At 60.9% G+C, this 115343-nt stretch carries 82 protein-coding genes and 9 pseudogenes; 47 read left to right on the plus strand and 44 right to left on the minus strand.

All coding sequences use genetic code 11. From position 1 onward, the window contains the following. Positions 1–476 precede the first annotated feature (476 nt). From OKW37_RS27990 to OKW37_RS28005, 4 genes are all read right to left on the minus strand, one after another. The gene (locus tag OKW37_RS27990; protein ID WP_429402838.1) at positions 477–1262 is read right to left on the minus strand and encodes a DUF2971 domain-containing protein; all 786 of its coding nucleotides are present in this window, start codon (positions 1260–1262) and stop codon (positions 477–479) included. A 193-nt stretch (positions 1263–1455) separates the two neighbouring features. Next, positions 1456–2340 (minus strand): adenylate/guanylate cyclase domain-containing protein, encoded by an 885-nt coding sequence (locus tag OKW37_RS27995; protein WP_429402839.1) that lies wholly within the window; start codon positions 2338–2340, stop codon positions 1456–1458. A 2-nt stretch (positions 2341–2342) separates the two neighbouring features. Next, a complete protein-coding gene (locus OKW37_RS28000) occupies positions 2343–2852 on the minus strand; it encodes a hypothetical protein (RefSeq protein WP_429402840.1) in 510 nt (169 codons plus the stop codon). Between the two features lie 980 nt (positions 2853–3832). After that, positions 3833–4240: a hypothetical protein gene (locus OKW37_RS28005; protein ID WP_429402841.1), complete on the minus strand. Its 408-nt coding sequence runs from the start codon at positions 4238–4240 to the stop codon at positions 3833–3835. A gap of 1033 nt (positions 4241–5273) precedes the next feature. On the opposite strand from OKW37_RS28005, the gene OKW37_RS28010 reads away from it, so the two are divergent. From OKW37_RS28010 to sbnB, 8 genes are all read left to right on the plus strand, one after another. Continuing rightward, entirely contained in the window at positions 5274–5882 is a 609-nt protein-coding gene (locus tag OKW37_RS28010; RefSeq protein ID WP_429402842.1) for a hypothetical protein, read from the plus strand. A gap of 9 nt (positions 5883–5891) precedes the next feature. Beyond that, complete coding sequence (locus OKW37_RS28015) at positions 5892–9125, plus strand: SUMF1/EgtB/PvdO family nonheme iron enzyme (protein WP_429402843.1); 3234 nt, start codon at positions 5892–5894, stop codon at positions 9123–9125. Positions 9126–9138: 13 nt separating this feature from the next. Further along, positions 9139–9801, plus strand: coding sequence for a class I SAM-dependent methyltransferase (locus OKW37_RS28020; RefSeq protein ID WP_429402844.1), 663 nt, complete (start codon positions 9139–9141; stop codon positions 9799–9801). Between the two features lie 51 nt (positions 9802–9852). Next, positions 9853–10236 (plus strand): DUF2000 family protein, encoded by a 384-nt coding sequence (locus OKW37_RS28025; RefSeq protein WP_429402845.1) that lies wholly within the window; start codon positions 9853–9855, stop codon positions 10234–10236. 30 nt (positions 10237–10266) lie between these two features. Further along, entirely contained in the window at positions 10267–10683 is a 417-nt protein-coding gene (locus tag OKW37_RS28030) for a DUF2000 family protein (RefSeq protein WP_429402846.1), read from the plus strand. 51 nt (positions 10684–10734) lie between these two features. Beyond that, positions 10735–12093 carry a glutamine synthetase family protein gene (locus OKW37_RS28035; RefSeq protein ID WP_429402847.1) on the plus strand — a complete coding sequence of 453 codons (1359 nt, stop codon included), beginning with the start codon at positions 10735–10737 and terminating at the stop codon, positions 12091–12093. Between the two features lie 73 nt (positions 12094–12166). Beyond that, positions 12167–13150: a 2,3-diaminopropionate biosynthesis protein SbnA gene (gene sbnA, locus OKW37_RS28040; RefSeq protein ID WP_429402848.1), complete on the plus strand. Its 984-nt coding sequence runs from the start codon at positions 12167–12169 to the stop codon at positions 13148–13150. A 16-nt stretch (positions 13151–13166) separates the two neighbouring features. Continuing rightward, positions 13167–14171: a 2,3-diaminopropionate biosynthesis protein SbnB gene (sbnB, locus tag OKW37_RS28045; RefSeq protein ID WP_429402849.1), complete on the plus strand. Its 1005-nt coding sequence runs from the start codon at positions 13167–13169 to the stop codon at positions 14169–14171. A gap of 337 nt (positions 14172–14508) precedes the next feature. On the opposite strand, the pseudogene OKW37_RS28050 reads toward sbnB, so the two are convergent. Beyond that, a pseudogene (locus OKW37_RS28050) lies at positions 14509–15096 on the minus strand (transposase); the annotation flags it as partial. Between the two features lie 160 nt (positions 15097–15256). Between OKW37_RS28050 and istA the strand changes: the two are divergent. Together istA and istB are read left to right on the plus strand one after the other, a co-directional pair. After that, positions 15257–16756 (plus strand): IS21 family transposase, encoded by a 1500-nt coding sequence (gene istA / locus OKW37_RS28055; protein WP_429402850.1) that lies wholly within the window; start codon positions 15257–15259, stop codon positions 16754–16756. Then, on the plus strand, positions 16753–17574 hold the full coding sequence (gene istB / locus OKW37_RS28060) for an IS21-like element helper ATPase IstB (protein ID WP_429402851.1): 822 nt from the start codon (positions 16753–16755) through the stop codon (positions 17572–17574). Before istA ends, istB begins: the two co-directional genes overlap by 4 nt. Before the next feature lie 68 nt (positions 17575–17642). Here the strand turns inward: istB and OKW37_RS28065 are convergent, their stop codons facing one another. The 4 genes from OKW37_RS28065 to OKW37_RS28080 all read right to left on the minus strand — a co-directional run bounded on the left by OKW37_RS28065 (position 17643) and on the right by OKW37_RS28080 (position 21768). Next, entirely contained in the window at positions 17643–17804 is a 162-nt protein-coding gene (locus OKW37_RS28065) for a hypothetical protein (RefSeq protein ID WP_429402852.1), read from the minus strand. 278 nt (positions 17805–18082) lie between these two features. Beyond that, the gene (locus OKW37_RS28070; RefSeq protein WP_429402853.1) at positions 18083–18649 is read right to left on the minus strand and encodes a hypothetical protein; all 567 of its coding nucleotides are present in this window, start codon (positions 18647–18649) and stop codon (positions 18083–18085) included. Between the two features lie 552 nt (positions 18650–19201). Beyond that, complete coding sequence (locus OKW37_RS28075; protein ID WP_429402854.1) at positions 19202–20359, minus strand: caspase family protein; 1158 nt, start codon at positions 20357–20359, stop codon at positions 19202–19204. 416 nt (positions 20360–20775) lie between these two features. Then, on the minus strand, positions 20776–21768 hold the full coding sequence (locus OKW37_RS28080; protein ID WP_429404301.1) for an IS5 family transposase: 993 nt from the start codon (positions 21766–21768) through the stop codon (positions 20776–20778). A gap of 299 nt (positions 21769–22067) precedes the next feature. On the opposite strand from OKW37_RS28080, the pseudogene OKW37_RS28085 reads away from it, so the two are divergent. The 3 genes and pseudogenes from OKW37_RS28085 to OKW37_RS28095 form a co-directional block, all read left to right on the plus strand. Next, a pseudogene (locus tag OKW37_RS28085) lies at positions 22068–22822 on the plus strand (IS3 family transposase); the annotation flags it as partial. Positions 22823–22952: 130 nt separating this feature from the next. Next, on the plus strand, positions 22953–24110 hold the full coding sequence (locus tag OKW37_RS28090) for an IS110 family transposase (RefSeq protein ID WP_429402855.1): 1158 nt from the start codon (positions 22953–22955) through the stop codon (positions 24108–24110). 251 nt (positions 24111–24361) lie between these two features. After that, positions 24362–24688 (plus strand): annotated as a pseudogene (locus OKW37_RS28095) (DDE-type integrase/transposase/recombinase); the annotation flags it as partial. Between the two features lie 27 nt (positions 24689–24715). Here the strand turns inward: OKW37_RS28095 and OKW37_RS28100 are convergent. The 6 genes from OKW37_RS28100 to OKW37_RS28125 all read right to left on the minus strand — a co-directional run bounded on the left by OKW37_RS28100 (position 24716) and on the right by OKW37_RS28125 (position 33431). Continuing rightward, a complete protein-coding gene (locus OKW37_RS28100; RefSeq protein ID WP_429402249.1) occupies positions 24716–26785 on the minus strand; it encodes a recombinase family protein in 2070 nt (689 codons plus the stop codon). Next, the gene (locus OKW37_RS28105; RefSeq protein ID WP_429401213.1) at positions 26778–26969 is read right to left on the minus strand and encodes a hypothetical protein; all 192 of its coding nucleotides are present in this window, start codon (positions 26967–26969) and stop codon (positions 26778–26780) included. The genes OKW37_RS28100 and OKW37_RS28105 overlap by 8 nt, the downstream gene beginning before the upstream one ends. A gap of 585 nt (positions 26970–27554) precedes the next feature. Then, positions 27555–28148: a hypothetical protein gene (locus tag OKW37_RS28110; RefSeq protein ID WP_429402856.1), complete on the minus strand. Its 594-nt coding sequence runs from the start codon at positions 28146–28148 to the stop codon at positions 27555–27557. A gap of 45 nt (positions 28149–28193) precedes the next feature. Beyond that, positions 28194–29960, minus strand: coding sequence for a PQQ-binding-like beta-propeller repeat protein (locus OKW37_RS28115; RefSeq protein ID WP_429402857.1), 1767 nt, complete (start codon positions 29958–29960; stop codon positions 28194–28196). Further along, entirely contained in the window at positions 29957–31729 is a 1773-nt protein-coding gene (locus OKW37_RS28120) for a hypothetical protein (RefSeq protein WP_429402858.1), read from the minus strand. The genes OKW37_RS28115 and OKW37_RS28120 overlap by 4 nt, the downstream gene beginning before the upstream one ends. 433 nt (positions 31730–32162) lie before the next feature. Beyond that, positions 32163–33431 carry a DUF4157 domain-containing protein gene (locus OKW37_RS28125; RefSeq protein ID WP_429402859.1) on the minus strand — a complete coding sequence of 423 codons (1269 nt, stop codon included), beginning with the start codon at positions 33429–33431 and terminating at the stop codon, positions 32163–32165. A gap of 893 nt (positions 33432–34324) precedes the next feature. On the opposite strand from OKW37_RS28125, the gene OKW37_RS28130 reads away from it, so the two are divergent. The 18 genes from OKW37_RS28130 (at position 34325) to OKW37_RS28215 (ending at position 56970) form a co-directional block, all read left to right on the plus strand. Further along, positions 34325–35149, plus strand: coding sequence for a hypothetical protein (locus OKW37_RS28130; protein ID WP_429402860.1), 825 nt, complete (start codon positions 34325–34327; stop codon positions 35147–35149). A 158-nt stretch (positions 35150–35307) separates the two neighbouring features. Further along, a complete protein-coding gene (locus tag OKW37_RS28135) occupies positions 35308–36990 on the plus strand; it encodes a phage tail sheath family protein (RefSeq protein ID WP_429509982.1) in 1683 nt (560 codons plus the stop codon). Positions 36991–37095: 105 nt separating this feature from the next. Next, entirely contained in the window at positions 37096–37605 is a 510-nt protein-coding gene (locus OKW37_RS28140) for a phage tail protein (RefSeq protein ID WP_429402862.1), read from the plus strand. 2 nt (positions 37606–37607) lie between these two features. After that, positions 37608–38420, plus strand: coding sequence for a hypothetical protein (locus OKW37_RS28145; RefSeq protein WP_429402863.1), 813 nt, complete (start codon positions 37608–37610; stop codon positions 38418–38420). A 542-nt stretch (positions 38421–38962) separates the two neighbouring features. Further along, positions 38963–39340 carry a hypothetical protein gene (locus OKW37_RS28150; RefSeq protein ID WP_429402864.1) on the plus strand — a complete coding sequence of 126 codons (378 nt, stop codon included), beginning with the start codon at positions 38963–38965 and terminating at the stop codon, positions 39338–39340. Positions 39341–39390: 50 nt separating this feature from the next. After that, complete coding sequence (locus tag OKW37_RS28155; RefSeq protein WP_429402865.1) at positions 39391–40671, plus strand: Pvc16 family protein; 1281 nt, start codon at positions 39391–39393, stop codon at positions 40669–40671. Further along, positions 40668–42821, plus strand: coding sequence for an ATP-binding protein (locus OKW37_RS28160; RefSeq protein ID WP_429402866.1), 2154 nt, complete (start codon positions 40668–40670; stop codon positions 42819–42821). The genes OKW37_RS28155 and OKW37_RS28160 overlap by 4 nt, the downstream gene beginning before the upstream one ends. Positions 42822–42857: 36 nt before the next feature. Then, entirely contained in the window at positions 42858–43091 is a 234-nt protein-coding gene (locus OKW37_RS28165; protein ID WP_429402867.1) for a hypothetical protein, read from the plus strand. A gap of 7 nt (positions 43092–43098) precedes the next feature. Then, positions 43099–43803, plus strand: a complete 705-nt coding sequence (locus tag OKW37_RS28170; protein ID WP_429402868.1) for a hypothetical protein — start codon at positions 43099–43101, stop codon at positions 43801–43803. A gap of 31 nt (positions 43804–43834) precedes the next feature. Continuing rightward, a complete protein-coding gene (locus OKW37_RS28175) occupies positions 43835–44113 on the plus strand; it encodes a LysM domain-containing protein (protein WP_429402869.1) in 279 nt (92 codons plus the stop codon). Next, a complete protein-coding gene (locus OKW37_RS28180) occupies positions 44113–45267 on the plus strand; it encodes a hypothetical protein (protein WP_429402870.1) in 1155 nt (384 codons plus the stop codon). Before OKW37_RS28175 ends, OKW37_RS28180 begins: the two co-directional genes overlap by 1 nt. Then, entirely contained in the window at positions 45264–45779 is a 516-nt protein-coding gene (locus OKW37_RS28185) for a phage baseplate assembly protein V (protein WP_429402871.1), read from the plus strand. Before OKW37_RS28180 ends, OKW37_RS28185 begins: the two co-directional genes overlap by 4 nt. Next, positions 45776–46105: a hypothetical protein gene (locus OKW37_RS28190; protein ID WP_429402872.1), complete on the plus strand. Its 330-nt coding sequence runs from the start codon at positions 45776–45778 to the stop codon at positions 46103–46105. The genes OKW37_RS28185 and OKW37_RS28190 overlap by 4 nt, the downstream gene beginning before the upstream one ends. 94 nt (positions 46106–46199) lie before the next feature. Next, on the plus strand, positions 46200–46607 hold the full coding sequence (locus OKW37_RS28195; RefSeq protein WP_429402873.1) for a GPW/gp25 family protein: 408 nt from the start codon (positions 46200–46202) through the stop codon (positions 46605–46607). Between the two features lies 1 nt (position 46608). Then, positions 46609–49098 (plus strand): hypothetical protein, encoded by a 2490-nt coding sequence (locus OKW37_RS28200; protein ID WP_429402874.1) that lies wholly within the window; start codon positions 46609–46611, stop codon positions 49096–49098. Further along, positions 49095–51488, plus strand: a complete 2394-nt coding sequence (locus OKW37_RS28205) for a baseplate J/gp47 family protein (protein WP_429402875.1) — start codon at positions 49095–49097, stop codon at positions 51486–51488. The genes OKW37_RS28200 and OKW37_RS28205 overlap by 4 nt, the downstream gene beginning before the upstream one ends. Continuing rightward, on the plus strand, positions 51485–53908 hold the full coding sequence (locus OKW37_RS28210; RefSeq protein ID WP_429402876.1) for a hypothetical protein: 2424 nt from the start codon (positions 51485–51487) through the stop codon (positions 53906–53908). Before OKW37_RS28205 ends, OKW37_RS28210 begins: the two co-directional genes overlap by 4 nt. A gap of 35 nt (positions 53909–53943) precedes the next feature. Then, positions 53944–56970, plus strand: coding sequence for a DUF6519 domain-containing protein (locus OKW37_RS28215; protein WP_429402877.1), 3027 nt, complete (start codon positions 53944–53946; stop codon positions 56968–56970). Positions 56971–58171: 1201 nt separating this feature from the next. Here the strand turns inward: OKW37_RS28215 and OKW37_RS28220 are convergent. From OKW37_RS28220 to OKW37_RS28240, 5 genes are all read right to left on the minus strand, one after another. After that, the gene (locus OKW37_RS28220) at positions 58172–60349 is read right to left on the minus strand and encodes a DUF4157 domain-containing protein (protein ID WP_429402878.1); all 2178 of its coding nucleotides are present in this window, start codon (positions 60347–60349) and stop codon (positions 58172–58174) included. A 247-nt stretch (positions 60350–60596) separates the two neighbouring features. Further along, positions 60597–60740, minus strand: a complete 144-nt coding sequence (locus OKW37_RS28225) for a hypothetical protein (protein WP_429402879.1) — start codon at positions 60738–60740, stop codon at positions 60597–60599. Next, the gene (locus tag OKW37_RS28230) at positions 60737–61771 is read right to left on the minus strand and encodes a hypothetical protein (protein ID WP_429402880.1); all 1035 of its coding nucleotides are present in this window, start codon (positions 61769–61771) and stop codon (positions 60737–60739) included. The genes OKW37_RS28225 and OKW37_RS28230 overlap by 4 nt, the downstream gene beginning before the upstream one ends. A 2-nt stretch (positions 61772–61773) precedes the next feature. Beyond that, positions 61774–62295 (minus strand): (2Fe-2S)-binding protein, encoded by a 522-nt coding sequence (locus OKW37_RS28235; protein ID WP_429402881.1) that lies wholly within the window; start codon positions 62293–62295, stop codon positions 61774–61776. Next, positions 62292–65102, minus strand: coding sequence for a xanthine dehydrogenase family protein molybdopterin-binding subunit (locus tag OKW37_RS28240; RefSeq protein ID WP_429402882.1), 2811 nt, complete (start codon positions 65100–65102; stop codon positions 62292–62294). The genes OKW37_RS28235 and OKW37_RS28240 overlap by 4 nt, the downstream gene beginning before the upstream one ends. Positions 65103–65741: 639 nt before the next feature. Between OKW37_RS28240 and OKW37_RS28245 the strand changes: the two genes are divergently transcribed. From OKW37_RS28245 to OKW37_RS28260, 4 genes are all read left to right on the plus strand, one after another. Beyond that, positions 65742–67406 carry a tetratricopeptide repeat protein gene (locus OKW37_RS28245; RefSeq protein WP_429402883.1) on the plus strand — a complete coding sequence of 555 codons (1665 nt, stop codon included), beginning with the start codon at positions 65742–65744 and terminating at the stop codon, positions 67404–67406. Between the two features lie 540 nt (positions 67407–67946). Beyond that, on the plus strand, positions 67947–68210 hold the full coding sequence (locus OKW37_RS28250) for a hypothetical protein (RefSeq protein WP_429402884.1): 264 nt from the start codon (positions 67947–67949) through the stop codon (positions 68208–68210). Positions 68211–68248: 38 nt separating this feature from the next. Further along, positions 68249–70192, plus strand: a complete 1944-nt coding sequence (locus OKW37_RS28255; RefSeq protein WP_429402885.1) for a DUF2278 family protein — start codon at positions 68249–68251, stop codon at positions 70190–70192. A gap of 130 nt (positions 70193–70322) precedes the next feature. After that, on the plus strand, positions 70323–71375 hold the full coding sequence (locus OKW37_RS28260) for a hypothetical protein (RefSeq protein ID WP_429402886.1): 1053 nt from the start codon (positions 70323–70325) through the stop codon (positions 71373–71375). A 324-nt stretch (positions 71376–71699) separates the two neighbouring features. Here the strand turns inward: OKW37_RS28260 and OKW37_RS28265 are convergent, their stop codons facing one another. The 3 genes from OKW37_RS28265 to OKW37_RS28275 all read right to left on the minus strand — a co-directional run bounded on the left by OKW37_RS28265 (position 71700) and on the right by OKW37_RS28275 (position 75041). Next, positions 71700–72626 carry an ABC transporter permease gene (locus tag OKW37_RS28265; RefSeq protein ID WP_429402887.1) on the minus strand — a complete coding sequence of 309 codons (927 nt, stop codon included), beginning with the start codon at positions 72624–72626 and terminating at the stop codon, positions 71700–71702. Between the two features lie 63 nt (positions 72627–72689). Beyond that, positions 72690–73946 (minus strand): ABC transporter permease, encoded by a 1257-nt coding sequence (locus tag OKW37_RS28270; protein ID WP_429402888.1) that lies wholly within the window; start codon positions 73944–73946, stop codon positions 72690–72692. Between the two features lie 39 nt (positions 73947–73985). Continuing rightward, a complete protein-coding gene (locus tag OKW37_RS28275) occupies positions 73986–75041 on the minus strand; it encodes an ABC transporter substrate-binding protein (protein ID WP_429402889.1) in 1056 nt (351 codons plus the stop codon). Between the two features lie 12 nt (positions 75042–75053). Here OKW37_RS28275 and OKW37_RS28280 point away from each other — a divergent pair, with 12 nt between their 5' ends. Beyond that, positions 75054–76196: a sensor histidine kinase gene (locus tag OKW37_RS28280; protein WP_429402890.1), complete on the plus strand. Its 1143-nt coding sequence runs from the start codon at positions 75054–75056 to the stop codon at positions 76194–76196. Between the two features lie 242 nt (positions 76197–76438). Here the strand turns inward: OKW37_RS28280 and OKW37_RS28285 are convergent. The 5 genes and pseudogenes from OKW37_RS28285 to OKW37_RS28305 all read right to left on the minus strand — a co-directional run bounded on the left by OKW37_RS28285 (position 76439) and on the right by OKW37_RS28305 (position 84224). Further along, positions 76439–78031 (minus strand): annotated as a pseudogene (locus tag OKW37_RS28285) (MFS transporter). Positions 78032–78589: 558 nt separating this feature from the next. Further along, positions 78590–78811, minus strand: coding sequence for a hypothetical protein (locus OKW37_RS28290; protein WP_429402891.1), 222 nt, complete (start codon positions 78809–78811; stop codon positions 78590–78592). Further along, positions 78780–79292 (minus strand): hypothetical protein, encoded by a 513-nt coding sequence (locus tag OKW37_RS28295; protein WP_429402892.1) that lies wholly within the window; start codon positions 79290–79292, stop codon positions 78780–78782. Before OKW37_RS28295 ends, OKW37_RS28290 begins: the two co-directional genes overlap by 32 nt. A gap of 4 nt (positions 79293–79296) precedes the next feature. Then, positions 79297–80547: a hypothetical protein gene (locus OKW37_RS28300; protein WP_429402893.1), complete on the minus strand. Its 1251-nt coding sequence runs from the start codon at positions 80545–80547 to the stop codon at positions 79297–79299. Then, on the minus strand, positions 80544–84224 hold the full coding sequence (locus OKW37_RS28305) for a patatin-like phospholipase family protein (RefSeq protein ID WP_429509984.1): 3681 nt from the start codon (positions 84222–84224) through the stop codon (positions 80544–80546). Before OKW37_RS28305 ends, OKW37_RS28300 begins: the two co-directional genes overlap by 4 nt. 639 nt (positions 84225–84863) lie before the next feature. Here OKW37_RS28305 and OKW37_RS28310 point away from each other — a divergent pair. Next, on the plus strand, positions 84864–85160 hold the full coding sequence (locus OKW37_RS28310) for a hypothetical protein (protein ID WP_429402896.1): 297 nt from the start codon (positions 84864–84866) through the stop codon (positions 85158–85160). Between the two features lie 398 nt (positions 85161–85558). On the opposite strand, the gene OKW37_RS28315 is transcribed toward OKW37_RS28310, so the two are convergent. The 4 genes and pseudogenes from OKW37_RS28315 to OKW37_RS28330 form a co-directional block, all read right to left on the minus strand. Next, the gene (locus tag OKW37_RS28315; RefSeq protein ID WP_429402897.1) at positions 85559–86608 is read right to left on the minus strand and encodes an IS110 family transposase; all 1050 of its coding nucleotides are present in this window, start codon (positions 86606–86608) and stop codon (positions 85559–85561) included. Between the two features lie 213 nt (positions 86609–86821). Continuing rightward, positions 86822–87034, minus strand: a pseudogene (locus OKW37_RS28320) (DDE-type integrase/transposase/recombinase); the annotation flags it as partial. A gap of 251 nt (positions 87035–87285) precedes the next feature. Further along, on the minus strand, positions 87286–88443 hold the full coding sequence (locus tag OKW37_RS28325) for an IS110 family transposase (protein ID WP_429402855.1): 1158 nt from the start codon (positions 88441–88443) through the stop codon (positions 87286–87288). A gap of 130 nt (positions 88444–88573) precedes the next feature. After that, a pseudogene (locus tag OKW37_RS28330) lies at positions 88574–89337 on the minus strand (IS3 family transposase); the annotation flags it as partial. Between the two features lie 365 nt (positions 89338–89702). On the opposite strand from OKW37_RS28330, the pseudogene OKW37_RS28335 reads away from it, so the two are divergent. The 3 genes and pseudogenes from OKW37_RS28335 to OKW37_RS28345 form a co-directional block, all read left to right on the plus strand. Further along, positions 89703–90592, plus strand: a pseudogene (locus OKW37_RS28335) (IS3 family transposase); the annotation flags it as partial. 68 nt (positions 90593–90660) lie between these two features. Beyond that, positions 90661–92037, plus strand: a complete 1377-nt coding sequence (locus OKW37_RS28340) for an IS30 family transposase (protein ID WP_429402898.1) — start codon at positions 90661–90663, stop codon at positions 92035–92037. A 4-nt stretch (positions 92038–92041) separates the two neighbouring features. Continuing rightward, positions 92042–92332, plus strand: a pseudogene (locus OKW37_RS28345) (IS3 family transposase); the annotation flags it as partial. Between the two features lie 61 nt (positions 92333–92393). On the opposite strand, the gene OKW37_RS28350 reads toward OKW37_RS28345, so the two are convergent. The 4 genes from OKW37_RS28350 to OKW37_RS28365 all read right to left on the minus strand — a co-directional run bounded on the left by OKW37_RS28350 (position 92394) and on the right by OKW37_RS28365 (position 97824). After that, positions 92394–92849: a hypothetical protein gene (locus OKW37_RS28350; RefSeq protein WP_429402899.1), complete on the minus strand. Its 456-nt coding sequence runs from the start codon at positions 92847–92849 to the stop codon at positions 92394–92396. Then, entirely contained in the window at positions 92839–94704 is a 1866-nt protein-coding gene (locus OKW37_RS28355) for a hypothetical protein (RefSeq protein ID WP_429402900.1), read from the minus strand. Before OKW37_RS28355 ends, OKW37_RS28350 begins: the two co-directional genes overlap by 11 nt. A 161-nt stretch (positions 94705–94865) precedes the next feature. Then, on the minus strand, positions 94866–96566 hold the full coding sequence (locus OKW37_RS28360; protein WP_429402901.1) for a site-specific integrase: 1701 nt from the start codon (positions 96564–96566) through the stop codon (positions 94866–94868). Next, positions 96544–97824: a tyrosine-type recombinase/integrase gene (locus tag OKW37_RS28365; RefSeq protein WP_429402902.1), complete on the minus strand. Its 1281-nt coding sequence runs from the start codon at positions 97822–97824 to the stop codon at positions 96544–96546. Before OKW37_RS28365 ends, OKW37_RS28360 begins: the two co-directional genes overlap by 23 nt. Before the next feature lie 496 nt (positions 97825–98320). On the opposite strand from OKW37_RS28365, the pseudogene OKW37_RS28370 reads away from it, so the two are divergent. Beyond that, a pseudogene (locus tag OKW37_RS28370) lies at positions 98321–98779 on the plus strand (DUF899 family protein); the annotation flags it as partial. A gap of 27 nt (positions 98780–98806) precedes the next feature. Here OKW37_RS28370 and OKW37_RS28375 read toward each other — a convergent pair. Beyond that, complete coding sequence (locus tag OKW37_RS28375; protein ID WP_429402903.1) at positions 98807–100780, minus strand: putative bifunctional diguanylate cyclase/phosphodiesterase; 1974 nt, start codon at positions 100778–100780, stop codon at positions 98807–98809. A 241-nt stretch (positions 100781–101021) separates the two neighbouring features. Further along, complete coding sequence (locus OKW37_RS28380) at positions 101022–101405, minus strand: hypothetical protein (protein ID WP_429402904.1); 384 nt, start codon at positions 101403–101405, stop codon at positions 101022–101024. 349 nt (positions 101406–101754) lie between these two features. Here OKW37_RS28380 and OKW37_RS28385 point away from each other — a divergent pair, with 349 nt between their 5' ends. Then, positions 101755–102033 (plus strand): HU family DNA-binding protein, encoded by a 279-nt coding sequence (locus tag OKW37_RS28385; protein WP_013092091.1) that lies wholly within the window; start codon positions 101755–101757, stop codon positions 102031–102033. Positions 102034–102277: 244 nt separating this feature from the next. Here the strand turns inward: OKW37_RS28385 and OKW37_RS28390 are convergent, their stop codons facing one another. The 3 genes from OKW37_RS28390 to OKW37_RS28400 all read right to left on the minus strand — a co-directional run bounded on the left by OKW37_RS28390 (position 102278) and on the right by OKW37_RS28400 (position 105405). Then, a complete protein-coding gene (locus OKW37_RS28390) occupies positions 102278–103396 on the minus strand; it encodes a 3-deoxy-7-phosphoheptulonate synthase (protein ID WP_429402905.1) in 1119 nt (372 codons plus the stop codon). Positions 103397–103659: 263 nt separating this feature from the next. Further along, a complete protein-coding gene (locus OKW37_RS28395) occupies positions 103660–104583 on the minus strand; it encodes a DUF72 domain-containing protein (protein ID WP_429402906.1) in 924 nt (307 codons plus the stop codon). A gap of 39 nt (positions 104584–104622) precedes the next feature. Beyond that, positions 104623–105405 (minus strand): TetR/AcrR family transcriptional regulator, encoded by a 783-nt coding sequence (locus tag OKW37_RS28400; protein WP_187610721.1) that lies wholly within the window; start codon positions 105403–105405, stop codon positions 104623–104625. A gap of 247 nt (positions 105406–105652) precedes the next feature. Here OKW37_RS28400 and OKW37_RS28405 point away from each other — a divergent pair, with 247 nt between their 5' ends. Genes OKW37_RS28405 through OKW37_RS28420 form a run of 4 tightly spaced genes read left to right on the plus strand, consistent with a single transcriptional unit; the run spans position 105653 to position 111451 of the window. After that, the gene (locus OKW37_RS28405; protein ID WP_429402907.1) at positions 105653–106834 is read left to right on the plus strand and encodes an isovaleryl-CoA dehydrogenase; all 1182 of its coding nucleotides are present in this window, start codon (positions 105653–105655) and stop codon (positions 106832–106834) included. A gap of 52 nt (positions 106835–106886) precedes the next feature. Beyond that, positions 106887–108494 carry a carboxyl transferase domain-containing protein gene (locus OKW37_RS28410; protein WP_187610722.1) on the plus strand — a complete coding sequence of 536 codons (1608 nt, stop codon included), beginning with the start codon at positions 106887–106889 and terminating at the stop codon, positions 108492–108494. Positions 108495–108543: 49 nt separating this feature from the next. Further along, entirely contained in the window at positions 108544–109329 is a 786-nt protein-coding gene (locus OKW37_RS28415; RefSeq protein WP_429402908.1) for an enoyl-CoA hydratase/isomerase family protein, read from the plus strand. Positions 109330–109381: 52 nt separating this feature from the next. Beyond that, positions 109382–111451, plus strand: coding sequence for an acetyl/propionyl/methylcrotonyl-CoA carboxylase subunit alpha (locus OKW37_RS28420; protein WP_429402910.1), 2070 nt, complete (start codon positions 109382–109384; stop codon positions 111449–111451). 33 nt (positions 111452–111484) lie between these two features. Here the strand turns inward: OKW37_RS28420 and OKW37_RS28425 are convergent, their stop codons facing one another. The 3 genes from OKW37_RS28425 to OKW37_RS28435 form a co-directional block, all read right to left on the minus strand. Further along, positions 111485–112276 (minus strand): phosphate/phosphite/phosphonate ABC transporter substrate-binding protein, encoded by a 792-nt coding sequence (locus tag OKW37_RS28425; protein WP_429353319.1) that lies wholly within the window; start codon positions 112274–112276, stop codon positions 111485–111487. A gap of 17 nt (positions 112277–112293) precedes the next feature. Further along, on the minus strand, positions 112294–112572 hold the full coding sequence (locus tag OKW37_RS28430) for a DUF1488 family protein (protein ID WP_184054657.1): 279 nt from the start codon (positions 112570–112572) through the stop codon (positions 112294–112296). Between the two features lie 411 nt (positions 112573–112983). After that, positions 112984–114276 carry a cation:proton antiporter gene (locus OKW37_RS28435; RefSeq protein ID WP_429402911.1) on the minus strand — a complete coding sequence of 431 codons (1293 nt, stop codon included), beginning with the start codon at positions 114274–114276 and terminating at the stop codon, positions 112984–112986. Between the two features lie 770 nt (positions 114277–115046). Between OKW37_RS28435 and OKW37_RS28440 the strand changes: the two genes are divergently transcribed. Next, positions 115047–115343 carry a hypothetical protein gene (locus OKW37_RS28440; protein WP_184032152.1) on the plus strand — a complete coding sequence of 99 codons (297 nt, stop codon included), beginning with the start codon at positions 115047–115049 and terminating at the stop codon, positions 115341–115343.

Genomic DNA, 115343 nt, shown 5'->3' on the forward strand with positions numbered 1-115343 from the left:
CTGACCGGTGCGCTCGGGTTGCGCTCACTGAGCTATCAAGCCACGAAGCGGCCGGTGGCATCGTGCGAGCCTGCGAATGGCTGATCAAGGTTCCGTTGCTGAACGCGTACAGTCGGCCAATAGTTGCCGTTCGCGCAACGCTGAAAGCCGTCGTTCCAATGGCTGGTTCACTTCGGAACTTGCCGGATGCGCTATGAAGCAATTCGGCCAAAGCCGCCGCTCATTCCTCGCCGCTCGTGAGGCAGCTTCAGGTTGCTCTTCTGCCGTTCGTTTCGCACCGACCTCGAACGCGACATTTAGAGCGAGCGAATGCGAACTCTCGACCCGTTTCCGTCATTCCACTGTCTGTGATGGCAACGTCCGTTCTCAAAAGCGTGGCCGCCATTCGTCTGCGCCTGGATGGCTGCCGCTTGTCGGTCGATACGGTCATTGGCCGAGCCAAGCCAACTTCGTCGGGTTACGAACGGCCGGCCGAATTATCGATAGTGCGCGGATGATCGCTTTACGTTCGTAGACGTCAATCCATTGTTAATTAGAAAGTCCTTAACCACTTTGTCGTTCGATCGATTTTTCGGCCCGAGAATTACCTCCGTAACAAGGCCAGACCAATCATCGATATCGAATTCCACCTCGATGAAATCGCGGATCTCGCTCCTCGCGCCGAAGAATCCGCGCTGAAACTTCACCTTACCTAATGATTGTGAAAGCTCTTCTATATTAAGTGGAGTGAAAATAACGCGGAACTCACTTTCTTCGCGATATGCCTTGCGTTTGACTGACCAGCGTACTTTTGCGAGAGTCTGGAGCACGTTATCGTTGGGGGAATCGCTGTGCGTGAAAATAGTCTCAAATGCTTTCCCCAGCTCCGAATCTCCACGGATATCATTCAATTCATCCGCGTAGATGATATCTCGGACGACCATTTGAGATTGACCTTTTAAAATCTGGTGCAGCCGGTCGCGACTAAAGCCGATGGATAAACCCATGCCATCGTTGGCGTACCCGCGCCATTGGCTCAGTAGATCGCCTTCGGTTGAAAAGCATGCCACATAGAAATGATTTTGATCCAACAATTGCATGACCGCGTTCACTCGCGCTTCGCTTATCCCCTTAGAGCCCGCATACAAACGAAGGAGGTCGCCAAAATCCTCGCCTTCCCGCGGATCGTTCAAGTGCCACCGCGCAGAAAGTCTGATTTTCCGATGTTGAAGAATGCTAACGCAAACCGCCGGGTCAGTGTAGTGATATAGGGTTGACGACATCTAATTTCCTGATATTAATAGAATGATCACATTAACTGGAAGTTGCGAAAGAGCGTATGCTGTAGCTAGCTTAATCGCTGACCCACTGCCGCTAAGTTAGCCCAGTTCGTTCAGGCGACGCTATTGCCGGACCAGGCGATCTGGGTCACATTGTTGCTGTCGCCTGGCACGGTTGCAGTCTGGCCGATTGCGCTCAGAGCCAATTTATCTTTTTCTTGGTCGACGGATAAAGGAGGGAAGCAAGCGTGTTCTGCGACGAGTTGACGGAGCTATGCGGTGGCGTTGGGATTTGTCCCCCCGCGAGCAGCATTAGCGCTGTCATCGAATTGTTTGGTGCTACAGTTTTCTTGTTGTCCAGCCAATCTTGCATGCCCTTGTTGATCACGTCACCCTGATAGTGTTTCATTCGGATAGGCAGGAATGGTTCGTAAACGGGCGATAAGAGGCTTTGGGAGTAAGCATCCAGATTTTGGTAGACGACCGTTGCCACTTGGACCGACAACTGACCGTTCTTGTTGCCTTGGTGACAAAGGTTCGATGCGTCGTTTACTACGTTACCCATCCAGACGACGTCGTTCAATCCCGAGCCGGTGTATCCCGATTTCAGCATCAGCGCGCGCCCGTACGATATGCCAATACCGCATTTAATCGGCGTGTACCCCCTATTTTCGAGTCGCCAATTAAGATGATTAATTAAGGAATTGAGAGACGCCGCAGCGACCAATGCCTCTAGAATATCCACCTTGCCCGGTGTGTCAAAGATTCCGCTGACACAATCCCCCGCAATGAAAATTTCCTTGCACTGCCGGTATGTATTTAACAGAGCTATGCACTCACTGATGTAGGCGCGATAAATCTTTCCCAGAACCGGTGTGGTATGCATGGAAGTAAGATTCGAGCTTCCACGAATATCAATGAAAACAGCCGTGCAATTAACGTAGAAGCCGTTCGTGTAGGTAAGGCGTGCACGGTCAGGGATGTAGTCCAGTTCCTCATACGCACCCGCCGGCGCGTCGAGAATGTCACGTAAGCGGTCGTCACTGTCGTCAGATGTGTAGTTGCGCCAGTTGCTTTCCATCTTCACCCCGCTACCTTTACGAGAACCGCTACTACGGTTGAAATAAGCGCCCCGACCCAACAGGCCGCAGCGTGTGTAACTCGACTGCTCTTTACCAGTGCCACATGACAAATAGCGTGATGCTGCTCAAGCGCTTCGCGAGCTAGCGCCTGATCGCTCATTTCCAACACAGCGTCGGCAAAGAGTGAACTCTCCGGCTCTCCATATTTCCCGGCCACGTGTGCAAAGAACGTGACCGGCTCGACTGAAGGCTTCGTGTCAAGCTTGATCCGGGGGAATACAACCGAAACTGCTAGCAGAAGCGATATCAGCGCGAGCCCCGACGAGGCATAGACGAATGCCTTCACCCAATGCAACGTGCTGTCCGGCAGCTTTGCGCCAGTCCACACGAAGGCAAGCAACGCGCCATTGATGGCGACGAGAAAGCCGGCTTTCGCGTCAAGTACCGTGATCCACTTCCGTGAAACTTCGGCCATTGCTTGGAACGTCTTGATCTGATCCGCTTCGTTCATCGATGTCGTTGGTATTGCCACTATAAGTGGTAGTATCCTACTCCAAAAAGCACAACATTTAGTGATCCCTTCAGGGTGATGTTCGCAATGACCAGCAACGCGACAAATTAAACACTCTGGCGAGCGTCCGCTAAGCAGACAGGCAAGACACTTAAATGCCCGTTCGGGAGCGCGTGCGAACGGCCGTAACTGGCCAACCACAGCCCGCGGCACGGGGAGGGTCGGTCATTGCGTTGCCGATCCGCTCCAGGTCAAGGGCAAGTTACACTTGAGAGCAGGAATCTGCACCCCACTTACCTCTCGTGAACAAGCGTATCCGCCGCCCTTTGCATCCTCAATGGCCCTTTCCGCCAGGTCGCGATGTCGCTGGTCGCTCCTTCGGAGACCTCGTCGCGCTTCAATATCGCGGCGCGGAAGTGTGGGTCTGGCGATGCCGGTGCGGCCGCCATGTGACTGCCGCGCTGATGAACGTGGAGGGCGGTGAAGTACGTGATTGCGGCTGCCGTGAGCAGCGTCGTGTGTGGCGGTCGCGACCGGGCTCACCTGCTCTGAAGAGCGGCGAGGTTTTCGGCCAATTAACAACGAAGCAGTATGAGGGCGATGGATTGTGGACTTGCCGGTGCGACTGCGGTGCTGAAGTGGCAGTGAGCGCCGGGCGTCTGCGAACGGGCAAGGCGCACTCTTGCGGCAATTGCCTCGTCCGTCCGGCAGACGGAGCGGCATAGCCCGCGTGGCTTGATTGTGCGATTGTCAATGAATAAACCGACGTTGCCGAATGACCGACACTGGCCCGGTCCCGGCCCCGGCCCCACACGACCTTGGGCGGCACGCCCGAGCTCGGGTAGGCTTGGGCGAGAGACTCGAATATGGAGGAGCAAACGTAAGATTTGGCGGGAAGGACACGCATGCTCTGCCTTGGGCGGACCACGCGGATCGTGATCGGCGGCTTCGGCTCATTTGCGCATCCGACCGAGCGTCGACTAATTCGGAGCCTGGAGGTAAATCCGGCAACTCCATGGTAAGCGCCTGTTGACATATTTGAACTGGTGGTTCAGATGACAAGGAACATGTCCGTCGTGCTTTACGTTGTGGTGTTGATAGCCGTTGTCGTTGGCGTAGATTTGCTGTTCTTCAGGAACCGGTTCTGGGAACGGTTGATGGCGAACATCGGCATTGTCCTGGTGTTTGCAGCCTTCTATTTGCGATTTCTGAACAACCCGTAAGCCAGGCGCGGCGGCATTGACCCGGCGCGGCGCTTTCATGAAGGTCCGTTGACCTGAGCAGCGGAGCCACTCGAATGACCAGGCGACGGCGAAGACAAATGACAGCTTGTGGCCGATAGCATCAGTTCGACGAACGTTCTGTAGGGCGGCCGCTGAAATCTTCAACGACCGCTTTCCGGCGGTTGCCGTTAACGCGTACTGCCGGCCACGAACGGCCGTTCGGCGAGCGGGGAACCTTGCCGTTGGAACGGCTGCAGTGCACCGGTAGCTAACCGAGGAGCTACACGCACGATTCGGCCCTTGCCGACGTTGATCGATCGACGCTGTGACGGCCGAACAACGATAACTTCGGTCGCTCGATCAGCGGCGCGTCGGTCTTACTTTCTCGAATGGCTCGATGTGATGCCATGTTACCGTCCACGGTGATCGCAGCGCGCCCCAGAGATTTGATCCCCTTTATAAAAAATGCTTTTCCTGCAGCACTCAGTTAGCAGTGCGGCAAAGATTGATCCGTTTGGCGCGGTTGTTCACATAGGTCTCGTCGAATCGCCACGACTGGCTAGCCGTCAAGAAAACCAATTACAGCCTTTGACGAACTTCGGCATGGAGCTTCACTCAACGCCTGACCAGGCTGTCCATCAGCGAAAGACGTGCCTCGCCATCATTTTCAGCGTGATTTGGACAAGCGCGCACATAGCGCGCAGATACTACCGCACGCAAAGGATGGTGACTTCGCGGTCGAAATCACGGCCATCGGCCAACCCGTGAATGTCAGCGTAGTTGGCTGATGATAGTCGAAGAAGAGACCTGCGCCATCAGCACGGTACGACAGCCCACGTTTGCACCGCAGTCGCGTCACGGCAACCGAAGCCTTGCGGCAGAGAATGTGCGAAGGCGCACATACACCGAGAGACTATTATCATAAGCAACGCGAACGTTAAGGCAACTCCGTTGCGGAACTTCATCGGCGTGACGATGCACCGGCCAGACTGATACCGGTTCGAAGGAGGAGTCGACGCGGCGTCCTTTCAATATTCTCAACGCTTTGATCCCGCCGACTAGCACAGAGTCTCACCAGATTTCCCAACAACTCCCATATGTACTATGCTGAGTCTCGTAGGTCATCCAAGTTCGAGCATGACAATGTGCAAACTATTGCCGATTGGTCTTAGTAGAATTCTTGGTACGAGGGTTCATAATGCCGAAGCCACTGGATGACCTCATCGCTGATTCAATGACCGACTATCTGCGCCGCACAGGAAGCTCGGACACCGTCAAGGTGGAAGCGCCGGCCACGTGGCACCTGTGCACTATCCTAACGGACCACGGCCTTGCGACTAGCGAGTCGACTGGCGTCGCTACGCGGCAGATCGGGCCATTTCGCCTCGCGGTCACCGAGGATTCGCCAAGAGACATCTCAACGCTGATTACAGCCATCATTCCCATCGCGCTCTCGGGAGTGGTGACGAACCATGTGGAACCCATTTCCATTTATACGGCGGCGCTCACCTTCGCGTTCAAGGTGCTTGCTTCGACTTTCTCATCCGGCTGCCTCATCGAGGACTTGCTGGAATGGAAGCTGTTGCTTCGAATCAAGCACGACAATTCCCGTACACCGCCGGTCTATCCGACGCCGGATGTACTTGTCGATGCATTGAATTCCGCTCGATTGGAGCGCCCTGCCTTACTACGCAGCCAGATCTATGCAGCCATGGAGCAACTCAAGGCAAAGAAACCTCTATGGGGTTCAAAAAACGTTTCACTCGTTCAGCAACATGAGAACGGCGGGTTCGAAGCGCTCGCGTGACATTAGATAATGTCCGAATCGTTCACGGTCACCGCGCTGCGTGCGTCGAGCGCCGAACTGCTGTGTGCGCTCCCCGATTCGCCGGATCCCGCAAGTCTGGGAACGGCGTTCCTCGTGCACGTCCGCGATCCCGCGCATACTGCGCGGCACTTCGCAGTGACGGCTCACCACTGTATTGCGGAATCCCACGCGCTCGGGCTTGCAAGCAAGCTCGAGTTGAAGTTTCCCGATAGGGTCATTGCCGTCAAGGATGTAGTCGGTGTGGACTCGTATCTGATCGGTAACGACATTGCCATCCTCGAACTTGCGCAAGACCCGGAGCTTCCGGATCTTCCATGGGCGGCTTACGACCGCGATCACCTCTTGCAGGCCTCATTCCTCGTTCGAGGCTGCGCTTCGGGAATGAGAACGCAGTACTCCAATCTCTGGGGAAAGATCGCCGGGATCGAATTACTTCGCGAGCGGTTGGGAGAGCAGGTGCCAAGGAGCGTGGAGCTTCTCGAACTGTCTGCGGAAGTGTTTTCGCATAACCTGCTACGTGGAATCTCCGGCGCGCCCATCTGCTATTTTCCGCAAGGCGAGAGCACGGGACCCTTGATAGTCGTCGGCATAACGCGAGAAGTCTGTGACCGAAATTTGCCTACCGGAAGGTTCTACGGGACACCGATTCTGAGCGTTGGCGAACTGTCGCGCAAAGCTGGTCTGGAGTTGATCAAACCTCCAATCGAGTCGCGACGTTCGGCGCCGCCCATTTCGAGCGCTGTTGCCGACTTCCCGATTGGGCGCACGGTGTATGTGGAGTCGGTGCGCAGATATGCCAAGAGCTTGATGGAACGGTGGAAGCATAAGACATCGCCTTTGTTGCCCGCGGACGTCGCGCTTCCGTCGATCGCGGTGGACCTTAGCATGAGAGAGCCAGGTTTGGACGGCTCGGGGTATACCGCCGGCTATCAACGCGATGTGTACCCGCTTAGTCTTAGGCAGAAATTTAAGCTGCGGCAGTTGATCGGAGAGCAGTCGACAATTCGACGTATGCACATCCTTGGAGATCCCGGAAGCGGCAAGACCACTCTTCTTCAGATGGAGGCCGCGCGCATCGCAGCAGACGCGATAGAGCACGGCGACAAATTGCCAATCCTCCTGTCGCTCGCCGAGTTCGAAGCCGACGTGCAACGTGACCCGCGCTGGTCGTTGAAGCATTACGTGGAGTCGTACGCAGGCAAGCTGGGAATCGCCGATCTATGGAGTCCGATTTCCGAGTCGGTTGAACAGGGCCGTATCATACTGCTGCTAGACGGTGCCGACGAGGTTTCTGACGCGAACCGCGATGAGATCGTCGAACGCCTTCTCGGCGTAATCGGAGCGAGTGAGGGAAACGCAGCCGTGATCACGTCGCGCAAGGTGGGCTTTCGAAGAATGGGCGATTTTCCGGTTTTCGAGATTGCACCGCTCAGAATCGAACAGCAGCGAGAGTTGCTGCTCCAGATTTGCGGTGCGGCTCAATGCGCCGAGCTTCTGCGCAATATCTCCGGCAGCGCGGAGCTTCGCGATCTTGCCAGCGTGCCTCTGACCTTATCTGTGCTTGGCTTGCTGGCAAGAGAATTACAGAACGGCGACGGCTTCGCGTGGGAGAAGCGATCTCAACTTTTGGGCACCGCGTCCGAACTTCTGTTGGAGGGCAGGCACCGCAATGGGAAGGGTGTGAAAAGCCCTGAACTCGCTCAAACGATATTGGCGAGATTGAGTTTCGATGTGCACGCCGCAGTTCAGGCTAACGCTGCTCGTGAAGTATATCCTTCTCGGCGTCTAGAGGCATCGATCGAAGCAGTGTCGGCAAACGAACTTGCCTGTGGTCGGTGGACCGGCCCCAAGGATTTCATTCTCGACGTGTCGCGCAACACCGGCCTCCTCGTTCCAGTGGACAGCCTGCGACGCAGTTATTCCTATCTGCACCGCGGCTTCAGGGAATACTTCTGCGCCCACATGCTGAGCCTGATGCACGAGGATGCCGTCGACGACTTCGTGCAGCAACACGTTGAGGACCCGCAATGGTCCGAAGTGTTTACGCTCTTCGCAGGCCTGACCGACCGACCCACGCACCATCTCGCGGCGCTCGCCAACGGGCCGGTCGGTCTTGCCTTTCGTGCGCTGGCGGAAGTCGAGCGTATCGACCCCGACGTAGCGCTGGCGATACTGCAAGTGGGTGAATACGAAGATCTGAGAGAGCGCAGAGCGATTTTCCGGCGGCTCGAAACCATGTTCGATTCGGTCAAGGTGCTCACGTTGCTGAGTTCGTACTTAGATTCCGCGCGAGAAAAGATGCCACGTGCCGATCTGTACTTCATCCAATTAATCGCGGAGCAGTCGTCTACAGCCGAAGGCCATTCATTAGCGGCGCGCTTGTTCGAACATTTACCCAAGCCGCCGCACGACCTCTTTAGCGGCCAGGATTTCAGCAAGCCTGAGATGGACTACTGGTGCGACGTTCCTGCCGGACCATTCGTGCTAGGCGCCGCCGAAGACGATCCGCTCAAGCCGCCGTGGGTTCCCTGCAGTGTCGAGTCCCAGCTTCCGCACTTCAGAATTGGGCGAATGCTGGTCACGAATCGTATGTATCGCCTCTTTGATGCAAACCACGGCTATCCACAGTCGTTTCTCGAATCGACATCGCCACAGGCGCTCGAAGATCACCCGGTCGTCAATGTAAGCTGGTACGAAGCGAACCTGTTTTGCCAATGGGCATCACAGACAGGCATGTGTGTCCGACTACCGACAGAAATCGAATGGGAGAAGGCGGCCAGTTGGGATGATCTACACAAAGTGAAATACAGGTATCCGTGGGGCGACGACTGGCATGCGGATCGGTTGAATTCATGGCAGGAAGGGCCGAACATGACGACGCCCGTGGGACTCTATCTCTCGGGGGCAGCGCCTTGCGGTGCCATGGACATGGCGGGTAACGTCTGGGAGTGGTGCAACAACTGGTTCATCGAAGGAGACGAACTGACCGAACTCGTACGTTCAGGCGGAGACTTTCCAAATTTTGAGGATTCCGGAGTACATCGAAGGGTTGACAGGGGAGGGGGCTGGTATCACGATGTGGGAAATCCGGCGACATTTCTTCGCGCAGCCGATGATCCAGCGGACCGGTTTGCACATTGCGGCTTCCGCTTGGTCATGGATCAATCTCTTTCCCTTCCAGGCGCTGCAAGCGCTTCCATTCCTACGCATCAGGCAAGTTAAAAGGAGATCACAGATGGACGTCTACTCTGGCTGGGAGCGCTACTATCAGGATGCGGAGTCGGCCGACGCATGGAAGGAAGATGCGGAAGAAGCTGTCGAGCAATTGCAGCGTCGTACGAAGTCGGTTCGTATGGCCCACGTGGCTGATCTCGGTTGTGGAGATGGACGCAATACATGGCCGTGGCTGCGCGAATCGACGAGTGTGACTTGCATCGATCTGTCGACAACCGCATTACGGAGAATTGCGTTGCGCTGCGAATCGGAAGGACTCGCGTCGCCGACTTTGCTCGAGTGCGATATCTGTGCCACTCCACTCGCACCGCTTCAATTCGACGTCGTCCAGTGTTACGACGCTTTGCCCCAAGTCGATCGTCCGGAGCAGGCGCTCAAGGAAGCGGCACGCATTCTTAAGATCGGCGGCATCTTGGGGTTCAACGTATTTACCGCAAACGATAGCGCATTTGGGTTAGGGACCAAGATCGACGAAAGGTCGTTCGTGTTCAAGGACACACTCTTTCGTTTCTTCTCAGAAGAGGACATGCGATTGATGCTTCCCGACGGGATGAACGTCATCTCGTGCGAATGCAGACGATGGACTGACCCGCCGCATATTCCGTTTCGTCCTTGGGTGCATGATCACGAAGCGCTTTTCTACGTTTGTGAGCGTGTGCGTTAGAAAACCCACACAGTTATTGACTTTCCAATTCAATCGTCCGGTGACGAATCTATGTATTCCATCTTCGCTTTTGTCGCAGCCGACAAGCCGTTTGGCATTGTCGCAAATGCACTCGCACACGCCTCCGTTGGGCTTGCGGTCAAGATGCGACGGCTCAATATAGCGCCTGAGTTCCTAGATGCGTCGCAGGATGCGACGATCAACGCGTCGGCGACTGGTGGCGGGGTAAAGGTGCGTGCTTGTTCGCAGGCCGAGATTCGCCGATATCGCGAAGAAGCCGTTCGCGCGAATCTCCCGTTCGTCGACTTCGTCGACACGATGACAGGCGATACCTACGTCGAGCAACTGGAAAAGACCAAGACTCGCGCGGAAAGGGAGCTGCAATACTACAGCCTCGTCGTGGTAGGACCCGAATCGCAATTCCCGGAAATCTGACTAATTTGCGCAAGACGCACGGAGGCGCCGATGACTATCGCATCGACAACGCACAAGTTCACTATCGCGCTCAGGAAAGGCGCAGATGAGACGGTATTGCTCGAATCGGTTGCAGTTGCCGCACTCAGACTGGGTTTCAGGGCAAGCGAAGAAGATGCGGAAAGCATGAGCTTTCTCGCTTTTATCGACGCAGACGGCAACGCGCACGACTACATTTCCGCCCTTTCCCTAATCGTGATGAAAGGAAAGGCTAGCGAACTGAGGCAATTTCGGTCCGCTGCCGCTGAAAGGGGCGTTCACGTCACCAATGGAAAGCTAGCGGCTCAGGAAGACGCGCGTGGATCCACGCCCGCTACGCTGCAACATTCCGACTTTCAGACGGTTATCGTTTTCGGCGCAAAGGAAGTGGTCAATCCAATGACCAGCAAGATGTCGCTTTGGAGGTAGTCGCCGCCAATCAAACGAACCTCGTACCGGTTCGCTCTAGGAAACCGAAACATGGAAGCTTCCGCCATCGCGAGCAGTCTCGGTGTCGAGAACGTCGAGACCGTCATCATCGCCGCCGTCGATATGCAAGGGCGCTTATTCGGAAAGCGGGTGCCGGCCGGCGAGTACCTGCGGGTGCGCGAAACGGGTGTAAATATTTCCTCGTGCGCCCTAGGATGGGATCTCTCACAATCCGTCGGCCTCAAGGTAGACCTGACCGGCTACCACACGGGCTGGAACGACTTTAAGCTCGTTCCAGACGTTGCGACGTTGCGCCGGCTCGACTGGCTGAACAAGACTGCACTGGTCTTTGCCGACATCGTCGAAATCAGTACCGGAGCCGCGGTGCGCGTTTCGCCGCGATCAATTCTTCGACGCGAAGTCGACGCATGCGCGAAGAATGAGTTATATCCCAAAGTTGGGACGGAACTCGAGTTCTTTCTTTTCAAGTCACGCTATGAGGAAGTCCGCGCCCGCTCTTATCGTGGACTCACTCCAACCACGCAGGCGCGCTCTCAGGACCTAATCAACCGAGAAACGAACGCGGTCGAGCCGTTTTTCGAGCGTCTGCGTGGTGCCTTGATCCGCAGCGGTGTCGATGTGGCATTTTCAGAGTCTGAATGGGGTTATGGTCAATGGGAGGTCAATCTCCTGCATCATGATCCATTGCAGATGGCGGATCGCCAACTCCTTCTTAAACTGGCGGTCAAGGATATCGCCGACGAATTCGGGCTGAGTGCCACCTTCATGGCAAAGCCCCATTCTCACGACGTAGGATCCTCATGTCACGTTCATTGCTCGATGGAAGACGCAAGAGGCCGCAATCTGTTCGCTTCCGACGAAGCAGATCTCGCTCGCCGCAGGACGCTTCAAGGCGCGCTCGGCGGAGTCTTAAGGTACATGGATGAACTGATGGTGTGGTATGCGCCGACTATAAACGCTTATCGCCGGACAGCCAGCCAGCAATTCGCCGGACATGGGAAGACATGGGGAATCGACAATCGAACCGTTACATGTCGAGTGTGTGGGGAGACTGGGCACTCGAGCAGGTTTGAGTTCCGCGTACCCGGCTCGGATGTCAATCCCTACTTGGCGCTGGCAGGCCTGGTTGCGTCAGCGCGTCAAGGAATCTCCGATAACTTGGAGGCCGGTCCGCCGATTCACGGAGATGGTTACAAGGAAGCTGGGCCGAGCCGAACCCCGCAATCGCTCCGCGACGCCGTTGCTCTGTTCGAGTCTAGCAACTTCAATTTAACAACTTTCGGTGAGGACGTCGTCCGTCACTACGCCGCCCATGCGATGTTCGAGGTCGAGCAATTCGCCACGGCTGTCACGGATTGGGAACGTGAACGCTATTTCGAGGGCGTATAAATCGACGATCCGCTCTCAATGCGCCCTTTCGCGCGAAATGCTAACGTTGCAATGAAATAGCAAGAGGCGAGACATGTTCGTGAAGGATATCGGTACGACTGCCTACCACCCTCACGGCATCCTTGACGCGATCGGCAATACACCGCTGGTTCGGCTGGGTTGCCTCAGCGCCGACGTCGGGCATGAACTCCATGGCAAGCTGGAAGGCATGAATCCGGGCGGCAGCGCGAAGGATCGGGCCGCGATGCGCATGATTCTGCGCGCGTTGGAGCGAGGCGATATTGCGCCGGGCGGGATGGTCATCGAATCCAGTTCGGGCAACATGGGCATCGGCCTCGCCTATGTCTGCCATGTCCTGAAGCTTCGCTTCACGTGCGTGACCGACGAGCGAACCACGCTGACGAACCGGCGACTGATCGCACTCTATGGAGCGAATCTGGAGGTCATCAATCAGGAGGACTGCTCTTCTTGCAGCCTGTTGGAGCGGCGGTTGCAACGCGTTCAAGAGTTGCTCGAGGAAAACCCGGGGAGCTTCTGGCCAAATCAATATGCCAATCCGGACAATGCCGCCGCCCATCGGGACACGATGAGAGAAATTGTAAGCGCGCTCGGCGGCGCCCCTGATTATTTGTTCTGCGCCGTGAGCACCTGTGGCACGTTGAAGGGCTGCATGGATTACATTGCGGAGCACGGTCTTGCTACGCAAGTCATCGCCGTTGATTCCGTGGCAAGCGCCATCTTCGGGGCAGTCGTGGGAAATCGTCTGATTCCGGGGATGGGGGCCGCTATCGTCCCGCCGCTTTGTCTATCGACCACAAAGCCTTATTGCATTCGCGTTTCGGATAAGGAAATCGTGCGAGGATGCGAGAGCGCGCTAGCCAAAGAAGGCTTACTCGTAGGCGGTTCATCGGGTGCCGTCATTGCCGCTTACCTCGCGCATGCGTCGTCCGTCCCTCAAGGCGCGAGGTGCGTGCTCATCTTTCCAGATCGAGGTGAGCGTTACCTGGACTCGGTCTTTTGCGACGAATGGTTGCGGGCCAATGGCCTGACCGGCTAGCTTACCATTGAAAATCATGAATCCGAGTTCGATCCGATTGCTGTCTTCGTCCGACGTAGAAAATGCGCTTCACGGTCAGGAAGCTCGCCTGATCGATACGGTGAGCCGTGCCTACGACTTGCACGCGTCAGGTGCCAGTTCCCTTCCGCACTCCACTTTCCTTCGCATGCCGGATAACACCCGGGACCGGATCATTGCGCTCCCCGCCTATCTAGGCGGTGAGTTCGACGTAGCTGGCATAAAATGGATCGCGTCCTTTCCGGGCAACGTCGAGAAGGATGTAGCAAGGGCATCGGCCGTTATTATCCTCAACGATATGGACACTGGGTTTCCCTTTGCCATCATGGAGGGGGGAACAATTAGCGCGAAGAGAACTGCAGCGAGCGCGGCCCTGGCCGCGAAGCTTCTGTCCGACGCTGCAAAGCAGATATCGCTAGGCTTCATCGGATGCGGGAGGATCAATCGCGAGGTGGCGAGCTTCTTGAGGACCGTCTTCGGTCGTGTCAATGAAATCCGCGCATTTGATTCCCGGCCTAATGCTTGCCATGGTTTCCTCGACGATCTACAGGGGCTCTATCGAAATAGTAGTTTCGTTGCCGCAAGGAGCGTCGGCGAGATTTTGAGCTCGACCGATCTCATTGCCATCGCGACCACCGCGTCTCAGCCGCATATATCCGACCTCTCTCGCTGCAAAGAGGGCGCGGTCATCTTGCACCTTTCCTTAAGAGACATCACACCTGATGCCATCCTGCGTTCGAGAAACATCGTTGATGACACCAATCACGTTTCGCGCGAGCAGACGTCTATTCATCTGGCAGAAATGCAGTGTGGTCACCGGCAGTTCATACATGGAACGATTGCCGACTTAATTCACAGCAATCCGGAGGTGCATTCCGGCAGAAAATTTCCCGTGGCTATATTCAGTCCCTTCGGTCTCGGCGTTCTTGATCTTGCTTCCGCTTGTCTCGCTCTCGAACTCGCCGAAGAGAAAGGACTCGTGTCTCAAGTCGGATTCTTCTAGCTCCGGCTATGCTTGAGCCCTTATGGGTCGTGCATCGACGCACAGCGGGCCCACTTCTTCGAGCGCAACGGCGAGAACGAAGCGGAACCGTCAATCGATGAACTTCGGCAACCGCCGAATGCCGTCCCGGGGAAGCCGGCTTGGATGACCGGACCGCTTCGTTAGCTGCCTCTGGGCCCCTGACAATGCGACCGTCGGCAGTGGGTCGGAAGACTCATTCATTGACGATGAGAAGTGCCAATCGCCGACGCCGGTTTGCGAATGGCAGCAAATTAACTATCAGCCGACGCACCGCTCCCTATCGCCGAACGTCAGCAACATGCCCTGAGGCGGTCCGTCAAGTGATTTGGGTCATTTCAGGAGACGCCGCGTGCGCAAGCAGCGGGGAGCCACGTTTCCTCAACGCGTTCAGATAGGTGCTCTCATCATAGACTCGGCCAGTTTGCCAGCATCGGTAAAGGACGCGTATCCATTTGAATGCCAGTGCCGTCACCGCAGCCTGGTGCGAAGCTCCCTTGGCGCGCTGCTGGCGATAGTAGGCGCCGGCCCAAAACGATTTGTTGACCGTCTGGTCGGCCCATTCGACAAACGTCTGGCGCAAGAATCTCGGACATTGCCAGCGCCAATGCACCCAGCTTTTCTTGCCACTGCGCTCGGTGACGGGTGCGATGCCGGCATACTGCTGTAACTCATGCGCGCTGTGAAAGCGTTCGCGTTGCTTGCCGAACGCCACGAGCAGGCGCGGCGTCAGATGCGGCCCCGCGCCTGGAAGCGACTCAAACAGTGCGAAGTCAGGTAGTGTCGGAGCTAGCGCTGCGATCTCTTTATCGAACATGTCGATGGCTGCGAGTGTGGTTCGCAACTGTGCGACCAATGCTAGCGAATGCAGCCGATAGGGCGTGATGATTCCGGCGTCATCGGTAAGTTAGAGAACGACAATTATCTTGGCCGGTCCTTTGACAGTTACCTTGGCCGGTGGTGAGGAGTCGAAGGCGGCGTAGCCGCCGGAGACGACGAACTACCGGCGGCGCCGGAGTAGCGGGGTTTTACGATGGCTGATCGCGTCGAACAAGAAGCGAACAGTCATGCCTGGAACCTACGTGACGGACCAGCAGGTCCGACTCTATATGAGCAAGCGCAAACATCACACTCAAGAAGTCGCCGCGGCGATGGCGGGCATGAGCGTTCGCACGGCCCGGCGCATCGAGCATGACGGCCGTCTGCCGTCGCAGAAGCCATCGCGCGCGTGGCGTACACGTCACGATCCGTTCGCGGAAGTCTGGGAGGGCGAGGTCGTGCCATTGCTGCGCCACGCGCCCCGGCTCAAGGCCATCACGCTGCTGTGCAAGCTGCAGGAGGCGCATCCCGGCCTCTTCCCTGACAGCATGCGGCGCACGCTCGAGCGGCGCGTCAGCCAATGGCGCGCACTCGAGGGCCCTGGCAAGGAGATCTTCTTCCCGCAGCAGCACTTGCCCGGCGTGCAGGGGCTCTCGGACTTCACCGACATGCGGGATCTGCGCGTGACGGTCGCCGGCGCGCCCCTCGATCACCGGCTCTATCACTTCGTGCTCGCGTTCTCGCACTGGGAATACGCCTATGTCGTCGAAGGTGGCGAGAGCTTCGAGGCCCTCTCCACCGGATTACAGAACGCGCTGTGGCAGGCCGGCGGCTGCCCGCATGAGCATCGCACCGACAGCCTATCGGCAGCGTTCAAGAATTTGCAGACTGAAGAGGACTTCACGGCTCGCTATGACGCACTGCTGGTGCATTACGGCATGGCCGGCACGCGCAATAACGTCGGTGTGGCCCATGAGAACGGTAGTGTGGAATCCTCGCACCGCCATCTGAAGGAGGCGATCGACCAGGCGCTGATGCTGCGTGGCCATCGCGACTTCGACGATCGTGCTGCCTATGAGGCGTTTGTTCGCGACGTCGTCATGCGCCGTAACCGTCGCAACGCAGCGGCGTTTAACGCTGAGCGCGAACATTTGCAGGATCTGCCCGCACATCGCACGACCGACTTCATCGAAGAGGAAGCACGCGTGACACGCTGTGGCACCTTCACCGTGCGGGGCATTCTCTACAGCGCGCCGTCGCGCCTGATTGGCCACCGTCTGAAGGTGCGCGTCTATGCCGATCACCTCGACTGCTATCTGTCCGGCGCGCTCGTGCACAACACAGCACGGGGCTCGCATGCGGCCAATAGCCGCCGTCGCAAGCTCGACTACCGGCACTTCATCGAGGCGCTCAAGCGCAAGCCCCAGGCGTTCAAGGGGCTGGCGTTTCGCGACGACTTGTTCCCGCGCGAGGCGTACCGCCGGACGTGGGAGCGGCTCGAGGCTCGGCTCACGCAGCGCGAAGCCTGCAAGATCATGGTCGGCTTGCTGGAACTGGCCGCGAATCCCGGAGTCGAGGCCGTTCTTGCTGAGCGGCTCGAGGCGTTGCTCGCCGCCGGTGAGCTGCCCGATCTCGAGCAACTACAGAATGAATTTGCGCTGCGGCAGGCGCAGTGCCCAGACGTGGCTGTCGACATGCCGACGGCAGCTCTCTACGACACGCTGCTTGGCGAGGAGGTATCGGTATGAACGCGCCCGCAACCTACGATGCCGCCCGTATGGGGCTGATGCTCACCGAGCTGCGCTTGCCGACGATCGCGCGGCTATGGGCTGAGTTCACTCAGCGCTCCGACAAGGAAGGCTGGCCATCGACGCGCCTGCTCGGCGCGCTGCTCGAGCACGAACTGGCCGAGCGCGCGAAACGGCGCATCGAGCGGCATCGCGTCGAATCGCATCTGGACCCAGGCAAGACGCTCGAGGCCTTCGACTTCGGCTTGGTACCGATGGTGTCCAAGGCACATGTAATGGCGCTCGCGAGCGGCGACTCGTGGCTCGAGAAAGGCGCCACGATCCTGCTGTTTGGTCCACCGGGTGCCGGGAAGAGCCATTTAGGCTCCGGCATTGGTCATGCGCTGATCGACGCCGGGTACCGGGTGCTGTTCACACGCACTGGCGAAATCGTGCAGAAGCTGCAGGCGGCACGCCAAAGCCTGCAGTTGCCATCGATGCTTGCCAAGCTCGATCACTTCGATCTGATCATCCTGGACGACCTGTCGTACGTCAGAAAGGACCAGGCCGAAACGAGCGTGCTGTTCGAATTGATCGCGGAAAGATACGAGCGTCGAAGCCTTCTCATCACGGCCAACGCCGCGTTCTCCGGCTGGAATGATGTCTTCCCCGATCCCTCAATGACGGTCGCCGCCATCGACCGACTGGTCCATCACTCGACGATCTTCGAGCTGAACGTGGAAAGCTACCGGCGTCGCAGTGCCGACGACAACAAGCGCGCGCGGCGGCGTCAATTACCCCACCCCGAATCGGAAGGAGCGACAACTATGCCGAGCTGAGCAGCGACAACTAACCCCGCCGACCGGCCAAGATAGTTGTCGCCCGGGCGGCCATCGTAATTGACAATCTACAGCGCCTTTTCCGGCAGTTCGTTCGCCGATGGCAGCTTGGGGCCCTTGAGCGTGACTGTGACCTCGACGGGCGCATGCGGATCGATATCGCGAATCCTGATCGCGTTGTGAGGCAACGGCCGACGGCTACCGGGCAGTTCGACGTGACTGTTGGACATGTTTTCCTCCAATAGGAATCCATCGGTCGCACGGACGCTATGTCGGCGACATGATGGAAGGTGGCGCGCGCATCGCCGACACTGCATCGCGATCGATCCGTCGCGCTCCAATCGATACGGGATGGTGGGGATGGGGGGCAGTCGGATGCTTTCGCGGCATGGCCATGCGGCAATACGTCGAGCGAAGGGGAATCAACTAGATCGAGCGCATAGGCGTACCTCGACACGAACCAGGCAGGCTGCCACCATGGGCGACGGTTGACCGAACTGTCGAATCGTTACAGGATCGCCCACCCGTGGTATCGGATGGACATGACTCGAAACGTCGCACACCAATGGTAAGACGCGCGGCATCGAGTCAAATTGGAAATACGGCGACACGTTTTTCGAGCGGCACTTTCATCTTCGGGTTGCTTGAATGTCGCGATAAAAAAGGAGCCCACCTGGCGTTTGCAGATGACGCAGGCAACGCGCGGTCGCTGTTTGGCCGGCGCGCGAAACCGCCTCCTTTCGAAGAACCTTGCCGGCTCATCGTTTGAAACTGGCATGTATCGAGCTTTTACATCAAACCCGGAATTCTGCAGATCCTGCACGATTCGTTCTGCTTCCGCTTCATCGCTCCGGTTGAAGAAGTGAAGCTCACTGTGACTAATGAAGTTCCATTTGACTGCGCCAAAAGGCTGAACACTCACGTCAAGATCAGGGTTTGCCTTCAGCACGCTACCAATCCGATTCGCTTCATCGAAACGCGACTGATCCAGATAGTAGACCGACACTTCCGGCTGAACGTCGCTCGCCGGCGTTCTGTCCAGGGGTTGGTTCGAGGCCCCGCCGGAGACCACCATCGCAGCGGTCCCGGCGCTCGTCTTCGCTGCCGCGTTGTAATGTGGCGGTCGCCGCGGTGCACTAGTTTCCTCGGGCGGAGTCGCGGCAGTCGCAGTGGGCGAATTCGACGGACGCGTTTTACTTGCCACTATCGACGAAGCCGGCGTGGTAGAGCCGGTCACTTCATCCGGGGCCCGTGATTTTGCCAATAACGCTCTATTTGCCGACACGCTCCTGTAGCCCGCGACGCCTGCCGCTACGCACGTCACGAGCAGCACCCAATAGGCCCGCTTGAATAGATCCTTTCGAATTCCACCCATTCTGACCTCAGAACTACGACGCGCCCGCTTAATAGCCAGTCCGATCGGAGAGTCGAAAAGACGAGGCCGAAGAGGGGGGCTACCCCGACGACTACCGCGATCATCCCAATCCACGTCGCGGTCGGGTTGGGGAGCGCGCCAAACCATACCGAGACCACGCCTGCAAAAATTAGCCCAGCAACGGTCGATGAACTCCAATAGATCCGGTTCGCGTTACGCCATGCGCGGGCACATCGAGGCAGGTCGAGTCGATCATCGGCACTCAAGCTGTCGGCCTCGAGCTGGTGACGGGCAAGTACACGTCTCTCCCAGATATCGACAGGGGGGGCGTGGCGGAGGCAACGCGCGGCCGCTGCCGGCGTGACTCTCTGGTGCGGACGGCCGCACGATGGTTCCGTCAGCAACGTGTGGCTGGGATGCAAGTGGCTCCCGCTTGTAATCGAGATCGACCAGGCATGTCATCATCGCATCATGGACATCGCGGTCGCGCTCGCTGCTCATACGATCGCGTAACAGTTTCCTCGCAGCGCCGCGAAGCGATTCCCGCCTCGCAACCAGGTCCTCCAGTTCCGCAACGGCTTCGAACCGGGTTTTCCAGTCCGGGCTCTCGAACCGCGCCAACAGGTCGCCCGGAAGGCTGGGCGGTTGGGCGGAAGGATTGTGTGCGATCACCATCTCCCCGGAATTGCGCTTGACGTATCGCTGAGGCGTCATGGCGGCGCCCGACTGCCGAGCGCGGCGCAGGAGATACGCGTAGAGATCGTCGAGTGTAATAACGTGCTTGTCCGGAGCTGCTTCGCCTCGTCCAAGTCCGTCCACGAGCCAGGACGTGAAGCGCGAAAGCGCGGGTTGCTCGCCCGCATCGTCGCGATGGGTACTGTCCGAATCTAGCGCGTACTGCAGCGCATTCGTCGCCATGAGCACGTAGTGGCCTTCGGCCCCCTCCCCGGGGTCGAAGGTTTGATCGGTGATGGGCGCGGCCGTCCCCTTGGCACCCTCGGCGAAAACTCCGCTATGGCAGCAGTCCAGCACGACCACCAGCCTGCCGGCACGAGAATGCTCCATCATCTCGCGGACTTCCGACGATGGCAGGCTGCGAGCACGTGGTCTCGCTGCAAGCGTCCCACCTGTGGCGAGGAACAGGCAGTTGCCCTTATCCACGATTCCGTGCCCGGAGTAGTACAGCAATACCATGTCGCAGGGACGGCGGTCTTCCAGTAGTGCGGACACCTTGTCCCGGATCACAAGGAGATCTTCGTCGATGCTGGTGACTACCTCGTCGAATCCGCCGCGCGCGGGGTCCGCGAGGACGACCCTGAGTGCCTCGACGTCGGATTTAGGCGCCCGTAATCCACAGAGTTGTGGATCGGAGAACCGGGTGACCCCTATCAGTAGCGCGTGCGCGCTCACGGTACTAGTCCGGAGGCCGCAGCCGCCTGGCCAACTTAGCCACCTCATCCGGCGTGACCCTTCGAGGATCAAAGCTGACCTCAGTGGTATCGCGTGTCACTTTTATGGTAAATGGCGGCTGCCCGGGGCGGGATGCAATAGCCCGAGTGATCTCCAGCACCCCCGTGATGGCTTCAGCCGGTAGCCCCGCTACGATGCTGCCGACCACTTCGATGAAGCCCTTCGCTCCTTCTGGAACCCGTTCTGGCACCGCATCAACGCGGTCGACTTTTCGAAGCTGAATTAGGGAACGCTAATCAATGGACCAACTGCCCAAGTTGCAGGCGAGATGGCGTCGAATTGTCTGGATGACGAAGCGAATCGACGCTCAATTCAGGTGAATTGGGCGCGTAAACGAGCCTCCCTGCACCCATTTTTCATGCGCATGACGGATTGCTCCCATGGACCGATCGCAACAGATTTCGCGCAATCACCAGATTCGCGAGAGCGAACAGGCTGAACAGTTGTGCGGTGTTCTTGGCCAAGCCCTTGTATCGTGTCTTGCGATGGTGAAACAGGTTCTTGACGATATGAAACGGATGCTCAACCCGCGAACGGATCTGCGCCTTGGTTCGCTCAAGCGCGATCACCAGGTCCTTCAGCGCTCCCTCCTGCATCGCCTTGATCTTTCCCCGCTTGGCAGCGACGTGCCACTTCACGGCCTTGCCCGCCATTTCCTCGCGCTTGTCGACGCCTATGTAGCCCGCATCGGCGAACACCTGCTCCTCGTGTCCGTGCAGCAGGGCATGCGCTTGCGATACATCCGACACGTTGGCTGCCGTGCCAACCACACTGTGAATCAGGCCCGAATCGGCATCGACTCCCACGTGGGCTTTCATCCCAAAGTGCCATTCGTTTCCCTTCTTCGTTTGATGCATTTCCGGGTCACGACTCTTCCGGGCGTTCTTGGTCGACGGCGGCGCTTCAATTATCGTCGCGTCAACCAGCGTGCCTTCCTTCATCATCAGCCCACGCTCGCACAGCGAGATGCCAATCTCGTCGAACAACTTCCGTGTCAGTTCGTGTTCGATCAGCAGGCGCCGGAACTTCAACAGCGTGGTTGCATCAGGCACGTTCTCGACTGCCAGATCGATGCCGGCGAAGGCTCGCAGCGCGATGCTGTCATACAGCGCGTCTTCCAGTCCTTCGTCCGACAGCCCGTACCACTGTTGCAGGAAGTAGATTCGAAGCATTCGCTCCAGGCCAATCGGCGGGCGGCCTCGCTTGCCCTTCGGATAGTGCGGCTCGATTGCCAACAGCAAACGCTGCCACGGAACGACCTTCTCCATCTCGGCCAGGAAGCGTTGGCGCCTCGTCACTCGCTTCTTGCCTGCAACTTCCGCTTCCGCGAAGCCGATCTGCCTCGTCATCATTGTGAGTCTGTTCCGTGAGTTATCTTCTATAACGTCCTCAGCTACGCCAGCGATGACCACCGAGCCGAACAAATCAGCGTTTCCTTAGCGCTTCAGCCAGTTCGCGCGATAAGGCGGACACTTCCCGCTCCGTCATCTCTTCGCCGATGATGTCAAGCCGGATCTCCATGGTTAGCCGCCTCAAAGGAGTACAACCATCATCAAACCCGGTCTTACCGCAGAGGGACATCTGAGCTTGCCCGTAAAAAATGGATCCCTTGCTGAGTGTGTAAAACTCACGCGAGGAGGAAGGAAAGATGGGTAATCCGAGAGCACGGTACACGCAGGAATTCATGATAGAAGCCGTGCGCATGGTCCGCGGCGGCCAGAGCATGGCGGCGGTGGCAAAGATACTGGGCATCAGCCCGAAGACGCTGCACAACTGGGTTAAGGCCGATGCCGCGGGCAAGCTGAACGGCGCAGGCAAGCAGGTTTCTCCCGAACAGATGGAGATTGCCCGGCTGCGCGCGGAGTTGGCACGCGTGAAGATGGAGCGCGACATATTGGAAAAAGCCACGGCGTACTTCGCAAAGGTGTCGGATTGAAGTACGCCTGGATTGAACTTCACAGCCGACAATGGCCGGTTTCCCTGACCTGCCAGGTGCTGGGTGTCAGCCCCAGCGGTTACCATGCCCGCAAGGCCCGGGACGTCGATACGGAGCGTCCGCGCCGACGTATCAGCAACGACGCCCTGCTGGTCCACATCAAGGCCGTGCACGCTGAATCCAAAGGCGAGTACGGCTGGCCGCGGGTGTGGAAGAAGCTGCTTGCCCAGGGCATTCGCGTCAGCAAGGATCGTGTCCAGCGGCTCATGAAGCTGCATGGCATCAAGGCGAAGACCAAACGCCGCTTCAAGGCCACCACCGACAGCAACCACAACCTGCCGGTCGCGCCGAACCTGCTGCAACGCGATTTCTCGCCTGCTCGCCCCGATCAGGCCTGGAGTACGGACATCACGTACCTCTGGACTGACGAGGGCTGGCTGTACCTTACGGTCATCTTCGACCTGTTCAGACAGTATGACTTCCCGTGAGGTGGAAGGCTGGCCCGGCGTGTGGAATCAAACGCGGGTTAGCATGACTGCCAGAGCCGCACGGTGTGGACAGGGCCACACCCGGCGATTTCCGTCACGGAGGCCAGCAATGGGAAACGATAGCACAGTGTATGTAGGGCTTGATGTCCACAAGGACTCGATCGCGGTCGCCTATGCGGTGGGGATGGGCGAAGTCGAGCAACCGGGCAGGATCGGAACGACGAAGACCGATATCGACCGGTTGTGCAAACGTCTGCAGTGCAAAGGACGACAGGTGCGCGTGGTCTATGAAGCCGGGCCATGCGGTTATGGGCTTTACCGGGAACTGGTTCAGAAAGGATTTGACTGCATGGTGTGTGCGCCGTCGCTGATTCCAAAAAAGCCCGGTGACCGCGTCAAGACGGACCGGCGTGACGCGATCAAGCTGGTGCGCGGACTGCGCGCGGGTGACCTCTCAGCGGTGTATGTGCCGGGCGTTGAAGATGAAGCATTCCGCGATCTGGCCCGCGCATGGGCGGCCGCGAAAGCCGATCTGCGGCAGGCACGGCAAAGACTGAAGTCATTCCTGCTCGCGCACGGTAAAGGTTATACCGGTACCGCTAATTGGGGACCGGCGCACCGGCGATGGATCAGTTCATTCTCGTTTCCCTGTCACTGGCAGCAAGTGGCCTTCGACGAACACCGCCGCACGATCGAGGAGAGGCTTGCGCAATGTGCACGTCTCGAGGCTGCCCTGCGCGAGGCCGTGATCGAATGGCGGTTCTATCCGGCCGTGCTGGGCCTTCAGGCCATGCGCGGCGTACAGTTCACCACTGCGATCGGAATGCTATCGGAGCTTGGGGACTTGTCACGCTTCGAGCATCCGCGCCAGCTGATGGCATGGCTGGGCGTCACACCTTCTGAATACTCCTCCGGGGAGCGGCGGCGTCAGGGAAGCATTACGAAAACCGGCAACAGTTATGCCCGCAAACTGCTAGTCGAGGCCGCCTGGAGCTACCGCTTTCCCGCACGTATGAGTACAGATATCCAGCGCCGGCAAGAAGGCCTCCCCAAGCCCATCATCGATCGCGCCTGGGACGCACAGCTGCGGCTGTGCCGGCGATATCGCAAAATGACAATGCGCGGCAAGAATGCGAACATTGCTGTGGTTGCCGTGGCCCGTGAACTCGCGGGATTCATCTGGGACATTGGCCGACTGTCAATCTCACTGGCTGTGCCGGGCGGTGCACAGGGGGCAACACAACAGGTTCACCCTGCCGGCCACTGAAGAACAGCAATCCGAAGGAGTTTCCTGAAGGCGGCGTAGCCCGGCACCCGAGCAACCCGCGCCCCGGCTGTGCAACGGATGTCATCCGATTTGCGGCTTCAGATAGCGGCAGGCTCATTGGGCGGACCACTGTAATGCGGTAACCAACCCGCGGATATCAGGGTGATCCACCGTCGAGACTTACTGCTACGTCGCCCTCAGGAAATTCAGAAACCGAAAACCGATCCCCTATTGACACGGGAAGTCATATCAGCCGTCAGGTGGTGGGTTGGTCGATGCAGCCACACATGCGCACGGAGCTGGTGTCTGACGCGCTGCGTATGGCGTGGTTTCGCCGCCGGCCGGAAGCGGGCCTGATCGTCCATAGCGACAGGGGTAGCCAGTATTGCAGTCATGACTTCCAGGACCTCCTTAAGGGCTACGGCATGCGCAGATCGATGAGCCGTCGAGGAAATTGTTGGGACAACGCGCCGACCGAAAGCCTGTGGGGATCGCTCAAGCGAGCACGCATCCTTGGCCAGCGCTTTGCAACGCGTCGCGAAGCGATGGACGAGGTAATCGACTGGTTGAGCTTCTACAAGTGCGTTTCATACTGCCCAACCTCGCTATGTTGTTGATAAATCTAGAGAGCCCTGTTGTGTCGTTGGTATTGTGGGGTGTCCACGCCGTGCGCGAGCCCGTCCGACGAGTTCGGTAACTGCGTCCCCGGTAAGCGAATTGCGATTGAAGATCCATGGCCCGTTGGGTAACGGATGTTCGGCGGGGATCTTGTTGCGCTCAACTGCGAGCCTGAGCGTTCCGGGGCTCACACCGATGAACGCCGATGCCTCGGTCAACGTCATCCATCCTTCAGCAGCACGTCGTTCGCTCGAATAGACCGGGATCTGATGGTGGCTGCGCAACGCGGTGACTCGCTCCTGGGTCCAGAAGTTACCCCGGCCGGTTCGCAGGTCATTGCGATTGAGTACGCCGGCGATCACCAGATCCGGACAGATACGGACAAGCTGGCGCACGGCATCAATTGCTTCACGTGACGTATGCGTAGTGTTCTCTCCGCGGCGCCGCCGCGGCACGCGAATCTCGGTATGTACTCCGCCCTTCCAGTGAATGACGAGCACGATTTCGCTCGTTGCGTCGTCAACGTCAACGACGACTTCGTGGATCAGGGTGCGCACTATGCGCTTCTTCAGGCGGGCGTCGGCCTGCGGCCAGATCGATTCCAATGCAGTGGCAAGATCGGCAAACTCCTCTGGCTGGGTAGGCGGTATCTGGCCGGATGTGCCCGACTGTTGCTCGATACGCGATTCCAGTTCCTCTACGCGTAGTAGCGCATGATTCCAGCGCCGCTCCAGTTCGTCGGCGACAAGCCGGTTCTCGGGGTCAGCAGCATCGTACTGTTTCTGCGCGCGTTGCGCGGCGTAGCGTGCAGCCTGAAGATCCCGCTGCAACGCGGCCAGCACTTCGTCCTGCTTCAGGGTCTCTTCTTCGCGCGCCACGATTGCTGCCTCAATTGCCGCCGGTTGAACGACCTGCAAGACCGCCTCGGCGATGGCCGCGTCCGCGCGTGTGCCACCGAACGCAATACAACGCGGTTGCCCCTTGTCCATCCAGCCGCGATGACAGCTATAGCGCAAGGCGTCGTGCCTGTTACCCGTGTAGTGTAGCGTCAGCTTGCTCGCGCAGCGCCTGCAGCGCAACAGTCCCGCCAGCAGGGCCTCACCGTTCTTCGGGGCGCCAGCGTGTCCGGCCAGACGCAGGTTGCCGCTAATGGCACACTGGATCCGTTCGAATTCGTCCCAGTCAACGTACCCTTCGTGGGCATTCGGAATGAGCGCAAGCCACTGATCCCGTGGTTTGCGGCGATCACGTTTGCGTGGTTCCCCAGCCTCGTAATGGATCGCGCATTCGGTCTTGCCGTAGGCATACGTGCCACCGTAGATCGGGTTGGTCAGGATCCGGTACACCGTGCCGTAGCTCGGCCGTTTCCATTGGATTTCGCCGCGCGGCATGCATGCCGGCAACTGCAGGCCGTGCTCCAGGAACCATAACAACGTCTGACGCACCGAACCAATCGCGCCGAACTGGCGGAATACCGAGCGGATGGCGTCCTGCACGCGCAAATCCGGATCCTTCTCCAGGCGCTGGTCTTCGGTCTTGCAGTAACCCACCGGCGCCGCGACAATGAGTTCGCCCCGTTTGGCCTTCTCCCGACGAGCTTCGAGCGAACGCTGACGCAAGAGATCCAGCTCGTATTCGTTCAGGCTGCCCTTCAAGCCGAGCAGCAAACGATCGTTGCTCTGCCGTGGTGAGTAGACGGTCTCCTGATCGACGAGCACCGTGTCGACGACGCGGCACACCTCAACCAGTTGCTGCCACTCGCGACTGTTGCGCGCGAATCGTGAAACCTCGCGAGCGGCAACTGCGCCGACGTGCCCAAGACAGACCTCTGCGACCATCCGTTCGAAGCCCGTGCGCGTTTGCGTTCCGGCCGCAGAGCGTCCCAGATCCTCGTCGATCACCTCGATCTCGTTCCAGCCCAACTGATGCAGACGATCCTGCATCGCATACTGCAGCTTCTGGCTCTCCAGATTGTGGCTGACCTGATAGGCCGACGACTGGCGCACGTACAGCATGGCCTTGCGCGCCAGATGCTGCGCCCGAATCTTGTCACTCATCGCGCACCTCCGGCTCGTGTACGGCGGCGAGCAGCCCGCGACGGTGTTGCCGCAGCAGTTGCGCCAGCAAACGCACCGTCTGCTGCCGGACCTCCTGCGGCAGGCGCGCCCATTGTGGTGTCTTCGGAAAGGGACGGAACAGGTCGAGTTGACCGCCCGGTTGGGGGTTTGTCTGGCGTCGCATCAGCACCTCCTGTACGGAGCAAAGGATGGTGCTCGGCTTGTACCATACCGCGCGGCTTGGCAGCAGGCGCCTGCGCCAGCAGGTACTTCAGTTCCCTCAATGCTTCACAGCTGACGGCGGGAGACGTTGCCGAGGTAATGCGACAGCAGGCAACGGGATCGAACATCCATTGCGGCACCTCCAGCAAGCCTGCCGTGTCGAACGGCTCTCGCCCACAGCGCAACACTGACTCGGCGTTCTTCCTCTCTATCGTGGTGAAAATCCATACCGTGTGCCCGTACCACGGATGCCAGCGGTAGAGAACCTCCTTTGATTCGCTGATATGGGCGTTGTGTTGACGGCTTGTACAATCATTCGCGCTTGCACTCGACGTTGGGCTACGTCAGCCCGATGCAATTCGAGCAGGACTGGCACGCCGCCCAGAACCAACGGGTGGCATAATCTCCGCTCAGTTAAGGGATCCAAAATTCGCGGGCAACGTCAATCCGGGCTGTCTGAAACCGCAAAAAGCGGCAGACAAGATAAGATTCGATAGCCTTCTCGGCGGCGAGTCCGTACGCTTCATAGTAGGTGATAAATCTGTTCTTACAGCGGCTGTTCATTCGACGCTCGACGGTCGAATTGCCGATTTCGCCACGTAGGCCTTTCGTCAACCTCAACGTGAGGCTCGTCCATTTCTATCCGGTTTTCGAGTCGCGTCTCGAGCGCACCTGGCAGGCCTTTGCAGGGCCTTCCTGAAAGGACGGCTTCGTCGGAGCGCGTCGTATCCATCAACAGTGGCCAGCTTCCAGAGACGAAGCGGAACAGCATGGCACCGGCCGAAAAGCCGAGCAACGCGAGTGTCGCGCTGGCGGCTCCATCGAGCGTCGCCCCATCGAGTCCGCCGCCGGCTACCAGATTGTCCATTGAGAGCGCGAAGGGAAGTGCATTGATCAACCGCCTATCAAATCGCGCCGCGATCCCCAGTATGAAAACACAGCATAAATAAATCGCCAGGGCGGGTGGCGCAGCAAACGGATACCCGAGTATCGAACTGGCCGAAGACGCGAGCGCATCACAGACGCCGAACATTAGTGCAAGCTCCAGACGTCTGTTCCACGCGAGTGGCGACGCACCGATCGCCAGACAGCAAAGTCCGCTATCGATACTCAGAGAAAAGCACGAAGTCAGGAGGCTCATAAGTCTTTCCCCGCAGCGGAGTCAAGCAACGTGACGAGCGCACCTTCACGCCAGCGTCAGCACAAGCAATTCGCCGCCATAGGTCGGTACCAGTACGCGGCCGTCAACGGCGACAGGACGATTGAACTTTGGGTGCAGTACGTTCCAGTTCCAGTCCTGTGAATCCCAAAGCGGTAAGATCTCGCCGCTGCCATCGGCATAGCGTCCGAAGTCCTGGGCGTCGTAGGCAAGCAACCGGGTGTTGGTGATGGTCATGTTGGCATCACCGTAGGGGATCATCGCCCAGACGATCGCATCGCTACCCGTATTCGCGGACAATGCGATGCTCCAGCCAGGCATGCCACCGAAGGGCTCCGTGCATTCGGGCGAAGCATAAGCCTCGCTGCACGCGAGGTACTTCGACGACCTGTCGGGATTGAACTGCCACGCGCGCAGGTTGCCGTTTTCGCCCCCACAGAAATGCATCCAGCCTCGCGAGGCCGACTTCCATACGATCGGCGTGCCGTGCAGATGGTGCGTGCGATTCGCGGCGAAGACATTGAGCGCGGTGGAATTGGTCGGTGCGGGATCGACCGAGGGGTCGTAGTAGGTGTAGAGGATGGGCGGCGCCGAAAGCTTGCTGAAGTTTCCCGTCACGCGAGCGGGGGCGAGATCGGCCTGTGTCGTGTCGCCGGGAAGATCGAGCCGGATCGTGTAGAGAATGCCATCTTTGCCGGAAACCAACGCTATGCCGAGTTCCTCGATCAACACGATTCCCGACGAGCCGAGATCCTGATCGGACCAGGTGGCACCCATATCAGCCATGCCCAGCCGCGCCAGATGCGGACCGACACGGAAATTCGACGGCACGCGGGCAGGCAATAGCGCTGCCGCGGCTTCGCCTCCCGGATTCTCTCCAAGGCGACCATCGTCGGTCCATGGGGTCCACCAGCCGGTCACGGCGAATTTCGCGTTTGCGGTGCCGGCGGGCGGCGTATAGCGCAAACACACCACGCTTTCGCCGAAATCGTGCGAGCCGTCGAACTCGCCGTTTCCTGTCACGAGCCAGATCGAGCCGTCGCTCTGAATCGCCGGTGCCGAGCCGCTCATCCAGATGCCTGCGCCATTGCCGCGCGAGGTCGAGCACCAGCATGCGGTGCAGGCCCACCGACGTGTGTCGATTGCGATCAGCCAGCCGCGCGCTTCACCGCCGCTCTCCGCGATAGTCCCGAACGGGATCAGCACGGTCTCGTCGAGCAGCGCCAGTGCGCCGCGTTGCTTACGCTCCAAGGATCTGAACTCGAGCTTCGGTAGCCCGTCTCCCGGATCGAATTCGACGCCTTCGAGGTCGATCGCAGGATGGGTTTGGGCTCCCGTCGCGATGTCGAGCGACGCCACAAAGTGGTGTCCGTCCTTCCAGTCTCCGCTCGGACTGGACCAGTAGCACGCGTAAAGGCGTCCCTCCGCCGGATCGATGACCGGCGTCGAGAGGATGCCCCAGTGGACATTGATGGGGTGCGCGTCGATTGCATTCGATTCATTGATCGGCGGACCCAGATGCGTGCTCCAGAGCAGTTCGCCTGTGTCGGCATCCCAAGCATAAATCCGGTTTCCCATCGTCGCCTGAACGATGGTGTCGTGCGTTTCGCCACGAACTTTCGCGCTAGAAAGGTACAGCGGCTGTGCTTCTAGCCGCGGGTCATCCGGGGTACGCAGCACGAGCGCCTGTTTGAGTCCGCGGGCTCGCACCGCCGCGGGCGTGAGAACGATCTCGCCGGTGTTCGCGCCGGAGCGCGCTGTGTCGATCGAGCGGGTCGTCACGGATAGGGTCATGGCCGACTCTCCTCGAGCCGCCGCGCGCCGTCATAGGTGACGGTCAACTCATAGGGCATTGGTCCGGCGAGCCCCGACCCGGTCAGCGTGACCGTATGCCATCCGGCGGCGCGAGCAGTCACCCGGAGTGGAACGTGCGCGTGACCGTAACCGATCGTTTGGCGCCCGATGACTTGTTCGTCGGGTCCGGCGATTTCGAGCAGGGTCGACGCGCCGCGCGCCCATACCGTGTCATCCGGTTCAAGAAGCGCGCTTAGACTGCCTGAACCGGCATAGACGCGGGCGACATGTGTGGCGCCGGTCCGCAGCGCAGGCAAGTCAAGATCATCGGCACCGAAGAACGTTTGCGAGGTCGAGCGGAGCTGGGGCTCGAAAGCGGCTGCGTAGCCAGGCAGAGAAAAACAAAGGTAGCTTTCCCCGGACCCATATGCATTCGACGGGATCAGAAAGCTCGCGCGTCCGTACCCGTCTGTCCAGATGTCGGGGTGCTTGCCGGTATATTCGTGAAGACGTGCATGAGGGCCGAAACCTGTCTCACACGTGATCGAATGCGCGTTCATTGAATCGAAATTGAGCGCCGTCAACAACCCCGGATACCCGGTCCGATTCAGAACGATGACGTTCCCGTCGATGTACCGCGTGACAGTGTTTCCTGACGCCAGATTTTCGTGAATCCAGATCAGATTGTCGATCCAGGGTTTGAGGCCATATGCGCCGCGCCAAACGTCTTCGCCGAGATAGTCCTTGCCATAAACAAACGGATACCCTTCGGTCGTCAGGATGAAAGCATAGGCGAGCAGTTTGTTCGATACGATCTGCTCGCCAGGTGACGTGTCGGTATCGGGGTTATCGACGAATGTGCACGAGAGATACGGGCTCCAGCTCGCGTATCCCGCACCGTTCAGCGCGGCAACCTTGCCGCCGTCGCATGCGGCCTGAAGTGCCCAGTGAAGCGCGAAATCAGCGACCAGCGAACGGGACAGCATCGGCGCCTGCGTGACCCAGTCATTGAGTGCAGCAGGATTGCCGTCGAAGTATTCAGAGTAGGCGAACTTCGAAGCCATCGATTTCGAGCGCATGAATTTCGACACAAACGGCGCCCATGTGCCTTTGACGTCGTCGAAGCGCATACCGTCGGCATCGGTAGTGCGAAACAGCCAGTCCCCGAAGTCGATTGCATCGTGGAGCGTGTAGTCAGGTGGAACGCAATTCTGATAAACCTTTTCGCGGCCGAAAGGAAAATCGTCGCCAGGAGACGGGACCGCGTCCTCGGGACGAAAAGGCGGAATGGGATCCTGGTTGCCAGTGCCTCCGCGGAAGCAGCCTGGCTGCATGGGGCCACGTCCATTCAACGAATGGCCGTCCGCGCCCACATACCTGAAAACTCCCGGACCACCGTTCTCTCCAATCAACTGATGCAGGACGACGTCGAGATAGACATCGATGCCGACGGCGTGACAGCAGGCGATCATGCGGCGCAGCGCGTCCACGTTGCCGTAACGGGTAGGGGTACTGCCTTGTTGAGGTTTGTTCCCGAGGTCACGCAGGTCGAATACGCCGTAACCGTCACATCCCACTCCCGCACCACCTTGCGCCTTGCTCGCCGGAGGCAACTGGAGTGCCGTAAAGCCGACGCTACGCAAGTCTGTAGCCATGCCCGCAAGCCAGTCCCAAAGCCATGGCAAACCCGGAGCCGTGCCTGGTGCTGGAACGGTCACTATCTCACCACGCTCGTAAAATCGTCCCCATGCGATCAGAGCTACGCCCATTTCGCTTTCCTTTACGCTATACATCGAGCCAGTCACGTGGCCTGCGACGGACCACGATCCGTACCCTCGATGCACCTGCAATGCATTTGGCTGATGACGAGACGACGGGAGGCGGGAAATGTTCTCGCGACGGATGCGCAGTGGCGTTAGAAGCCGTCTGGCGCTATTGACTATTAATAGACGATCCTCACGTAGAAGCAAGACAAACATATAGGCTCTCGGAGCCTGGGCCTGCTGTATTCGGACGCGAGGGTGTGGCCGGCTGGAGCGGTTAGCGACGCGAGGAAGAACTCGGCATGTTTAATGACGCTTGACTTGGGTTTTGTCCGAAAGCGCACTCGCAGAACAGTGAGTTATCCGTTGGCGGGTGGGGCGGCATCGACGAACCCAACCACACGCCGTATTAAATGGTGTTCGTGAGTCGTCCTGCTCGTCATGAGGATGTGCCGTCGCTGCGTCCGTCGGCGGCGAGCAGAGTATTGAGCTCCTGCAGCATCGCCATGAGAGCCGCGGCGGCTGCCGCAACGAGCGTCGCTTCCGCGGCAGCCTCCGCCGCGGCCGCGAGAATCGCGAGAATGACATCGACGAGTGCGATGATAGCCGCCAAAAGAGCGGCCATTGCCGCCACCGCGACCGCAACGAACCCGGCGGCGATGACTGCGCGCGCCGCTTCGACGACACCCTGCATTGCCCTTATCAGCTCGGGCGGGCATCCGGAACCCTTTTCGAATGCCTTTATGCAATCGTTGTACATCGTGATCTTTTCGTTGATCTGCCGCATGTGGTTACGATTTCCCCCTCGAAAGCAGGCGTTGTCCAGTGCGACGCGCGCAGTGACCTCGGCCATGATCGCCGCGATCTTGAACGCGATGAAGGTGCAGGTATCTCCCGGTTTGCAACGGCCTACCATGTTGACGATCGCCTTCGCTGTCTCCACAGGAATCCGCATCCGGACATACTGAAGCGCAGTGCAGTCGCCCGGCGGCTCCAGGTCTTCGCCCGGAAGTGCTTGCGCATCTTCCGCAGGGAAACGCTGAATCGGGCGTTGCTCCGCTGCGGGCGTCAAAGATTGCCGGCCGGGGAGGATCGGTCGGTCGGCTCGCTTCACCTCCGGCGCCGCTCCCTGTTGAACGACATGTGTGAGTTCGTGTCCGGTCAGGACATCTCTGGCTGGAGTCCTTCCGTCCGCGAAAAAAATGTAAGACCCGTAGGTAAAGGCTTTCGCACCCAATTGCCGGCTGATTCGTCCAGCTTCGTGATCGGCGTGCACACGCACGTGGCTGAAGTCATGACCGAATCGCGGTTCGAAGAAGGCTCGCAATGACACATCGAGAGGCTGGCCGGATGACCGCAGCGCTTCGTGCGCATGGTCTCGCGCAACAGCGGATGCGTACGCCGGCGCGCGCTCCCGCATGGTGCGAATCTTCGCATCTTCTTCCTCGCAGGAAACGCATTTTCGGTGGATCTTTGGCGGCGCACTCGCGGCTCGCGAATCAAAGGAGTCAGATTCGGGCGAGCGCATGACCCGGTTGGCAATACGATCGGCCTCGTGCTCCAACGGATCATCCGGTGCGCCGACGACGAGTTTCGCCTGCGGTACGCCTCTAACAGGCATTGTGTCGAACGTTCTTTTGCAACGAACGGTGGTTGCTGAGGTAAAACCGACTGTCGATGGACGGCGTGATCCGAACGAATCGTCCATATTCCCATGCCAGGCCGTCGACCCGGACTCATTGCCGCGAGAGCGGTTGCCGTTTGCGTCCGCATGTCGCAAGCGAAGCATGGTTTGATTACCGACTCGCGGATGAGGCACGGGTGTCTGGGTGCTCTTCCCACGAGCGGGCAAGCGATCACTTGCCGTGAAGCGAGACAGCGCTTTCGGAACAGGCAGAGCGAACATATCCTTGGCCTCTCTCGAGAGCGGCTGGCGTGGGGCCAACACAAAGTCAGGCTAGGACTCCGGCCGAGGCAAGTCAAGGCGGCTGCCGGGACGAGCGCTGACGATTGAACAAGGGCCGTGGCCATTATTTTTGAATCACCGATTTGTGGTCCGACGCAGGCGCCGAATTCACGACATCGAGCGCTTGGGTCAATTGGCGGATACAGTCCAAATGCAAAATATCGAAAAGACCTGCCAGTACGCTTATGACTAACTACCGGCAAGATCCGCCACCTTAACCTCGAAACTCGCGTATTCGCCTACAAGGGCAAAAGCGAGTACTTGATCTGATAACCAGGTTCGCGGGTCAGGCCGGATGGATCGACGCTGTTTGCGGCCTGGATATGGCGCTTGAATCGGTTTTCACAATGGTGTTGACAGGTCTAAGGGATGTACTAATCTGGTCCATGTACGGTGGCTGCGGATTGGCTACTAGAGCTTTAGTGAGTCGATGCCGTCACAAAATAGCGTACTCAAATTAGATCGCTGAGTATCGCGCTTGGTCCACTAAAAATATTTAATTAGGCGGAACATTAAGCGATGTGACCATGCCAATCTAATTGGCACCAAATTTGTTCATGGCAAACCTCAGCATTTGCACTCCGAAATATATTCGGCGTTGAGGTTGGCCGAAATACAGGCGAGGGATGCAAGCGATGGCCTACTATCAGGCGCTGGGCACCGGCCCCGTTTCCTTCGTGGACAGCAATCAGAATCAGCAGCAGATTCCGCTGTCGGCCATCTACTTCGATGCAGGCGCTCCGAATGCGACCAATTGGCCCGGATATTCCGCAAACGCAACGGTGTTGCAAGCACTTCTGGCGAGCATGGTGGCGCAAGGGTACCTCGCTCCCGGAGTGCAAACCACGCCAACGATCGCGTTGACGATCGAGGCGACCGACGCAGGTTCGGCAGGCAATGCGATCACTGTTACGTTCTCCAATGTCGTAACGACGCCAGCACCGGGAAAATTCGACGTCGCAGTGAACGCGAAGCAGGTCTATCAAGGTTTGACCGAGGCGACGATAGGAGTGGCGCTGGGCACATCGCCCGCTACGGCGAATGGAATGGTGTATCTGCAGGCCATGAACACCGGTAAACCCGCCGCGTTCGCCGGTGCACTAGGGGGCGCGCCCAAGTACGAATACGTCGTGCCCGATGCCAATGGCAACGGTTCCGGTGCGTTCACGCTTGCGGCGGCCAGTCAGACGGCCGACGCGACTGCAATCCAGCTCGCGATCACGCTCGACCCCGCTCCCGCGCAGACGTTCACGTTGACCGCCAACTGGAGCAAGAGCGCGACGGATTTGACCGTCAACGCACTCACGACACCAGCAACCAATCCATTCGCAATGGTGGTGACGTTCAGCGGTCCCACAGACGGTCCGTTGCCGGCCCAAGGCACTCTGACGCTGTCGGGCGGTGGGCCCGCGGCGTCGACGGCTGCAACGCCGGCTACAGCGAACGTGCTTTCCTTGTAGACCAACCATGTATTCAGGAAGGAAACACATCGCGTCGCGTGGTGTACGTCGATGACGCGAGAGAGGGCCTCGGGCGCGATTCCGACTTGCCGGACTGCCTTCTTGTCGCGCCGCGTTATTGAGGTTAGCAGTTCACCGCTTGCTCGTGAGGTCCACTCATGTCTGCCACCTACAGTTATCCTGGCATCTATGTTCAGGAACTGCCTCTTAGCACTCACACGATCACGCCGGCTCCCACGTCGATTACCGCATTCGTGGGGTACACCCATCCCTGGAAGACCGTGGTGTTCAACACCGCCGTACAACTGTTCAGCTTCAGCGACTACGAAGCAAACTTTGGCGGTCTATACACCAGCGGCCTGATCGGAGCCGATGTGGCGCGGGCCGTCTATGCGTTCTTTCTGAACGGCGGGAACAACGCGTATGTGGTGGGATTGCAACCTGCGGCCATGCAGCCAGGGGGAACTCCGCCAATACAGTTCGGCAACCAGAGTGACAACCTCGGCTATACGGCGATGATCGCGCCGAACCCGTTGTCTCCGGACGTGGGCATGCTGTTTCAGGCGCTCGAACCCGCGGATATCGTGCCAATGAATGCCACGGTCGCCAACTTGCGCTCGGTGTCTCCTCCCAGTGGCCCCTACGTGCTGTTCGATCTGGTCATCAGCTATGGAACGCGTGTCGAGGTGTACCGCAGCCTGAACCTGACCATCCCGGCGGGTCAGGCAGGAAGCATCGACAAGGTGATCAATGGCGTGTCGACGCTCGTGACGGTCGGTTCCTGCGGAGGGACGAGTTACGGAGCGTTCCCATTGGCGAGCGGTGGGGCGCCCCCCGCGGCGCCGGCGGCCGCCAGGGCCACGTTCACGCTCAGCACGTTGCCGACGATGCCGGTTGCTTCGCCGCCGCCGGCGTTCAACACGAGTGGGTTGAACACCACCTTCAGCATCCAGGATTTTCTGCCGGTATTTCAGCAGAATTCGTCGCTCGATAACGTCGAAATATTCAATTTGCTGCTCGCTCCCGGCGTCGCGGACGTAACGGTGCTGAGCGCGGCACTCGCGTTCGCAGAACGCAAACGGGCATTCGCCATTGTCGATCCGCCGCAACAGGCGAGCGCATTTCCGATAGCCTCCGGGCCGGGCACCGGGTTGCCGGGCATCGCCACCCTGATCCCCACGATACCGGTCAGCCAGAACGGCGCAATCTACTTTCCGTATCTGAAGGCAACGGACCCGGTGAGCGGCATGGAGATGGCTGTGGCGCCGAGCGGCTACGTAGCCGGCGTATATGCGACTACGGATACATCCCGTGGGGTATGGAAGGCCCCAGCGGGGATCGGAACGCCACTGCTCGGCTCTACCGGGCCGGTCGCGTCGGGGGTGATGAACGATATGCAGCAGGGGGTGCTCAACCTCGCGTCGATCAACTGCCTGCGGTCGTTCGCGTCGACCGGGACCGTCGTTTACGGGGCGCGGACGCTGGTGTCGGCAAATCCGGCGTTCGAGCAGTCATGGTATGTACCGGTGCGACGCATGACGCTGTTCATCGAGCAGACGCTAGTGACGAACCTGAAGTGGGTTGTCTTCGAGCCCAACGACGAGCCGCTGTGGCTGGCGATTCGCAGTTCGATCGAGTCGTTCCTGCTGTCGCTATTCAACCAGCAGGCGTTGCAGGGAGCAACCCCGAGCGACGCATTCCAGGTGAAATGCGATGCGACGACGACGACACCCGACGACCAGCAGGCTGGCATCGTGAACATCGTGGTCGCCGTGGCGTTGTTGAAGCCGGCGGAGTTCGTGGTCATCAAGATCGCTCAACTGGCAGGGCAGACGTCGTAGCCCCGGTTTTGCATCCGCTGACCGGCGGTGCGCTCGGCGTGAAGCGGATTGAGCCACGCACGCGATTGACAGTTATGCGATCAGGAGTTCCAGGAGGGATGCGCGATGGGAAAGCCGTTTACCGTGAATGTGAACCGTTTCGACCCCTACAAGAGTTATCGGTTTCTTGTTTACTTCGGCACGTCGACGGCACCCGTCGCGGCAGTGAGTAAAGTCGGCGCGCTCAAGCGCTCGTCGGATGTGATCGAGTACAAGTCAGGCGGCGACCCGATCATTCGAAAGGGGCTGGGTCGCATGAAGTACGAGCCGATCACCCTGGAGCGAGGACTAACCGAGGACATGGATTTTGCGACGTGGGCGAATGCGGCGCAGGTGCTCGACAAGGGTGCGCCTGGCCAGTCGTTAACGAACCTTCGCAAGGAGGTCCGCATCGATCTGCTCAACGAAGAAGGTCAGCCGGTATGGCGGTTCTTCGTACATCGCTGCTGGGTGTCGGAGTATCAGGCACTGCCCGATCTGGATGCGGGTTCGAACGCAATTGCGATCGAGCACATCAAGCTCGAAAACGAAGGCTGGGAACTCGACACGACGCTCACCGAACCGCTGGAGACCTAGGCATGAAGCTGCCAGTGAGCGGTATCGACTTGCAGTTTCGGGCACCCGTGGGAAGCGATGACCTGGCCATTCTCGAAAGCGCGGGCAACGTGATGGAGCGAGCGGGCCTGGTCCTGGCGAGGCTTTCGTGCGTGGCCGAACGCGCGTCCGGCGCCAATGACCTGGCGTTCGGTGAGGCCGACTGGTGGGCCCAGTTGTCCGTAACGGACTTCGAGGTCGCGCTGCTCGGGTTGCGCCGCCATCTTTTCGGGGACGAACTGACGTGCATGTCCCGCTGCAGGGCGCCAACGTGTGGAGCGCGGATGGAACTGGCATTGTCGATTACGAGCTTTTGCGCCGACGTGAGGCCGAAGCTGCCGAGGCAGGTCGAACGCTGCGGCGAACCCGCAGGGTGGTTCAGGCTGCGCGAATATGACGCCGATGAAATCCGCTTTCGCCTGCCTTCTGTGGCAGACCAGACAATCGTGTTCGGACAACCCTCAGCGCGAGCGTTGTTGGCCGGACGGTGCATCGACGCGCACGGTGGCGCGCGCGCTGTCGCGCGTGTCGAGCGAGCCATGGAGGCGATGGCACCGATCGTGTCGCGGCCGCTGACTGGGCAATGCACGGAATGCGGCGCAGCGATGACGATGCGGTTGCATGTGCCACAACTGGTCGTCGACGAACTGAAGATGGCGGCGACGGGCGTGCACGAAGAGATTCACGCGATTGCAAGGACGTACCACTGGGACGAGCAGTCGATTCTGGCGATGCCGCAGAGCAGGCGGCAGGCGTATGCCGATACGATCCGACATTGCGAACAGGCGTCGTCATGAAGTCTCCAGCCACGCTCACTCGAGGCTATCTGAGCACGCTCGCCGAGCCAGTGCGACCGGGGGAATCCGTGCTTGCGGCCCGGCGCAGCGGTCGTACCTACGTGCGCGCGGGCGAGCCCGTCACGCCGCCGGAGATCCATGAAGAACGGGCTGGGCGGCCTCGGACGGAAACGCCTCAGGGAGACGGGCGAACGTCGCCGGGCGGTATCCCACCGTATCAGCCAGCCAGCACTGCTGATGATGCGGGCCGAGGTGCAGTCGAGCACGACACGCGACGCGTCGAGGAGCAGCCCATAAGCGGCGGACCGCGCGATGACGAGGGAGTGCGACGAAAACCATTGAATGCTCAGGCAAACGAGCGGGCAGCGAACCAGGATGCGCCGTCTGCCTATCCTGCACGGCCCGGAACCACAACCGTTCGTTTGGAAGCCGCCGCGATAGCGAGTCCGGGCGTCGACGAGCTGTGCAGCCGCGCGACCACTGCGTCTGATGGAAGCACGGGGCCGGTGCCGCGGATAGTGTCCCGAGATGAGTCACGCTCGATGTCCGATCCGAAAGAAGTATTGCAGCAGGTGCAGGCGCCAGTGCCGTCGGCGCAGCCGTGGCATGCAAACCGCGATAACGTCGCCGCGCCGCTTGCCGCGATCTCTCGCACTGCGCGTGAAGGAGGACGGTCGCCCGGTTTCGCGCTCGGACCGGTCAATGAAGCTCGCGAGGCTCGCGCCGCGCGCGTGCATATCGGCACGGTGGAAGTGCGGGTTACATCGGCGACAGCGCCCGCGTTGCCACAGTCGGTTGATTCGTCACCGGCGGCTGAAAGCCATGACTCGCTGTCTCATGCCCGCAAGCGGATGGCATCGGCGGACATGCAGCCACTCGCGCGTGGGCTGGCCTGGCGCTATGGACTCGTGCAGGGGTAGTGGGCATGGCTTGGTCAGTCGACGATCTGGCGAGTATCACTGACCTGCTGGTGACGCAACTGACCGCGGCAGTCAAGGCCTCGCCTGAGTATCAGAAGCACGCCTTTCCGTTCGAGGTGTCGGGCCTGATGCCGGCTGTCTCCCGCACGGACGGCAACAACGTGATGAGTTTTTATCTGCTGCACGTGGCGCGCGATCCGTACTGGCGGAACACACCAGTACAGGGACAGCGCGGCCAGCCGAACGTGTCGCAGCCGCTCAGTCTGAATCTTTCGTATTTGCTGACGAGCTATGCGGAAAAGAACTGGTTCATGGAGCAGTACCTCATGAGCGTGGCCCTCGAGTATTTCCACGCGAACCCGATCTACCGGAGCGCGACGGCCGAATTCACGGTGACGGTCGAGGCCGACACGATCGACGAGATGAGCCGGCTATGGCAGGCGATTGCGGTGCCGATCCGGCTGTCGGCACTGTTTCGTGTCGCGGTAGTTTTCCTTACTCCACCGACATTGCCGCCGGCCCAGGTGCGCCCGCCGGTGGTGAGCACGTTGAGCGTGGGTCCCGATCTGAATGCGCCGCCGCCACGCCCTGCCATCGAGCCGCAACTCTATGGCGTTGCGCTGCAGGTTGAATACCGGGTGCCACCACCGGCCGTTGCGCAGATCCAGACCACCAACGCAACGCAAGAGGGCCTGGCCGACCAGGTGAGCACGCTCGCGGGGCAGGCGGTCGCGGTGGCGGGCGAACGTGTGCGTGCACGTGGCATCGGGCTTGACGAGCCCGATGCGGGCGCCGTCTTCCTGAGTGCGGGCGGGACCGAGTGGCCGGTGACGGCGTGGCGGATATTGGGAACCTCTGCCTCTGGGACGGCTGGCGACGCCGACGAGTTGGTCCTGAGCCTGCCGGCTGCGTATGGTGCGGTTCCCGGTGCCGGGACGGCGCTCGCGAACACACCGCTGCCCGGGCTGTATCAATTGACGGTAGGCAATGCGGGATCGGCGTTTCGCAGCAACCCGGTCCCGTTCGCGATCGCGCCGTTGGTGACCGGGATCGGTGCGGGCGGCTCGCTCATCACGCCTGACGCGAGCGGGCTCTACACGATGACCGTGAGCGGCCTTGTCAGCGGCGCGACGAACGTCCTGCTCGAGACAGTCGCGCTGGCGATCGGAGCGACGGCGGTTCCGGGCACCGCAGTGGTGGATGCAGCCGCTGGCAAGGTGGCGTGGATGCTGCCGGCGCTGTCCGGTTTTGCCTCGGGCACCTTCGCGCGGGTGAGGGTAGTGGTCAATTCAATCGAGGCGCCGCCAGCTTGGTGGGTGCAGATTCCATGAACATGAGAAGCACGAGTGGCGCCGGATGGGCCATACAGACGACAGCGTGCGCCGGTTCCGTTGTGCCCGGCGAGACCGGCGCCGGCACCGCGGCGGCGATCCTGGCGCGCGTGCGGACATGGGCGCGGCTACGCGTGGTATGGGCCGAGCGATTGTGGAGCGAAGGCCAGACGAGCTTCGACCAGGGGCTGGCGATCACCTCGGGCGAAGTACGGCGAATCCTCACTGAGCCTGACGTACAGGCAGAGCGTTTCGAACAGTTTCTGCGGGAAGACGATATCGCACCACTGTTGCGGGCCGCTGAAGCGGCACGGGCAGCGCTGTTGTCGAACCCGTTCTGGAACTGGATCGCGCAGTTGTTCGGTTTGAACCCGATCGAGCGCGATCTGCTTTGCCTGCTGATCGCCGTGGAGATCGACCCGCGCCTGGGCCGGGTGCTGGCGTACCTCGCGGACGACACTCAGGCGCTTCATCCGTCGCTGGAGGCAGCCGCAAGTCTGTTCGCACTGCGTGAGCAATTGCCGATCTGCGTCGCGATGCCGGTGGCTGCGCTGCAGCGCTGGAGGCTTGCCCGGCCGTGCCACGGCGCGCAGGCATCGCAGGTACGCGCGGCGTGGCAGGTGGACGCGGCGGTTGTAGCGTCGGTGATCGCCGAGGAATGGGTCGAGCCGGAACTCGGGCAAGCGGGGCAGATGATCGGCCTCGAGCATGCGCAACGGCAGTCGTGTCTTTATCCGGAGGTCCTCGCTGGGATGCTGTGCCTTCCGTTCGTCCGACGCCTCGCCACTGCGCCCGATGCAAGCGATCACGCTAGCGCGGGGGACGAAATCGCGCTGGTCGGCCCCGACGGCGCCGGCCGCCAGACCCTTGCCGCACAATTCGCGGCAGCACTCGGCAGGCCGCTCCTTGCAGTTGACGTATCGATGCTGCCGGGTCTTGCAGACGAGCCCGCCGCGGACGCAGCAAGGGCGCTCGATGCGTTGGTGCGCGCGGCGCGGCTCTCGCATGCGACGGGGGCCGTGCTGTACGCGCGCGACGCGGATGCCGCGCCGGCGGCAGCCTGGATCGAAGCCCGCAGGCTTGCCGGGTTGGGTGTGCGCGGGGCAAAGGTAGCGCCGGCGGGCACTGCGTGCACGTTCGTGCTGCCGCCGCTTGCGACGGCGCGAAGAGTCGAAGTGTGGACGCAATATAGCGACGCGCCACCGGCGGCAGTGGTGCGGATGCAGCGCTTGACCCCAGCGGAAATCCGCCACGAGGCGCAGGCCGCAGCGGCGTCGCTCCAGCGGTCCGCACCAGCGCGCCGGGCACCGGTGCAGCACGAGCTGGTGCACTTGCTGCCGTGTCCATACGAGTGGGATGACCTCGTCGTCGCGCCCGAATTGCGGCGCGAGCTGGAGGACTTCGGCACTCAGGTGAGGCTGCGATGGGAAGTCTTCGAGGAGTGGGGCTTCCAGCGGATCGCGCCGCTCGGGCAGGGCGTGAGCGCACTATTCGGCGGCCCGAGCGGCACCGGCAAGACTATGGCTGCGCAGGTGCTGGCACGCTCGTTGGGGCTCCACTTGTATCGGGTGGATCTGGCGGGCGTGGTGAACAAGTACATCGGCGAGACCGAGAAACGGCTGCGCGACGTGTTCGATGCATGCGAACAGCCCGGCGCGCTGCTGTTCTTCGACGAGGCAGACGCGTTGTTCGGGAGCCGGATGCAGGCAAAGGACGCACACGACCGGTTCGCCAATATTGAAATCGACTATCTGCTGCAGCGAATCGAAGCATTCAACGGGATCGCGATTCTGGCGACGAATCGCAAGAACGATCTCGACACGGCGTTCCTGCGCCGGCTGCGCTTCGTGATGGATTTCCTGCTGCCCGGCAAGCCGGAGCGGCGCGTGCTGTGGCGAAAGGCGCTGCTCGCGCGATCGCCAGGCGGCGACGTGATCCTCGATGTCGATGATGTCGATGTCGAGCGGCTTGCCGAGCACATGGAGGTCAACGGCGCGCAGATCAAGGCGATTGCACTCGGCGCGGCGTTCCTCGCGCGCAACGAGGGCAAGAGAATCGACATCTCGCATATCGAACTGGCGGCGCGGCGCGAGCTGGCCAAACAGGGACTGCGGCCGCGCTCGCCGTTTCGCGATGCGACGTTGCCGTGATGCACCGGGCGTAACCCGAACTCGCAGGAGGTTGGCGTGATGGACGACATATCGATCGATCGGCTGGTGCTGGAGGTGCCGGGGCTGGATGCCGGTGAGGCGGCGCGACTGGCCCGTCAGGTCGGCGCAGGTCTCGCAGCAGGCGCGGCGGCGGGTGGCGCGGGAGACTTCGACATGCTGGCCGTCTGGCTGAACGGCGGAACCGGGGGCGCGGATCTGCCACGGCTCGCGGCTCAGATCGTCGGCCAGTTGCTGCAGCAGATCGGTTAGGTGAGTCATGGCCGGTCAATACCTGCGCGGTGCGTTGATCGAGTTCACGGAGAGTTTTCCGCTTCCCGTGCCTAACGTGATCCTGTTCCAGTACAACCCGGAAACGATGACCCACACATGGACGCCGGCGAAGTCGGGTGGCAGCAACGCACCAGGGCAGAACCCTAGCAATCCGCTCGCGGTCACGGGTCCGCCGGAAGAAGCGTATTCGTTCACGCTAGCGATGGATTCCAACGACACCATCGAAGATGGCAGCGCCGTAACGAGTGGCCTCGCGACTGCAAGTGGCTTGTATCCACGCCTGGCCGCGCTGGAGATGCTGCTATTTCCGACCGCGCCGCCGGGCGGTGGGCTCGTGGGGACGGTGTCGTCCGCGTTGGGGCTCACAGCCGCAGCGTCGGCAAGTGCGGTGCCGGCGGCGCAGTTGCCAACCGTGCTGTTCGTGTGGGGACCGGAGCGGATCGCACCGGTGCGCGTGACGACACTGACGTTCACCGAAAAAATCTACGCCGGCACCCTGCTGCTGCCGACTCATGTCGAAGCGCAGATCTCGCTGAAGGTGCTCACCGCACCGGAACTGAAGTACGTCAATGGACCGCTGGGCACACTGGCGAATGCCGCTGCGACTTATTCGAGCGGATTTCGGCAGGCGATGGCACTGGCGAACCTGGCCAACAGTGTGGAGTCGGTGGCGGGCATGCTGCCTATCTAGTCGTCGTAAAGCCGTGCAGCCCGGAGGCCGCATGTTTGCGAAGAACAGCCGTTACGCGAAGCTCGTGCCCTATACCGTCACGCTTGCCGACGCTCGGGTGGTGACAGCGACGCGCCTGCCGATGCCGCCGATGCAACTGGCGCTCGCGGGCTATCACACGCGTGTACAGGGCGATCGTCTCGACCTGCTGGCCGCACGCTATCTGCAGGACGCGACCCTGTTCTGGAAGCTGTGCGACGCGAATGGGACGTTCGCGGCAGCGGCCCTCGAAGCCCGTCCGCTGATCGGCATCCCTGCGGGAGGCCAGTGATGAGCAGTAGCCCTTTTTCCGCCGTTGCTGGCAACACGTTTTCGATCATGGCGAACGGCCAGACTGCGGCGGATCTGGCGAATGGAATGGCCGAACTCGACGTGGAAGAGAACGTGGACATGCCGAGCGCTTTTTTGCTCACCTTGCCGGTGAACGTCACGGCCCCCGGCGACTATGACACCGTCAACGATGCACGGCTCGCGCCGCTTTCGAACCTGTGCATCACGGCAACAGCGAGCGATGGGCAGGCGCAGTGCCTGATCGATGGTTACGTGCTCGCGCAGACTACGCATCTCGATACGGGTGCAGTGGGTAGCACGCTCAAGGTCTGGGGACTGGACGCGACGTGGCTGCTGAACACGACGGAGCGCGCGAAAGAGTGGGCGGACGTGACCGATGGCACCGTGGCGAATACGATCTTCGGCACATACGGGGTGACGCCGGATGACGCGAACCTCACGGACGACTCGCCAGCGCATACGTCGGACGGTCACACGCTGATGCAGCGGTGCACGGACGCGCAGTTCCTGCGTATGCTCGCGCGGCGCAACGGCAAGCTGTTCCGGATCTATTGCACAGATACGCCCGGGCAGCGCACGGGCACGTTCGCGAAGCCGTCACTGGATGGTGATCCCGTTGCGGTGTTGACGCTGAACGATGCGACGGCGGCCACGGTGGATGCGCTGGACATCTCGTGGGACGTGATGCGGCCATCGGCCACCACGGCGATGCAGGCACTGTTCACGAACAGCGATCCGGACGGCGCAGGCGGCACCCTCACCGACACGGGGCTGGACCCGCTGCAGGCGCGCACGCTGGCTACGTTCGCAGGCGCCCCGGTGACGTCGATGCTCACGGCGACCGTGGATGACGGGCAAGAACTGACCGAGCGGGCGCAGTCGGTGCTGATCGAGGCAGGCTGGTTCGTGCGCTGCCAGGGAACGACGGACGCGAACCGGTTAGGGACGATTCTGCGAGCCGGGACGCTCGTTCAACTCAACGCGGCGGGATCGCTGCACTCAGGCCAGTACTACGTGTGGAGCGTGCGGCACAAAATCACCGCGCAGGAGCACACGATGGACTTCGTTCTGCTACGCAATGCGGTGGGCGCAACCCCGGGCGCGGGCCTGCTGCCGGGAGGGCTGGGCTCATGAGCGACGGTAACGAGATGCTGCTCGGGGAGTTGCTGGACCGCGTGCGGAACCGCTTCTACGGCAAATATCGCGGGGTCGTGACCGACGTCGATGCCGCCACTATGCGGGTCAAGGCGTCGGTACCCGCGGTGCTGCCGCTCGCCGGCACCGGCTGGTGCATGCCATGCGTCCCCTACGCGGGGCCGAACGTCGGCATCCTGATGTTGCCGGACGTGGGCAGTGGCGTATGGATCGAGTTCGAAGGCGGCGACGTATCGTATCCGATCTGGGTGGGCGCTTACTGGCACGCGGGCGAAGTGCCCTCGCAGGCGAGTGCCACCGTGAAAAGCATCGTGACGCAGGCTGGGTCGCTCTCGATGGACGGTGACGCGGGCAGCGTGACGCTCGCCGACACGAACAGCAACACGGTGGTCCTCGATTCGGACGGCGTGACGAGCACGTCGGGATCGAGCCAGGTCGCGATCGGGGCGACCGGCGTGAACATGAACAATGGCGCGCTCGAGGTTTCATGATGCCAGCGCTACTAACCGGTTCGAGCACATTGATGTGCCCGCACGGCGGCACCGTGATGGCGTTGCCCGGGCAGACGCGGGCGGTTGCGATGTCGCCGCTGCTGCGCGCGTCCGACACCTTCACGGTAGCGGGATGCCCTTTCAGCGTAGGGAGCGTATTGAGTCCATGCGTGAGCGTGCAGTGGGTCCAGGCCGCGGCGCGCGTGCGCGCAGGTGGCGATTTCGTGCTGAACGAAGCGAGCGTCGGCCTGTGCCTCGCCGCGACCCAGGCGCCGCAGGGTACCGTGCTGGTGGTATCGACACAGGCGATGGCGGAGGCGCTATGAACGCCTTGTTCACGCGCACGGCCTTGCCAGCGCCACGGAGCGCACATCCGGGCTGGCATCGCAATCAACCATGCAGCCCGCGACGGAGGATGCCATGATGCGCCGCGACCTGCGGTATCCGTTCACGATCGACGCGGCCTCGGGGCAGGCCGCGCAGACCGGCTATGCGAGCCACGTGGCGCAGATGATTCAGCAGGTCCTGCTAACGGATCCAGGCGAGCGGGTGTGCCTGCCTACGTTCGGGGCGGGTCTGCGACGCTTGCTGTTCGCGCCGTTGAATGCGTCGTTGGACTCGACGACGAAGCTGGCCGTGACGCAAGCGCTCAACCTGTGGCTCGCCGACCAGATCAGCGTCCGGGACGTGACAGTCGCGACAGCGTCGAGCTCCACCAGTACCCCGTTGACGGGAGCACCGCTGCCCGACAGCGCGATCCTGATCCAGGTCACCTACGTGCTGCTCGAGACGCAGACGGTCGCCCAGACTCAGGTACAGGTGATCTGAGATGACGACGCTTAGTGAACCGCGCAACCGCCTGGTGCAGGTCATCGAATCGACCGAATGGAACGGCATCGATTTTGTCGAGCTCATGGCGGTGGATGCGACGACGCTCTACGTCCATTTCCTGAACGCGGTGCCGGTTGCCACGGCGGGCATCGCAGTCACCATCGTCGGCGGCGACCGCATCCAGGGAATCACGGTGCATCCGGTCGACAACGCAACCGGCTGGAGCGTCGACGCGGATGGCCGGCCGATACTCGCGGTGAAGGTGAGCGAGGCCGGCGACTTCTCGACCTATACGCTGACGATCACCGGCGCACCGCTCGATCCGTCCTACCAGAGCACGACGTTCTCGTTCAAGGTGCTCTGTCCAGCGGATTTCGACTGTGCCGCGAGCGCGCCGTGCTGCACCGGGCCGGAGCCGCCGTTGCCGGCGATCGACTATACGGCGAAGGACTTTCAGAGTTTCAGGCAGGCACTGAGCGATTTTTCTGCCCAACTTTATCCTGCGTGGCAGGAGCGCTCGGAGGCGGACTTTGGCGTGATGTTCATGGAGGCCTTGTGTGCGCTCGCCGACGAGTTGAGCTATCTACAGGATCGCGTGGCGGCGGAGGCGACGCTGCTCGGAGCGACGCAACGCAGATCGCTCGTCAGCATGGCGCGGCTGGTCGATTATGAGCCGCGACCGCTATTGTCGGCAGTGACGACCGTGCAATGCAACGTGGTGGGAACGACGGTGCCGCCCGGCGCATTGATCAGCGCGACACGTCCGGATGGCGTCGTGGTGCCGTTCGAGATCGGTACCGGTCTCGCGGACACCGCCGCGTATCCGGTGTCGCAGAAATGGAACTTCGGACAGTTGCAGCCTTACTGGTTCGACGACAGCCAGCGCTGCCTTGCATGCGGGTCGACGGGGATGTGGCTGCAGGGGCACGGGCTCGGATTCGTGAGCCCGTCGCCAGGGCAGCTGGGTACGGCACTGCTGATCCAGACAGATCTACCCGGCGAAAGCATCCGTGAAGTAGTCCACGTCATATCGAGCACAGAGGCCGTCGACGCTATCTTTCCGACCCCCGGCAGCAATACGCCGGTGACCCGAATCACCTGGGCGGCGTCTGAAGCGTTGAATCGCGACCACGACCTGACCAGGACGCAGATTGGAGGCAATCTGCTGCCGGCCACCCAGGGCCAGCGGTTCGGCGAGGCGTTCGTGGTGGGGACCGCGCCGGCCGCCGCCGTGACGTTGCCCGTCGCGATCGCGCGGCGGGGGCCGAATGCGACGGATGTGCAGCCGAACTGGATCATCCGCTATCCACTCTCGAACGCGCAGCCGGCTTCGATGTCGGCGCTGGCTTCGCTCGCCACATTGTCCACAGGGGCGAATCCACGGCTGACCTGGCTGATGCCCGGGTCCGGCGAAGCGGCAGGCACGGTGGTCGACCCAGACATCGTGACGGCACTCCCGGAGCTGGCGGTGAGCCGCCGCTTGCCCGAGCCGCAGCCGTTCACGTTTGCAACCAGCTTGCTCGATGCGAGCGCCACGGAGACGAGCTACACCGTCGATCCAGCTGCGTGGCGCGTGGTCGCGGCCAACGCGCAGGGCGTCGCGTGCCAGTGGGAGTACGACGGCGACGTGGGCGACACGCTGCGTTTCGGCGACGGAACCTTCGGCGCCGCGCCGAACGATGGGGATGTGTTCGACGTGCAGTACCGCCTAGGTCTGGGCGCGGCAGGCAATGTCGTGGCGGACGCGGTTTGCAGCGTCGACGTCAGCGCGCGTGTATATCTGAGCGGCGTGCGCAATCCGTTCGACGTGACGAACGGAGCGGACGCGGAGACGGTGCAACGGATCCAACGCATGGCGCCGCAGGCGTTTCGCGCGGTCCAGTATCGGGCAGTGCGCCCGGAAGACTACCAGGCCGCCGCGCAGACATTGCCGTGGGTATTGAAAGCCGGAACGTCGTTTCGTTGGACTGGAAGCTGGTTGACCGTGTTCACGACCGTCGATCCAAAGGCGAACGGCACGAGCGGCTCGAGTGCGACGCTCACTGAGGAGATCGAACTGATCGAGTTGCTGAACCGCAGGAGGCTGGCTGGCTACGAGTCGTATGCGCCGCCGCCGACGCTGGTGTCGATCGATCTGGTGATCACCATCTGCGTTCAGATGGGGTGGCTTGGCAGCGATGTGGAGCGGGCGGTCCTCAGCAGGCTGGCCGACGCCTCGCAGACGGGCGGCAGCGCGGGGTTCTTCTACGCGGACAGCTTCACTTTCGGCACGCCGCTGTATCGCAGCAGTCTGGAGGCGGCCATTCAGGGCGTGGCAGGCGTGAGCGGGGTGCTGACTGTGGAGTATCGGCGGCGCGGCGCAACCGAGGTGTTTCAGCCGCTGCCCGATGTGTTCGAAGTGGGACCGGATGAGATCCTGCGCGTCGAGAACAACCCGGACTTCCCCGAGCATGGAACGATCCGGGTGAACGCGATGGGGGAAAGATGAGCACAGTAGCGGTTTGCCCATGCGACGGCGCCGCTGCGGCGCCGCTCACCAATTTGCCGGGTCTCGCGCAGATCGGATTTCGCGCGGGGGACTTCAACGACTTCCGGCGCGCGCTTCTGACGCCGTTGCTGGCCCCGTCGGGCCAGGCGCCGCTCGAGCAGTCGCTGGTAGCCTGGCGCTCGGGGGCAGGTTCGGACCCGTCCGCGGTAGATCTCGCGGTGATGATGATGGAGTGGTGGGCCTATCTCGCCGACATCCTCACGTTTTACAACGAGCGCATCGCCAACGAGGATTACCTGCGCACCGCTTTGCTACCGGAAACGCCAGCCGAGCTGATCCGGCTACTCGGCTACCGGCCGCGGCCGGCCATTGGCGCGACCGGCACGCTCGCGGCGCTCGTGTCACCGAGCCTGCTCACGGGCAAGACCGTCACGCTGCCTGCGGGGCTGCAGTTCCAGAGCAAGCCGGGGCCGGGAGCTGCACCGCAGACTTTCGAGCTGACTGCCGCAACGCCGATCGGCACACCTGATCGCGTGATCGCGTTGCCGCCGCAAAACCTCGTCGCCCAGTCTGCCGCCAACGTGTATAGCGTGCTCCTGCAAGGCACCGTGAAGTCCCTGAGCCAAGGTGCGATTCTGCTGCTGGGCACGCGCGACGACACGACGGCAGCGGCACCTATTACATTGAACGCGGCGCCCTCTTTTCTGACCGTTGCGGGCGGTCTAAAGCAGACGCAGCTGAGTTTTACTGGAACGCCACCTCAGGGATTGAGCGCGGCAAACGCGCGGCTCCTGCAGGCAAATCAGCGAGCCGCGCTATGGACGGTCAATTCAGGCACCCTGAGCGGACAGGGCAATACCGTGATCCAGCTGGCGACACTCGTGCGCCAGATCCAGGCAGGCGACTGGGTCTTGCTGACCGCCGGGCAGACCGTATTGCAGCTAGCCCAGGTTCAGCAGGTGAGCGACGTGCTGGGCGACGCGCAGACTGGAGGTTCGGCGCTCGGTCTGGGGTCCGAGGCGTCGCCTATTCCGATTCTGCACACTCAACTGACGCTCGATCCAGGGTTGTCCAACGTTCCGTCATCGCTCGCTTCGGTCAGTGTCCTGTTCGGCTGGGTGGAGGTCGGCACCCTGGTGGACCAGCCGCCGGCCGCTTGGGACGGACAAGGCGTCCTGCAGGCCGTGCAACCCATGCAGTTCGCACCCGCTGCGTCGGCGCCGGTACTGCTGCAGGATGTGAACGGCACGGGCGCTGCCGCGACGGTGAATCAGACGGGCGGCACGAGCCTCAGCGTCAACTGGCCGACGACGACGGCCGTCCCCTTGTCGCCCGGCCTGCAGCCTCCAATCGACGTGTTTTATAACCTGCTAGCCGTCACCTGCGGCAAGACGGTCGTCAACGAGATCGTCGGCAGCGGCAAGGCCTCGATGGCCGGGCAGAGCTTCACGCTCGCGAAGTCGCCGGTCACTTATCTGATGAGCGGTTCGACTTATGCGAGCACGATTTCGCTGACGGTAGACGGCCAGCCCTGGACGGAAGTCGAGAGCTTCTATGGGCAGCCGGTCGATGCGCAGGTGTTCGTGACGCGCGAGGACGCGCAGCAAATCACACACATCGATTTTGGCGACGGGGTCAACAACGGTGCGCGGCTGCCGACCGGCACCAACAACGTCGTCGCAACCTACCGCGTCGGCGCTGGCGCGGCGTCCCCGCCCGCGGGCAAGCTGACCGTGATCGCCCAGAGCTGTCCGGGCCTGCAATCCGTGGTGAATCCGGTCGCGGTGAGTGGTGGTAGCGACCCGGACCCGCCGTCGCTGCTGAGGACCTACGCGCCACGCTCGGTGCTCACATTCGGGCGCGCGGTGTCCGTGCTCGACTACCAGGCACTGGCCGCGCAGGCGCCTGGCGTGTCGATGGCGACGGCGGTTTGGTCATGGGACGCCAGCAACCAGCGCGCGGGTGTGGTCGTCTATGTTGCTGGAGCAACGAACGTCGCCACCTCGGTGCAGACCGTGCTCGTCGCAGCCGGTGATCCGAACCGACCGGTTTTCGTGCGCGAGGCCACCGCGATTACGGTGACACTGACTCTCGGCCTGCTCGTCACCGCCGGGATGGATTCCGGCGCGATCGAATCGTCGGTGACGACGGCGCTGTGCGATCCGCTTACTGGACTCTTTTCGCCCCCGTCTCTCGGGATCGGTCAAGCGCTGTTCGACAGTCGCATCGACGCCGCATGCCTCGCCGTAAGTGGCGTGGTGGCGATCCAGTCGTGCAGCTTCGTGTTCAACGACCAGGTGGACCCAGGACCGCAGCACCTACCCGGTGAGGGCGCGTTCTTTTCTCTGGCGAGCGCCGATCTGTTCCTCAACACGGAGGCACAGTCATGATCGACGACGGATACGCGCAGTGGTACGCCCTGCGCCTATGGAACCTCCTGCCGGCGATCTATCGGACACTCGACCTCGGTCCGGCGCCGGACGCGGCCGGACCGTTGCGCGAGATCGTGAACCGCATCGGCGCGCAGGCGGCGGTCGTCCGGCGCAACATCGACCGCCTCAGCGAAAATCAGTCGATCGAGACGTGTGACGACTGGGCGATTCCGTATATCGGCGACCTCGTAGCGACGCGCCTCGTGAGCTGCCTCGACGCCGCGGCGCAACGCATCGACGTCGCGAAAACGATCTACTATCGGCGGCGCGCGGGGACCGTGGGCGTGCTGGAGGAGCTCGCCGCCGATATCGCATCGCGCGACGCGAGGGTGGTCGAGTTCTTTCGCAGACTGGGCCGCACGCGCCACCAGTTCGACCCACCGATCAGCTACCAGATCGAAAACCCGGTCAACGGGCCGGCGGGATATACGGGCACGGCGTTGCAGGTGGCGCAGGGGCTGATCAGCGCGTACAGCGGCACGCCCGCCGGTGGTTTCGCGGACCTGCGCAACGCTTACGGCGCGAGCAATACCGGCACCGCGTTCGATGAGTATGCGTACACCGCCGATCTGCGTCAGGGCGGACAGAGCTTGGGCTGGTACAACATTCGTCATCTCGGGGTGTTTCTGTGGTGGCTGCAGGCGTTCCCGATCGTGGCTGCGACGCCGGTAAAGAGCAGCGCGGCGAATGCGTGCTTCACGTTCGACCCCTCCGGGCGGGACATCGCGCTGTTCGCGCCGTCGCAACGCGCGGCGAGCTCCACTTCGGCCGCGTGGGGCGAGAATTGGGTGTCGCCCGACGAGTGGCAATTGCCGGTGGCGATTCGCGAGACGCTATGGCAGATGGCGCGGCAAACCGCGCCCGGATTGCTGTATGACGTTGCATTCTCAGTGGGCTTGCTGGCAGGCGGCACGAGCGCGCCGGTGCCGCAGACGACGCTGTTGATCCATCCCAGTACCGGCCGCTTCAGTTTCCCCAATGGTGCTCCCGAAGGTTTCCTGACCACGTCCTATCATTTTGGATCGCTATCCGAAATCGGCGCGGGCGGATACAAGGAGGAGAATTTGACGCAGCTGCCGTTGCCGGAACCGGCCACGGCGCTTTCGGGCGGCACCGGGCTCGACGCCGCGCTCGCCGCCGTGACGGCGGACGCGACGCTCCGGATCATGGATACGCTGACCTACGCGGGGCCCGTGCAGTCACTCTCGGTGCCGCAGGGTCGCACGGTAGCGATATGCGCCGCAAGCGGGCAGCGACCTGTGCTGCGTTGGACGACAGGCACGCCGGCGAGCTGGGTGATCGAGGGTAATGCGGCGAGTGGTGGCGGTAGCGGCACGCGGACTGTTCTCATCCTGCAAGGAATCTGGCTGCAGGGCGCCGATGTCGTGCTGCGCGGAAGTTTCGACACGGTGTACCTGCGGATGATGACGATCGATCCGGGCACTGCCGGTGTCGAGCCTCAATGGTTCGGCGCGGCGATCGACGGACTCGCGTTGCGGCCCTCGACGCTGTGGATCGAGGGTGAAGTCACGCAGCTGGTGCTGGAGCGCTCGATCACGGGGCCGATCCGGTCGAGGAATGGCGGTGCGATCGAGACGTTGACCATCACCGACAGCATCGTGCAGTCGATCGCAACGCACGCGGTGACGCCCAGCGCGCCGATGCAGAACCCGGTGATCTTCGATCCTGCGAGCCTCGCTGCCTCGCTGAAGTCCCGCTCGAACGCGCTCGCGATCACGGCGGTCGAATCGTCACCGACGCTGGCCGCCGCGCTCGAGCAATACACGTTGGGCTCGGCTCCATCGGCTGCGATCGTGCAGGCGATGACGGCGGCGATCACCGCCTTCAGCCAGTCACAGGCGGAAGCCGCGTGGCCGCTTGCGCTCGCGGATCTGGCACTCGGCTTCTCCGAAGGCACTGTGACGCTGTCTCGCTGCACGATCCTCGGGCCGACACACACGCATCGGTTGCAGGCATCGGAGAGCATTCTCGACGACGTGGCGATGGTGGAAGACGCGCAACACGGCTGCGTACGCTTTACGGCATTTGCGAGCGGCAGCAATTTGCATCAGCCGTACCGGTCGGTGCAGGTCGGGCCGCGAGCTGCGTTGTTCGTGACGCGCGCGTTTGGGCGCCCAGAATACGCGCGACTGCGCGGCGACGCGGACGCCTTCATCCTGACGCCCGCCTCGGGCGCGACCCATTGCTGTTCGGAAGGAAGCGCCGCGGGCGAGACCATTCTCGAGGGCGCGCAGAACGGCTCGGAGTTGGGCGTGTACTGCTTGGAAAGTGTCGCGCTCAAGCGGCGTGGTTTGACGCTGAAATTCGATGAATATGCGCCAGTCGGCCAGATGCCGGTCTGGATCGACGTGGATTAGGGCGCCCGGGCGAACGGTCCTCAAGGGGAGCAAACGTGGGAAGCGATCGCGCACGCATCAGTTTCGATTCGACTCGCGACTACCGCATGGTGATCGCGCAGCAGGGCCGCGTCACGCTCGAAGCGGACATCAACGAGCAGACCACGCTGATGAGTGAGGCGCTACGACTGGAGACCATCGACATGGTCGGGCCGGCTGGCACGCCCGACCATGGCTATCAGGTGTCCATCGACTCGAACGGCCAGTTTGCGGTAGGCCCGGGCATCATGTACGTGGGCGGGTGGCGCCTGCAACTCGCGGTACCGGGGGTCGAGCTCGGCAACCAGCCGGACTGGCTCGACCAGCCGCCCGCACCAGCCGCCGAGGGACAGCGCGAGGCGCTGGTGGCTTTGCTGGTGATCGAACAGAGCGTCTCGGCAGTCGAGGACCAGGCGCTGCGCGAGGTGGCGCTGGGTGGCCCGGACACGGCGGCGCGCATGCGGCTGATGCAACATTTCGTGCAGATTCCCACGCGGGCGACTACCTGCGCCGACGCAGCGCAGGCGTTTGCGCAGACACTTGGAGGAGTGGGGCTCGCGCTCGATCCCCACACGCTTGCGCTGACTTTCACCGCGCAGCTCAAAGTGAGCTTCTACCCGCCGACGGCACCGGCCGATCCATGCTGCCCGCCCGCGCAGGGGGGCTACCTGGGGGCCGACAATCAACTCGTGCGGGTCACTGTGCTCGACTATGATCCGACGACGAACACCGGCAATCTGCTTTGGGGATGGAACAATGCGTCGTTCCTGTATCGTGCGAGCCTCGTCGACCCGAGTGCGAATCCGCAGATCCTTACGCTGAGTCCGGCGCCCGTTGATACGGCTCACATGCCGAAGGCAGGGCTCGTCGTGGAGGTGTTGCGCACGACGTCTGTGCTCGGCGATGCAGACGACCAGAACTATATCGCTGCGCCTGAAGGGGAAGTCGTCACGCTGGCTGGCGGCACTGTGTTCGACCCGGACAGCAATCAGTTGACGCTGCCGACCAACACGACGCTCCCCTCGAGCTACCAGGCAGACAAGAACCCGCTCTTCGTGCGGCTCTGGCAGGCTCAGGTCGAGTTCACGAACGCTCAGCCTGCACAGCTCGATACGGTGTCCGGACTGGCGGTCACCGTGCAAATGAATGCACCGTTGCCGAAGGGCCCATTGCACGCCAGGCCTTTCTGGCAATTCGCGGTGCGTCCTAACACTCCACAGCAGGTATACCCGCAGCGCTACCTCGAAGCGCCGCAACTGTCCGACGGACCACGCCGCTGGCTTTGCGACCTCGCCGTCATCGGCGCTGCGCAACGCGAGCGCAAAGGGACCGTGCTCGCGGACTGTCGGATACCGTTCGTGCCATTGACCGGCAATGCGAGCCAGACGTGCGGCTGCGGCATTACGCTGGGCCCCGACGAGGTGATCGCGAGCGGAGGTCTGCAAGCGGTCGCCGACGCGCTGGCCAGCAAGCACCAGTCGCTGAACCTGTTGCCCGGCAGTTACCTGCTCGATGCCCCGCTGACGCTGACGGCCGCGCACAACGGCTTTACGCTGGCCGGTTGCGGCGCAGGCGTGCAGCTATCGGCGAATCCGAACTCGATCGCCGCTTTCTCGGCAGGGCAAGGGCTGATCAATGTGGTGGAGGCCGTCAACGTGACGTTGCGCGACCTGTCGCTGACGCTGCCGGTACAGACGGTCATGCCCGCCGCGCCGCCGGCGGGTCAGGGAGGCGGGCAAGAGGCGCAACCCACACTGGCGACGCTGGTCGGGGTGCTGGTCGACGAGGTGCTGGATGTGACGATCTCGGACTGCCAATTCGACTTTGTTCTACCGCAGCTCGGTGCGGCAGGCGACGCGCAGCTCACACTCGGTGCTGGCATCTTTGCGCCCAACGGTTGCGGCGGGTTGAAGGTCGTCGACAATGATTTCAAGTGCTCAACGCTCGGCATATCGTCGCCGACGCACGCGCGACTGCTCTGCGCGATCTGGATTACGCCGCCCGCGGGCGCGTCCGGCGAACCGGCGGCTAATGCCAATGGCGATACGAACTCGACCGCAATAACGGTCGACAACCTGACCGTCAACGGCAATAGCTTTACGGGCATGACCATTGCGGCGCTCGTGGTCGCACAGCTTGGCTTCATCCGTTGCAACAACAACCGGGCCTGGAATTGTTGCGGAGGTTTCCTGTTCGTCGAATCCGACATCGGCTCGAACACGGCGATGCTGCGCGCCGCGCTCGATGTGGAGCAACAGACGCCCGCGCAGGCCGGAGTCGCGTCCTTGCTACGCCAGGCGGTACAGCCGACCTTGCTCGCCAATGCAGTGCAATATGCTACGAAGCTCCGTGCCGCCGCAGCGGTGAAGCCAGCCGAACCCTCGGCTGCCACCGGTGCCGCCGTGGGTATGTCGAAGGAGGCGAGAAGGGTGCTCGTCGCGGACTACACCACGCGTGGAAGTGCCGCGTATGCGACGCTGGTGAAACAGGCTGCGGCGCTGGGCAATCAGCAAGGTGCGGCGCCAGTACTGGACGATGAAACGTATAAGGCGAACGTCGTAGCTTTGGACACACTGCAGAACATCGGTGTGCAGGCCGAACTCTACATCGAGGCCATCGAGCCGGATATTGCGCTGCGCAACAACGACCTGGCGCTCGTTGCACCAATCGACTCAGCGGATCACACCTCCACCGGCGGCGTGCTCGGTCTGCTTGTATTGCTGCAACAAGGCGGCGATACGGGGACCGTCTTCGTATCGGGTAACCGCGTCGACGTCCCAAACACAAGTTCTATCGCGCTTTCGGCACTATGGGCCGTCGACACGCTGGTGACGGGCAATCTGTTCAATCAGGTCGGGGCGCAGAACGCGTACGGCGCAGTTGCGTCGACCGGATTACCTTGCGCACTGCTCGTTGCAGACGCCGCCGACGAGTTGATGGTGATGGCTAACATCATGCATCTGGGATTGTTCGTCGCTCCTGCACGCGCGGTGCCGCCGGGTGTGCAGACGACGAGCTGGGATTTTATGAACACCACGGGGTGATGTGGTCGAGGGCGAAGATGCAGGGTTCGTCCGAGGCTCGGAAGGAGGTACCGGTGTTTGCTCCGAAAGTCACTGATCCACAGTTAAGGGCAGCCGAAGCTTCCCAGTGCGGAATGGCGCGTCGCGATCCTGTTAGGGTCGAGAATCGTGGTCCAGTTCGCGCTCCGCCAGAGGATGCGCTACATCTCCAACGCGCGATCGGCAATCAGGCAACACTGCGGCTTCTGGCCACCCGGAATTCGCCCAACGGAGCCGAGGCACCGATCTTACAAAGACAGTCCGACCAGGAGAGCGCCGGGGTAGGGAATGTTGGATCTACCGGCGTGCTACCCCAAGATGACAGCATTGCGACTCAAGCAGATAGCGGGCAGACAACGACCCCAAAACCAGGTTCTTGCATTGAGACTTTTCTAAACCAAGGATCTGGTCTTACTGGTAAGCCACTGGGTCCGACTCCCTCGGCCGCTGGGTTTCTTTATGGCATAGAGATACAGTTTCGATTTGACTCTACCTCCTTTCCAACGATTGGAGTTTTTCGTCCCGCTCAGTGGGCCGGACCACAAGCAGTTTGGGTCAAAACGGGTAATCCAATAACTTCCACCTGGGCTAATGCTCTTAACGATCCAGCAGGGTCGGGCCCAGACGATCCGCTTCCGCAAGCAATTTTCCGAGGGCCCGGTGTGGTGGCGTTCTACGACTCGCCGGGCCCTATTTTGACAAGTCTTGGTAAGCCCGGCTTTTCTAGATATGTTGCGATGGCCAATTTTACGGCATCCGTCAAGGGCGACCCATCGGCTGGAGGGCAAGCGCAGCGTGTATGCCAAGACATCGCCTGGCATTATATTGTGAGTTTGGGTAATGAAAATTGGACCTCCCCAACCGCCACACCTAGATGGACCTTTATTGCAGGTACGGAAGCTGGCGTAGGATGGGTCGATATAAACAATCCACCCGCCGTGTAGGAGTGCGGCTTTGACACATGGATCCCAGACGACCCGCACCAATTATCTGCCTGGGATCCCATACCGAAACTAACACGATGCCGGTCAGCGCAGCCCGGTCCGGAACCGACTTGCGGCCCCGATACTTGAAGCGGCTTGGCTTCACTGGTGGTAGCAGTGGCTCGAACGATCGAGATTTACACGGTTGGATTACTGGCCAACACCCCCCTGCGAAACCCTTTTATGAATTTCTCAAGGCTTCAAAGCCCCAGCGTTGAGGCTGCCCCGCCGGCATAGATCAGCGTCGTACACGCTCCGGGACTGGCGGGCGATGCAGCAGGGAAGCGTGTGGCTTCGATCTTTCCTCCGGTTCTGCTGCTGTAATCCAACGCATCGACAAATGCAGTAGCGACTTCCTGAGCACAGGGGATGACATGATTCGCAGCGGCCTTCGCCTGGCCGAAGCTTATGTGCTTGTCCTTGACCCGCGAGGCGAGATAGGCGCACGCAAAGGTCTGGATTTTGGGGGCGAACAGCGCGATGAGCGCTGCTCGGTTGGTTAAAGCGCCAGAGGGGTCGACCATCCCGCCGTTCATGGTCAAAAATGCCCTCGCGCGCGTTGTCCACGTGGCCGTTGGCGCGGCAGGCGAAAGATAGTCTTGCAAAACGTCTGATAGCTTTTTGCCCGCCGCGATATTGGGTGCCGTCACGGCGGTGGTATTGCTCGTGGCAACGACCGATGCCGCGACGTCGCCTTCGAGGTTGATGGACCCGCCGTAATCGGATCCCGAGAAGACTGCGCTCACACTTACGGTCGGCGCGGCCACGCGCCGAATTGCTAGGCTGGCGGCGCCGCCCCCGAGATCGCCGAGCCACGTGACGAGTTCGGTGCCCGTGCCGCCTAATTCCACGTCAATGCTGCCGACGACGGGCACGGGCACCGAATGCTTGAGATTGGTCGAGAGGGCCGGATCACCACGTGCGTCAAGGCCAATGATGAGATGCCCAAAATCGACTTGCCGACCACTCGGATCTGTCATGTCCTGGCTGTTTTTGAGCGCGTCAGACAGACCGCAGCCCAGTGCTGAGCGGACGTCGGGCGGAGTCGACATCGCGACGTTCGCCTCAGAGGGGCGCGTAAAACGCTGAAAGCCCTCGTTGCGAGTCGTGCTTTGCTCGACCGAATAGTCGAGGCTCCAAAGTGTGCCGTAAAAGAGCCCGCGAAGCGCATGGATCTGATCCTTGGGCGAAGTAATTCCCGAAGTCACAAGTGCTGCCTCGGCGGCCCTTACAAGGTCGATCAACTCCTGGAACGAACGAGCCTTGGAAAACATCGTCGTACAGCGAGCAGGGGTGCCCACGACTGCTCCCGGCTGGCTAGGACCCGGCGCGGCGACCGGGCCCGCCATGTACTCGTCGCGGCCTTTCTCGTAACCTCTATCGTAATCTGCCAGCCCGTCCACGTTGAGCGGTCCAGGATGCGGGATGTCTCCCTTGAGCGCGTCTCCGTATCCCCGTTTAAATTCGTCGGAATCGACCTGGCACCGGACGATCGACGATTGCAAGGACACGCTGAGGCGATTGGACGAGGATTGCTGAACGACATGCGTCAGTTCATGTGCGAGGAGGCGCCGTCCCGCGGACGTGGCGGGCTGATATCGGCCGGCGCCGAACACGATGTCGGCGCCGGCCGTGTACGCCGCTGCCCCGATTGAAGCCGCTGAAGCCGCCGCGCCGGCGTCCGTGTGCACACGCACTGAAGAGAAGTCGTAGCCAAAGCGGTCTTCAAAGTGCGTCCGCGTGTAGATGTCGAGCGGATGGCCGGACGAGCGAAGCGCTTGCTCTACGCCTGCGGGCGCCTCGCGCGTGGAGGCCGCGGCAGCGAGGGACGGCTTGCGCTGTACCGTCTCCGCCTTCTCCTCTTCCTCGCACGTCGAGCATTTGCGGTTGATATCGCGGGGAGCGGCGGAGATCGGGGGCCTCGGCTTGGGTAGGCCCATCACCCGGTCGGCGACGAGGTCTGCCTCATGTTCGAGCGGGTCGTCGAAGGCTCCAATGACAAGCTTCCGCTGTATGACGCTGGGCTGACGAAAGGCGCTCAGTGGGGAGGAGGACCGTAGTCGGCGCGCGCGGTCGGGCGGAAACGATGGGGCTCCCCTGAAATCCGAAGAACCGTCGCAAGGTACCGCTCGGACCGGCGTGTTTTGCGGAGCGAGTTCTTGCCTATGATCGCGGCTGGACGTCTCTGCAGTCGGCCTCCTAGTCCGTTTGGCCATGAGCTGCAGCGTTGCCTGATTGCCTATATTTCGTTGAAGCAACAGCGCCTGTTTGACCGAGCCGTGGTGTTGCTCCGTCAAGCCTGGACGCTCACGCTTCAGGCCATTGGACGAACCTCCGGCAATCTCCGTCTGCGGCTTGGTAACCTTCGAAGAAAACATGGCTGGCCCTCCAGTAGGCGATACAAGCGCGTTGGCAATCCCCCTGCGGCGAATTGTTCTGGCCCCATGCTTAGGCGATGAGTTGAACTCTCGGAACGCGCCCCCGATCAGTAGCATAGTTCGAGTTTTTTTGACGTAACAGGGCTCCGGGTTCGCAATTCGTCGCATCGCCGATGCGTGGCGGCGCGGTCGCGAAGTCGAATGCTCAACGGTCGGACGAAGCGCCAGGCGACCGCATCAAACGTGGTTACCCGAGTTGCGCGTGCTCACGCTCATAATCAAAGGCTGATTCAATGTACCCCCTTGCGTTTTTCGGATCGTCCGGATGGTGAAAACCTGCCGCCATCGAAAACCCGGCATGGACCAGCAACCGATGGCTGCCGCCGGTCATCGGGCAGGGGTGCTGCGCAGACTCCTCCTTGCTTTGCCGCTGGTCGCGATCGGCGAAAAGCTACAGTCGGGTCCGTCGGGTTTCCTGCAGCAGGACAACAGCGCCTCGACGGATTTGAGATTGGCCGCGTTCCATTCTTCCTGACTCATATTGTTGTCCACCGGCATCCAGTGACTCGCGGGATAGGTATTGGCAATCCGGTCGCTGCCTGGAGGAAGAAGGTGCGGGCAAGAAAGTGCCCCCTTTCCCGCCGAGAAGCCGATATAAAAGCTGCAGCTCTGTTCGCTGCCGATCCGATGGCAACCCGTGCACGTATTGCCCGGCGTAGTGATCATCTTCAGAGGATGAGATTCGAATGCCGGGCCGATGCTCGAGTACTTGCCCCACGGATCGGTCGGAACCTTGTCCCACACCTGAGCAATGTAGGGACTTTGAATAAAGGGTCCTGCATCGTGGCAGGACATGCACGTGGGCGGCCTTGCGGCAATCTCGCCGGGCGTCCTCCAGAATTCAACGGCGGCGAGTTCCCCTGCCGGCGGCTTCACCTCGTTGGGCGGTGGCACGCGCGAGACGTTGATGCCGAAGTCTGGGTTGGCGGCCGGCTTCGATTGAAACCAGCATGTCTTTCCATTGCCCGTGTGGTGCAATACGATCACCACCTCGTCAAAGTTAGGCTTGGGCTCATGACGTAGATGGTTTTGCCGACAATATGCCGAGATTTGAGTAGCCCCGCGCGACAGATTCAGAATCCTGGAGTGCGGAAGACATTGCCCGGGTTGCTCCTTATCGGGCGAGAGAAGCGATGGCCGGTCGCAGTATCGTGGCGACTCATCGGGACCGGGGGTCATTCCGTCGACTGTGATCGGTATGTCAGTTCCGTCATTGCAGTCAAATGGCGGGATCTCACCGATCTCTCTGGCGCACTGCGCACCGTATTCGAGCAGAGTTTGCGCATGGCCGTCGGCCGCGACAGGATCCGACGCGATCATGCTCGCCGAACCCAGCACAAGTACGGTAAGCGCGCCTCGCATGATCACGCGCCGCCCTTGATTTGCGCCTGCGCGACCTTGGAGATCGCTTCCCTGTATCTGATGTACCCTGTGCAGCGGCAAAGGTTCCCGCCCACCCACGTTTCGATGATCGGGTCGAGCTGATCGACGGTCGCACCATATTCCTTGAGATGATCGAGCATGGCGGTCGCCGCCATCAGGAACCCCGGTGTGCAATAGCCGCACTGAAACGCAAAGGTCTCGAGAAAGCTCTGCTGCAGTGGCGAGAGCCTATGTCCTTGTGCGAGGCTCTCGACGGTGTAAACATGCTGATTGGCGAGAGCGCTGACAGTTGTCGTGCATGCAAGCGTTTTCTCCATCAGCGCGTCTGGCCGGTAGCGGATGCCAACCGTGCATGCGCGACACACGCCGATACCGCAACATACTTTCGTGCCGGTCAGGTCGAGCCGTTCATGCAGGTACTCGGCAAGGCTCATGTCGGTGTCAGCGGCGGAGATCGTGACCGCCTGTCCGTTGACGTGGAGCCTGATGTCGCCGTCGCTCACTTCAGTGCCTCCCGGATGACGTCCGGCGTCACAGGCGTTCGCCTGAACCGGTGCCCCGTTGCCATCGCCAGCGCATTGAGCAATGCTGGGGCGACGGGGCACATGACGGCTTCGCCAATGCCACGGGCTTCGTGTCGATGGTTTCCGTCGGCCGGTCGCAGATGGATCAACTGTTGCGCCGGAATGTCTGACATCCGGGTGATCTGATACCGATCGAGGTTCCATCTTCCGTTGCCTGGACCTTCGGGGCCAAGAGGGCATTGCTCGCTCAATACGTTGCCGATCGCCATGGCGACGGCGCCTTGTGATTGGCCTTCCACGATTTCCGGGCAAATCAGACGGCCCGCACTCAACGTGGTCACGACACGCTCGACCTTCACATGACCGGAATCCGCGGCAACCGAGACCGCGACGAGTGCCGCGGCGGGAGCATAGTTTGTCCGTCCGTACCCGATGGTGATTTCCTTTGGCTGAATCAGTGGTCCATGTGTCAGTGCCTTGAGCTTATGTACTTGCTGGCCGGTTGCGATGAAATCGCAGTCCATCACCCGCTCGCCCGATCTGAGGGGATAGCTGCTTCTCCAGAAGTCTCCGGCATAGGTGACATGAACGGCGGCCACCGTGTCCCATTGCATTCTGTCGATCTCGTCGAGTAGTAGCGGCCAGCTAAGCGCGGAATGGCCTGACGCCGTCAGCGTTCCGGCGACCCAGCGAACGTCCTCGAACTGGATTTTCTGATCACGCCATAGGAGTCGGGCGGCGGGTAGCACACTGTGCAGCATCAATGTCATGGCCGCGCGATCGACGGCCTGATAGTGATGAAATGCGCCGAGGCATGCGCTCGACGAACCGAACGCAACCGACAGCCCTTTCACCAGGGGATAGATCGACCACCGTCCGAGCGGTTGAGCATCGAAACCGTCTATCTGGAAGGCGTCGACCTCGCTCATCGAGATTTGCTGGGCGTTCTGGCCAAGTTGGGCGGCGGGTGCCAACGCAAGGGTAGTCGCTGCACCGTTGCCCATGTCGGTGTAGTTCGTACGCACGTGCAAGCCGGTGTCCTGCTGGATCTCCACCATGGCGAACACGCCATCCTTTCCGGTTCCGTAGGCCTGATTCGCCATCGCCAATCCGACGCCATATCTGAGCTTCTGGTTTGCCCGCTCGGCTCGCGTTTTCTCTCTTCGCGTCCACAGGGGATGCGATTCCAGTTCGTTCAGATGTTGACTGAGTTGAAGATCGAACAGGATTTTCCCGCCTGTAATCGTTCTGCTGCCCGGTGCGCCGAGCAGGTTGACGCGACGGATCTCGAACGGGGACTTTCCCAGTGCGTGGGCGGCTTCGTCGAGCAGTGTCTCGATGGCCATGAAGGCCTGGGGACCGCCGAAGCCGCGTTGAGAGCCGCCATAGATTTCCGGCGAATAAATCGTGGTGCCTTGCGCGCAGGCCCGCGGTATGTCATAGCAGTTCATCGCGCTCATTGCCGCGAGGTCGCCGACCGAACCTGTCAGGTTCTTTCTGCCCCCAGCGTTCAGAAGAAACTTGCTGTCGAGTGCTTGAATTTTCCCGTGACGATCTAGCCAGATTGACTCCTCAAAACGCGTCTCTGAGCGCTTGAGTCCAACCTGGAATTGCTCGTACCGGGATAGCTGCCAGCGTAACGGGCGTTTCGCGAAACGGGCTGCTAATGCCAGATAGGCCGGAAAGTATGATTTGTCACGACCGCCGAATCCGCCACCGGGGTAGCAGGCAATGACGTGCGCGTGATCGGGATGGAGTGTGCTCTTGCCGAAGAGGCTGATCGCCGTTTTCCCGTCATCGATCGCCGACTGCGTTCCAAGCACCAGCCACATCGTTTTTGAGTCGTGGTCATACCATGCGAGGCCCGACTCAGGCTCCATGAACATGGAGTCCATCGCGGGGGTCTCAAAGATGTTTCCGTCGGCGGTGCCAAATTCGCGCCATTTACCGGCCTTTGCGTTGTCCGCTGCCAGTGCGGTGATGAGATCGCGCTCGCAACGACATTGTTGCTCGAATGCAGCAGATGGGTTGCCGGACAGATCCGGCACCATCTTCGTGTTCCAGAATTGGTGCTCATCGTTGCGAACATAGATTTTCGCTTGCTTGAAAGGGCCTGCGTTATCTTCGAAAGACCCGGGTGCGTCGGTTTGCGGGGGTTCTGGCTTTCCGTATTGAATCACGTGCGGATTGAAGTCGAGCAGCTTCCTCGCGCGGCGATAGATATCGAAGCTGTCGAAGACGAGCAGCGCGACGGGTTGTCCGTAGCATCCGGCTGGCTTGCCTCGGCGTGCAAACAGTTCGATGCCGGCTTTGGAGTCAGGATTCGGGTCTCCAGAGGTCGGAATGTCGTTGCGCTCGAGTGTGTCGTTGGTGATGACGGCAATGGGCTGAAGTTCGCGTGGCAACACGCTCAGATCGAAATCCATCACGACCTGGTTGACGCGGTCGCAGCGAAGCGCGTACAGCCAGTTTTCCTTTCTTGGCCAGCCGTCGAAATCTCCCGCCTTGAAGTCGCGCGCAAAAATCTTTGCCCCAGTGACCTTGCTTACGCCCTCTATCCGCCAGCGTGCTTTGCCTGGCTCTGGCGCCCAGTCCGTCGGCCGGGTAAGAGGTGTCGCTTCATGACCAGTGCTGCTGCCAAGTCGGGGAGAGGATCGATCTGCGGATGAAATTGTGGCGCAACCGTCGAGCAGTAGCGAAGTGACGGTGCTGACCGTGACCGTGATGGCTCCGCTCCCGACGGCTTTCAAAAAAGTTCGGCGCGTAATGGGAACCTCGCGAACCATGTTGCTCCCTTTTGATTTCGTTTTGTCGAAACGCGATGGAGGCACGGCAGAACTCGTACTGGCCGGCTCAACAGCTTCCGAATCAAATGGGAAGCCGAGTCAACGAGGGGCTCGACGAGAATGAAAATATTCTATGAACTGGCCACGGCTTTTTCAAGAAGTGATGCGGCTTTCAAGTGGATCGGCGAACCAACGACATCTTTGAATAGCGATTTAATGACTCAATAATGGCGGCATAAAGTTTCGGGTAACGAAGTTGAAGCAGCGGTTAGCCTGTCGATATTCAATTAGCGCATTCGGTGAAAATCCCTGGCGGCAGACAGCGAGACAGTCGGCGCAAATGCGGACGCACGCTCGAGCTCCTACCTCGGTCAGCAAACAATCAATTGCAGAGCCGAACTCGCTCATTTTCCTTGTCATGACCTTGACGGTTTGACGCCAACTTTCTTTCTGAGAACTGTCGCCGCGCATCCAACACACGCGAGGCCCGAGTGACGATGCTCAAGCCTGTCAAGCCCGTCCCGCAAGGCGATGGCGACGTTGGCATGGCCGATGCGTGAACATTGTTGCGCCTGATGCAGCAGCCACCATCCGGAAAACAGCATCCCGGTTCGCCACGGCGCTTGCCAGGAGACCGATATGACCGTGATCAGCTCCATCAAGGATTTGGGCATGATTGCGCTCGCGCTGATCTGCCTGTTTCTCTTCGGCGTGGAAGTAATCGGACGCGGACCCACGACACTCGTCGAACCGATTCAGGTATCCGAGGAATTCAAGAAGCACGGTTATTCGGAGGATGAGCTACAGCGGATGCTGATCGACGCGTTGAGCGAATTACGTAGCGCGGCGGAATCCGTTACGCCGAAGCCGTCGGACCAGGCGCAGGCGTCATCGGACCTTGGCCTGCCCGACATCTCCGTTCCAGGAACAGGTTCTTCGGTGCGCCCGCTGATCGAATATTCGCGGACGCTCCTCGGGAAGGACTCGTCAGTGTCTGGAAGCGTAGCGGGATCAACCGCTGTCTTCGTGATGACGCTCACCTTGCGTGAATCGAACGGCGAGGTGCATTCATTTAACTTCGCCAGTCGCAGGGATGAGCACTCCCGAGGCAAGCCCAACGTCAAGCAAAGCGGCAAACCGGCAGCTGAAATGCAGAGTGTCGAGGACGTGTTGCACAGCGCGGCACAAGAGATCATGAAGCAACAAAGTCTGCTGACGTACGCGGGATATCTGACTCAGAAGGAACAGTCGCGGTGCATCGACCACGGACTGCCTTGCAAATTCGAACCCATGCGTGAGATCTATGAGCAAATGGCTGCCCGCGAAAGCGACGGGAAGGCGAGTGAGGCAGCAAACCCCGCATGGGCACGCCTTGCGCTCGCAAAACTCGATGTGTTCGACCACAACCTCGAAGGGGCCATTTCCCACGCACGCGCGATCGTGGATGGCGGCGACGCACATCCGAGCTGGAGCGCGGCCGCGCCCTGGGGATACTACAGCTGGGGCGTCGCATTGAACGATCTCGGTTGCTACGAGCGCGCTGCGGAGGTACTGCAGCGAGCCGTCGAGCAGAACCCGCGCTACGCTGCTGCCTACGACGCGCTTGCCAGTTCCTATCTGGAACTCGGCAAATTGGAGAGCAAGGACGGCCAGCAGGCATGGGCCGGCTCGCGTTCGTCGCACAACTATCGTGATGAGGCGCTCGTTGCTCTGCAGCACGCAATAGAACTGGACCCGAATTTTCAGGAAGCTTATGTGAATCTCGGTGACGCGCTCAGGTTGCCCGAGCGCGCGCCTGCCGATCATGTCGCGGCAGCGCTGGATAGATCCAGCGCGCAGAATCTCGAGGACGCACGCGAGGCCTACCGCGATGCCGTCGCGCTAAATCTCGATACCGCGGCGCGTGCGTATGAGCGACTCACCGCAATACAGGACACCAGTTTTCTGCCGGTCAAGGACCGAATTACCCGGAAGCAGCCGCGTTGCAAGCCGAACACAGTGAAATCGTTGCTCGCATCCTGGGGATGCGCCGATGTCGGGACGGACCCATCAGCCAGTCGTCATGGCCATTTCGAGCACACAGCACTCTACGGCGCCGACAAGCCGCAGGCCGTATGCAGTAAACGCGAACTGATCCTTCAGGACAAGGCGAGCCAGCAGCTTCCCTTCGATGGCCGTTCCACTATCGTGGCGGCCGGTTTCGTCCCGCAGGTTCAGGCCCGGACGATGGGTCCGGTTCGGGGCGGCGCGCTGCGCGAAGAGTCCGGTCAACGTCAATTTCAAATCGGCCGCGGCTCGGAGTAATGGCGCACGGCCGTCGTTCGTGGTCGATGGCGGGTGCGACTTGCTGGGACGGTACGTGGAAATACGTGTGGTGATCAAAAAATCGGCCGGTGACGTCGCTCCAGGTGGAAGATGCCAGGAGAACTCGCAAGCGTCGGCTGCATCTGTCCTGTTCACATTCATTTGCGTCGATCCTGCTCACGTGGACTCGTCGAAACTTCACTCCGGCACGTTGATACCCATCGGCTCTCGAAGGCATCTGTGCATCGGGCAGGCCTCGCGTAGCCAAAGGGGCGCTGGTGTTCATTCCATCCCGACCGACTTGCCAGTCCACCTCGATACCGGGCTCCGATGCGTGTGGCATAAGTTGGATCGTCTTGTGTGGGCAACCGCACGCACTGAATCAATCTACCTGCGGATGCACCGCCAGTAACCCTACTCTTTGATTGGTCGATGTTTCGGCCCTAAGTGCAGACCTTCGATCCACATCGCCTTCAGCCCAGTTTTCTTCAGATCACGTGATCAGGCGTCAGACTCTGTAGTCTCGACAGGAGGAGAGCCATGACGCCAGGCGTGAAAACACACGAAGTCGACGAAGATGTGTTGATCGTGCGGAGCCTGGATGCCTCGTCGGACGCATGGGCCGGGTTCATGCTGGAGCGGCGCGACGATAACTCCCGAATCGTAACGACGATCGGGGATCGCATTTCGCCAGGTATTGGCGACTCAATCGTTTCAGCCCGCGGTATTCCATCCAGCCAGTCGCCCATTTGTCTTTGCATCAGGACGGACTACGGATCGGCGCTGACGAGCAATATCAGCTAGCTGTATCAGCAACCCGCACCGAGCGCACGGAGATTGCCATGCCATTGCCTGGATACGGAATTCTCTACGGTACTGTCGTCAATGTCCGTTCGCCACGGGTGAACTCGAATCACTGGCTGCTCATCGTGCAGCCGCTCGATGCCAAACATCCCACCTATCGCGTTCCTATCCAGCTCGTTGATCCCAGCGTCGGTATCGAAGCGCAATGGTGCGAGCTCAGCAAGGGAACGCGGGCAGCGCGAAACGTTGCCAGGAAGCTGCTTGACGCGTATTCCGCTGCCAATGCCCCGAAGAATTTTCTGACCGCTCGGGATTGCAGCGACGGTCAGACGGTCCCGGGTCTCGACTATCTCCGATCGGGCATCGTACCGCTCGACGCATTCAAAGCCACAACGAATGCTGAAGACGATCCCATCGTAATGGCGTTCATTCAGTACGTTCGTCCCGGCGCGAGGGTCGTGATCTGCGGCACTGGATCACCAATCAACCCGCAAACCTCCCGCGCACCCAACACGGGCTTTACCGGCGTAGCCAACGTGCACATGAACCAGGGCACGCGCACCTGGATCTGCAACAAGGATCACCTTGATGAAAACGGCCGAAACCAGGATGGAGCACTCTATGTGCTCGACGATCCCAGTGTCGTGGGCTTGTTCCTGAAATTCGCAAACCAGTCGCTTGATACCGACGCGAACGGCGATCCGCTGGATGGCGGCGTCGCATCAATCGATGATGTGCGCACCCAGGCGCGGCCCGTCATCAGGACATATCTCCGGGCTCGAGCCACGGAAGACGCTGCCGCAGCCGTTGCGGAGGCTCAATCAGCCAGCGGCAATCCCAAACCGGCAGGAACAGGGTTCGTTTTCCAGGATCCCGCCAATTCGCCTCTGGAAGATCCGTTTATCGCCGACGACGACAGCACGGTCAAAAACAACCCGGTTGCGCAAGCATACGCGCATGGAAAAAAGCGAGCTCCCGAGTACATCAAGGGCAACCAGCCCCTCACAATGCAACTCGAAGACGTGCGCGGGAAGTCATTCGTCAACGGCCTCATCCAGAGCATCAACTTCGATCTCATCGGCGACACGGGAGCGGCGACGGTGGCAACCTATCGCGGCGAACAGGCGGTTACCGCGCAGCTATGCGCGCTTGCCGTGGATCCGGCCGAATCGGCGCCGGCGTTCTGCTTCCACGTCGGCGACGTGGTGTACTTCTATGGAGAGTCCGACTATTTCCCGAGCCAATTCGGTGCGCCCTTCAAAAATTATCCAGCACCGATTTTTGCCATCCCAGGCAACCATGACGCCTGCGTGTATGACGACAATCACACGCCGCTGGAAGCGTTCATTGAGGTTTTTTGTGCCGACAGTCCCGCCAGCACGGGAGTGCTTGGCGGCGTCTCCCGTACGACGATGACTCAGCCGGGTGTGTACTTCACGCTCGATGCGCCCTTCGTGCATGTCGTAGGCTTGTTCTCCGGAGCGGCCGAATCTCAACGCTACATGACGCCGCAACAGATTCAACATTTCTACTCGGAAATGTTGCGGCTAAAAGCACTGCGGGCGAGTGGCGACAAACGGGCGATCATCCTGGCGGTGCACCACTTGCCGCAGTTCTATGCAACCAGGCCCGACGCTGTGAGTGCAGGTTTGGATGCCGCCTGTAGGAACGCGGAGATCTGGCCAGACGCCGTAGTCGTCGGACATGCGCACCTGTATCAGCGCTTTGTCCGAACGGTAGGAAGCCAGCAGATTCCATATATTGTCATCGGCAACGGCGGCTATCGCATCACGCCTGGGCAAGATGCCAAAGTGAATGGTCACCCCCAGGTCAGCGATAACTTTGTCCGCGATGTTCTGGGATTTGTCCGCGTCAATTGCGACGCAAAATCGATTTCCTTTCGAGCGATAGACCTCAACGGGCAAAACATCGATCAATTCAGCGTCAATCTGGTATCAAAGACGGTCCGTATTGGGCCCTGAGGTGGCCTTTCCCGTGCAGCTCGAGGCCGGAAGCATTGAGTATCGGCACGATGCAAGAGCGCTCGCGGCTGGGGCGTCCGTCCGTTTTCGGTTGGAATAGTTCAAGACGTTGCCCAAAGGGGAGATTCCGATGCTGCTGGTTACATTCCATGGTGGCAAGCCCACCGAAGACGCGTCATGTCCTGTCAATAACGTCTATGCGTACGACGAAACCGCATCTGCGAGTTCACCACCGCAATACGTTAACGTCCTTTCCGTTCCCGCTGGCGTTGAACTTTCGGAACTGCGAGACCTGGCTTTCGCGCATGGCTTTCTGTACGTCGCCAATGGGGCGAAGACGACCAGCAATGTTCTTTGCTTCGAAAAGACGCCCACGTCGTCGTCGCCTGTCAATACCTGGGCCTACGTCGGTACATTTGCTTCAGGCGGTCGGGGCACCGGCGATGTGGTGGGGATAGATCATCCGTTCTCCGTCGAGTTCTCGGCGGACGGGCGTACGTGCTTCGTCTCTAGCCAGGACAGCAATGTCGTCACCATGCTAAACGTCTCTGCCGACGGAAAGACTGCAACCGTACAGCCCGGGGCGGCGGCGTCCTGGCTCGAGCAGTTTCCCGGTCCGTCCGGAAACGGGTTTCTGGACGGGACCTTTGTTGCGTCTGCCAGGCCGGCATTGCCCCCGGTGCCGGTTACACCCGCCGTGCCGATGGAGCAGGCAGGGCTCGCGTACACCACGTCCAACGCGGACGGTGCTGTCGGCGACGGAAAGATCCAACATTCGGTGCGCGATGTGGTGACGTGCAACGGCGTGCTATGCGTCGTAGACGAGGCGGACGGTGTGATCAGACTTTACGATCCGTCGACAGGCGCCTACCTCGGCTGTAGCAACCCGGTTGGCGAGCCGACTCATCTGCTGGTTCGAGACAACAATTTATTCGTGGCGTCCGGCAAGCAGGTGTGGGTGGGCACTCCCTCCACGCGGGTCGGGGAAACGTTTGCCTTGACCGGCAAAATCGCGTTGCCCGATACAGGGTCAGGAATGACGTTCGATAGTGCGGGCAACTTTTACGTTGCGCTTCGAAAGAAAAAGCAGATCTATCGATACGATTCAAGCGGACTCGCCACATTGTTTGTGAACCATCTTCCCGATCAACCCGAGTTCGTGGTCTGGGTGGCTGGAAGCTGATTTAACGTGCTGTCGGGCGTCCGATACAGGAGCTGTGAAAGCCTGCCATTGGACCGGCTGCATCCGCCTCCAAAAGCTGACGGATGGACGTTTCACGCAACTCGGCCATAGTCGACGCAGCAGATCTTAACGTTCCATTCAGTCACATTCTGTGGCATTCTTGCCATCAATCTCGCGATCATTCTTATCACAACAATTACGTCACGTTCCCATTCAAACGAATTGGGGGATGGTTGACGAATACAAAGCGATTGCCCAATGGATAAACGGCAATTTAAAAAGCAAAACCATCTTGCTGCAGGGGGAGCTGGGCGTAATCCAGTACTACACCGATGCAGACATGGTTAACAATTTTTCGGACCGGAAATTCATTCCGACGCTGCTCGGGAGCAACTCGACCCCGTTGATGCGAAAGATCGTTGAATTGAACTTTCGCCATGCCGTTCCATTGGCGACAAACGACATCCTGCTCATACAGGCGAACAGGGCGATGGCGAATGCCATCAGCAGTGTGGCCACGGCCAGGATCGATGGATCGATCTGGTCACGAATGCCGCTCCACATCTGCCGCGGCACGGTGCGCTGCTCGGGGCCGCCAATGAACAGAATGACGATGACTTCGTCGAACGATGTCGCGAATGCGAATACGCTGCCCGTTGCGACGGCGGGCGTGATCAGCGGAAGCGTGACGCGACGAAACGCGACCCACGGCTGTGCGCCGAGGCCCGAGGCCGCGCGCAGCAGGCTTTGATCGAACGACAGCAGCGAAGCCGTCACCGTGATCACCACGAAGGGCGTACCGAGCGCCGCATGCGCAAGCACGACGCCGAGATACGAATTGACCGGTCCGAGCGGTGAGAAGACCAGATAGAACCCTGCCGCGACGACCACGATAGGCACGATCATCGGCGACACGATGATCGGCATGATGATCGAGCGGTAAGGAAACTGCGTGCGGCTCAAGCCGAGCGCAGCGAGCGTGCCGAGCACCGTCGCAATCAGCGTCGACGCCGCGCCGATGCCGATGCTGTCCGCAAACGCGCGTTGCCAGTCCGGCGAGCTCAGCGCCTGCGCGTACCAGCGCAGCGAGAAGCCCTGCATCGGGTAGGAGAAGAACGAGCCGGAGTTGAACGACAGCGGCACGATCGCGAGGATCGGCGCGACGAGGAAGAAGAAAATGAGCGCGCAATGCACACGGAGTCCCGCACCCGCGATGCGTTCCGAGAGTAACCGGGTCCGTGCGTCTTTCATCTGGACCTGCCTTTTGATGACCTGTGAGTCAGCGACGCGAATGAGCGTCGGTTGCGCGGCGCGTTAGCCGAAGCGCAAGCGGTCGATACCCACCAGCCGGTTGAAGATGAAATAGAACACCGCAGTGAATGCGATCAGATAGCACGACAGCGCACCCGCGAGTCCCCAGTTGAGCTGATCGTTGGTCTGCGACGCGATGAGCGGGCTGATCATCTCGTCACCGGCACCGCCTAGCAGGGCGGGGGTGATGTAATAACCGAGCGCAAGCACGAACACGAGAAAACACCCCGCGCCGACACCCGGCAGCGTCTGCGGAATGTACACGCGCACGAAGGCCACAGCCGGATGGGCGCCGAGCGATTGCGCGGCGCCCATATACAGGGGCGACACACCTTTCATCACCGAAAAAATCGCGAGGATCATGTATGGCAGCAGGATATGTGTCATGCCGATCAACACACCCGTGCGATTGAAAATAAGCGGCAATGGGTGATCGATGAGCCCAAAGCGGGACAACGCGCTGTTGATCACACCACCTGGTTGCAGCAGCACATACCACGCGGTGGTACGCACCAGCAGCGATGTCCAGAACGGTACGATCACGAAGAGAATCAGCCGATTGCTCTGGTTCGGCGGCAGTGTCGCGAGCAGATGCGCCACGGGATAGCCCAGCACGAGGCACAGCAGCGTGACCGTCGCACTGATCGTCACGGTGCGTCCGAAGGCCGCGCGGTAGATGGCACTGTCTGCCGCGACAGACTTCACCGAACCATCAGGCGTGACTTGCGCGTCGACGGCGTTCAGCAAATAGTCGGGTGTGGGCGAGATCGACGCGCGCTTGAGCAGACGCCAGGTTTCCGGCGCATTCCAGCGTTCGTCCAGATCGATCAGTGCGGGCTTCCATTGCGCGAGCGTTTGCGAACGTGTGGCACGCGCCGTCTTGAAGAGCAGGCTGCGGAACTCCGGTTGATAGAAGTTCATGCGTCGCGCGATATTGCCAAGCTGGCCGTATTCGCTGGCGTCCTTCAGGTCGTGCGCGAGTGCGGCAAATGCCGGTTCGCCGGGTACGCCCGCACCGTCCCATCCGGCCAGCGCCGCGCTCAACTGCGGCATGCCGGCGTGCACTTCCGGATTCTGCACGCTGCGCACGAGCAGGCTCGCGATCGGTGCAACGAACGTCACCAGCAGAAAGATGAGCAACGGCAATGCCAGCAGCAAGGCGCGCATGGCGGCCTTGCGCCGCGCAGCGCGAAACGACTCGCGGTTCGCGGCCTGCGGTTCGCGGCCAAAAGGGGCAGTGGATGACAGCGGCGTGTTCATCGTGCTCGATCTCTCAGGTGACGTTCGTTCGATCTGGCGCTACTGCGTCAGCCAGTTCTGGAAACGCTTGTTGATCGCATCCGCGTTGTCGGCCCAGAACGTCGCGTTGATTTGCAGCGGACGCTTGAAGTTCTCCGGTGCCGTCGGCAGATCGTTCAGACGCGCTTTGTCGATCAGCGGAATGGCGTCCTTGCGCGGCGGCGCATACGCGATGTACTTCGACAGGTCCGCATAGGCCTGCGGCGTCGAGGCCGAGACAATGAACTTCTGCGCCGCGTCGGCATGCTTCGCGCCGTTGACCACGGCCCACCATTCGTAGTCGTACACCTGCGCGTCCCAGACGATCTTGAAGGGCTTCTTGTCCTTGTGTACGGCGTCGTCGATGCGGCCGTTGTACGCCTGCGTCATCACGACCGCGCCGTCGGCGAGGAGCTGCGGCGCCTGCGCACCCGCTTCCCACCAGACGATGCTCGACTTGATCGTGTCGAGCTTCTTGAACGCGCGGTCGACGCCAGCAGGCGTGGAGAGCGTCTTGTACACGTCCTTGGGTGCAACGCCATCGGCAATTAAGGCCCATTCCATCGCGACCTTCGGCGATTTGCGCATGCCGCGCTTGCCGGGGTACTTGTTGAGGTCGAAGAAATCGTTGATAGTGGTCGGCGCAGATTTCAGCTTGCTGGTGTCATAAGCATAGACGGTGGACCACACCATCGCCGCGACGGCGCAATCACTGATCGAGCCCGGCAGGAAGTCACTGGTGTTGCCGAGCGTCTTCCTGTCGAACTTGGCGATGAGGCCTTCGTCGCACGCGGTGATGGCGTCGTTGGTTTCGAGGTCGATCAGATCCCAGGTCGGGTTCTTCGACTGTTCCATTGCTTGCAGCTTGGCGAGGCCGCCATCGTAGGACTCGGTGGAGAACTGGTCGCCGGTTTTCGCGGTGAACGGTTCGAACCATGCTTTTTTCGCGGCAGCTTCATACGCACCGCCAAAGGTGACGACGGAAATCGTTTCGGCCGCGTAAGCCGTGGCTGTCGCAAACACCCCGAGCGCGCAAGCCGCGAGGGTGGTCCGGAATGACGTGAGTGTGGTCTTCATTCGCAGGCTGCGATGACACTGGAAAATGCCCGTCTGTACCGCGATCTTGCGGAACGCGAAGCGAAGATCCGGCGTCTTGTCGATGCCAACATCGTCGGGATCTTCATTTGCGATCTCGACGGTCGGATCCACGAAGCCAATGAAGCGTTTCTTGGTATCGTCGGATACGACCGTGACGATCTCGCAGCGGGGTGTCTGCGCTGGACGGACCTTACGCCACCGGAATGGTTCGAGCGCAACAGAAAAGAGTGGATGCCGCAGCTCATCATCAAGGGGACATTGCAACCCGACGAGAAGGAGTACGTCAGGAAGGACGGCAGCCGCGTGCCCGTATTGATCGGCGTTGCAACGCTGGACGAATGCGGAACGCAAGGTATCGCCTTCGTGCTTGATCTGAGCGAGCGCAAACGGGCTGAAGCGGAGGCACACCAGATGCAGCTCGAGCTCGCGCATGCAAATCGCGTCACGGCCGTCGGGCAGCTTGCGGCCTCGATCAGTCACGAAATGAAACAGCCACTCGCTGCGATCAACGCGTCCGGCGCGGCTGCGCTACGTTGGCTCGACCGGGAGCAGCCGGCAATCAGCCGAGCCCGTGAAATGCTGGAACTGGTAGTGTCTGAGAGCGCGCGAGCAGGCGAGGTTATCCGGGGCATTCATGGACTTGTCAAAAAGGCCCCGACGTGCACTGAGGTCCTGCAGATCAACGAGGCGATTCGTGAGGTCATGGCACTCACGTCGAGTGAAACCCACGGCAACGGCGTCTGTGTGCGGATGCGGCTTGCAGAGGACTTGCCGTTTATCAAAGGCGACCGGGTGCAACTCCAGCAGGTGATGCTGAACCTTATCATCAATGCGATTCATGCGATGAGTCTGCTCGAGGAGGTGCCGCGAGAATTGACGATCAGCACCGCCATGAAGGAGCCGGACGCCGTTCTGGTGACGGTCTGCGATTCCGGGCCGGGCGTCGCTCCCGGGAGCATCGAGCGTCTCTTCGAGCCGTTTTATACGACAAAGCCCACAGGCCTGGGGATGGGGCTGTCGATCTGCCGCTCGATCATCGAGGCACACGGCGGTTGCCTGGGCGCAAGTGCAAACGTACCCCGCGGCGCTATCTTCCAGTTCACAGTGCCTGTTCATCCAGCCGTCTCAGCGTAAGCCGCCCTCGCATTCCGCACTGCGGCGGGTGTCGCATCGATATTCTCAACCGTCCGCCGGTCGCTAAGACTTGCGCGTAATGACGACCGGCGAGCGCCCGATGTCTGGTTCAAAGCCGACACCCGAATGTACACCACGGATCGCAGTCGAAGCCCTGAAGATGGACTCAATTCGCCTTATCCAGCTACCAGGAAGCGTAGCTGGATCTTTGCGGGTATCAGTTGACAACACGGAGCCAGTCGCTATCCGTTTTGCGGCGGTGCGTCGAGATAGCCGACCCTTACAGGTGGCACGAACCACGCGAGACACAGGCCAACCATCGCAGCCAAGGCCGCCACGACCAGGCCCATGTGGATCGAGTTCACGAGCGCGCCGCGAGCCGAGTTCATCATTGCGTCGCCAGCATGCCCGGCGCTCACGAGGCGATCGATCAGCGCGGCCTACTGGGCCCGGTCAACGAGCACCTCGGGACTCGCAAACGACTTGAACCACTGCGCCGCCTGGTACGAATCCAGCGAGCGATTCACGCCCATCGTGTATAGGTGACCAAGCAGCGCGCCGGTCATCACCTTGCCTAGCATGCCGCCGAATGTGCGCAGCGATTGAAGCAATGCTGTCGCGGCGCCGAGATGGTCTCGCGAGACGATCTGCTGTGAGCAGACCCTGAGGCTCGTGCCCACGAGGCCAAGCCCCAGGCCGCTCGCAGCCATGCACGCCATCCATACGAAATGCGGCTCGTTTCCTCGCAGCACGACCACCGCCAGGCTCGCAAACGCGGACAACGCGAAGCCTACGTAGAGGATCGCGTTGGCGCGCCGGATGCGCGTGATCACACGATTGTTGATGAAGCTTCCAACTGTCGTGCCTAGCAGGAGTGGCGTGATCAGAATGCCCGAGGCCCGCGGCGACATCGCGTAGCCGCCCTGGAATAGCAGCGGCACGTAGAAGACGAGGGAGAACAATGCGAACCCGCCGAGCACTGACATGGCAAAAAGCGCACCAAGCTTTCGGTCGAGCAGCATGTCGACAGGGATGATCGGATAGCCCATGCGCCTTTCCCAGAAAAATAGCGTCAGCGAACAGACCAGCACGATTACCGCCAGCATGATTGTCGAAACAGTCCATCCTTGCCTCGGCACGAGTTCGATCGCCAGCTGCAGCGCGCCGAACGTGACTGCGACGACGAATGCGCCGAGCCAGTCGAGGCGTAGCCGCGCGCCGTCGTGGACACGGCGCAAATGCGGAAGGAAAGCGCGCACGAAAAAGAGCGCCACTACACCCACTGGCACGTTGACGAAGAACACGAGTCGCCAGCTTCCGTGCTGGGTCAGCATGCCCCCGAGCATTGGCCCGACCATGTTCGCAAGGCCAAACGCCGAGGTGACGAACACCAGCCATCGCAGGCGTAGCCTTGGATCAGGGAACAGGTCAGCGACGGTCGCGAACACCGTGCCTAGCATGATGCCGCCACCGATGCCCTGAAGGCCGCGCCCGAGCACGAGAAACAGCATGTTGGTCGCCATCCCGCAGAGCACAGCTGCGAGGGTGAAAACAAGGATGGCGGCCAGCATGAAGGGCTTGCGGCCGAACAGATCGCCCAGACGTCCGAAGATTGGAATGGTGATGACCGACGCGAGCATGTATGCCGTCGCGACCCATGCATAGAGCTCGAAACCCTTAAGCTCCGCGACGATGCGTGGCATTGCGGTTCCGACGATGGTCTGGTCGAGTGCAATCAGCATCGAAACCGAAGCGACGCCGAGCATCGCCAATATCGACTCACGAAAGGGTAGCAGCTGCCGTCCTTGATCGTGATGCGCAATGCTAGTGGACATGAAAGGGTCCTCGCGGTTGCGAAGCGGCCGATTTGACGTGCGGTGCCCGGCTTCGACGAGTCGGTCGGGCCAGCATGTGCGAGCTACGTGCGTTATGCGGTGATGGTACGCTCGTCAGCAAGAAGGTGACGGCTGGTTTTTGAGAGGTCTGAGTGCGCACTCGCGATTCCCAAGGCCGGGGGAGATTGAACGATCGACGCTTTATCGGGGTAGTCAAATCGGTTGACTTTGTTTACCGAAGCGCACGAAACGATGCCACGTTCAGGTGAGTCCGGCTGCGTTCTGGCGTAACTCTCCTCGTGTGATGCCGGCCGGTTTGAGGCACTCGTTATTCCGCGCAGTCCCGACCGACTGGCTGTCTGCGGCCGAACCTGCCTTTGGGCCTACGAGTACATTTCGGCCTTGGCCGACGTTCAAGTGTTGCGGTTGATAAGGCAGCTATGAGTTGCTTTCCTGTCGTTCGGGACTTCGAGCTTGCGAACGACGGGTTTCACAGCGAGTGGATGCGTACTCTCGTTAAGCGTTGTTCAACGCCTGCCCGCATGCGGCGTCGTGCACTCATACGGCAGCGGACAGGGGCAGGCGTTGAACAACGCTTAACGCACCTAGCCTCTCAAAGTGCTGCTTGCGGTGGCGCTCGATAAGCAGGCACCGGTCGGCGAAGCCGAAAGCTGAACTGGAGAGATTGAAGGCGGCGTTGATGGTGGCGGCGTGGCGGACGTGACAGATTGCACGGAACGCATGTTCGTCAGAGCGGCGGCACAGGAACGAAATATTCACCCATCGCGCGTCCAATGATGTTTTGATGCGCGTGACGGAGCGTCACTTCCGTTGCGGCTAGGACGTAGTCGCCGATGCGCTGTCCGCCGGGGCAAGCAAAAGCAATGCGCGTGTGGCAATTGAGCGCGATTGCAGGTTCGATCAGACGGCCGGCGATGTAGACCGAGATGACGGGGCGGCAGTGCAGCCAGATATCGTCGGGCCACACCTGGCGGCTGCCGAGTGCGGAGCGGAGCGTGTCGAAGAGCGAAATCGAAAGAAGTTGTGGAAGGGCCTGCCGCGTCTGTTCGATGAAGTGAAGCCAGGCATCGGCGCCGCCGCGCTGAAACAGCTGACCCCGAATCTCCTCAATCGGTCCGTGGCTCACGACGCCGAGGTCGAAGTCGTCCCACAGGCCGTCGGGAATCAGATCGCGCAGAAACCAGGCGATCGTTGGTTGTGGCGGAATGCCGCGAGGCAGCGTGGGGATGTCTGGGTGCATGTCGTCAGGCCGTCGTGTCGGGTGAGGAGCTGCGGGGTTCTGCTTCGCGCACGCGAGGCGGCCTCGGCGGATGGCGGAACGAGACTGTAACGTGCACGTCCTGGATCGCGTGTGTGTCCACTGTGGGCGGCTGGTCGGGTCCGGTCTTTTTCTTTGATCTGCCAAATATCCGCGTCGCGAGCGTTGCCAGCAGCGCACCTACACCGGCTGAGCCCGCGGCGGCGGGAAGCGAAACGGGCGAGGGTGATGACGGTGGATTGGGAGAGGGTTCCGCGTGACCGCCGCCGTCACCACCGCCACTACCACTACCGTTTCCGTTGCTGGTGGAGTAAATCTCGATTCGCTCGGAGAACTTGTCCGGCCCTCCCGCATTTGGCGGAAAGCGAATGCGCAAGTTCGGCACATCCGTTCCGTCATTGCAAATTGCAAAATGCTTTGAATCGTGCAAAAGCCGAAGCGCTTCGCACGCGGGTAGGCTATCGGGTCGTTGCGGTAAGGTCGCGTCCACACAGACGGACTCTTCGTCTCGCTTTTCACAGACATATTGCGGCGGTAGATGGAACTGCACCAGAATCGGCGGCTCGAACGCTACGGTCACCGGCGGTTGCGGCGCGGTCCCCGATTTATCGGTTCTGGTAGGCGGATTTCGCGTCAGCGTTACGCTGGCGTACTCTCCGTCAGGGCCCATTTGCGAGAGGTCGACATTGCAGCCTCGGTTGAGCAGCACTGCGAAGGCTTGGCTGCGCCCGGTTGTGCTCGTCAGATACGCCGGGTCGTTCAGCTCCTTCTCGATGCCATTGAGCACGGTTTCTCCGCAGGAAGGCGTCGACCATTTCAGCGGCGCTTTACCGGGTTGACTTTTAAGCGCAATCGCAGCTCCCGATGCCGTGATCGGCGCTGGCCTCGCATTAGGGGTGGTCCAGAACGAATCGGCGTTGAAGCCGCATCCGAGTCTCGCAAGACGCCGGTGCAGAACAAGCGGTGTGCAAGTGTCATCGTGCGAGCATGCTGTAATCGCGGTCGATACGGCTTTCGGCTCGCAATAGTCCATCACCGTGCAATGCGCCTCGCAGGCTGCGCCCGCGCAAGGCATGTTGTACCAATCGCCATTCTGATCGGCCGAGCACAGCCAGCGGGTCGTAACGGCCGGCTTCACGTCGCCGCGCGCGGACGCGGCTCGTGCGGGCGAACACACGCACGCGATGTTCAGGGCAAGTGCGACTATCAAGAGACTACGGACGAGCAGACGGATCACCTCGACCTCTTCTTGTCCGGGGAGAACAGGCCGCGCTGCTCGTCACCGTCGGGCGCGGCGGGCGGCCTGGTGTCCAATGGCACGCCGGGCGGAATGTCATCCTCTTTGCGGACATCCAGCGCACGCAGCAACATCTGCAGCATTTCCCATTCGCCGAGCTTGCGATAACTCTCGAACTGCGATTCGCTAAAGAATTGATCGGCCGTCGTTTCATGCGGGAACTCGACATGCTTGTTCGCGTATTCGTGAATATCTGGCGGCTCGTTCCCGTAAATGCAGGGCTTCAGATAGAGCAAAACGCCGTCGACTGGATTGAGGTTCTCGTCCAGATAGTGAATGGTAAAGCGCGCGTGATACAGGCCGGACGCGCGAGCGGAGCGGGGAAACAGCAAGATCGGCTCGCTTTCAGCGCTGATCTCGATACCCATGTCGATGCGGATCTTGCGTATTGCGCAGTACAGGTCCTCCATCGTGAAGCGGCTGTCCTGGCTGGCGTCGATCACAAAGATGCGGCGACACCGGCGATGCACCATCTCCCACAAGCCCATATTGTCGAAATGCCCGCCATCGGACAGATGAATCCAGTCGCCGGTGTCCGTTGTCTGTCCCGCGGCCTCCTGTAACAGGCGCCAGCTCGACGACGTGGGGTCTCTGCGTTCCCACTGTTTGAATCTTGGATTACCGAGCCACCACCCGAGCCGGACATTGAACACCGACATCAGGAACGCCATCGGTGTGCTGCTGTTGTAGCCCATGTTCGGATTGAAGGCCGCGCCGGAAATAGCCATCGCCGTGCCTAGCTTGACGTTGCCGGCGAAGCTTGCCACGCCGCGATAACCGAGCCGGTAATTCCCCGCGTGCAAAGCGGTGAAGGTGAAACTGTCGGCTTTGCGCTCCTGCCACGCAAGCGCATCGCCCTTCACGAGATTCAGCGCAGTGTTGACGACGAGAAAGGGCGGTTTGTTTGCGTTTCCTTCGTTGTCGAACTTGGACAATGAGATTTCATAGGCCTTCGCGAGGTCGTCGAGCCGAATGTCGTCGGTAGTGTCAAAGCCCGTGAAACGCGCTGGGTTGCGAGGCTGCCTTTCACTGCGGAAGCCGCCATAGAACGTGCGAATCAGGCGGTCGCGGTAAAACCCGTGAAGGCTGAATTCGTTCATGCGGATGACGAAACCGAGTGCAAAAAGCAGTATGCCCGAGCCCAGCATCACCAGAAGGCAGAAAGCGAGTCTGTTGTGCTCGTAAAAGTGCATGATGACCTGATCGACAAACCTGGAAAACGATTGATCGATGCATTGCGTCGACGCAGGCGTGCATGAGCGATCTTTGGTCAAGGGTTGAAAGGCGCTCGTGACGGCGCACGAAGTGGTCTTGTCCTCGAGGCAAAGGTATCGGGCGGGCGGCGTCCAGTTATCGTCCTTAATGGTCTCGAAGTGCTTCATATCTTTCCATGCCGGCATAAGCTCGATTGCCTTCCATGCGCCAATGGAAAGCAGCACTGCGAGCAACACCATGCCGACACTGCCGAACAGCGTGAGACTCACGGGCGCTTGCGCACCCGGCTTGCCGGGACTCGATTTGCGATAGCCCACAAAGGTGCTGACGGCGAGCGAGAGCGCGCTTCCTGCCGCTGCGATGCCTTGAGCCGAACCCCCGTAGTAGCTGAGCAAAGCGGGGACGCCGATCACGAGCGCTGCGCTGACGACCCATGCGGTGAGCAGCATGAAAACAAACGCGTGCGCGCGCCCCTGGTGTTCGCGCCGGCCGGCATCTTCGGTGAAGGAGCGCACGGCCGCTTTGAGGCCCTCTCCGATGAGCAAAGCAATGAGCATCAACGCAGGCGTGACGAGCGCGTGCTCGGCCGAGGCCAGATGGCTCATGTCCAATGTCGACTTGTACAAGTGCACGAGGGCCTGGAAGATCGAATAGAGAAGGCCAATCTGTGTGCCGCTTGCCAGAATCGCCCCACCGATCATGACCCAGAAACTGCGCAAGTCCTTGACATTGAGCAAGGCTAGAATGCCCTGCGTTCCAGCAATCGCAGCCCATGCGTACCACAATTGCCAAGGGCTATCGGGCGTGTCCTTACCGGTCACGCACCACATCGCATACGAAAGGCAGAAACAGGCGATGACCAGCAGCAATGCGCCAAAAGCCGCGCGCACGTCGCCACTGCGCGGTAAGGCGATGTGGTTCGCATAGCGCAGTTCCTGTGTGGGCTTCGGTCTGCCCTGGAAAAAATAAGTAGCGCCGAGGACACCGAGTCCGGAGCCCACGAAGCCCACCCAGAAAGGAATCTGTGATTTTGCCGGGTCTTGCGTCGCCTGTCCGAGCCAGACGGCGAACCACGGACCCAGCAGAAACAGCATGAACCATGGCCAGAACATCGTCCATACGATGAACAGGTTTCGAAAATAGGTAGCGACGATGGTCCATGCATCGGCTGAAAAGAGCGAAAGGCGCCTCGCAAGATAGTTGCTGTTCATTCTGAGCCATGTGAGCGGCCCTTCCTGATTGAAGGTCAGCCCCGCCATGCGAGCCTGGACATAGTCAGTCAGGCGTAATCGCTTGAGTTCGTGTTCGACAAATTCCAGCGAGAACGGAGACGAGCAGGGGGCCTCTTGTCTCTTGGCGGTGATCCAGCGCGAAAGGGCTGTGCCGATATAGCCGCCACCGGATACCGTAGAAATGTAGTGAAACTTGCCTAGCAGACGATGGCTGGCAAGCACTTGCAGCACGCCGAGGCAGAACGACGCGCTGCGAATGCCGCCGCCCGAAAGGCAGATCGCGCTCAATCCCTCGCCCGATTCATCCGTGTGATAAAGCAGGGTGTCCTGGATGTGGACGCTAGGCGTATTGTCGTTCGGATTGCCGATGATATGCGCGTACTCGCGCGCCAGTGCGCGATGGCCGATATACGGCAAGTCAGTCAGGAGTTGATGCACTTTATCGTACGCACGGCCCTTGAGAATTGCATGCAGTCTCTGTGCCGCCGCCCGAGTTGGCTCGCTATGCCGCACGATTTCAGGGTAATCGATAACCCGCGCGAGATAGTCCCAATCGAGCGTCGCGATGAGCCAACGCAGCCCTTCGTGGTGTGGTTTTCCGAGCCGGTAAGCCAGATAAAGCACGGTGATCTTGAGTTCGTCGGTGAAACCGGGGTACGCGGTAAGCTCGTCGGACAGATCGGCTGCATTGATAACAATGGCCATAGTGAGCGGCTTCACATCGAGCTGTGGACGAAGCCAGCTCCGAACCATCCACTCGATTTCAACCAGTTTGTGCCAGCGCAAGAACCGGTCGAACGCATTTTCGTCGACGACGGCAAGCGGATTTTCCGGAGCCTGTCCGGACATTCTTGCTCGCCATTCAACGATCGCGTCGGGCAACAGTCGGCTCGCCCGTTCGCCGTGACAGTGCTGCAGGAGTTCACGGACATCGTCTTCGGTCGAAAGCGGATAGCCGCGACCGACGCACACGCGTCCGTCCTCCAGATACATCGTCGGAGAAAACCCGTGATAGAGCTCGGGACAATAGCGATGCGTGTGCTCGAACGTGAGCTTCGCCAGCAGGACCTTGAGACGCGGAATAACATGACCACACAATGAAGACGCGAGGGCGCGAGGGGCGTCGAAGTCACCTTTGACGCGAGTATTCGCTACAGTTCTCTCATCCATCAGCGCCTCGATGCAGTTCGTATTGCTTTGGCCAAAGCACATTGCCGATAGCGATCGACCGTCCGCGTATATGGGTGGACACGTTCGATGCTGCGATGGGATAGGGATGGACCGCTGCTGCCACTGACGCGAATCGGTCCGGCAACCCGCGCATGCTGGCTTGCGCGCCTGCTTAAGCGTTAACGGCGCCGATCATTCCAGACAATCGCATTGCGAAAGTCGTCTCTCAATCTTGTTTGAACTTCACGTTGTATTTGTAATAGTAGATGTAGGTAGCGGCAGTGCTCAAAAACTGGGGACTTGGGTGCGGTAGCGAACATAACGTTCGGCTTGCCGCTTGTCGGCAACTTCTCGTCTCCTCGGTTTGATCTCAAGGCGGGAGCGTATCGACAGGCACGCATCTGGTGCTTCGGTTGGCCCGTTTCCGCACGGAATGCTATCGACTCGTATCCTTTCGTGCGGCGCCCCCTTCGGGCACCGCGCTTTTTTTGGGGCCACGATTCCTGTGCGCGCGAGACGGCTATCGACCCAGATGGTTGTGTGGAAACACGATGGCATTACAGTGCGACGCGTGACCCTGACTCGATCGGTGCATTTGACTGCCTTCGCAGCCACCACGGCGACGACGAGAAGGTGAGCATGTCCGATACTTTCCAGATGGCTTTAAGGGCTTTGTTTCAGACCTACGGGGATACTCACGCACCCGCCCGTCGCATGGGCGACCAGTTAGGGTACGCCGCCATTGAACTTCAGCGCGTCGCACAGGCCGCCGATCCAGTCGGCCATCGTCTCGGCATGCATGGCGCACGTGTACGTGCAGTTGGATGCGCCGGGCACCGCGACGAACGCATGGGCCTGGATTACAATGCAAGCCGGGATCAGCGATCACGGATCCTCCGCAATCCCAGATCACGATCGCCGCAATGCGCACGCTGAAGGGAGCCGGCTTGCAATTCAAGCAAAAACCCGCACATGCTCCCCTAGGTTAACTACGGAGCGGCCCCTAAGGTGGCATGGGCCTTTGCGATGGCCACCTGGGCGTTGAGGCCGTTCGCCTGCGCCGTCAATAGTGTCGTCTGCATGTTGGTCATTGCGATATTGCCTTGTTCGTCGGGCGCCTGAGCGTTGGCGGCTGCCAGCGCCTGGGCGACAGCCAGGTTGTTCTCGGCGTTTACCAGAGCCAGTTGGCCGGTAGGACCAGCGCTCAGCGCATTGGCTTGGGCGGTGGCGAGGTTGGCCTGGGCGTTGGCGAAGGCCGTCTGGGCGCTATCCGTGGCCGTCGCCGCTGCCGTCGTCGCATTAGCCTTGGCCTGCGTCAGCGTGACGCTCCTATGTCAAGCAGAGGCCGTCGAATCGGCCAGATCGGCCAGAATGAGCGGGTACAACTCTCGGACGATATAGCGCTTCAGGCAGCGGTGGATTTCCTTGTTGGACATGCCTTCCTTCGTCCGGCGTTCGACATAGACGCGAGTGCGCGGATCGCTGCGCATCCGAACCATGGCAATGGTCCAAAGAGCGTTGTTTGCGGACCTGTCACCGCCCCTGTTCAGGCGGTGCCGGACCGTCTTGCCGGACGAGGCCTGTAATGGACTTGTGCCGCAAAGTGCCGCCAGCGCAGCTTCACTTTTCAGGCGTTCGGGATTGTCACCCGCCACAGCAACTAGCACTGCAGCAGTCTGCGGCCCAACGCCGAATCGTTCGCGAAGTCGCCTAGCGTGCTGGATGGTAAGGCTGTCGAGCATGGTGTCGAGTGCCTTGAGCTCCTCGGCCAGCGTCAGCCAGCGTTTCGCCAGCAACCGCAGCGTGGTCGTGAGGGTTTGCAACATTGGCGTTTTGCCCAACGAGCGGACACGGGCACAACTCTCAACGCATTCCGCTGTCTTCGCTTTCAGAAGACGATCACGGATTTCCTGCGGGGCGCTGACGAGCAAAGCCCGTAACTGGTTGATAGCCTGCGTCTTTGCTTTGACTGCACTGCGCCTGGCAACGGAGACGGCGCGCATCGCCTCGGCGGCACCGGACTGTTCCTTTGGAATAGCCGTAGCCCTTCCGGAGAGGACGGCACGCGCGGCGTTTTCCGCATCAGTGGGATCGGACTTCCCTTTAGATCGGCGCATCGCGCGATCGGGACGATTGACTTCAAGCACCTCGATCTCATGATCGCGCAGTACGCGGGCCAATCCCGCTCCGTAGGTGCCGGTCCCTTCAACTCCGGCGCGACGCAAATGACCGAACGAATTCGCCCATGTCAGCAGGTCGAGATATCCTGCCGTGTCGGTCGATACCGATCTCGTTCCGAGAAGCCTACCTGTGTCGCTGATCACAGCCCCGACATGCGTATCCAGATGCGTGTCGACCCCCAGAATCACTTCGTTTTGTTCCATGCGTGTATCCGTTGTAGTGGGCGCATCGCCAACCCCAATCGCAGGACAGGACACTCACGGTGCAGAACAAAGCTCCTATCAGGTCACAGACGGTGGGCCCGGCAACGCTCGGGGAACGCCGGAACCCGATCGACAGGTCAACGCCAAGGCAGCTCGGCCAATCCCAGCACGGGTCAGATCGGTCCGACGTTCAGAAGCGATCTTAGACTGAGTATCCCAACAATCGCCTCGTCGACTCATTGACGAACGCATGCCATAGGCCTTCAACGTGTCCTGAAACAGGCCGCTGCAATACTGGCTGCCCCTGTCGCTATGCACGATTACGCCGGCTTCAGGGCGGCGCCTGAACCACGCCATGCGCAATGCGTCCGTGACCAGGTCAGCCTTCATGTGCGGCTGCATCGACCAGCCCACCACCTGCCGGCTGATATGACTTCCCGTGTCAATAGGGGATCGGTTTTCGGTTTCTGAATTTCCTGAGGGCGACGTAGCAGTAAGTCTCGACGGTGGATCACCCTGATATCCGCGGGTTGGTTACCGCATTACAGTGGTCCGCCCAATGAGCCTGCCGCTATCTGAAGCCGCAAATCGGATGACATCCGTTGCACAGCCGGGGCGCGGGTTGCTCGGGTGCCGGGCTACGCCGCCTTCAGGAAACTCCTTCGGATTGCTGTTCTTCAGTGGCCGGCAGGGTGAACCTGTTGTGTTGCCCCCTGTGCACCGCCCGGCACAGCCAGTGAGATTGACAGTCGGCCAATGTCCCAGATGAATCCCGCGAGTTCACGGGCCACGGCAACCACAGCAATGTTCGCATTCTTGCCGCGCATTGTCATTTTGCGATATCGCCGGCACAGCCGCAGCTGTGCGTCCCAGGCGCGATCGATGATGGGCTTGGGGAGGCCTTCTTGCCGGCGCTGGATATCTGTACTCATACGTGCGGGAAAGCGGTAGCTCCAGGCGGCCTCGACTAGCAGTTTGCGGGCATAACTGTTGCCGGTTTTCGTAATGCTTCCCTGACGCCGCCGCTCCCCGGAGGAGTATTCAGAAGGTGTGACGCCCAGCCATGCCATCAGCTGGCGCGGATGCTCGAAGCGTGACAAGTCCCCAAGCTCCGATAGCATTCCGATCGCAGTGGTGAACTGTACGCCGCGCATGGCCTGAAGGCCCAGCACGGCCGGATAGAACCGCCATTCGATCACGGCCTCGCGCAGGGCAGCCTCGAGACGTGCACATTGCGCAAGCCTCTCCTCGATCGTGCGGCGGTGTTCGTCGAAGGCCACTTGCTGCCAGTGACAGGGAAACGAGAATGAACTGATCCATCGCCGGTGCGCCGGTCCCCAATTAGCGGTACCGGTATAACCTTTACCGTGCGCGAGCAGGAATGACTTCAGTCTTTGCCGTGCCTGCCGCAGATCGGCTTTCGCGGCCGCCCATGCGCGGGCCAGATCGCGGAATGCTTCATCTTCAACGCCCGGCACATACACCGCTGAGAGGTCACCCGCGCGCAGTCCGCGCACCAGCTTGATCGCGTCACGCCGGTCCGTCTTGACGCGGTCACCGGGCTTTTTTGGAATCAGCGACGGCGCACACACCATGCAGTCAAATCCTTTCTGAACCAGTTCCCGGTAAAGCCCATAACCGCATGGCCCGGCTTCATAGACCACGCGCACCTGTCGTCCTTTGCACTGCAGACGTTTGCACAACCGGTCGATATCGGTCTTCGTCGTTCCGATCCTGCCCGGTTGCTCGACTTCGCCCATCCCCACCGCATAGGCGACCGCGATCGAGTCCTTGTGGACATCAAGCCCTACATACACTGTGCTATCGTTTCCCATTGCTGGCCTCCGTGACGGAAATCGCCGGGTGTGGCCCTGTCCACACCGTGCGGCTCTGGCAGTCATGCTAACCCGCGTTTGATTCCACACGCCGGGCCAGCCTTCCACCTCACGGGAAGTCATACTGTCTGAACAGGTCGATGATGACCGCGAGGTACACCCAGCCCTCGGCCGTCGCCAGATAGGTGATATCGCTCGTCCAGAGCTGGTTCGGCGCCGTTGCAGTGAAGTTGCGCTCCAGCAAATTAGGAGCCACCGGAAAATCATGGTTCGAGTTTGTCGTCGCAATGTACTTGCGCTTATGGCGAGCCCGAATGCCATGCTGTGCCATCAGCTTGCGAACCCGCTCCTTGCCGACGCGCACGCCATGCGTGAGCAGCTCCTTCCACATGCGAGGCCAGCCGTATTCACCCTTGACCTGCGTGTGAATCGCCTTGATGTGCGCAAGCAGTGCGTCGTCGCTCACGCGGCTTCGGTGCGGCTTGTCCTGCGCGGTGCGTTGCCGGCGCTGATGATAGCCGCTGGGACTGACTTCCAGCACTTCGCATAGCACCGACACCGGCCAGTGGCGTCGATTGTGCTCAATGAACGCGTACTTCACATCGATTCCTTCGCGAAGTACGCCGCGCACTTTTTTAGAATATCTCGCTCCATCTTCAGGCGAGCCACTTCCGCACGCAGCCGCGCAAGCTCCATCTGCTCCGCGCTCACAGGCTTCGTGCCAGCTCCTGCCAGCTTGCCTTCCCGGTCAGCCTTCACCCAGTTGTACAGCGTCTGTTCAACTACGCTCAGTGTCGCCGCCACCGCAGCCATGCTTTGCCCTGCCTTGACCAGCCGGACCGCTTCCAGCTTGAACTCGAGCGTGTACTGCGCTCGCTTTGCCTTGCTTGTCATCGTTCTTCTCCTTGCTTGAGTTTACCTGCTCAGCAAGGGATTCGTTTTTCGGGGGCAAGCTCAGTATCAGCGCGCGGGACGTGCTCGCCAAGTTCCAGGAAAAGCTTGCCCGTGAAATGCTCCCCGGGCCGGCAGGGGCAGCGCCTGAAGGCCAGACGAAGTTGAAGCCCTATCGTGACCGGGCGATTCGGCACCGGTCAGCGCGGCGCAAGTAGTCACTGAAGGCGTGGGCGATTCGTGCGCACAGGTGATGCACAACTCCGGCGTGCGGATGCATCCACTTGATTCCGGCTACGCGGGCACTCTGAGGTAGGCTGAAGAAAGTGGAGATCAATGTTTCGTAGAATGATCGAAACGGAGATCAGATGAATCGAGTACCAAAGGGCAGCTACACGAAGGAGTTTCGCGAGCAGGCGGTGAAGCTGGTTCTTGTCGACGGGCTATCGCAGCGGGAAGCGGCGGGCCGATTATCTTTGTCGGTAAAAACGCTGGGCGCGTGGGTTGTTGCTGAGCGCAAAGGGACTCTGGCGAAGGTAGGCGAGACGCAAAAGCCGCAGAGCGAGTTGGAAGCAGAACTGGCGCGTGTCAAACGTGAGCTGGCGACGGTCACGATGGAACGCGACATTTTAAAAAAAGCGACGGTCTATTTCGCGAAGGAGTCGCGGTGAAATACGACCGGATCGAAGCGATGCGACAGGACTACCCAATCGCCGTGCTGTGTCGGGTGTTTGAGCTAGGGGCCAGCAGCTATTACGCCTGGCGCCGGCGCCCCGAATCGCCGCGTGCACGGGAGAACGCGCGCCTTGAAGTCGAGATTGCAGCGGCTCACGAACGAACCCGGCGGACATATGGGCGCGAGCGATTGCAGGCGGATCTGCTCGATCACGGCGTGCCCGTTGGCCTTCACCGCATCAGGCGCATTCGCACCAAACTGGGACTTCGTTGCAAGCAGAAACGCAAGTTCAGAAATACGACAGATTCGAAGCACGATTTGCCAGTCGCACCGAATTTGCTGGAACGCAATTTTGGCATGAGCACGCCGAACCATGCCTGGGTGAGTGATATAACGTACGTGTGGACCGACGAGGGCTGGTTGTATCTTGCCGGCATCAAGGATCTGTTCAACGGCGAACTGGTCGGCTACGCCATGAGCGAGCGGATGACCCGCAGCCTGGTGATGCAGGCGTTATTCGGCGCCGTCGCGCTCAAACGGCCTCCAGCAGGTCTGATTCTTCATTCGGATCGTGGCAGCCAGGGCGGATTCAACCGGTCGTCGCAACACCTTTGATCGAGGAGGTGTTTATGGGACGACCAGCGGGGTGGATGTATAAGTTGACAGGGCGAGCAGCGATGCGCTCGCCAGGTGCGCCGTCGCATCGGCGTGAGATCGAGCGGCGATTCTGGGAGCAAATCGCGACAGGCATTACAAGTGAGAAGGCTGCAGAGGCGGTTGGCGTGTCGCAGGCGGTAGGCACTCGCTGGTTCCGTCATAATGGCGGCATGCCACTTTTCATGTCGAAGCCCTTATCCGGGAGGTACTTGTCGTTCGCGGAGCGAGAAGAGATTGGGTTATTTTCGTTCCAGGGCGTCGGAATACGCGAGATCGCTCGCCGTATCGGACGCAGCCCGTCAACGGTCTCCCGGGAACTGACACGTAACGCTGCAACTCGCAGCGGCCAACTTGAGTATCGGGCTTCGGTTGCGCAGTGGAAGGCGGAACTGGTTGCCCAAAGACCAAAGTCTTCGAAACTGGTGATTAACGCACGGCTGCACCACTACGTGCAAGACCGTTTGGAGGGCAAGGTTCGCGATCCTGATGGCCGTGCGATTGCTGGGCCTCGGCAAGCGCCTTTCAAAGGGAGAAACAAGCCGCATCGCGGTGACCGTAAATGGGTTAATGGCTGGTCGCCCGAACAGATTTCCAAACGGCTGCAGTTCGACTTCCCGGATGACGAATCTATGCGCATCTCTCACGAAGCGATTTACCAGGCTCTCTATATCCAGAGCCGAGGTGCCCTCAAGCGCGAGCTGGTCAGCTGTCTTCGCACGGGGCGGGCGTTGCGCGTACCGAGGGCCAGGGCACAAGCCAAGGCCTGGGCGCACGTTAGCGAGGATGTGATGATTTCCAGCCGGCCTGCAGAAGTGCAGGATCGTGCCGTGCCAGGGCATTGGGAGGGTGACCTGATCATCGGCCTGAACCGATCTGCTATTGGGACGCTGGCGGAGAGATCAAGCCGTTTCACCATGCTCGTGCACCTGCCTCGGGAGAAAGGCTATGGGCTGACTCCCCGGACGAAGAACGGCCCCGCGCTGGCTGGCTACGGGGCTGTCACGATGGCCAATGCGCTGAAGAAGACCGTGACTGACATGCCTGCCCAGTTGTGGCGGTCATTGACCTGGGATCGTGGCAAGGAACTATCCGATCACGCCCGCTTCACCGTCGAGTCCGGGGTAAAGGTATTCTTCGCCGACCCGCACAGTCCATGGCAGCGCGGCACGAACGAGAATACGAACGGCCTTCTGCGACAATACTTTCCAAAGGGCACAGACCTGTCCAGGTGGAGCGCTCGAGAGATCCACGCCGTTGCCAATGCACTGAATACCAGACCCCGGAAAACGCTTGGTTGGAAGACACCTGCCGAAGCTCTGGACGAGTATCTAAAATCTGTTCAACAATCTAGTGTTGCGACGACCGGTTGAATCCGCCCAGTACTGCTCCCACGATTATCGGGATCTGGCAAAGCAGTTCGGCATGACGATTTCCATGAGCCGCAAGGGCGATTGCTACGACAACGCCCCGATGGAAAGCTTCTGGGGCTCACTCAAGAACGAACTCGTGCACCACCACCGGTTCACGACACGCGCCGAAGCCCGACAGGCCATCACCGAATATATCGAGATCTTTTACAACCGGCAACGCAAGCAGGCGCGTCTTGGCTATCTGTCGCCCGCTGCCTTCACGCAGCAATTTTATAAAGTGCAACTCGCGGCTTAACCCATTGCTCTCCACTATTGACGACCGACCTCACTCCGGCAGATCCTTGCTTACCGCGGATTTAGCATCGACTGCGGAATGGAGTGACTTTCGAAGCCGCAGACGGCCCCTCCAGGTTGGCAAGTTTGGCCTTCAGGTCGGCATTCTCCATAGTTAGTTCGAGTATCTTTGTGTCGGCTTCAACCAGCAGCGACGCTGCTTGATCTCGCTGGGCCTCGATCTCTTTGATTCTAAGATTCAGTTCGCGATTTTCTCGCCGTTTGGTGAGCGCTATCTGCCGCTGCGACGATGGCTTCGGCTGCGGATGATCTCTAATCCAGCGCTGTATCTCGCTGATGAGAGCAGCATAGCGCGCCTTACGAAGCGCGGACGGATCGCGGCCAGCTTCTCTTGCCACGTTGTTCTGCGTAACTGGTGTACCTTCGGGCATAGTTTCGGGGATGCCCTGTTTCAGTCGACTGAATGCCCGGCGAAATTCCGCTTCGGCGGAGCCAGTCACGGTAACGTCATTCTTCATTGAGGATTCCAAGGGCGTTCTCTGCCGCGAGTTTCTGTGCACTTAGCGAGTCATGTAGGGGCGAACCGGCGGGGGTGCTGGCCAATCTCTCGTCCAGCACCTCGACGAGCTGGCATATAAAAGACTTCTGCTCTCGATCGAAGAGTGCATCATTGCACGGGCCACGACCGTCTCCGCCCCCGCAACGGATGATGTTATCGATGCCGCCGTACTCACATGGATCACGACTTGTGCAGACACCCAACAGTGTTTGTCGGCAGGCTACCTGGCCGGACTTCCCAGCTGCCACAAGTTTTTTCGCGTCGTTGGGAGCGACGAGTCGCAGAATTTCCGCCTTTCGCTCCGGTCCGTAGGGACTGCGAAAGCGATCGCCAAAAAGGCGCGCGATTTCCATACCCATCATCTCGTACATCGTACGAATGTACTCTTTTCGCGCAGCGTCGTTAAGGCGTACGTGGGAATATCCTTGCCCATAATAGAGCGACATGGCGCGGCTCGCATGTTTTGCCTGATACTGTAGCGATGAATCTGAGACTACTCCTGATGCCTGCATGTTGACCATGCCGGTGCGTCGCAGTTGGTGATCCGAAAGTCGCCAGATTTTCCCTACTTGGAACTTCTTGCCATCGAGCGTAGGGGTCACAAGCCTGGCAATCTGTAGATCGGTTTCAGTGATACGCAGAACATCAGAATCAAAAAGGTTCGGGCATGACTCGGACACCTTCCAATATGCTGCCAACGTCGGGCGCACGTTGATAGGCGCGCAGTGATCGCAACCCCATGGCTCGTACGCACGTTGGAGTAAAAAAGGATTACGGATTTCGTCAGAGTCTTCCAGCACATCATGATAACCCTCAGCGGCTTCCATCCTTAGTCGCGCAACGGCCTTTGCCGCGTCGACCGCAACTTGGACGGAGGGCGAGGCCACCCATCGGGCGTCGCTATCTTCTACGGTCTTGGTTGTGGCTCCTCTGATGAGAAAAATCGAACCAAACGACGGGTCTTGCTCTATCAGCAAGCAGTCAGCGCGCAGAGAGGCCGCTTCAGCGTTTCGCATCAGCGAAAAATTGAGGATATATGTCAGGCTGATTTTGCTGACGTTGGTTAAATAGCTCGCAAATAGGATGATCGGAGCGTTATCGAGAGAAACACCTGCGGGCATGCACCACCGCTGCAAAAGCGCATCAATGCCAAATCGCTTTGCGACATCGGAGAAGCGACCGTGATAGGTTCCGAGCCTATTGGGATCTCGCGAAAATGGGGGGTCGCACCCTGGACGGTTACCCGAACGTGCCGCGCGTAGCGAACCATAGTTTGTTACGTATGCCTGAAGGCAGAAGCGATAGCAGTCCTCGATTTCCTTCTGATGCACAAGGAAGTCATCGAGGAAGGTCCGCAGGCGTATCAACTGGTAGGTCCAGACACGAGGCGGAATATATGGCGTTTGCCGATTATCGTGGTCCGGCAGGTCCGCCGCAAGCCGTCTCAAAGCCTCGCGATCCAGTAGTGTGAAACCGATCTCTTCCCGGTGCTCGAAGAAAACATGGAGCAGTGTAAACACCGCGTCCGCACTCGACGGAGGTAATACCGAAGCAATCTTGCCGATGACGGCCGGAAATTTGGACAGTGCGGACGCAAGAATACGCTGTTGCGAACACAGAACAAAAATCGGCTTTAGGCGTTTAACATCATTAGAGATCGTGATAGGTTTTTTGACCTCGCGACCCCCGAACAATATCCACGCGGTAACTTGCCGCAGGAGTCGGGCGTTCTCAGGAGATACCACTCGAGCATCACTACGTTGAGGGCCATCACCAAATCCTAACTTGAGCGCATGGCCGTGCCACGGTGACAAGTCCCAACTTATATCTCCGTACCTGCTGACAACCTTCCCGTGCCGGTCGATAACGATTGGGAAATCGTCAGCCGGCGGCCATGTAGGCGGCCGAAAATTTGCGCTCGATGGGACGACTAGCGTCGAGTCCACCATGAGTCGCAGTCTGCTGGTGTCCGTGCTCATTTGCGAAGCTCTATCAGTTGAATGAACCCGTCCCACGCCGGGTGAAACACTCCTTCATCGATCCGCGTCAGGGCTTCGTCGACCCATTGTGCGTGCTGCGGATCGCTTGAACGCAGGGCATCAAGTTTTGCACCAATTCTGCTAATCACTAGTGCGGCAGGATGCGGGTCTTGTCGTTTGACGGGCGGGCGGTATTTCGAGAGTTCCAGCGATTTCAGATAACGAAAGCTCGCGAGCGACCACGGATAATCCGCGTCGTCGAGATCACGTTGGCGCTGACAGAACAGGCAACCCGCCGGACTTGTGCAGTCCGGACGCGGTGCCGCTGGCGGTACGTTAGGCAACGGTTCCGGGTTTTTGCCAGTACATGTCCCGGGGCCCGGTGGCGCGATGGTTGGATCGGATTTCAAATGGAAATGGCTGATCTCGATCACAGCAAGTTGGTGATTGGGATTTTCGTAGATTCTCAACAACGTTTCTTTTGCGTGCTGCGCCATTTCCGCTGTCACGTCTGGATCCTGAGTGCGTCGAAGGAGCCAGTTCGTGCGCGTTCTCCGGAGAACTTGAGTACCGCAATAACGGATACCCAGTCGTTTGCAACGACTTTTTACAGCGCTAAAAACGATCAAAGATGGTTCATCAGTGCGGCCTGTTTGCCACCGTGGAAATAGCCGTTCGTCATTCGGAAACATCGCTTGACGCCATACTAGATAGCGCTCGATAAGGTGACGATATTCTCGATAAATTTCAAATTCAACTTCGCCCTTGCGCCGGTCCTTGTAAATGCGACGGACCTGGTAGCCATCGAGGTGACTCGCATAGACAAAGCGCCCAACTTTCAGCGCGCGAGCCTGGGCGAGATTCATTCCCGTGCAGGCCATAAATATCAGCAGCTCAGCTTCAATCCTGAGGTTTGCTAAGGCGTGCCTGCTTTTGAGGGGATCATCCGGGTCCAATTTCCTTCTCACGGTCCGCCGGCGTTGGTCTGACGGCGCTAAGGATAAAAATCTTGCGCTGTCCATTGGGCGAAATCCGCACCACTCTTCAAGCAACTGTCCGGTCCGGAATTGGATTCGTACGGGCAGCTCACCTTGAATCGCTTCGGCAGTCAGAGCGTCCGTTAGATCGAGCAACATGTGGCCGAAGGAAAACGTCTCGGAAATGTTCTGTTTGTCGGCTTCCGTGCCCAAAACGCGTTTCCGTCGAGCCGAGTCTCGACTCCGAATTCGACTTTGCGTCAACAGTGAGACAGGAGCGTCCGATAGCTCATCGAGCACGCTTCCTACAACAACCGCGTACTTGTAGAAAGCACGGTGTCCAAGTGTGCCGGCAGAACGTTGCAGCAGCAGATACTCAGTCCAGTCAAGGAAATCGCCCCGCGCCGATGTGAGGGTAGGCGACCTACCCACCGCATCTGCCCAACGGTAAAAAATTCGAAGACAATAAATGCGATCCCCTACCGTGTATTGGCTTGTCCCTTTCGCCAGTTCATCGTGTAGCACTTCGTGAAGTTTCACGACCATGGGCAATCGTTCCCAGGCGATCGGGCCAAGAAATCCCTTGTCGATTCGACTAAAGTCGCGCGTTGAGAGGGCCGCGGCGTTCGGATAAAGCATATATTGGAGATCCCACGGAATCTGCCGTTCAGTAAACTTTGCGCCAGGAAAGGTCAGGTCAGGGATTTTCCGTTTGTGCATCGTTTTTCTCCTGACGTGCGCCTAGCAGTCCAAGGAATTCACGATCGAATGCGTTCCCAACTTCTTCCTTGATTTTAGTTTTCTCAACGAATCTAACGTAATGTAGGGCAGTCGATTCGCTTTTGTGAAGCAGTGTTTCCATGACAATCGCGATGGCAAATAGAGAACCACCGAGGCGAATTGCTAGGCGCGCGAGTTCGGTGGCGAAGGTGCAACGGCTCTGATGAAAATGAAAGTTCCGCATCGCGACAAGGCCGTTTGCTACCGCGTTCTTTCTGAACGCTGCCATCTCGACGTTTATGGCATTGCTGTTATGAGATCCCCGCTGGCAATATGGATTGCCGTACCGTGTCAGAAAAACCAGATCTTTGTTGGCTCCAGACGCCTTTACCTCCCGATTCAGGCGCCGCACACTGGATGCATATTCTCGGATCCGATCGAGATGTGTGTCGCAGATCGGAACCTGACCATTAACGCCGAACTTTGTTGCGACCGGCGGGTCCGCTGCAGGACCGACGAAGAGTTGGTAAAAGCCCTGAGCAGTGGGATTCGGCACCGCATTCTCGAGCGTCTGAACCTTAAGATCGGCGATCGTCCCAATTCGCATGCCCGTAAAAAAGCCGAGCGTTAGCATTAGGAACAGTTCTTCCGAGGCATGCCTATCAGCGAACTGCAGAGCCGCATCTCGATCGACTGCACGAACGGGAAGCAGGCCGTCTTCCAGCCTTTGTCCCGGTATGCTCCGATTCGGGATACTCAAGTCGGTAGATTTGACACTGAGGGTGCGCTCAAATCCGCGAGGGTCTTTCAGGTGAATGCCAACAACGCGCTCCTCCCACATTGGCCACGAAGTTGACAGCAGTCCGCTATCTCGAAGCCACCGATAAAACTGGATTACGACCTGGATCCGATGTGACGTAGTCGACGGCGCAAGGCTTCCGGCTTTGCGGGATCGGATCAGTTCGCCACGATAGCGAACGAGGCAGCGATTCGATCGATGCATCGGAAACTCCCACCAATCAGTGCTTGTCGACTCTAACCAGTTCGCGTATGCCAACAATGCGTTTGCCCTAGATTGCACGGTCCGGAAGTCGATATCGCCAGTGGTTGCGCTTTCCAATGCCCAGACATTGGCCTCTCGCCAGGGTGCCCCGGATTTCCAGAAGATCGTCGGAAGGCGCATTTCTTCTGTCTTTTCTGGAAGTGGCGTCCAACGCACGCCGGAGCCTTCCACCAATGCACGATGCGGCTTGAACAAAACTGACTCGAGTCGCGCCATAGCACCCCCCGCTTTAGTCGCCCACATTGGGCATGTTCTACCTGTGTCGCACGCACTTGATTGCGCAGATCCATCCGTAATCGTCGAAAAAGCCAGCGTGGGACCTGCAGGCAACACCCCGGGACTCGAACTGTGCCAACGATTGCAGAAAAATCAGCAAGGAATCTTTCGTTCATCATCAGTTTGCTTCCAACCCTTGACGACTTCACGTGCGAATACGTTGGTGGGTATTCCCCGTGTGCACAACTGAGCTGCCCACACCGCAAGGGTGTGGACAGCCGCCTGCGGCGGTTCCTCAGTTGCACACACTCGAACCTGACGCGCGCCTGCGGCGCTTGCCCCAAAGAGAAAAATACCCATAACCCTAAGGCCTCACTGTCTAGCGATGTGGTGCAGCTTGGATGTTCGTTCGTGTCAATACGTCAGTACCGTGAACCTAATTTTGTGTGATGTCAATACCCCGAACTAACGCATAGCGCACGACACGCTCGTGACCTACAACTGGATGTTCGGACCGCAACGCGCGCGGCCGTGCCCGATGTGCACGTCGCTACTGAGCGCGTGGGACGGCGAAATGCCCGATATCCTGCAGCGCGTCGCGTTCGCGGTGATCGGCCGCTCGCCGATCGACAGGCTCGTCGCGTTCAGGCAGGAGCGCGGCTGGCGGCATCTGCGGCTGTATTCGTCGGGCGGCAACACGTTCAATCGCGATTACGCGGCCGAAGATCCCGCCGGCGACGACCTTCCCGCGCTGAACGTATTCACGCGCACGGGCGGCGTCGTGCGGCACTTCTGGGCCGAGGAGATGGGGCCGTCGACGTCGGACCCCGGACAGGATCCGCGCGGCGCGCCCGATCCGATGCCGTTGTGGACGATCCTCGACATGACGCCGGGCGGCCGTGGCACCGACTGGTATCCGAAGCTGGCGTATTGAGCGGCGCTGCCATGGAGCGATCGAGCGCTACGAATGCGTCTGCGCCGCGTGGCTCTGGGCGAGCGCGGTCCACAGAAACGTGCCGACCGCGCTCGCCCGCATCGGCAGGCTGAACAGATAGCCCTGCACCGCGCGCGCGCCGAGCGCCTTCACGACCTGGGCCTGCAACGGCGTTTCGAGTCCTTCCACCACGCATTCGAGCCCGAGGTTGCGGCATAGGTCGATCACGGATTTGATGATCTTCTTCGAGGCGCTGTTGGTATCGACGTCGCTCACGAAGCTGCGGTCGATCTTGATCGCGTCGAATGGCAGCCGATGCACGTAGCTGAGGCTCGAATAGCCGGTGCCGAAATCGTCGAGCGACAGCCGGCAGCCGGCCTGCTTCAGCATCGTCATCGCGCTGTGCGCCTGCTCGAAATCGCGCGTCAACGCGGTTTCGGTCATTTCGAACGTCACGCGATGCGGCGACACGCCGCTTGCCGCGACGATGTCGATCAGGCGGCGCGCGCGCGCCGACGTCGAGATATCGATCGCGGACAGATTGAACGACAGATACAGATCGGCGGGCCAGTGCGCGACCTCGGCGAGCGCCTGGCGCAGCAGCACGTCGGTGATGCCGAGGATCAGCTCGGTCCGCTCTGCAATCCGAATGAATTCCTCCGGCCTGACCATGCCGAGCCGCGCGTTGTGCCATCGACCGAGCGCTTCGAGGCCGATCGGCCGGCGCGTGAGCAGATCGTAGATCGGCTGGAACTCGAGGAACAGTTCCGCTTCGAGGTCCGCATGGCGCAGCTCCTGCGTGACGAGGCTTAGACGCCGCATCTGCGTTTCGTGTTCGGTCGAGAAAATCACCGGCATGCCGCGGCGGTTTTCCTTGCCGACATAGAGCGCGGCGTCGGCGCGTTCGAACACCTGCGCGACCGTCGAGCCCGCGTCGGGAAACGCGGCCCAGCCGATCGTGCCCGACAGCTCCGCGACATTGTCGGCGACTTGATAAGGCTGGCTGAGCGCATCGCAGATACGCTGCCCCAACTCGACCAGCGCTTCGTTCGACACCTTGTGGCGCACGAGCACGCCGAATTCATCGCCGCCCAGACGCGCGAACATCAGGCCCGTTTCGCCGATCAACACGAGCCGCGTGCCGACTTCCTGCAGCACGAGGTCGCCGCTCGCGTGACCGTAAATGTCGTTGACCTGCTTGAAGCCGTCCAGATCGATGAGGCCGACGTTGAAGCCGCCACCGGTTTCGAGCGCCTGCTCCGATATCGCGCTCAGCGCCGCGAAGAAACTGCGCCGGTTCGGCAGGCCGGTCAGACTGTCGATGCTGGCGAGCCGGTAGTTGTCGTCGCTGAGCCGTTGGGTGTTGTGCTGGCTTGCCTGCAGTTCGCGTTGCGCGTGCACCGCGTCTGCAAACGTGCGCCAGTAAAGCTGGATGACCGCCGCGAGCGCGACGCCGACCAGCGCCATGTCGACGGCCATCGCGAAGAACACCGGCGAGCCGCTCGACACGAGGAAGCCGGAGAAACTCAGGATGACGATGCAAAGCAGCAGAAGCGCGGGCTTGCGCAGATGGATCAGGCAGAACATGCTGCCGACCAGCGTCGTCGCCATATAGAACGCGACCTGCGCCTGCTGGTAGGCGGTGCCGTACGGAAACAGCAGCACCGACCAGCCGCTGAACGCGACGCCGAACACGCCGACGATCCATGTCACGCTGCGCAATTCGCGGACCGCCTGAGCGTCCGTCATCTTATGGTTGCGTTTGCGCCACCAGCGCACGCAGCGATACACACACAGCGCGCCGAGCGTGCCGGGCACATACATCGACAGCCAGGCCGGCGCGCTGTCCAGATGCGTCGCCGCCACCGCCGCCGTGTTGACGAGCAGGATGAAGTAGAGCAGCGGTACCTGGCGGCGGAACGCGTGCAACTGCGCACGCATCAGCTCCCGGTCACCCTCGGCGACCGACAGTACCTTCTTCAATCTCGCAAGCCAAGCCATCGCCATCCCTTTAACGTTTGCGCGCTAAACGCAGCTGTTTATATCGGCGCGAGGCTGATTAACTTGAGCGCTCAAAGGGGTAACGGAGCATCGCAGTCAAGGGTCCGTGAAACCTGCTGCGCGCTTACGGATAGTCGGGCGGTAAGTACTACCTGGCGGCGCGTGTCGGCGGCGCTGGAACCAGACGTTTGTGCCGGATGCCGATCGCGAGACTCGAGCAAAAGGCGGCCTTCGCGCATGCTCAAAGCGTGGGGCACGACAGCACCCGCTGCGGCCGCATGGCGGTGCCGGGCTGGCCGGCCGGCGCGGGCGTGCCACGCGGCGCGGCCGCGACGAGCCGGACCGCGTCGGCGCCAGCATTCGCGAGCACGTATTTTTCCGGGCTGTCATCCGGCTGCCAGTACGCGCGAAACACGTCGCCGTCGCTGAACACGAGCAGCTTGCCGTGCACGGTTTTTCCGCCGCCAACGAAGTCGACCGGTTCGCCGTCGCGTAGCGAAAAGCTCTGCGCGGCGCTGGAGTTCGTCGCACCGACGAGGGTCGCGCACGCGTTGTCGTCGGCCGCGGCCGCCGCCGACGACAACGCGGCGAGCAGCGCGCATGTTGCAAAGTGGCGAATTCTCACTTCTTTATGTCTTGCCGATAGTTAACTTGTGACATGTGTCGCAAATGGTGCGCCCGCGCATCGGGAAAAGGGCTATCGTCATCGGGAAGCCGGCGCGGGATCGCGTAACGCGACCTAAAGTACTGAAATTGCAACGGATTGTGATGCGCGGCGAATGCTCATGAGGCGGCGCGCGCGCATAAGCTCGCGATTCTTATGGCAGTTTGGGGCGCAAAAACGTCAAAACGGCGCCTCCGCCTTGATACAAGCCTTACACCAAGGGTTTGCGCGAAGGTGCGCCTATGCGTTAGTGTGTCGGTCCCGGCGCCTCAGAGGGCGCCGGTTCCATGATTACCATACGGGAAGTGCTATGAACAAACAGGAACTGATTGATGCAGTCGCCGCAGCGACGGGCGAAAGCAAAGCGGCAACCGGCCAGACCATCGACGCGATCGTCGAGGCAGTGACCAAGGCCGTGGTGAGCGGCGATACGGTGCAACTGGTCGGTTTCGGTTCGTTCTCGACCGGCGCGCGCGCGGCACGCGTGGGGCGCAATCCGTCAACGGGCGAAGAGATCCAGATCGCCGCGGCCAAGACGGTGAAGTTCACCGCAGGCAAGGCGTTCAAGGAAGCCGTCAACGCGTCGTAAGCAACGCGCTTCACGCCGGAGCATTCGCGATGCGCGCCGCAGCCCCGCTGTGAGGCGCGCGTGAGTGATGCGTCGGGCGTGAGGATCACGCGCTGCCCAACCCGGCCAGGCGATTCGCCGGCAGCTGGTGCGGCGCGTGTGTCTGGCTCCTTGAGCCAGGCGTTCGTGGGCTCGACCGGCTTCGATCGAGTCTAAAGCGGACCCGCCGCGGCCATCGCGATCGGGCGGTCCGTGCGTTGCCCTGTCAGCCCGCGCGACGCTTGCGGGTTGCCTCGGCGAGCGCGGCGAGCACCGGTTCGGTCTGCGCCCAGCTCACGCAGGCATCCGTGATCGACACGCCGTAACGCAACGGCACACCGGCCTTCAGATCCTGACGGCCTTCTTCCAGATGGCTTTCGAGCATCACACCGATGATGCGGCGCTCGCGCTCCGACAGTTGCCGCGCGATATCGTCCGCGACCTCGATCTGCCGCAAGTGCGATTTGTTCGAGTTCGCATGCGAGCAGTCGATCATCACCTGCTCGCGCAGACCCGCTGAACCCAGCGCTTCACAGGTCGCCTGCACCGACGCGCTGTCGTAGTTCGGCCCTTTCTTGCCGCCGCGCAGGATCACGTGCGCGTCGTCGTTGCCGCGCGTTTCGAAGATCGCGGCCATGCCCATTTTCGTCATGCCCATGAACGCGTGGCTCGCACGCGCCGCGACGATCGCGTCGGCGGCGATCTGCACGCCGCCGTCGGTGCCGTTCTTGAAGCCGATCGGGCAGCTCAGTCCCGACGCGAGCTGACGATGACTCTGGCTCTCGGTCGTGCGCGCGCCGATCGCACCCCACGCGATCAGATCGGCGATGTATTGCGGGCTCAACAGGTCGAGAAACTCGGTCGCCGTGGGCAGGCCCAGACCGTTGATGTCGAGCAGCAATTGCCGGGCGAGACGCAGGCCTTCGTTGATGCGGAAGCTGCCGTCCAGACGCGGATCGTTGATGTAGCCTTTCCAGCCCACCGTCGTGCGCGGTTTCTCGAAGTACACGCGCATCACGATCAGCAGATCGTCCCGGTAGTGATCGGCGGCGGCCTTCAGCTTGCGCGCGTATTCGATCGCCTGGTCGTGGTCGTGAATCGAACAGGGGCCGACGATCAGCACGAGCCGGTCGTCGCGGCTGTGCAGAATGTCGGCGATTTCGACGCGAGTCGTCTCGACCAGCGACTGCACCGCGGGCGGCACCGGCAGTTCGTCCTGCAGCAGCGCGGGGGAAATCAGCGGACGGACCGCGCCGATGCGCACGTCGTCGATGCGCGTGGTGTCCTGGGTGGCGTCGGCCGAGCCGACTTCCTGATCGTGCAGGGGATTGTCGAGGGCGCTCAAGATGTTCTCCGCAATCGGTTGATGAGGCGGCCTTGCCGCCTGATTATGCGAGCGCCGCCGCGATGAGGGCGTGCGGGCGCCGCGTGGGTTTGACGTGGACCGTGCGGGTTGGGTTACTGCGTGCCTCGGGCGAGGTTTGACGCAAGGTCTTGCGTCGGGCTTGACGCGAAGCCGACGCGACCGCGCACGGATGCGCTGGCGCGATTATGACACCCGCGCCGGCCTCATGGCAGGTGGACCGGCGGGCAGGCGGCGCGGCGGATTCAGAGCTTCTTGAGCAACGCCATCGCGGCGGCCGGATTGCGCTCCTTGAAGCCGCTGATCACATATAGATAGACGTCGCGCGTGGCGGCTTTCGCGGGCGGCTCCGCGCAGGTCTCGAGATCGTCGGGCGTGGTGCCCGCGGCGAGCTGGCGCGCGCGTTCGGCCCATGCGTCGAGCGCTTTCGTCGAATAGCCTTTGGCTTGCTTTTCGCTCGTGCCCATGATGCGCGCGTAGACGAACGGCGCGGTGATGTCGGCGATCTGCGGATACTCGCTGTCGGCCGCGAGCACGACCGCGACCTTGTACTTGCGCGCCAGCGCGATGAGTTCCGGTGTCCTGAACGAATCGTGACGAACCTCGACCGCGTGCCGCAGCTTCTGTCCTTCGATGCTCGCGGGCAGCAGCTTCAGAAAGGCCTCGAAATCGTCGGCGTCGAATTTTTTGGTCGGCGCGAACTGCCAGTTGATGGGCCCGAGCTTCTGCTTGAGCAGCAGCACGCCGCTTGCGAAGAATCGCTCGATCGTGTCGCCGGCTTCGGCCAGCACCTTGCGGTTGGTCGCGTAACGCGGCGCCTTTAGCGAGAACACGAAATCGTCGGGCGTCTCCTGATACCACTTCTCATAGCTGGCCGGTTTCTGCAAACCGTAAAACGTGCCGTTGATTTCGATCGACGTCAGATGCCGGCTCGCATATTCGAGTTCGCGGCTTTGCGTCAGGTCTTCCGGATAAAACGGCCCGCGCCACGGCGCATAGGTCCAGCCGCCGATGCCGATGCGAATGCGTGCGGCGGACGTGGATCCGGACGACGTTTCGGTTGATTTTTTCGTTGGCGCTTTCTTTGCGGCTTTCGGTTTGTCGCCGCGTTCTTCGCCAGACTTCTCGCTTCGCTTGTTGCTTTCCTTCGCGCTTGTCGCTGCGGGCACTTGGGCTCTCCTTCGGGCTGCGGCGGGAAAGCTCGTAGATTAGCCGCTTTTCTCGCGGCGCGCGGCGCTTGCCGGGCCGGGGGCCTCGGCCTTGCCTTCGCCGGCCGCGGCGCTGGCTTCGTCGAAACGACGGCTCGCTGCGGCCACTTCCACGCGAAAGCGCTGCAACGCGCCGAGCGCGAGGTCGGGCGGCGTCAGCGCGACCCACAGCACGTCGATCAGCTGATCGGCGGTGGCGTCGATATCGATCTGCCGGTTCGTCAGCGTCGCGTCCCACAGCACATGCTCCATCGGGCCGAACACCATCGAGCGCAACAGGCGCAGCGGCATGTCGGAGCGAATCTCGCCGCTTTGCTGGCCTTGCGCGAGCACGCGCATCAACGGCGCGGTGTAGCGGCGCTGCAGTTCGGTCAGCGCTTCGCTCAGTTCGTGATGCCGCGCGCGCCCTTCGGACAGCACCAGCGCGCACAGATCGGTGCCATTCACGAGCATCAGCCGCAGATGCATGCGCACGATGAACGCGAACTGCTGGCGCACGTTGCCGTCGCGCGGCAGGCCCGCTTCGATCGCGTCGATGATCTCGTCGTACCAATCGCCGATGACACGAGCGCACAACTCGCGCTTGCCGCGAAAGTAGCTGAACACCGTCGCCTCGGAAACGCCCAGGCGCTGCGCGATTTCCGCAGTCGTCGCGCGTTCGTAGCCCTTTTCGGAGAACACGTCGCGCCCCGCCTGAAGAATCTCCTTCACGCGCTGCTGCGACTTGCGTCCGGCCGGCTGGCGACGCGAGACAGGCAATCCGGCCTTCTCGGCAACCGTCATATGAGTAAAATTCAGATTTTTGGTGCGGATTGGGGCTCGAGCTGGCGTTTGAACGCTGCGTCTATGCCCGATGAACGCGATCGTAGCACCGAATCGGCCAGCTAATGCGGGTTTGTAAATTTCTGAGTAACACTCAGAAATACCTATTGACGCATACGTCAATCTGGCGTGAAATGCGCGTTGACATGCTTTCGCGTGCCGCTTCGCGCTCCACCAACGGCCGCCCACGAACTCAGGAGACACCGCAATGCCCAATCTGCCCGGTTTGCAGTTCCCGCTCGGCGAAGAGATCGAAATGCTGCGCGACAGCATTGCGTCGTTCGCCGCCAAAGAAATCGCGCCGCGCGCCGGGGAAATCGATCGCACCGATCAGTTCCCGATGGACCTGTGGCGCAAGTTCGGCGACCTCGGCGTGCTCGGCATGACGGTTTCCGAAGAGTACGGCGGCGCGAACATGGGCTATACCGCGCACATGGTCGCGATGGAGGAAATTTCGCGTGCGTCGGCATCGGTTGGCCTGTCGTACGGCGCGCATTCGAACCTGTGCGTGAACCAGATTCATCGCAACGGCACCGACGCGCAGAAGCGCAAGTATCTGCCGAAGCTCGTGTCGGGCGAGCACGTCGGCGCGCTCGCGATGAGCGAGCCGAACGCGGGCTCGGACGTGGTCAGCATGAAGCTGCGCGCCCAGAAGAAGGGCGATCGTTACGTGCTGAACGGCACCAAGATGTGGATCACCAACGGCCCCGACTGCGACACCCTGGTCGTCTATGCAAAGACCGATCCCGAAGCGAATTCGCGCGGCATTACCGCGTTCATCGTCGAGAAGGGCATGAAGGGTTTCTCGGTCGCGCAGAAGCTCGACAAGCTCGGCATGCGCGGCTCGCACACCGGCGAGCTGGTGTTCCAGGACGTCGAAGTGCCGGAGGAAAATATCCTTGGGGCATTGAACGGCGGCGTCAACGTGCTGATGAGCGGTCTCGACTACGAACGCGCGGTGCTCGCGGGCGGCCCGACCGGCATCATGGTCGCGGTGATGGACGCGGTCGTGCCGTATATCCACGACCGCAAGCAGTTCGGCCAGTCGATCGGCGAATTCCAACTGATCCAGGGCAAAGTCGCCGATCTGTACACGACGCTGCAGGCATGCCGCGCGTATCTGTATGCGGTGGGCCGCCAACTCGACACGCTCGGCAACGACCATGCGCGCCAGCTCCGCAAGGACTGCGCGGGCGTGATTCTGTACACGGCCGAAAAGGCGACCTGGATGGCTGGCGAGGCGATCCAGATTCTCGGCGGCAATGGCTATATCAACGAGTATCCGGTCGGTCGTCTGTGGCGCGATGCGAAGCTCTATGAAATTGGCGCGGGCACGAGCGAAATTCGTCGCATGCTGATCGGCCGGGAGCTGTTTGCCGAAACGCTGTGATACAAGCGCGCGTGAGCCCCCTCAATACGCCGCACTTTGGAGAAGCGACGTCATGCCGATCATCGAATCGAAACTGAACCCACGCTCGGACGACTTTCGCGCGAACGCGGCGGCGCTCGAAGCGCTCGTCGCCGATTTGCGCGCGAAGATCGAGCAACTCGCGCAGGGCGGCGGCCAGGCCGCGCGCGACAAGCACACGAGCCGCGGCAAGCTGCTGCCGCGCGAGCGGATCGCGCAACTGCTCGATCCGGGCACGCCGTTTCTCGAACTGTCGCAACTCGCCGCGTACGGCATGTATAACGACGACGCGCCGGGCGCCGGCGTGATCACCGGCATCGGCCGGATCGCGGGACAGGAGTGCGTGATCGTCTGCAACGACGCGACCGTGAAGGGCGGCACCTACTATCCGGTCACCGTGAAGAAGCACGTGCGCGCGCAGGAAATCGCCAGCGAAAACCGCTTGCCGTGCGTGTACCTCGTCGACTCGGGTGGCGCGAATCTGCCGAATCAGGACGACGTATTTCCCGATCGCGATCACTTCGGCCGCATCTTCTACAACCAGGCGAATCTGTCGGCCGCGGGTATTCCGCAGATCGCCGTCGTGATGGGCTCGTGCACCGCGGGCGGCGCGTATGTGCCGGCGATGAGCGACGAGTCGATCATCGTCAAGAACCAGGGGACGATTTTTCTCGGCGGCCCACCGCTCGTCAAAGCCGCGACCGGCGAAGTGGTCAGCGCCGAAGATCTCGGCGGCGGCGACGTGCATACGCGTCTGTCGGGCGTCGTCGATCATCTTGCGCAGAACGATGCGCATGCGCTCGGGATCGCGCGCAGCATCGTCGGCCATCTGAACCGCGTGAAGCCGGCGCCGCTCGTATTGCAGGAGCCGAAGCCGCCGCGCTACGACACCCAGAGCATCTACGGCGTGATTCCGGTCGACACGCGCAAGCCGTTCGATATCCGCGAAGTGATCGCGCGTATCGTCGACGATTCCGCGTTCGACGAATTCAAGGCGCGCTACGGCACCACGCTCGTCTGCGGCTTCGCGCATATCTGGGGGCATCCGGTCGGCATCGTCGCGAACAACGGCATTCTGTTTTCGGAGTCGGCGCTGAAGGGCACCCACTTCATCGAGCTGTGCTGCCAGCGCAAGATTCCGCTCGTGTTCCTGCAGAACATCACCGGCTTCATGGTCGGCCGCAAGTACGAAAACGAAGGCATTGCGAGGAACGGCGCGAAGATGGTCACCGCGGTCGCGACCGCGAAGGTGCCGAAGTTCACGGTGATCATCGGCGGCTCGTTCGGCGCGGGCAACTACGGCATGTGCGGCCGCGCGTATTCGCCGCGCTTCCTGTGGATGTGGCCGAACGCGCGCATCTCGGTGATGGGCGGCGAGCAGGCCGCGTCGGTGCTCGCCACCGTCAAGCGCGACGGCATCGAAGCGAAGGGCGGCAACTGGAGCGCGGAGGAAGAAGAGGCGTTCAAGCAGCCGATCCGCGAGCAATACGAGCGTCAGGGCCATCCGTACTACGCGAGCGCGCGGTTGTGGGACGACGGCGTGATCGACCCCGCGCAAACTCGCGACGTGCTTGGGCTGGGTTTGTCGGCGGCGATGAACGCGCCGATCGAAGACACGCGTTTCGGCGTGTTCAGAATGTGATGGCCCACGGCGCCGCGACGCGACGACGCAAGGCGAAGGAGTGCTACGCATGCAATACGAAACGCTGAAGGTCGAGCTTGCCGGCCAGATCGCGACGGTCACGCTCAATCGTCCGGACGTGCGCAACGCGTTCAATGAAACGATGATTGCCGAGCTGACTGCCGCATTCACCGCGCTCGACACGCGCGACGACGTGCGCGCGGTCGTGCTCGCCGCGAACGGCAAGGCGTTCTGCGCGGGCGCCGACCTGAACTGGATGAAGAAAATGGCCGGCTACTCGGACGACGAGAACCGCGCCGACGCGATGCGGCTCGCCGGCATGCTGTCGGCGGTATATCGCTGCAACAAGCCGGTGATCGCGCGCGTGAGCGGCGACGCATACGCGGGCGGCATGGGCCTGATTGCCGCGTGCGATATCGTCGTCGCGGTCGACAGCGCACACTTCTGCCTGTCCGAGGCGCGGCTCGGGCTGATTCCCGCGACGATCGCGCCATACGTGATTCGTGCGCTCGGCGAGCAGGCGTCGCGGCGCTACTTCCTCACCGCCGAGGCGTTCGACTGCGCGAGCGCGTTGCGGCTGGGTTTGGTCAGCGAAGCGGTGAGCGCCGAGCAGCTCGATGCGATAGTCGCGCAGCTCGCGCAGACGCTGTGCGCGAACGGCCCGCAAGCGGTGCGCGCCTGCAAGCGGCTCGTGCAGGACATCGCGGGCCGCGAGTTGAGCGACGCGCTGATCGAGGACACCGCCGTGCGGATTGCGAAAACGCGGGCCGGCGCAGAGGGCCGCGAAGGCGTGGCGTCGTTCCTCGAAAAGCGCACGCCGGGCTGGCGCAACTGACATGCTCCGCTAACAACCATCGCCCCGTACCGCCCATTTCATCGAGACACTCATGTTCAACAAGATCCTGATCGCCAACCGGGGTGAAATTGCGTGCCGCGTCGCGGCGACCTGCAAGCGGCTCGGCATCGCGAGCGTGGCCGTCTATTCGGACGCCGACGCCAACGCGAAACACGTCGCCGCCTGCGACGAAGCGGTGCATATCGGCGGTTCGACGGCGGCGCAAAGCTATCTGCGCATCGAGCGGATCATCGAAGCGGCGCGCGCGACCGGCGCGCAGGCCGTGCATCCGGGCTACGGCTTTCTTTCGGAAAACGAAGACTTCGCGCATGCGTGCGAGGCGGCCGGCATCGTCTTTATCGGACCGCCGGTCGAAGCGATTGCCGCGATGGGCTCGAAGGCCGCCGCGAAAGCGCTGATGCACGCGGCCGCGGTGCCGCTCGTGCCCGGCTATCACGGCGACGACCAGGAGCCGCAGCTGTTGCAGCGCGAGGCGGACACGATCGGCTATCCGGTGCTGCTGAAGGCGAGCGCAGGCGGCGGCGGCAAGGGCATGCGCGTGGTCGAGCGCAGCGCGGACTTCGCGGCCGCGCTGCTGTCGTGCAAGCGCGAGGCGGCGAGCAGCTTCGGCAACGATCGCGTGCTGATCGAGAAGTATCTGACCCGGCCGCGTCACGTCGAGGTCCAGGTGTTCGCCGATCGGCATGGCGGCGCCGTTTATCTGTTCGACCGCGACTGTTCGGTGCAGCGGCGTCATCAGAAAGTGCTCGAGGAAGCGCCCGCGCCGGGGCTCTCGGCCGAGGTCAAGCGCGCGATGGGCGAAGCGGCCGTGGCCGCCGCGCGCGCGGTCAACTACGTTGGCGCGGGTACGGTCGAGTTCATCATGACGCCGACCGGCGAGTTCTATTTCATGGAGATGAACACGCGGCTGCAGGTCGAGCATCCCGTCACCGAGATGGTGACGGGGCAGGACCTCGTCGAATGGCAGTTGCGCGTTGCCACGGGCGAGAGTTTGCCGCTCACCCAGCAGCAGTTGAAGCTCGACGGCCACGCGATCGAGGCGCGCATCTACGCAGAGCATCCGGCGCGCGGCTTCCTGCCGTCCACCGGCACGCTCAAGCATCTGCGCATGCCCGAAGGCGTCGAGTTCGCGATCGACGCGGCCGGGCTCGGCGAGCCGGGCCGCAAGGCGCCGGTGCGTCTCGACAGCGGCGTGCGCGAGGGCGACACGATCACGCCGTTCTACGATCCGATGATCGCCAAGCTGATCGTGCACGGCGCGACGCGCGAGGAGGCATTGGCGCGCCTCGCGCGTGCGCTGCATGCCTGCGAGGTGGTCGGGCCGCACACGAACGTCGAGTTTCTGCGGTGCATCGTCGCGAGCGAGCCGTTCGCGAGCGGCGAGCTCGACACCGGTTTGATCGAGCGTCATCACGACGTGCTGTTCGCGCCGGCACAAAAGCCGTTCAAGGAAGCGCTCGCGCTCGCGTGCGCCGCGTTGTTGACGCGCGAGGGCGGCACCGCGCACGGCGCGTCGCCGTGGGACGCGCTGTCGCACTGGCGGCTCAATAGCGGCTACACGCAAACGCTCGGCTGGCGCGTGATCGACGACGGCGCCAACGACGACAGCCCCGACGCGTTCACGGTCGTTTTCGCGCGCAACGGGGACACGCAAGCGCTTGTGCAAACACTCGAACACGACGGCGTGCGCGAGGACTTCACATGGTCGGTCGGCGCGGGCGCCCATGAATTCCGCGCGACGATCGGCGATGCGCGCGTGACGGGGCGTGTATTCGTCGACGGCGACAGGTTCCACGTGTTCTGCCATGGCGAGACGCTCGCATTCGAATGGCAGAACCTGCTCGCGCATGCCGCGGATGCCGAGCACGGCGAAGGCCGTCTGACCGCGCCGATGCCGGGCAAAGTGATTGCGGTGCTGGTCGAACCAGGCGCGGTGGTCGAGAAGGGCGCGCCGCTGATCGTGATGGAAGCGATGAAGATGGAGCATACGATCGGCGCCCCGGCGGCGGGCACGGTCACCGAGGTGCTGTATGCGGTCGGCGATCAGGTCACCGACGGCGCGCAACTGCTGGTGCTGGAGGTGCAGCAGGCGGGTGAATAAGCGCGTCGAGTGGCAGATGAGCGAGTAGGTGAATCAAGCGAGCCGCTCGTAGCCCGCGGCGCGCGCTTCGCTTTCCAGCTCGCCGATGCGCGCGTAGTCGGTCAGCGGCAACGTCGAAAAACCCCTTAAACGCAGGCGTTTTGCGCGCTCGGGGCGGACGCTCAGCGCCTCGTTCAACGCGTCGCGCAACGCGGCGATCGTGGCGGGCGGCACATTGGCCGCGGCGATCAGCGGCAAGCCCGGCGAGGCGGCGGTCATGCCGATCGCGCGCACGCGCCCCGCGAGTTCCGGCAGCACGTCGCAAACGAAGGCGAAGGTCACGCAGTCGATCGCGGCGACGTCCGCGCGATTGTCCGCGACCGCGCGCAGCGAGCCGACATGCGAGCCCGTGCGCAGCACCGCGCCGAAGAACATGCCGGCGCGCGCGAGCGGCGCGACCGCGTGACGAAATGCGTTCATGCCGCTGTTTGAATCGTCCTGGTTGTAGGCGGCGCGTGCGCCTCGGCACGAGGCGAGTGAGTCGAAGCGCGCGTCGGCGCGCGTGACCAGTACGCTCGAGTAATGCGCGCCGTCGCAGCCGGGCGCATCGAAGCAGGGTGTCGCGACCAATTGCACCTGCGCGTGCAGCCCCTGCATCAGCGGATAACCGCAGGTCTGGGAAATCAGCAGATTCGGGCGCCGCCAGAAGCCGTGCAGTTCCTCGTCCGGTTCGACGATGCGGCACGCGGGCTTGACCCGGCGCAGCACGTCGTCGAGCCACTCGCGCCATTCGAGGTCGAGCGCGGGTGTCACGTTGTACATCGGCAGGGCGGCGATCCAGCTCATGAAGGCGTTTCTCGCGCCTAATGTCTGACTAATTTGAATTCGTCGAGACCGAGCCGCACCGGCTCGCTCGGCGTGAACTGCCATCGCTGCGCGGCTACGGAGAGGATCTCGTCCTGCGCATCCTCGAACGCGACCAACAGGTCCTGCCTGCGACGGCTCACGGCGCCACAGAACTCGACCAGCGCGTCGGCGCTGACTTCAAAAATCTGCGCACGATCGTCGCAGCACACGCGGAACGCGACCGTCGCGCATTCCGTCACACAGGGCCGGAACCCTTCATCGACATAGACCGACATGGCGAACTCCTTCGGACGCCTGAATCGACAGGATGACAAACCGCGCCTGCCAGGTATGTGGGAGAACCGGCATTGACGGCCAAATGCCCGGCGCCGCGGCAGGCGCGACGGTCCGGAAGCTGGCGGAAAGTAAGCCAGAAACTGGCGGCGGACTCGTTGAAGTCCGAGCCAGGGCCGCGGCGTGAACCGTGGCCGGAGGGAGGCGGCGGCGGTTCGACTCGCCATCGGTCTCGCCTGCTGGTGGGCCGCCCCGGGTCAGAATCGCGGCGGCACTGCTCAGAAAATGCTTAAATCGGGCGCTCCAATCCAATGTCGAAATCGACGCGAGAGCCGCTCGCGCCGGTCTCGGACTGTGTTTGGATTTTCTCACCAATCTCGCGGTGCAGATCGGCGTAGGTATCCACTTTACGATTAGCGCGCGTTTTGTGCAGGCGATGAGTCCGGCGGGGCTGGCCGGGTTGCGTGAGCGCCCGGGATATTGAGCCGACGGATCAGCGGGCCCAATGTCGTCGCCTGAATCAGCAGGCTGAATACCACGACGAGATACGTGACGCCGATGAACATTTCGCGTCCGTGAAACTCCGGCAGCGACAGCGCGAGCGCAATCGAGATGCCGCCGCGCAGTCCGCCCCACGTCAGCACGACAGCCGAATGCGGACTGAGCCGCCGGAAGTTCTGCAGCGCGAGCAGCGGAATCGCGACGCTGACGCCGCGCGCGAACAGCACGACCGGAATCGCCGCGAGCCCGAGCCAAACGATCTCGACGCGCAGCGACAGCGCAATGATTTCGAGTCCGATCAGCCCGAACAGCACGAGATTGAGCAACTCGTCGAGCAGGTCCCAGAAGTTGAACAGATGCTCGCGCGTCTTCTCCGACATCGACGTCGACGCGCCGTGATTGCCGATCACGAGCCCCATGATCACGACCGCGAGAGGCGCTGACACGTGCAGCGCTTCGGCGAGACTATAGCCGCCGGTCGCGAGCGCGAGTGTGATCAGGATTTCGACCGGATAGCTGTCGATACCTCGCAGCAGCAGCGACGCGCCGAAGCCGAGCGCCGCGCCGAGCACGAGCGCTCCGGCGACTTCGCGCAGCAGATCGAATGCGATCGCGCCCGCGGAAAACTCGTTCGCGCCGGTCGCGAGTCCGACTAGCGTGACGAATGCGACGACGGCCGTGCCGTCGTTGAACAGCGATTCGCCGGTAATCTTGGTTTCGAGGCTTTCGGGCGCCGCCGCGCGCTTGAGCACGCTGAGTACCGCGATCGGATCGGTCGGCGAGATCAGCGCGCCGAACACGAGACACCACAGCAGGCTCACCGGCTGGCCGAGCCATTGCGCCGCGTAGTAAAAGCCGAAGCCGACCACCGCGATCGAAATCAATACGCCGATCGTCGCGAGCATCAGCACCGCGCGCCGCTGCGTGCGCATCTTCGACAGATCGACGTGCAGCGCGCCGGCGAACAGCAGCAGACTTAGCAGGCCGTGAAACACGATGTCGGCAAAATCGATCTGCACGACGATCTTGCGCGCGGCGATCGCCATCGCCGGATAGTAGAACCCGAGCGCAGAAATGCCGACGCAGACGACGAGCCCGACCGCGGTGATGCCGAGCGTGTCGGGCAACCTGATGAATCGATAATTGAGGACGCCGAACAGCGCGACGATGGCGAACAGCGCACCGGCAATCTGGAAGACGCTCATCGTGCACGCTCTCCCGCTTCGCGGCGGCGCGAACGCGTGATCACGGTGGCACCGAGGTAACTCGCGCGACAAGGCATAAAACAGGCAGGCAGAGAATGCCGACACAATTGCGATATTGAACCAGCGAGATGTTTCACCAGCAATTCCTTATTCAGGCTCATTCAATCCGATAAGCGATCTGCGGTCTGTAATGACACGATCTTTGCCGCTGGCGATCGAGCGACGTACCGGGACGGACGCTTTATTCAAACGCAGCGGACGATGCGGCCAGACGCAGCGTGCTTTTTATCGGACCACGAGCGGATGACGGCGAACCGGGCGGAGCCAGGCTCGCCAGAGGGCACCACGATGGGCAATGGCAGTGTTCGGACTACTGAAGCGCCGGAGGAGTTCCGGTCTTTATTTTGAGATATAGCTTTTTATTTCGAGATGGTTCGCGGGGCTTGATTCGTCGAGGCTATTCAATCGAATCTGAATAAACGGTATGAATCTGTAATCCGAATTTGCCGGTCCGATGACTTCACATTGCATGGAGCCTTGTGATTCATTGTTCCAAAATCTGTAAAGCATATATCTAATCTCACAGTAAAACTGTTTTGCTCGTCATTGAGCATCGTTGACGCCGGAATTGGCAGGTCGAGAGCAGGGAAAGCCCTAACCGGGAATCGCCCGGGATATGACAATTGTTGACAAACGCGAGTCGAGAATGATGCAGCATCGATACATGGCGAAATGCTGTTGTGTAGCAATGGGTGAAGACGGAGAAGAGCATGGAGCAAACCTATCGTTATCGGGGATTCGACATCGTGGTCAACGCGTTGCGCGCGACCGATATGTCCACCCGTGTCGGCAGTGCCACGGCGCGGCGCGCGTACGTGGCGAGCGTCACGTTGAAGACGCGGCTGATCGGCGGCGAGTGGTCGACCGCTTTCCGGGTAGCTTCGGTGCCCGGTCGTTCGTCGACCGATCTGCGGGAAGTGCTGGCGGCTGGATTCGCGGCCGCCACTCGGGTCGTCGACGACGTGGTGAGCGTGATGGGCGATGGGTTCGCGCGCAAGGCGGCCTGA

This window comes from Paraburkholderia sp. MM5482-R2, assembly GCF_050436125.1.
Lineage (GTDB): Bacteria > Pseudomonadota > Gammaproteobacteria > Burkholderiales > Burkholderiaceae > Paraburkholderia > Paraburkholderia tuberum.

Bases quoted from the DNA above. Each gene is read 5' to 3' on its own strand.
- OKW37_RS28265 (WP_429402887.1), bottom strand. From the start codon at position 72,626: ATGAAAGACGCACGGACCCGGTTACTCTCGGAACGCATCGCGGGTGCG.
- sbnB (WP_429402849.1), top strand. From the start codon at position 13,167: ATGAATCCGAGTTCGATCCGATTGCTGTCTTCGTCCGACGTAGAAAAT.
- OKW37_RS28130 (WP_429402860.1), top strand. From the start codon at position 34,325: ATGGCCTACTATCAGGCGCTGGGCACCGGCCCCGTTTCCTTCGTGGAC.
- OKW37_RS28260 (WP_429402886.1), top strand. From the start codon at position 70,323: ATGCTGCTGGTTACATTCCATGGTGGCAAGCCCACCGAAGACGCGTCA.
- OKW37_RS28305 (WP_429509984.1), bottom strand. From the start codon at position 84,224: ATGGATGAGAGAACTGTAGCGAATACTCGCGTCAAAGGTGACTTCGAC.
- OKW37_RS28030 (WP_429402846.1), top strand. From the start codon at position 10,267: ATGACTATCGCATCGACAACGCACAAGTTCACTATCGCGCTCAGGAAA.
- OKW37_RS28100 (WP_429402249.1), bottom strand. From the start codon at position 26,785: ATGAGTGACAAGATTCGGGCGCAGCATCTGGCGCGCAAGGCCATGCTG.
- OKW37_RS28000 (WP_429402840.1), bottom strand. From the start codon at position 2,852: ATGAACGAAGCGGATCAGATCAAGACGTTCCAAGCAATGGCCGAAGTT.
- OKW37_RS28090 (WP_429402855.1), top strand. From the start codon at position 22,953: ATGGGAAACGATAGCACAGTGTATGTAGGGCTTGATGTCCACAAGGAC.
- OKW37_RS28125 (WP_429402859.1), bottom strand. From the start codon at position 33,431: ATGGACGATTCGTTCGGATCACGCCGTCCATCGACAGTCGGTTTTACC.
- OKW37_RS28200 (WP_429402874.1), top strand. From the start codon at position 46,609: ATGACGACGCTTAGTGAACCGCGCAACCGCCTGGTGCAGGTCATCGAA.
- OKW37_RS28275 (WP_429402889.1), bottom strand. From the start codon at position 75,041: ATGAAGACCACACTCACGTCATTCCGGACCACCCTCGCGGCTTGCGCG.
- OKW37_RS28435 (WP_429402911.1), bottom strand. From the start codon at position 114,276: ATGAGCGTCTTCCAGATTGCCGGTGCGCTGTTCGCCATCGTCGCGCTG.
- OKW37_RS28205 (WP_429402875.1), top strand. From the start codon at position 49,095: ATGAGCACAGTAGCGGTTTGCCCATGCGACGGCGCCGCTGCGGCGCCG.
- OKW37_RS28440 (WP_184032152.1), top strand. From the start codon at position 115,047: ATGGAGCAAACCTATCGTTATCGGGGATTCGACATCGTGGTCAACGCG.
- OKW37_RS28350 (WP_429402899.1), bottom strand. From the start codon at position 92,849: ATGAAGAATGACGTTACCGTGACTGGCTCCGCCGAAGCGGAATTTCGC.
- OKW37_RS28110 (WP_429402856.1), bottom strand. From the start codon at position 28,148: ATGAGCCTCCTGACTTCGTGCTTTTCTCTGAGTATCGATAGCGGACTT.
- OKW37_RS28315 (WP_429402897.1), bottom strand. From the start codon at position 86,608: ATGGAACAAAACGAAGTGATTCTGGGGGTCGACACGCATCTGGATACG.
- OKW37_RS28115 (WP_429402857.1), bottom strand. From the start codon at position 29,960: ATGACCCTATCCGTGACGACCCGCTCGATCGACACAGCGCGCTCCGGC.
- OKW37_RS28255 (WP_429402885.1), top strand. From the start codon at position 68,249: ATGCCATTGCCTGGATACGGAATTCTCTACGGTACTGTCGTCAATGTC.
- istA (WP_429402850.1), top strand. From the start codon at position 15,257: ATGCCTGGAACCTACGTGACGGACCAGCAGGTCCGACTCTATATGAGC.
- OKW37_RS28415 (WP_429402908.1), top strand. From the start codon at position 108,544: ATGCAATACGAAACGCTGAAGGTCGAGCTTGCCGGCCAGATCGCGACG.
- OKW37_RS28360 (WP_429402901.1), bottom strand. From the start codon at position 96,566: ATGCACAAACGGAAAATCCCTGACCTGACCTTTCCTGGCGCAAAGTTT.
- OKW37_RS28150 (WP_429402864.1), top strand. From the start codon at position 38,963: ATGTCCGATCCGAAAGAAGTATTGCAGCAGGTGCAGGCGCCAGTGCCG.
- OKW37_RS27990 (WP_429402838.1), bottom strand. From the start codon at position 1,262: ATGTCGTCAACCCTATATCACTACACTGACCCGGCGGTTTGCGTTAGC.
- OKW37_RS28070 (WP_429402853.1), bottom strand. From the start codon at position 18,649: ATGGTGGTCTCCGGCGGGGCCTCGAACCAACCCCTGGACAGAACGCCG.
- OKW37_RS28105 (WP_429401213.1), bottom strand. From the start codon at position 26,969: ATGCGACGCCAGACAAACCCCCAACCGGGCGGTCAACTCGACCTGTTC.
- OKW37_RS28325 (WP_429402855.1), bottom strand. From the start codon at position 88,443: ATGGGAAACGATAGCACAGTGTATGTAGGGCTTGATGTCCACAAGGAC.
- OKW37_RS28405 (WP_429402907.1), top strand. From the start codon at position 105,653: ATGCCCAATCTGCCCGGTTTGCAGTTCCCGCTCGGCGAAGAGATCGAA.
- OKW37_RS28280 (WP_429402890.1), top strand. From the start codon at position 75,054: ATGACACTGGAAAATGCCCGTCTGTACCGCGATCTTGCGGAACGCGAA.
- OKW37_RS28015 (WP_429402843.1), top strand. From the start codon at position 5,892: ATGTCCGAATCGTTCACGGTCACCGCGCTGCGTGCGTCGAGCGCCGAA.
- OKW37_RS28425 (WP_429353319.1), bottom strand. From the start codon at position 112,276: ATGAGCTGGATCGCCGCCCTGCCGATGTACAACGTGACACCCGCGCTC.
- OKW37_RS28170 (WP_429402868.1), top strand. From the start codon at position 43,099: ATGGCCGGTCAATACCTGCGCGGTGCGTTGATCGAGTTCACGGAGAGT.
- OKW37_RS28250 (WP_429402884.1), top strand. From the start codon at position 67,947: ATGACGCCAGGCGTGAAAACACACGAAGTCGACGAAGATGTGTTGATC.
- OKW37_RS28295 (WP_429402892.1), bottom strand. From the start codon at position 79,292: ATGCACCCAGACATCCCCACGCTGCCTCGCGGCATTCCGCCACAACCA.
- OKW37_RS28180 (WP_429402870.1), top strand. From the start codon at position 44,113: ATGAGCAGTAGCCCTTTTTCCGCCGTTGCTGGCAACACGTTTTCGATC.
- OKW37_RS28035 (WP_429402847.1), top strand. From the start codon at position 10,735: ATGGAAGCTTCCGCCATCGCGAGCAGTCTCGGTGTCGAGAACGTCGAG.
- OKW37_RS28270 (WP_429402888.1), bottom strand. From the start codon at position 73,946: ATGAACACGCCGCTGTCATCCACTGCCCCTTTTGGCCGCGAACCGCAG.
- OKW37_RS28230 (WP_429402880.1), bottom strand. From the start codon at position 61,771: ATGCGAGGCGCGCTTACCGTACTTGTGCTGGGTTCGGCGAGCATGATC.
- OKW37_RS28310 (WP_429402896.1), top strand. From the start codon at position 84,864: ATGTCCGATACTTTCCAGATGGCTTTAAGGGCTTTGTTTCAGACCTAC.
- sbnA (WP_429402848.1), top strand. From the start codon at position 12,167: ATGTTCGTGAAGGATATCGGTACGACTGCCTACCACCCTCACGGCATC.
- OKW37_RS28240 (WP_429402882.1), bottom strand. From the start codon at position 65,102: ATGGTTCGCGAGGTTCCCATTACGCGCCGAACTTTTTTGAAAGCCGTC.
- OKW37_RS28245 (WP_429402883.1), top strand. From the start codon at position 65,742: ATGACCGTGATCAGCTCCATCAAGGATTTGGGCATGATTGCGCTCGCG.
- OKW37_RS28195 (WP_429402873.1), top strand. From the start codon at position 46,200: ATGATGCGCCGCGACCTGCGGTATCCGTTCACGATCGACGCGGCCTCG.
- OKW37_RS28420 (WP_429402910.1), top strand. From the start codon at position 109,382: ATGTTCAACAAGATCCTGATCGCCAACCGGGGTGAAATTGCGTGCCGC.
- OKW37_RS28160 (WP_429402866.1), top strand. From the start codon at position 40,668: ATGAACATGAGAAGCACGAGTGGCGCCGGATGGGCCATACAGACGACA.
- OKW37_RS28210 (WP_429402876.1), top strand. From the start codon at position 51,485: ATGATCGACGACGGATACGCGCAGTGGTACGCCCTGCGCCTATGGAAC.
- OKW37_RS28375 (WP_429402903.1), bottom strand. From the start codon at position 100,780: ATGGCTTGGCTTGCGAGATTGAAGAAGGTACTGTCGGTCGCCGAGGGT.
- OKW37_RS28145 (WP_429402863.1), top strand. From the start codon at position 37,608: ATGAAGCTGCCAGTGAGCGGTATCGACTTGCAGTTTCGGGCACCCGTG.
- OKW37_RS28225 (WP_429402879.1), bottom strand. From the start codon at position 60,740: ATGACCGGCGGCAGCCATCGGTTGCTGGTCCATGCCGGGTTTTCGATG.
- OKW37_RS28025 (WP_429402845.1), top strand. From the start codon at position 9,853: ATGTATTCCATCTTCGCTTTTGTCGCAGCCGACAAGCCGTTTGGCATT.
- OKW37_RS28065 (WP_429402852.1), bottom strand. From the start codon at position 17,804: ATGTCCAACAGTCACGTCGAACTGCCCGGTAGCCGTCGGCCGTTGCCT.
- OKW37_RS28410 (WP_187610722.1), top strand. From the start codon at position 106,887: ATGCCGATCATCGAATCGAAACTGAACCCACGCTCGGACGACTTTCGC.
- OKW37_RS28220 (WP_429402878.1), bottom strand. From the start codon at position 60,349: ATGTTTTCTTCGAAGGTTACCAAGCCGCAGACGGAGATTGCCGGAGGT.
- OKW37_RS28010 (WP_429402842.1), top strand. From the start codon at position 5,274: ATGCCGAAGCCACTGGATGACCTCATCGCTGATTCAATGACCGACTAT.
- OKW37_RS28135 (WP_429509982.1), top strand. From the start codon at position 35,308: ATGTCTGCCACCTACAGTTATCCTGGCATCTATGTTCAGGAACTGCCT.
- istB (WP_429402851.1), top strand. From the start codon at position 16,753: ATGAACGCGCCCGCAACCTACGATGCCGCCCGTATGGGGCTGATGCTC.
- OKW37_RS28140 (WP_429402862.1), top strand. From the start codon at position 37,096: ATGGGAAAGCCGTTTACCGTGAATGTGAACCGTTTCGACCCCTACAAG.
- OKW37_RS28175 (WP_429402869.1), top strand. From the start codon at position 43,835: ATGTTTGCGAAGAACAGCCGTTACGCGAAGCTCGTGCCCTATACCGTC.
- OKW37_RS28080 (WP_429404301.1), bottom strand. From the start codon at position 21,768: ATGACGAGGCAGATCGGCTTCGCGGAAGCGGAAGTTGCAGGCAAGAAG.
- OKW37_RS28190 (WP_429402872.1), top strand. From the start codon at position 45,776: ATGATGCCAGCGCTACTAACCGGTTCGAGCACATTGATGTGCCCGCAC.
- OKW37_RS28400 (WP_187610721.1), bottom strand. From the start codon at position 105,405: ATGACGGTTGCCGAGAAGGCCGGATTGCCTGTCTCGCGTCGCCAGCCG.
- OKW37_RS28340 (WP_429402898.1), top strand. From the start codon at position 90,661: ATGTATAAGTTGACAGGGCGAGCAGCGATGCGCTCGCCAGGTGCGCCG.
- OKW37_RS28430 (WP_184054657.1), bottom strand. From the start codon at position 112,572: ATGTCGGTCTATGTCGATGAAGGGTTCCGGCCCTGTGTGACGGAATGC.
- OKW37_RS28185 (WP_429402871.1), top strand. From the start codon at position 45,264: ATGAGCGACGGTAACGAGATGCTGCTCGGGGAGTTGCTGGACCGCGTG.
- OKW37_RS28020 (WP_429402844.1), top strand. From the start codon at position 9,139: ATGGACGTCTACTCTGGCTGGGAGCGCTACTATCAGGATGCGGAGTCG.
- OKW37_RS28385 (WP_013092091.1), top strand. From the start codon at position 101,755: ATGAACAAACAGGAACTGATTGATGCAGTCGCCGCAGCGACGGGCGAA.
- OKW37_RS27995 (WP_429402839.1), bottom strand. From the start codon at position 2,340: ATGGAAAGCAACTGGCGCAACTACACATCTGACGACAGTGACGACCGC.
- OKW37_RS28120 (WP_429402858.1), bottom strand. From the start codon at position 31,729: ATGGGCGTAGCTCTGATCGCATGGGGACGATTTTACGAGCGTGGTGAG.